This is a genomic window from Mycobacterium sp. NGS18 (assembly GCF_059813185.1).
On sequence record NZ_JCALEC010000003.1, the window covers coordinates 112207 to 224016 of the forward strand.

Here is a 111810-nt window from a genome sequence, read left to right on the forward strand (position 1 = left end):
CGGCGCACATTCCGGGGTGGGTCTCCCCCGAGGAACCGGGCCGTCAGGTCGCCGAGCCGCTGTTGACGAACGCCCCGGGATACGCCTACGGCGTGCTGCTGATCACCATCGCCGGATGCTGGGTGATGCGAAAGATCAAGGCGCGCTGGCCGGACATCAGCAATCTCCGCCTGATCGCCGTCACCTATGCGATCGCGTTCGTCTTCGACTTCGTCATGGAGGGCTTGGTCCTGCTCCCGACTGGGTTGTACACCTATCCCGGGGCCATCCGATCCGTGTCGCTCAATGCCGACACCTATTACCAGTGGCCCGTTTACGAGGGACTGATGTGGGGAGCCGTGCAGGCGGCGCTGTGCTGTCTGCGCTACTTCACCGATGATCGCGGCCGCACCGTCGTCGAGCGCGGACTCGACAGTGTCCCGGGTGGATTCGCCCGCCAGCAGTTCGCCCGGTTTCTGGCGATCTTCGCCGGGGTCAGCGCGTGTTTCTTCGCCTTCTACATGGGACCCGCGCAATGGATCGCCCTGCACGCCGATCCCTGGCCGCAAGACCACCAGCAGCGCTCCTACTTCACCGGGGGCATCTGCGGTGACGGCACCGACAAGCCGTGCCCGCATCCCGCCTTGCCGATACCGACCAATCGCTCCGGATACATCAATGTCGACGGCCAACTGGTGATGCCCGAGGGCGTTTCGGTGCCCCCTGTCGTGCCCTTCGAGCGCGGGAACTAAAAGATGCTGTCCAACAGCCGGCACGCAACCATGGAAAGTCCTTCCGGGACACCGTTTTACCGCGGAGTCGGCGATGAGGTGGAGGTATTTCGGGCCGCGGCGGGCCGCGGTTTGCCGGTGTTGTTGAAGGGTCCCACGGGATGCGGGAAGACGCGGTTCGTGGAGGCGATGGCCCATCGGCTGGGCCGCGACCTGATCACCGTCGCCGGTCACGAGGACATGACGTCGGCGGATCTGGTGGGCCGTTTCCTGCTCAAAGGCTCAGAGACGGTCTGGGTGGACGGCCCGTTGACCCGCGCCGTGCGTGCAGGCGCCGTCTTCTACCTTGACGAGGTGGTGGAGGCCCGCCAGGACACCACCGTGGTGATCCATCCCCTGGCCGATCACCGCCGTGAGCTTCCCGTCGATCGGCTCGGCACGACAGTGCCTGCGGCGCCGGGGTTTCAGCTGGTGATCTCCTACAACCCCGGATACCAAAGCGTGCTGAAGAACCTCAAGGAGTCGACCCGCCAGCGGTTCGTCACCATCGAGCTCGGCTTCCCTCCTGCCGAGATCGAAGTCGCGATCGTTGCGCACGAAGCCGGGATCGATGCGCAGACCGCGCATGCGCTGGTCGCGCTCGGCAACGCCATCCGGAACCTGGACGGCTCACCGCTGCGGGAAGGCGCCTCCACCCGGATGCTGATCCTGGCCGGCGGCCTGGTCGCCGAAGGCCTGAACCTGCGCAGCGCCGTCCGGTCCGCCATCGTCCAAGTCCTCTCCGACGACGCCGACGTCATCCGCGCACTTGGCGAACTCGTCGACGCTGTTCTCCCGATGTGACCGCTTCCGACGGTCCCGAGAACCCCGACCGGCTCCGGTTTCTCGCCGGCTACCTGGCGGGCAGGACGGTCGGTGTCTCGCGGGCACCGGCGGGCGAGCCCGCCTACACCGACGGCCGTGTCGTCTTCGTGTCGGCGGGGGCCGGGTGCGCGCAGCAGCGCCGCGAGGTGCTGGTCCAAGGCGCTCTGCTCGGCGCCCGGAGCCTGGATCCGCGGCTGGTCAAGGCACTCCGGTCACGCCCATCGGTGGCGCGGCGCTACCTGGCACTCGAAGGCGACCGGGTGCTGGCCGAACTCGCCGACCGGCTTCCGCTGGCAGCGACGCTTCGCTCCGGGGTGCGCCCGCGTACGGCATCTGCCGATGAATCGCTCAAGGCGGCCAGGAGCCGGGTGAAGGTCGCAGATCCGCCGGAGTGGTTCGGAGTCATCAAACCCTCTCGGCTGTTGGCGTCGCCCCCTGCCGCCGGCAAGGCCACCGATGCGGACCTGCGGCCGGAATTCAACTTCACCGAGGCCCCCGAGGATGCGGACGGGGAAGGGTCGGGCGAAAGCAGAATCCTCAAACTCTTCGACAATCCGGTCTTCAATTCGCAAGCGCTCTCCGACTTTCTGCGAAAGCTGCTCGGCGGCTCGCGCTCGGCCGGCGACAGCGACTCCGGCGGGGAACTGCCGGTGCGCTCGCTGCGGCGGACGCAGCCGAGCGGAGCGAACGCCCGGCCGCTGCCCAAGCGGATCCGATTCACCGACGGGAGGCCCGCCGCGGCGGTAGGCGTAGGCGGCGCTTGGTATCCCGAGTGGGATGTCTTCAACAACACCTACCGGCGCGACTGGTGCCGGGTGGTCGATTTCCCGCTCACTGCTGCCGCAGACGCCTCGGACGCCGGTGTGTTCCACGACGATGTGCTTCGACGGCGTCTGGCGCGCGTCGGCTTGGCACCCAAGGCTTTACGGCGCCGCGCCGATGGGGACGAGCTGGACCTCGAGGCGCTCATCGAGCTGTTCGTCGACCTGCGCTCGGGCCATTCGCCGCCCGAACACGTCTACACCGAACGCCGCAAGCTGGCGCGTAATCTCGGCGTGCTGATCCTGCTGGATGCCTCCGGGTCGGTGACCGATGCTGATCCGGGTGGCCTTGCGGTACACGACCATCAGCGACGGGCGGCGGCCACCCTGGCCGTCACCCTCGAAGAACTCGGCGATCGGGTGGCCGTCTACGCGTTTCGGTCGCAGGGTCGGCAGTCGGTTCAGCTGCCGGCGATCAAGACGTTCGACCAACGTTTCGGCGCCATCGGGCGAGCCCGCCTGAACCACCTTCAACCGTCGGGCTACACCCGGCTCGGCGCTGGAATCCGGGGCGCCGCAGAAATTCTCAAGTCGGATGCGGGTACCCCGAATCGTCTGCTGCTGGTCTTGTCGGATGGTTTCCCCTACGACTTCGGTTACGAAGGGCGTTACGCCGAAGCCGACGTCGGCAAGGCCATTGAGGAACTCCGCGCGGACGGCGTTGCGTGCCTGTGCCTTACCATCGGAGCCGCGGAGGCCGGTCGGGAGGCCTTCTGCTCGGCCAGCCATGCCAGCGCCATGACGCTGGCCGAGTTGAGCCCGCAGATGGACGAGTTGTTTTCGGCTGCCCTCGCCGAACTCGCCGCGCCGAAGCCGGCCCCCCGATGAATGTTGCGGTCAGCTCTCTACATGGTCGCCGAACAGGGTATGCCCGGTCCCCTGCTCGACCACGCGGGTCAGCAGCGCGCGCAGTGTCTCCTGCTCTTCCGCAGTCAGCACCCCGAACACCTTGTCGTGCGCGGCGATCGCGTCGGCGACAACCGCCGAGGCCACCGAACGCCCCTCGTCGGTGAGATACGCCCGCAGAATCCGGCCGTGCCGAGGATCCTGCTTGCGCTCCACCAGACCGCGGCCCTCGAGCGCACTCAACGCCAGCTGCACCCCCTGCGGGGTGATCAGCAGCCGGCGGGCCAACTCGGCGCCGGACAGCCCGGGTTCGCCGGACAGTTGGCGTAACAACCCGATCTGCGCGGTGCTCACCCCGTGATCGCTGATCGCCTCGTTCACGGTCGTCAGCGAATAGTAGAAGGCCTGCTTCAGCAGCCACAGGGTGTTGCGGGTGAGATCCATGTGCTCACTTCCCGGTCAGCTGCGCTTGTAGATTCGGCCGTCCTTCATGACAAAACGCACGTCACCAGTGGTGCCGATGTCCCGGGTCGGATCACCCGGTACCGCGATGATATCGGCGCGGTAGCCGGGCGCCAGCCGCCCCAGTTCGTCCGCGGCGTCGATGAGCTCGGCGCTGGTGACGGTCGCCGCGCGCAGTGCCTGCAGCGGTGTCATGCCGCGCTGCACCAGCGCAGACAGTTCCTTGGCGTTCTGGCCGTGCGGGATGGCCGGCGCGTCGGTGCCGCACGCGATGCGTACGCCCGCCTCGATCGCCCGGGGCAACATGGCCTTGGCTTTCGGGAAAACCTCGGCGGCCTTCTTGCGCAGTTCGGGCGCGATCCGGTCGACGGCCATGGCGTCGGTCAAGTAGGTGGTGGAGACCAGGAACGTACCGTGCTCGACCATCATCTCCAAGGTGGCGTCGGTGGCCAGGAAACCGTGCTCGATGCAGTCGATGCCGGCCCGGATACACGCCCGGATCGCCTTGTCGCCGATGGCGTGGGCGGCCACCCGCACCCCCGCGCGGTGCGCCTCGTCGGCGATCGCCGCCAGCTCGGCATCGGAGTACTGCTGGGCTCCCGGAGAGGTGCTGTGCGACATCACCCCGCCCGAGGCCGACACCTTGATCAGCTTGGCGCCGTGGCGGATCTGGTAGCGCACGCAGGCGGTCACGTCGGGTACGCCGTTGGCGATGCCCTCGGCGACCGACAACGGCATGACACCCGGCGCGAGCCGCTGGAAGACCGTCGGATCCAGATGACCGCCGTAGGGGGTGACGGCGTGACCGGCGGGATAGATGCGAGGGCCCACGTGCCAGCCCTGGTCGATGGCGCGCTGCAGGGCGACATCGAGAAGGTAGCCCCCGGTCTTGACCATCAACCCGAGATTGCGCACGGTGGTGAACCCGGCTTCCAGGGTGGTCCGCGCATTGACCGCGGCCCGTAGGGTGCGGTAGGCCGGGTCGTCCTGCACACCGTGCAGCGGTGTGGGAAGCCCTTCGGGGCTGCCCGGCCCCCCGATGAGCAGGTTGAGTTCCATGTCCATGAGACCGGGCAGCAACGTGACGTCACCGAGGTCGATGTCGTCAGCGGAAATCTCAACCGGCGCTTCGGGATTGATCGCGGTGATGCGTCCGTCCTCGATCAGCACGACGGCGGGGGAACGCACCACCCCGGCATCGATATCGAGCCACCGGGCGGCACGCACCACGGTGGTTGCCGGAAGGCTCACGGGAAGGGCTCGTAGACGCACTCGATGACGGCGGCACCCGAGTCGGGGACTCGCGGCTGCTTCCAGGATTCAGCCGGAAACGCCACCGTGATCATGGAATACAGCAGGTGCATCAGGTTCAGCACGTCCTCGGGCAGGTCGTCGAGACTGAACTTGTCGCAGTAGGCCAGCGCGTCTTCGGCGCGGGCCGTGATGGCGTCGTAGAACGCCTGCATGTCCGCCATGGAACTGTTCATGCGCTTGGCGTAGCGCTCCGGTTCAGACCCGAGACACCAGTCGTTGAACGGCTCGAGGTCGGCGAACTCCGTCGGCAGCATAGCGGTCATCAACACTCACACCCTCACGTTCGAGTGATCGTATTCGGCTAACCACCTGGCGGTTTCGCAGTGGAAGTGCCGGATCAGCACCTCCTGGTCGTTGAGCAGGAAGTGGTCCACCGCGCCGGTGCCGAGCATCGTATGTGTCGCCTCCAAGGTGCTGGCATCCTGCAACCCGTACTCCTTGAACGACACCGCCGCCAGTTCCTGGGCGACCCGCTCCCGCGGCGTGCGCGGCTGCGGAAAGTACAGCGTCCCTTCGAAAATATGCGAGTCATGTGACGTCGGCCAGTAGTGGTAGGTCAGATACCAGCCCTGGCCCCAGAACAGGATCGTGAAGTTGGGGAAGATCTGGAACGAATCCAGGCCCCATGGATCGCATTTGGCGGGGTTGAGGCCCTCCGGCATCGGGCCCATGTCCGGCGCGTCCCACGGGCCGAACAACCCGCTCTGGCAGATCTCCTCGATGGGCTTGCGCATCTCCGCCGGCATCTCCCAGGCCCGCACCCCCGAGGTGCTCACCAGCCGATGCGGCCCCTCAAGACGGTAGTGGGGCGCTTCGAAACCGGCTTCTTCGGCGGCCACCCGGAAGGCCACCGGCGTCTGGTTCCCGTGCAGCACCGGCGCGTGATAGAACTCCTGAAACGCATCCAGGAACAGCTTCCAATTGGAGTTGACGGCCGATCGGTACTGCCACCTCGAGGTCATCTTCCCGAACGGATAACCGTCCAACGCCGTGACCATCGGCCCGAGGAATTCGCGCAGCGACTGCTCAGGCTCCCGCGCGAAGTTGACGAAGATGAAGCCTTCCCAGACTTCGCAGTGCACGCCGACCAGCCCGTAGCGGCTCTTGTCCAGGTCGAAGAACTCCTCTTCCTGCTGCACGTAGGTCAGATTGCCGTCGAGGTCATAGCGCCAGCCGTGGTACTTGCAGGTGAACTGGCGGCAATTGCCGCTGGTCTCCTCCAGCGGCATGGTGTCCCAGACCAGCTTGTTGCCGCGGTGACGGCAGACGTTGTGATAGGCCTTGACCTCGTCAGATGTCGTGCGCACCACGATGATCGAGGTGTTGACGACCTTGAGTTCCTTGGTGTAATAGCTTCCCTTTCGCGGAAGCTGTTCTACCCGACCGACATTCAGCCAGGCACGCCGGAAGATCGCCGCCCGCTCCTTCTCGTAGACTTCCGGCGTGATGGAATCCCGGTACGACACCGGTTCGGTACCGAGTTCGGGATAGTGCTGAGTCCAACTGCCCTCGGGCGGCTTGGGAAAACGCGCCACAACCACTCCTGTCCGTCGTCAGGTCACGAGCCTCGATGGCGCCGACGTTATCGACCGCCCGACCTAATGTCAAGTAGTTGATACTTGCGTCGGCTGGGGCCGCGAGGTGCTGCGGGAGACGGGGTTTGGTTAGGGCTGGCTCAGCGCCGGGTCGCCTGCGTCGGCCTGCAATGCGGTGGTGGCCAGCATCTGCTCGACCACGTTTTTGCCCAGGGCACTGTCGCCGGGCAGCTCGATCGGATAGTTGCCGTCGAAACAGGCGCTGCACAGTCGCGAGCGGGGCTGCTCAGTGGCGGCGATCATGTCCTCCAGCCCGACGTAGGCGAGGCTGTCCGCGCCGATGGCGCGCCGCACCGCCTCGAGCATCTCGGCTTCGTCCTCGACGACGTTGGCGATCAGCTCCGCCGGCGAGGCGAAGTCGATGCCGTAGAAGCACGGCCACTTCACCGGCGGAGAGGCGATCCGCACATGCACCTCGATGGCGCCGGCTTCTCGCAGCATTCGCACCAGCGCACGCTGGGTGTTGCCCCGCACGATGGAGTCGTCGACGACGATGAGCCGCTTGCCGCGGATGATCTCCCGCAGCGGGTTGAGCTTGAGCCGGATACCGAGCTGACGGATGGTCTGCGACGGCTGGATGAAGGTCCGCCCGACATAGGCGTTCTTGGTCAGGCCCTGCCCGTAGTCGATACCGGACTCCTGGGCATACCCGACCGCGGCGGGGGTGCCGGACTCGGGCACCCCGATCACCAGGTCGGCGTCGACGGGATGCTGGCGAGCCAGCCGCCGGCCGATCTCCACCCGGGTGGCGTGCACCGACCGGCCGCCGATGGTGCTGTCGGGCCGGGCCAGATAGACGTACTCGAACACACAGCCCTTGGGAGTGGGGTTGGCGAACCGGGTGGAGCGCACCCCGTCGGCGTCGATCGCCAGCAGCTCACCGGGCTCGATGTCGCGGACGAACGAGGCGCCGACGATGTCCAGCGCGGCGGTTTCCGACGCCACCACCCAGCCGCGGTCCAGCCGCCCCAGCGACAGCGGGCGTACCCCCCACGGGTCGCGGGCCGCATACAGGGTGTTCTCGTCCATGAACGTCAGGCAGAAGGCCCCGCGCGCCGTCGGCAGCAGCTCGAGCGCCGCCTGCTCCAAGGTGATGTCGGCGGCCCCGTGCGCCAGCAGCGCGCCCAGGATGTCGGAGTCGGTGGTGGCGACGCCGGGACGGCGGGTGTCGATCAGCCCCAGTTCGCGGGCGCGGCGGGCCAGTTCGGTGGTGTTGACCAGGTTGCCGTTGTGGCCCAGCGCCACCCCGGTGCCGGCCGCGGTGTTGCGGAACACCGGCTGGGCGTTCTCCCAGGTGGTGTCGCCGGTGGTGGAGTAGCGGCAGTGACCGATCGCCACGTGGCCGGGCATGGCCGCCAGCGTCTGCTCCTCGAACACCTGACTGACCAGGCCGAGGTCCTTGAACACCAGCACCTGGGATCCGTCGCCGACCGCGATCCCGGCGGCCTCCTGGCCGCGGTGTTGCAGCGCATAAAGGCCGTAATATGTGAGCTTCGCTACTTCTTCACCCGGAGCCCAGACACCGAAAACACCGCATTCTTCGCGTGGCGGATTGTCAGGGTCTTCCACCTGCTGGTCAAGCACGTTGTGTCTGCTCCCGGGGGCGCGCGTAGATGACAGCGTTCAGTCTACGGGCTGTCGGCGCCGAGTTTCACCAACGGCAGCCATTCGCCGATCTCGGCGGCCCGTGAGCCGGACAGCCGCAGCTTTCCGGCCGCTGTCGCGTCGTCCGCCGCGAGCAGCCCGGTCGCCAGCAGCAGCCAGCTGCGCGGGTCGGTCTCGACGACGTTGGGCGGGGTGCCGCGGGTGTGCCGCGGGCCGGCGATGCACTGCACGGCCACGAACGGCGGCACCCGCACCTCGACGCTGGCTCCCGGGGCCAGCTCGGCCAGGGTGCGCGCGGTCAGGCGAACCGCGGCGGCCAGCTCGGCCCGATCCGGGGCGGGCAGGCTCTCATCGCGCAACCAGTCGGCGAGCGCCAGCACGGCGGCGCGGGTCTGGGCGGGGTCTTCGCGGGGACGGGCGGGCACATCTCAAGGCTAGGCGCGGCAGGCTAGGCGACCGCGCCCTCGGTTCCGCGGTCCTTCCGCAGCGCATCCCGGATCCGCTCGGTGTCATCCGCCTGCCAGCCGTCCGGCGGCAGCACGGCCACCCAGCCGTCCAGGATGGTGTCGGCATAGTTATGGCCGTGCCCGGTCGGCATCGACTCGCCGTGCGCCAGATCGGCGCTGACCTGCCAAAACGTCACCACCGGATACCAGCGCATCGACGCGGTGCGGTCCGGGCCGGGCGGCTCGGTGAGCCAGTCCGGCCGGGCGAACAGCAGATCCGGCGACCACCAGACCACCGGATCGGAGGCGTGCTGCAGAAACAACACCCGGGGGCCGACCCACGGCGGCGCGGCGATCCGGGCGATCTCGGACGGCAACGTGGCCTGGGAGAACCGCACGGTACGACCGTTGTCGTAGCGCGGCAGCACCGCGGTGCTGCCGGGGTCGCGCCGCACCAGCAGCGCGTGCCACAGTGGGCTGGCCTGCGGGGGCCCCACCCACAGCACCGCGTCGAACCCCAACTCGGGAATGTCGGGTAGCCAGTCGAACGCGGCCTGACCGGCCATCGCCCCGAGGCTTTCGCCGTAGAGCACCAGCTTGGGCCGGTGCTGCGCGGGCAGGCGCTGCCAGCGCTCGGCGATGGTGTGCACCAGCATCCGGCCGGAGTCCATCGATTTGCGCTGGTCAGCCAGGAACGAGATCCAGCTCGGCAGGTAGGAGTACTGCACGGCGACGATCGCGGTGTCGCCGTTGTACACCAGCTCCAGCGCGTTGGCCGCGACCGGATTGACCCAACCGGTGCCGGTGGTCGGTACCACGGCCAGCACCTGGCGGTCGAAGGCGTGCGTGCGTTCCAGTTCGTCGACCAGCAACTCCATCCGCGCCTGATCGTCATCGGCGCTGTGCAGGCCGGCGTAGACGCGGATGGGTTCGCGGGCCGGCCGGCCGTTGATCGCGCTGAGTTCCGCCGCGTGCGCGCCACCGGAGACGAAGCTGCGGCCCTGGCTGCCCAGGGTGTCCCACGGCGCCAGCGATGCCGGGCTGCCGGAGCGCTCCGGCTGCTGCGGCTGGATGGCCCAGGGTTTGGTGGCGCTGTTCTGGGGCTGGAACACCGCGCTGGCGCCGGCGAAGAACCCGCGGATCAGCACCCCGTTGGTCAGGGTGACCAGTACGACCACGACGATCGAGGTGCCGATGAACAGGGCGACCTCGTTGTGCAGGCGCCAGCGCCGGATCAGCGCCCGCGCCACCAGCCGGCTGATGTCGATCAGCGTCCGCACTGCCGCCACCAGGGCCGCGGCGACACCGAGAGCGACGCCGAGCGTACGCAGGTAGCCCAGCGTCGCCGGCCCTTCGATTCCCAGCAACGCCGAGACCTGCCGTTGCCAGCCGGCGGCCGGGATCAGCATTAGCACGCACGCCGTCGGCGCCGCCACCACGACAGCCGCCTTCAACGCAAACAACACCCGCCGCGACGGCGGCCACCACCGCGCGCCGCGGAGCAAGAGCCGGTCGGCCACCGCGCCGATCAGCACGCCCAGGCCGTAGCCGAAGGCGGCGTTGATGCCGCCGATCAGCCCTTGGAACACCCAGTCGCGCGGCAACAGCGACGGGGTCAGCGACAGGCAGAAGAACAGCGCGCCGAACGCCACCCCGACGAACTTCAGGCGCAGCAGCCCCCATGCCCACACCAGCAGCGGGTGTCTGGCCGGTGCCTGCATGGCGCCCCGATTATCCGAAGATCCCCGGCAGCACTGCCTCGGACGTGCTGCGCAGTTCCGCCAGCGACACGCTGAACTGGCCCTGGACCTCCACCTCCTGCGAGGCCTGGTCCACCACGCCGACCCGGGTGACCGGCAGCCCGCGTGCCTCGCACATGGACCTGAACCGGCTCTCCTCGGTACGCGGCACGGCCACCAGGGCCCGACCCGCCGACTCGGAGAACAAGAAGACGAACGGATCAACATCTTCGGGAAGCAGGACGCGGCAACCGGTTTCGCCGGCGATGGCCGACTCGACCACGGCCTGGATCAAGCCGCCCTCGCTGAGGTCGTGCGCTCCGGAGACCAGGCCGTCGCGAGAGGCCGCGCACAGCACCTCGGCGAGCAGCTTCTCGCGTTCCAGGTCGACTTTCGGGGGCAGCCCGCCCAGATGGTCGCCCGTCACCTGCGCCCAGATGGAGCCGTCGAACTCATCGCGGGTGTCACCGAGCAGCATCAGGGTCTCCCCCGGTTCGACGCCGAACGCCGATGGCAGCCGTCGCTCCACGTCGTCGATGACGCCGAGCACACCGACCACCGGGGTGGGGTGGATCGGCGTCGCGCCGGTCTGGTTGTAGAAACTCACGTTGCCGCCGGTGACCGGAATGCCCAGTGCCGCACAGCCGTCCGCCAACCCGCGCACCGCCTCGGCGAACTGCCACATCACCCCGGGGTCTTCGGGGGACCCGAAGTTCAGGCAGTTGGTGACCGCGATCGGGGTGGCCCCGGTGACCGCCACGTTGCGGTACGCCTCGGCCAGCGCCAGCTGGGCGCCGGCGTAGGGATCCAGCTTGGTGTAGCGGCCGGAGGCATCGGTGGAGATCGCGATCCCGCGCCGGGAGGTCTCGTCGATGCGCAGCATTCCGCCGTCGGCGTGCTCGGCCAGCACGGTGTTGCCGCGCACGTACCGGTCGTACTGCTCGGTGATGAACGCCCGGCTGCACAGGTGCGGGCTACCCAGCAGCGCAAGCAGAGTCGCGCGCAGCTGCTCGCCGGTGGCCGGCCGCGGCAGCGTGTCCGAGCGGTCGGCGTTGAGCGCGTCCTGGGTGTCCGGGCGGGCCACCGGCCGGTGGTAGATCGGGCCCTCGTGGGCCACCGTGCGCGGCGGGACGTCGACGACGGTCTCCCCGTGCCAGGTGATCTGCAGCCGGTCGCCGTCGGTGACCTCACCGATCACCGTGGCCAGCACGTCCCACTTGGCGCACACCGCCATGAAGGCGTCGACGTTCTCCGGGGCCACCACCGCGCACATGCGCTCCTGCGACTCACTGGAGAGCACCTCGGCCGGGGTCATGTTCGCCGCGCGCAGCGGCACTTTCTCCAGCTCGATGGCCATACCACCGTCACCTGCAGACGCCAGTTCCGAAGTGGCACACGATAATCCGGCACCGCCGAGATCCTGAATCCCGACCACCAGCCCGGCGGCGTAGAGCTCCAGGCAGCACTCGATGAGGACCTTCTCGGTGAACGGGTCGCCGACCTGAACCGACGGCAGCTTTTTGCGCCCGGCACCGGACTCGTCGCCGCCGAAGGTGTCCGACGCCAGCACCGAGACACCGCCGATGCCGTCCAGGCCGGTGCGCGCACCGAACAGAATGATCTTGTTGCCGGTGCCCGATGCGAACGCCAGGTGCAGGTCCTCTTTGCGCAGCACCCCGACACAGAGCGCGTTGACCAGCGGGTTGCCGGCGTAGCAGGCGTCGAAGACGGTCTCGCCGCCGATGTTGGGCAGTCCGAGGGAGTTGCCGTAGCCGCCGATGCCGCGCACCACCCCGTCGAGCACCCGGCGGGTGTCGGGGGCGTCGGCGGCGCCGAAGCGCAGCTGGTCCATCACCGCGATCGGGCGGGCGCCCATCGCCATGATGTCGCGCACGATCCCGCCCACCCCGGTGGCCGCGCCCTGATACGGCTCGACGTACGACGGGTGGTTGTGCGACTCCACCTTGAAGGTCACCGCCCAACCGTCGCCGATGTCGACCACGCCGGCGTTCTCGCCGATGCCGGCCAGCATGGCTTTGCGCATCTCGTCGGTGGTGGTCTCGCCGAAGTACCGCAGGTGCACCTTGGAGGACTTGTAGGAGCAGTGCTCACTCCACATCACCGAGTACATGGCCAGCTCGGCGTCGGTGGGGCGGCGGCCCAGGATGTCGCGGATGCGCTGGTACTCGTCGTCTTTGAGGCCCAGCTCGGCGAACGGTTGCGGTTGGTCGGGGGTGGCCGCGGCGTGTTCGACGGTGTCGAGCGGGGTCGGGGAGGTCACGGCCACAGTGTATGGCACCGATTTCGGCTCAGTCGGGAGCCAGGAAGGCCGTCAGAGCCGCCGCATAGAAGCTGACATCGCGCGCGCCCATCAGCTCGCGCGCCGAATGCATGGCCAGCTGCGGTGCGCCCACGTCGACGGTGGGGATGCCGGTGGCCGCGGCGCTCATCGGACCGATGGTGGACCCGCACGGCAGGTCGGCGCGATGCTCGTAGCGCTGCAGCGGCACTCCCGCTTGGTGGCAGGCCAGGGCGAACGTCGCGGCGGTGCGGCCGTCGGTGGCATAGCGCAGGTTGGGTTGCACCTTGAGCACCGGCCCGGCATTGACCGCGATCTGGTGGCCCGGTTCGTGCCGGTCCGGGTAGTTGGGGTGGGTGGCGTGCGCCATGTCCGCCGAGGCCAGCGTCGAGCCGGCCAGCCGCCGCAGGAAATCCTCCCGGTCCCCGCCGGCGGCCAGCGTGATCCGCTCCAAGACGGTCAGCAGCAGATCGGACTGGGCGCCGTGATCCGAGGTGGATCCGACCTCCTCGTGGTCGAACAGCGCCAGCACCGGCAGGAAAGGCCCCGGCTCGCCGGCCAGCAGGGCTTCCAGCCCGGCGTAGCAGCTGGCCTGGTTGTCCAGCCGCGGCGCGCTGACGAACTCCTGGCCGGCCCCGGTCACCCCCGACGGCGCCAGGTCATGGGTCATCAGGTCGAAACCCAGCACCTCGCGCGGTTCCACGCCGGCGCGTTCGGCCACGTAGCCGAGGAAGTCGCGGGGCGCGCCGCCGGCGGCCCAAACCGCGTTGAGGTGGCGCTGGGGGTCCAGCGTGACCGACCTGCGATCGTCGGCCAGGTGGATGGCCAGTTGCGGCACCCGCAGGATCGGCTCGTCGATGCGGACCAGGTGATGGGTGATTCCGGTACTGGCCTGCACCGAGAGCCGCCCGCTGACACCCAGGTCGCGGTCCAGCCAGGAGTTCAGCCAGGCACCGCCGTAGGGCGCCAACGCCACCAGCTGCCAGCCGGCCACCTCGCGGGCGGGATGCTGCTTGACCCGCAGGTTCGGGCTGTCGGTGTGCGCGCCGATGATCCGGAATGGCCAGGCGTGGCCGTCGTGCGCAGAACCATTCCACGCCACTAGCGACCCGGCCCGCACAAGGAAGTACCGCCCGGGTGCTGCCGGCCAGCGGTCGGTCTCGGCCAGCTCGGTGTAACCGGCGGCACGCAGCCGTTCGGCCACGGTCGCGCACGCGTGAAACGGCGACGGAGAGGCGTCGATGAACTCGCATAATCCGGTTGCGGTGGCCGCCATGTGCTCAAGTCTTTCGCATCTGGGGTGCAGCGGGCGCGTTAGGGTCGATACCGTGCCGTCCGTTCAGCCCGTCATCGCGCCCTTGACCTGTGCGGCTATTTTTCTGGTCGCCACCATCGATGAGGGTGGTGAGCCGACCGTGCACGAGGCGTTGCCGGAGCTGGCCGGTTTCGCCCGGGCGATCGGCTTCCGCGACCCGACCAAGCGGCTGTCGCTGGTGACCTCGATCGGCTCGGACGCCTGGGACCGGCTGTTCAGTGGGCCCCGCCCGGCCGAGCTGCATCCGTTCGTCGAGCTGACCGGTCCCCGCCACAGCGCGCCGGCCACCCCGGGCGACCTGTTGTTCCACGTCAAGGGCGAGACGATGGACGTCTGCTTCGAACTCGCCGGCCGCATCGTCAAGGCGATGGCCGGTGCGATCACCGTGGTCGACGAGGTGCACGGCTTCCGCTTCTTCGACAATCGCGACCTGCTCGGCTTCGTCGACGGCACCGAGAACCCGGTCGGCGACGAGGCGCTGGACGCCACCGCCGTCGGCGACGAGGATCCGGACTTCGCCGGCGGCTCCTACGTGCACATTCAGAAGTACGTCCACGATATGGCCGCCTGGGAAGCGCTACCGGTCACCGAGCAGGAGCGGGTGATCGGCCGCACCAAGGCCGACGACATCGAGTTCGACGACGCGGTGAAGCCTGCCGACTCACACATCGCGCTCAACGTGATCGAAGACGAGGACGGCAACGAACTGGACATCGTGCGGCACAACATGCCGTTCGGCTCGGTGGGCGCCGGCGAGTCCGGCACGTACTACATCGCCTACGCGCGGAGCCCGGGAGTCACCGAGCAGATGCTGCGCAACATGTTCCTCGGTGACCCGCCGGGCAACACCGACCGCATCCTGGATTTCTCCACCGCGCTCACCGGCGGGCTGTTCTTCACTCCCACCGCCGACTTCCTCGACGATCCGCCGCCGCTGCCGGGCCTGGCGGCGGCCCTGACCCCCGCTGAACCCGTCGAACCCACCGGCGTTGATGGCTCACTGAATATCGGCAGCCTGAAAGGAATCTCGCAATGAACAACCTGTATCGCGATCTGGCCCCGGTCACCGAGGCGGCCTGGGCCGACATCGAGCAGGAGGCGGCCCGAACGTTCAAGCGGCACATCGCCGGACGCCGGGTCGTCGATGTGAGCGAGCCGGCCGGCCCGACGGCGGCCGCGGTGGGCACCGGCCGGCTGACCGGCATCGGTGACCCGGCCGACGGTGTGGTTGCGCACCTGCGCGACAGCAAACCGCTGGTGCGCCTGCGGGTTCCGTTCACCCTGTCGCGTGCGGAGATCGACGATGTCGAGCGCGGTTCGCAGGATGCCGACTGGGACCCGGTGAAAGTCGCCGCCAAGAAGCTGGCGTTCGCCGAGGACCGGATCATCTTCGATGGCTACCCGGCCGCCTCGGTGGAGGGCATCCGCAGCGCAAGTTCCAATGCCGAGTTGACGCTGCCGGACGACCCGCGGGACATCCCGGACGTGGTCAGCCAGGCGCTCTCGGCGCTGCGGCTGGCCGGGGTGGACGGCCCGTACTCGGTGCTGCTGTCCGCCGATGCCTACACAAAGGTCGCCGAGACCTCCGATCACGGCTATCCGATCCTCGAGCACCTGCGCCGGCTGGTCACCGGCGACATCATCTGGGCGCCGGCGATCGGCGGCGCGTTCGTGCTGACCACCCGCGGCGGCGACTTCGATCTGCGGCTGGGCACCGACGTGTCGATCGGCTACCTGTCGCATGACGCCGAGAACGTGCAGCTCTACCTGCAGGAGACGCTGACGTTCCTGTGCTACACCGCCGAAGCCGCGGTCGCGCTGACCTGCTAGCGCGGCGCTGGGCTCAGGCCGCGAGCACCGCGTCCAGCGCGGAGTAGAACAACCCCAGCCCGTCGTCGCTGGGCCCGGTCAATGCCTCGATGGCGTGCTCGGGGTGCGGCATCAGCCCCACCACCCGGCCGTTGGCCGAACTCACCCCGGCGATGTCGCGCATCGAGCCGTTGAGGTTGTCCAGATAGCGGAACACCACCCGGCCTTCGCCCTCCAGCTCGTCGAGCACCTGCGGGGAAGCCACATAGCGACCCTCGCCGGACTTCAGCGGCACCAGCAGGTCGGCGTCGGCGTCGAACCGGGAGGTCCAGACCGTCTCGGTGGAGGCCACCCGCAGCCAGACGTCGCGGCAGACGAAGTGCAGACCGGCGTTGCGGGTCAGCGCGCCCGGCAACAACCCGGCCTCGCACAACACCTGGAACCCGTTGCAGATGCCCAGCACCGGCAGACCGCGCCCGGCCGCCGCGACGACCTCGCCCATCACCGGAGCGAACCGGGCAATGGCACCGGCACGCAGGTAGTCGCCGTAGGAGAAACCTCCGGGCACCACGACGGCGTCGACCCCCTTCAGGTCGGCGTCGGCGTGCCACAGGTTGACCGGTTCGGCACCGACGTAGCGGACGGCGCGCACGGCGTCGACGTCGTCAAGGGTGCCGGGGAAGGTGATGACACCGACCCGGGCGCTCACGGCGTCTCCCGGCTGACGGTCCAATCCTCGATCACCGTGTTGGCCAGCAGCGTCTCGGCGATCTCGGCGAGCGCGGCGTCGTCGACCGAATCGTCGACCTCGAGCTCGAAGCGCTTGCCCTGCCGCACCTCCGACACGCCGGTGTGCCCGAGCCGGGCAAGCGCGCCGACGATCGCCTGACCCTGCGGGTCGAGAATCTCGGCTTTGGGCATCACGTGCACAACCACCCGGGCCACGCGCGCTCCTACTGTCGACGGGAATCGGTCGGCTCAACAATACCGATGCCCGTTCGCGGCCCCGGAGCGCACAATCGAAGACATGCGATTGACCCACTTCGGCCACTCCTGCCTGCTCGCCGATTTCGTCGACACCACGGTGCTGTTCGATCCGGGCAACTTCTCGCACGGCTTTGAGGGCATCACCGGGCTGTCGGCGATCCTGATCACCCATCAGCACCCTGACCACGTCGACACCGCGCGGCTGCCTGCGCTGCTCGACGCCAATCCGGAAGCCGCGCTCTACGCCGACCCGCAGACCGCCACCCAGCTGGGGCCGCCGTGGCGGCCGGTGCATGTCGGGGATTCCTTCGAGCTCGGCTCGGTGCGGGTGCGCGGCGTCGGCGGGCAGCACGCGGTGATCCATCCGGAGCTGCCGATGATCGACAACATCTCCTACCTCGTCGGTGACGCCGGGCATCCGGCCCGGCTGATGCACCCCGGCGACGCACTGTTCGTGCCGGACGAGCCGGTGGACGTGCTGGCCGCCCCGGCCGCAGCACCGTGGATGAAGATCGCCGAGGCGGTCGACTACCTGCGGGCCGTGGCGCCGCGGGCCGCGGTGCCGATCCACCAGGGCATCATCGCCGACGACGCCCGCGGCATCTACCACGGGCGGCTCGCCGAGATGGGACGCACCGACTTTCAGGTGCTGCCCGCCGAGAGCGCCGTCGCGTTCTAACCGCGAGCAGACGTGAAAGCCCCCATTTTCGGGCGTTTTAGGGAGCATTCACGTCTGCTCGCCGGGAATACCGGCTTTAGGTGATGTCGCCGGCGGCGCCCCGGCCGGCGGCCCGGCCGGAGAAGATGCACCCGCCCAGGAAGGTGCCCTCCAGCGCCCGATAACCGTGCACCCCGCCGCCCCCGAAACCGGCCACCTCACCGGCGGCATACAGCCCGTCGATCGGCTTGCCGTCGGCGCCCAGCACCCGGGAGTCCAGGTCGGTTTCCAAGCCGCCCAACGTCTTCCGGGTCAAGATGTGCAGTTTGACCGCGATCAGCGGGCCGGCGGCCGGATCGGTCAGCCGGTGCGGGGCCACCACCCGGCCCAGCCGGTCCCCCAGGTAGGCCCGGGCGCCGCGGATCGCGGTGATCTGGCCGTCCTTGCTGAACCGGTTAGCCACCTCGCGGTCGCGTGCGGTCACCTCGGCCGCCACCGTCGCATAGTCCAGTGGCAGCACATCGGGCAGGTCGTTCATCCGCGCGACCAGATCGCGCAGCGAATCGGCATGGACGAAATCCACCCCGCGGTCGACGAACGCCTGCACGGGGGGCGGCGGCCCGGACCGGGCCCGAGAGGCGATCAGCTGACGCAGGCTGCGCCCGGTCAGGTCCGGGTTCTGTTCCTGACCCGACAGCGCGAATTCCTTCTCGATGATCTTGGCGTTCAGCACGAACCAGGTGTAGTCCTGCCCGGAACGCGCGATGTGCTCCAAGGTGCCCAGGGTGTCGAAGCCGGGATACAGCGGCCCGGGCAGTCGGTTGCCGGCCGCGTCCAGCCATAGCGGCGACGGGCCGGGGATGATCCGGATACCGTGGCCCGGCCAGATCGGGTCGTAGTTGGTGATGCCCTCGGTGTAGTGCCACATCCGGTCCCGGTTGATCACCCGCCCGCCGGCGGCCTCGGTGATCCCGATCATCCGGCCGTCGACGTGGGCGGGCACCCCGGCCAGCAGCTGCGCCGGGACGCGGCCCATCCGCTCCGGCCAGTTCTGCCGCACCAGCTCGAGGTTGCCGCCGATGCCACCGCTGGTCACCAGCACGGCGGACGCCCGGAATTCGAACTCCCCCACAGTGTTCCGTGATGACGCCACACCGCGCGCCGCGGACGACGGTTCCAGCACACTGCCCCGCACGCCGGTCACCCGGCCGTCTTCGACGATCAGCTCGTCAACCCGGTGCCGGTGCGCGAAGCGGACTCGCGATCGGCCCCGCAACCGGCTCGCGAAGATCTCGACCAGGGCGGGCCCGGTCCCCCAGCTGATGTGGAACCGGGGCACCGAATTGCCGTGTCCGATCGCGCCGTAACCGCCGCGCTCGGCCCAGCCGACCAGCGGGAAGATCTTCAGCCCGCGCGCGGTCAGCCAGCTGCGTTTCTCCCCGGCGGCGAAGTCGACGTAGGCGTGCGCCCATTGCCGCGGCCAGTGGTCGCACGCGCGGTCGAAGCCGGCGGTGCCCAGCCAATCCTGCAGGGCCAGTTCGTGGCTGTCGCGCACTCCCAGCCGCCGCTGCTCGGGGCTGTCGACGAAGAACAGGCCACCGAAGGACCAGAACGCCTGCCCGCCCAGGTTCGCGCTGTTCTCCTGGTCGACGATCAGCACCCGCTGGCCGCGTTCCACCAGTTCGCAGGCCGCCACCAGGCCGGCCAGACCCGCCCCGACGATGATCGCGTCGACGTCCGCCTTACCGCTCATGGCGGTCCAGCGTAGCCAGTCAGGCGCTCAGCCCGGAGGCCACATCGGCCGCGAGCGGCCACCGGTAACGCTCCGGGCGGCAGCCGTGGCCCAGCGCCGCGTCCACCGCATCCAGCATGGCCGCCACCACGCCCGGATCGCTCAGCTGCCGAGCGCCCACCGACAGTCGCACCACCCCACCGCGGCGCGCGATACGCGCACTGGTCGCCACCACCATCCGGCACCACCAGGGCGCGGTCAGAAAACCGGCTCCGACGCCGACCACCCGGGCCCGTACGGTGCGGTCGAGCACCAGATCGGTCACCGTGTGCAGACCGGCCAGCAGACGAAAACCGTTGCGCGGCAACGCCCGCACTGTTCCCGGTGACACCGTCCAGCCGGGCGCGGCGAACAGCCGGGTGCGCAAACCCAGGTGCTCCAGCACGCGGTCGGCCCCCAGCAGCCGCAGGTTGGCCTCGTGGGCGCCCAAGGCGGCGAATTCGCCGCGGCGCTTCTTGGTGGCGGCCTCATCGAAACCGTGCAGCACGATGGCGGCGCCGCCGGCCCGCCGGTGCACCAGCCAGTCGACGGTGCGCGGGTCGCGGTCCAGCCGGTAGTCCGTCCCCAGCCGCGGTGCCACCAGCAGTGACACCGGCACGGCTCGGGCGTCCAGTTGCGCGCAGAACGACTCGGCGTCGACGCAGGTCCGTTCGCCGATCCCCGAGACGGAGACGATCAGCTGTCCGGTCATGCCACCAGTGTGGCCGGTGCAGGTGACCGGCCGGTGACATCCAAGCAGACGCCGGCTGGCGTTACAGGCTCAGCCGGCGCCGACGGCTGTGGTTGGCCGGGTCGGTGCTGTTGGCCGCGATCGCCCGCAGTCGCGCCAGGTCGCGCGGATGCAGCTCTGGCGCCTTGGCCAGTGATTCCAGCAGCAGGTCGGCCTGCTCACGCAGTGCCGGAATGTGTTCGGGCCGGCCCTGCTCTTCGACGTGGACGACCAGCATCCGTAGCACCCGCAGGATCGTCGCCGCCACCAGTGGCTGAGACGGTGCCACCTGACGAAGCTGATCGAAACCGTGCGCGATGTACTCCTTGGCGTTGAGGCCCCACGGTCGCAGCAGGATCCGGCCCTCCGAGCCGGCCACCGCCACCAGCGGCAACGGCACCACCAGCAGGCGGCGCAACAGGCTGCCGACCCGCAGCGTGGCCTCGACCGCGGTGGTGGGGTCGTTGATCGCCGAGCTCAGCGCGCGCAGCCCGATGTCGACGAGCTGGCGGAACGCGAAGTCGATGTCCTCCTGCATGGTGCGGCTGTCGCTGACGGTGATCGCCCGGGTCAGCTTCTGCCGCACCCGGTCCGGGTGCGCCGGCGGCGGCCAGATCGTGACCAGTGGCTGGCCCAGGTGGATGTAGGCGCCGACCCGGGTGTCCAACCGGATCCTGGTGTTCGGCGGGATGGCGGCCAACAACCGGTGGGTGTCGACCCGGCTGATCCAGCCGTTGCCGGGCGAGGTCAGCCGCAGCACATCCGCCGGAGCGTCCATGTCGGTTTCGGGGGCCGGCTGCTCGTCGGCCGCGGCGGCCACCACGGTGTCGATCACCATCGAGCCCTCCGCGGCGATCTCCCGCACCACCTGACCGACCTCCAGGCGATGGGCCAGGTGGTCGACGTGGGCGATGATGGTGATCACGGTGACGATCGTCAGCACCACGGCGACGGTCACCGTCAGTGGCGGCGCGGGCACCGGGCGGGATCCGTCCAGATCGGGCAGGCTCAGCACGCAGTACACGAAGGTCGCGACCAGCAGGCCGATCACGACCTGGCTGAGCCGGTCCCGGATGAACCAGCGCATCACCCGCGGCGACAGCTGGGAGCTCGCCAGCTGCAGACTCACGATGGTCAGCGAGAAGATGACCCCCGCGGTGGTGATCGTCGCGCCGGCGATCGTGGACAGCAGCGTGGTGGCCACCCCGCTGTCCATCTTCAGCAGGAAACGCGGCGACGGCCCGATACGACGGTCCGCCGCACGGCTGAGAACGGCCAACAGCATGCCGCCGAACACGATCACCAGCGGCAGCAGAAAAAGGCTCTCCCGGAACCGATAAGCCAGCGCCAACGCCCGAACACTCGGGAAGCGCTCCGAGCGGGTGCGCATCAGTTCGGCAGGACGGCCTCGATGGCGGTAATCACCTCGGGCGCGTCCGGCACCGTGGTGGGCCGGAACCGGTTGACCACTGTCGCCCCGGGGGCGAGCAGAAACTTCTCGAAGTTCCATTGCACGTCACCGGCAGCCCCCTCGGCGTCGGCGGTCTTGGTCAGCTCCGCGTACAGCGGGTGGCGGCCATCGCCGTTGACGTCGGTCTTGGCCAGCAGCGGAAACGTCACCCCGTAGGTGGTGGAGCAGAAGCTCCGGATCTCCTCGGGGGTTCCGGGCTCCTGGCCCATGAACTGATTGCAGGGCACGCCGAGCACGGTCAGCCCCCGGTCGGCGTAGTCCTGGGCCAGCTTCTCCAGGGCGCTGTACTGCGGGGTGAGCCCGCATTTTGAGGCGACGTTGACGACCAGGACCGCACGGTCGGCGTAGTCTGCCAGCGAGGTGGACTGGCCATCGAGGGTGGTCAGCGGGATATCAGCAAGGCTCATGGCCGCGAGGGTACCTCGTGGCGGTGCCGGAGGCGCCCGGTCAGTGTTTCCCGGGAACCTCGCAGCGGGCCGTCGCCAGCAGCCAGGCGTATTGGAACGCGATCTCCTTCCAGCGTTCGTAACGCCCGGAGATGCCGCCGTGGCCGGCGTTCATCTGGGTTTTCAGCAAGACCTGGTTGGCGTCGGTCTTGGTGTGCCGTAGCGCCGCAACCCACTTCGCCGGCTCGACGTAATACACCCGGGTGTCGTGCAGTGACGTCATCGCTAGGATCGGCGGGTATTCGCGACGGGTGATGTTCTCGTAGGGCGAGTAGGACTTCATGTAGAAGTAGACGTCCTTGTCGTCCAACGGGTTTCCCCACTCGTCCCACTCGGTGACGGTCAGCGGCAGCGACGGATCCAAGATGGTGGTCAGCGGGTCGACGAACGGGACCTGCGCCACCACGCCGGCGAACAACTCCGGCGCCAGGTTGGTCACCGCGCCCATCAACAGCCCGCCCGCGCTGCCGCCCATCGCTACCAGCTGCCCCGGCCGGCAGATTTCGGCCTCGATCAGGCGGCGGCCCACGGCGACGAAGTCGGTGAAGCTGTTCTTCTTCTGCAGCAGCTTGCCGTGCTCGTACCACAGCCGGCCCAGTTCGCCGCCGCCGCGCACGTGCGCGACGGCGAACACCATGCCGCGGTCCAGCAGGGACAGCCGGGCGATCGAGAACTGCGGGTCCTCACACATCTCGTAGGCGCCGTAACCGTAAAGCAATGTGGGAGCTGGCAATTCGATCCCGGCCCGGTGCACGACCGACACCGGGACTCGGGTGCCGTCCTCGGCGTAGGCCCAATCGCGGTACTCGACGTAGTCCTCGCGGCGGTACTCGCCGAGCACCGGCTGCTCACGCAGCAGGGTGCGTTCGCCGGTCGCGAGGTCGATGTCGTAGATGCGTACCGGGGTGATGAACGACGTCGCGCCCACCCGCAGTCGCGGGCAGTCCCAGTTAGGGTTGGCCGCCAGGCCCGCGGAGGTCAACTCGGTGTCGAAGGTGATCTCCTGCGGCGCTAGGTAGTCGCCGTCGCTGCCGATCGGCCACAGTTGCAGGCGCGGCAACCCGTCGGCTCGGTAGCCGACGACGAGGTGGTGCGCGAAGGCGTCCACCCCATCGAGCCGCACGTCATCACGTCCGGCGATCAGGGTCTGCTGCGCGGTCGGATCACCTACCGGAGCCTGCACCAGGGTGAAGTTGACCGCGCCATCGTTGTGCAGCACCAAGAATCGGTCTTCGCCGCCGACGATCGCATGCTCCACCGAGTACTCGACGCCTTCCCGGCGGGGCAGCACCACGGTGAACTCCGCCTGCGGGTCGGCCGCGTCGGCGTAGCGGACCTCGGAGGTGATCGACGACCCGGCCGCGATCAGCACGTAGGCGTCGCTGCGGGTGCGGCCCACCGACAGCCAGAACCGCTCGTCGTCCTCGTGGTACACCTGCTCGGCGGGCCGGTCGGCGCCGATCCGGTAGCGCCACACGGTGTCCGGGCGCCAGGCCGCATCCACGGTGGCGTAGTAGACGGTGCGGTTATCGGTCGCCCAGGTCACCCCGGCGCCGATTCCGGTGATTTCGTCGGGGAACAGCTCGCCGGTGGATAAGTCTTTGAATCGCAGCGTGTAGCGCTCGTCACCGACGACGTCGACGGAGTAGGCCAGGATATTGCCGTCTGGGCTGACGGCGGCGGCGCCGAGCGCGAAGAAGTCGTGGCCCTGCGCCTCGGCGTTCTGGTCCAGCAGCACCTGCTCGCCGGGGATCTCGGTGGCCTCATCGAGTTGGGGCGGGTCCCAGTCGTCGGAAGAGCCGATGGGACAGCGGCATTGAACGCCGTACTGTTTCCCCTCGTAGGTGCGCCCGTAGTACCACCAGTCGCCGCGCCGCGCGGGCACCGACAGGTCGGTTTCTTTGGTGCGGGCTTTGATCTCGTCGAAGATGTTCTGCCGCAACGGTTCCAGGTGTTCCGTGGCGGCGTCGGTGTAGGCGTTCTCGGCCTCCAGGTGGGCGAGCACCGCGGGGTCGGACTTGTCCCGCAGCCATTCATAGGGGTCGACGAAGACGTCCCGGTGGTGGACGCGGGTTGTTTCCGCCCGCTTGGCCGAAGGGGGATCCGGCAGCGGGTGTGCGACGTCGGTCATGCGGCGGGGCCGACCCAGTCATTGAAGGACAGGCCGGAAATCCGTTCGTAGGCTTCGATGTAACGGGCACGGGTGGCGGCGATGATGTCATCCGGCAGCGCCGGGGGCGGCTGAGTGCCGGCGCGGTCCCAGCCGGATTCCGGGCCGGTGAGCCAGTTGCGCACGAACTGCTTGTCGAAGCTTTGCTGCACTTCCCCGGCCTGATAGTGATCGGCCGGCCAGTACCGCGACGAGTCGGGGGTGAACACCTCGTCGGCGAGCACCAGATTGTCGTGTTCGTCGACACCGAACTCGAACTTGGTATCGGCGATGATGATCCCCTTGGTCAGGGCGTGGCCGGCCGCCTGCACATAGGTTTCCAGGGTGCGGTCGCGCAGCTGGCCGGCCCGCACCGGGCCCACCAGGTCGATCACCTGCGCGAACGAGATGTTCTCGTCGTGTTCACCGATCTCGGCCTTGGTGGCCGGGGTGAACAGCGGATTGGCGAACCTGCTGGCCTCCACCAGACCCGGCGGCAGCGCGATGCCGCAGACCGAGCCGCTGTCCTGGTAGTCGAGCAGGCCCGAGCCGGTCAGGTAGCCGCGTGCCACGCACTCGATCGGCATCATCTGCAGCTGGCGCACCACCAGTGCCCGGCCCAGCACCTCCTCGGGGATGCGCGGGTCGTCGGGCGGGCCGGCCAGGTGGTTGGGGACCTTGACGAGGTCGAAGAAGAAGACGCTCATCGCGGTCAGGATCCGGCCCTTGTCCGGGATCTGACTGTCCAGGATGTAGTCGAACGCCGAGATCCGGTCGGTGGCGACGAACAACAGGTGCTTGTCGTCGATCCGATACAGTTCGCGGACTTTGCCGCTGGCCAGGTGCTGATAATCGGAGAGCGCGGGACGCGACATCAGGCCAGCTTATCCAGCACGTGACGGGGCGGGCTGTGTTGGGATCGGATCCATGACTTCACGGTTGCTGCCCTACGCCACCTCCCCCGGCCGCCTGCTGGCCCAACTGTTCAGCGACGCCATCGTCGCGGTGTGGACCTTCCTGTGGGTGCTGGTCGCCCTCGCCGTGCACGGTGCGGTGGCCGCCATCGCCGGGGTCGGGCGGCAGTTCGAGCACGGCGCCAACGGCGTGGCCGAGAGTCTGACCTCGGCCGGGGACAGCGCGCATCGCATCCCGCTGGTGGGCGATGCGGTGAGCAAGCCGCTGACCGCAGCCGGTGAGGCGGCCGTCGACATCGCCGGCGCCGGCCACGACCTCAACACCACCGCCGGCTGGCTGGCCTACCTGCTGGCGATCGCGGTCGCGGCGCCGCCGGTGCTGGCAGTGGCGATGCCCTGGCTGGCGCTTCGGCTGCGGTTCTTTCTGCGCAAGCGGGCGGTGCTGGCGCTGGCCGCGGCCCCGGCCGGTCAACAGTTGATGGCGCTGCGGGCACTGACCAACCAGCCGCTGCGCAGGCTGGCCGTCGCCGGCAGCGATCCGGTCGGCGCGTGGCGGAACAATGATCCCCTCATCATCAGCCGGCTGGCGGGTCTCGAACTCCGGTCTGCCGGACTGGCGCGACGCCACCAACCGGCCGCCACCGGCGGCTAGGCTGCCGGTGTGAACCTCGAGAAGGTGGTTTTCGGTTTCTTTGTGCTGCTGGCGGCGACATTGAACTTCGGCTTCTTCGTCGGTGACATCGGCGATCCGGTCATTCACAATCCGTGGGAGCTGTTCCTGGCGCTCATCGTGGCGCTCATCACCACCGTCCTGAAGTTCGGCGACCGCACCCAATTGGGTGCGGTCCACCTGTCCACCAGCCTCGTCGCGCTGCTCCAGCTCGCCGCCGCGGCAGCAATGTGGGTCTATTACACCCACGTCTCGACCTTCGGACTGGACAGGCACGCGACAGCGAGCGTGGTCTCCTTGTCGGGAGGTGCGCTGCTGGCCAACATCGTCTCGGTAACGCTGCTCGTGGTCGAAACCGCGTCGTTCCGGCGCCGCTAACCAACCCCGACAGCCGATGCCGAATTCGCTGCACCTGTTCTCGTTCTGGAACCGCCGGCGGTCGCGGCAGAAACTCAAGCCGGTTCGGGTACCGACGGCGGTGCCGACCAGCGACGTCATCTTCCTATTCATGCGGCGCATGCGCGCGCCGTTCATCGTCGTCATCACCACCTTCAGCATCTGCAGCACCGGACTGATGCTGATGCCCGGCGCCGATGCGCAGGGAAACCCCTACCGGCTCACCGTGTTCGACGCGTTCTACCAGATGACGATCACCTTGACCACGGTCGGCTACAGCGAAGTGCCGCACGCGTTCAGCTACCCGCAGCGAATGTGGCTGTCGATGTCGATCTACCTGGTCGTGATCAGCTGGGCATATGCCATCGGCGTCTTCTTCGCCCTGGTCAACGACGCGGCCTTCCAGGACGCACTTGCCGCCCAGCGTTTCCGCCGGCAAGTCCGCCGGCTGGTCGAGCCGTTCGTCATCGTGGCCGGCTACGGTCAGGCCGGCCGGGCCGTCGGCGCCGAACTCGACGAGCACGGGCACCGGTTCGTCGTCATCGACAAGCAGGAGTCCCGGGTCCAGTCGGTGGTCGCCGAGCAACTCAGTTTCGACGTTCCCGCCGTCGAAGGCGACTGCGCCGTTCCGGCGATGCTCGGCATGGCCGGCCTCGCCCATCGCGACTGCGAGGGCGTGCTCGCCCTGACCGACGACGACGCCACCAATCTGGCGGTGGTGATGACCGTTGCGCTGCTGCGGCCGGAGGTACCGGTGTTCGCCCGCTGCACCGACGGCCACATCCAGGCCCAGATCGAGCATTTCTCACCGGCGGCGGTCATCAACGCCGACGACAGATTCGGCGAGTACCTCGCGCTGTCGATCCACCGCCCGATCAACCATCAATTGTTGCGCTGGCTGATGGACAACGATGAGGACGAGATGCCGACGCTGCGCCGGGGTCTGGCCGACGGCAGATGGGTGGTCTCCGCGGGCACCGGATTCGGCCGGGATGTGGCCGCCGACCTCATCGCCAGCGGCCTGTCCGTCGAGCTCGTCAACCCGGCCGACGGTGCACCCGACATCTCCGGCGCGGTCGGGTTCATCGCCGGGACCCGCAACGACACCACCAACATCGCCCTGGCCGAGCAGGCCCGGTTGGCCAACCCCGATGTCTACCTGGTGGTCCGGCAGCAGCGAAACTCCAAAAAGGCTCTGCTGGAGGCGCTACAGATCGACGAGGTGTACATCGCCACCGAGCTCATCGCCCGCGAGACGCTCGCCCGGATCCTCACGCCGGTGTTCTGGAGCTTCGTGGAGCATGCGTTCGGCCGTGACGAGCAGTGGGCCGCCGCGGTGCGCGACCAGCTGAAGGAGCGCTGCGGCCGGCGCACCCCCAGCCGAGATGTCATCACGTTGACCGACGAGCACGCTCCGGCCATCACCGACTGGTTACGGCGCGGGATGACCTTGACCGTGGCGGATCTCCTGCGGCGGCCCGACGATCGCGAGACCAGCTTGCCGCTGGCGGCGCTGGTGCTGGTCCATGGCGGCGAACACACTTTTATGCCGCCCGACGGGACCGCCCTGGCCGTCGGCGATCAGGTGTTGCTGGTCGGAAAGCGAGACGGTCTGTCGCAGCTACAGGCGATCTGCCACGATCCGACGACGGTGGAGTACCTCTGCACCGGCCGCGACGTTCCGCTGACCTGGTTGTGGGCTTGGCTCACCGCTCGGCGCCGCCGCGCCGGCGCGCCTCGGGCGTGACCACCCGCAATCGCAGCAATCCGGCGACCGCCACAATCACCCAGGCCGTCAACGCATTCCAGAAGACCACCAGCGACACCGTCTGCAAGGCCGGTGTCCGGAGTTCGGCGGCGATGGCCGCGGTGGCCACCGAGTACATCCCCAGCGGAAAGACCAGCGCCCACCACGCCCCGGTGAGTTGCAGCACCGCGGGCCGCCGGTTGACCCGGTGCAGCACGAAGTAGACCAGCGGCGGGATCCACGCACTGGCCAGCACCCACGTCACGATCGTGACGACCCGCACCGGGCCGGCCAGCCACGCCACCGCCCCGGAGTAGATGGTATGCCCGGCCAGGGTGGCGATCGCCAACGCCCCCATCAAGATCCAGTCGTCCGGTGCGAAGCCATCGCGGTCCTTGCGTTCTTCGGCGGTGCGCCACAGGATCATCCAGGTCATCACGAGGTAGACCACGATCGCCAGCAGCCAGATCAGCACCGCCGCAGGCGCCCAGCCGCGATCACCGGTGTGCCGGGCGACCCGCGCGGCAAGGATCGCCAAACCCGACGTGCCGACACTGGCCAGTTCCCAGGCGCCGTGGGCACGAGCTCGCAGCTCCCCCAAGCCACGGGACGCCATGTTGCGGCAGGTCAGGACCGCCAGCGCCAGCCATGCCATCAGGGCCACGGCCCCCAGTACACGCACCGCCACCGGATGGGCGACCACACGAGAATCCAGCACCGCGCACGCGGCGACGAAGGTGAACAACCGCAGTGTCACGTCCGGGTCGCGAAGATCCCAGCGGGGCAAGGCGCGCACGGCGGCCACCGTCAGCACCACCAGCACGACGGTGGCCAGCACTCCCAAAGTGTCTGAGAGCCAACGGTAGTGGTGGTCGCGAGCGGCGATCGACAGGATGCCGGTGGCCATCACCACCGCGAAGGCGTCCGGTGCCGGCCACCGCGTCACGCCCATGCGCGGTTAGAGAATCGCGCCCGGGACGTAGCCGGCCGCCGACGGATACCGCTCGACCAGCGCGGTGACCTCCGCCATCACCTGGTCGACCTGGTCGGCGGCCGCGCCGGTGAACGCCTGCCGGTCGGCGATGGCCGCCTCCAGGGCGGCCCGGTCCAGCGGCAGCCGGTCGTCGGCGGCCAGCCGGTCCAGCAGGTCGGGTTCGGCGCCGCGTTCACGCATCGCCAGGGCGACGGCCACCGCGTGCTCCTTGATGACCTCGTGGGCGGCCTCTCGGCCCATCCCGGCGCGCACCGCGGCGATCAGCACCTTGGTGGTGGCCAAAAACGGCAGGTAGCGGTCCAGTTCGCGGGTGATCACCGCCGGGTAGGCGCCGAATTCGTCGAGCACGGTCAGAAACGTCTCGGTCTGTCCGTCGACGGCGAAGAACGCATCGGGCAGCGCAACGCGGCGCACCACCGAGCAGAACACGTCGCCCTCGTTCCACTGGGCTCCGGCCAGCTCGGCGGCCATCGACGCGTAGCCGCGCAGCACCACCTGCAGGCCGTTGACCCGTTCGCAGCTGCGGGTGTTCATCTTGTGCGGCATCGCCGAGGAGCCGACCTGCCCGGGAGCGAAGCCCTCGGTGACCAGTTCGTGGCCGGCCATCAGGCGGATGGTGTGGGCCAGTGACGATGCTCCGGCCCCGAGCTGCACCAGTGCCGAAAGCACGTCGTGGTCCAGCGAGCGGGGGTAGACCTGCCCGACGCTGGTCAAAACCGTTGAGAAACCCAGGAAGTCGGCGACCCGGCGTTCCAGCTCGGCGAGTTTGACGGTGTCGCCGTCGAACAGGTCCAGCATGTCCTGGGCGGTGCCCATCGGGCCCTTGATTCCGCGCAGCGGGTAGCGAGCGATCAGCTCTTCCAGCCGCCGCAACGCGATCAGCGTCTCCTGGGCGGCCGAGGCGAACCGCTTGCCCAGCGTGGTGGCCTGGGCGGCGACGTTGTGGCTGCGCCCGGCCATCACCAGCTCACGGTTGGCGTCGGCGTGCAGAGCCAGCCGGATCGCGACCGCCACTCCGTGTCGGTGCACCAGCCTCAGGGACTGCAGGATCTGCATCTGCTCGACGTTCTCGGTCAGATCCCGGCTGGTCATGCCCTTGTGGATGTGCTCGTGGCCGGCCAGCGCATTGAATTCCTCGATGCGGGCCTTGACGTCGTGGCGGGTCACCCGTTCCCGGTCGGCGATGGATGCCAGGTCGACATCCTCCAGCACCCGCTCGTAGTCGGCGATCGCCTGCTCGGGCACCTGCACACCCAGTTCGGACTGGGCACGCAGCACAGCCAGCCATAGCCGGCGTTCGGCGACGATCTTGGCCTCGGGCGACCAGATGTCGGTCATCGCGGTGCTGGCGTAGCGGGTTGCCAGCACATTGGGGATGCTCACGAGCAGCTACCCTATCGCGATCGCCGTGCCCTACAGCGCGTGCAGGATGTCCTCGACCCGGTCCTTGGCGTCGCCGAACAGCATCGCGGAGTTCTGCCGGAAGAACAGCGGGTTCTGCACGCCGGCGTAGCCGGATGCCATGGAGCGCTTGAAGACGATCACGTTGTCGGCCTCCCACACGGTTAGCACCGGCATGCCCGCGATCGGGCTCGACGGGTCTTCGGCGGCGGCCGGGTTGACGGTGTCGTTGGCGCCGATCACCAGCACGACCGACGTGTCGTCGAAGTCCTCGTTGATCTCGTCCATCTCCAGGACGATGTCGTAGGGCACTTTGGCCTCGGCCAGCAGCACGTTCATGTGCCCCGGGAGCCGGCCGGCCACCGGGTGGATGCCGAACCGCACGTTGACGCCGCGCTCCCGCAGCTTGCGGGTCAGGTCGGCGACCCCGTACTGGGCCTGCGCCACGGCCATGCCGTAGCCCGGCGTGATGATCACCGAGTCCGCACTCCCCAGCAGCTCGGCCACCCCTTCGGCGGTGATCTCGCGATGCTCGCCGTAGTCCTTGTCATCGGACGGCCCGGCCTCGATCCCGAAGCCGCCCGCGATCACCGAGATGAACGACCGGTTCATCGCCTTGCACATGATGTAGGACAGGTAAGCACCCGAGGAGCCGACCAGCGCGCCGGTGATGATCAGCAGGTCGTTGGAGAGCAGGAAGCCCGACGCCGCCGCGGCCCAGCCGGAGTAGCTGTTGAGCATCGAGACCACGACCGGCATGTCGCCGCCGCCGATCGAGGCCACCAGGTGCCAGCCCAGCGCCAGCGCCAGCACGGTCACCGCCACCAGCAACCACAGGTTGGGTTCGATGCAGAACCACACCGTCAGCGCCGCGAACGCCAGCAGCGCGCCGACATTGAGGAAGTTCTTGCCCGGCAGCATCAGCGGCGCCGACTTCATCCGCGCCGACAGCTTGAGGTTGGCCACGATCGAACCGGTGAAGGTGACCGCACCGATGAACACCCCGATGAACACCTCGGCGGAGTGGATGCCGAACATCCCCTCGGCAGCCATCTTCACGGCGTCCTCGCCGTGCGGGTGTGCCTCGACGTGCAGGTAGCCGTTCCAGCCGACCAGCACGGCGGCCAACCCGACGAACGAGTGCAGCAGCGCGATCAGCTCGGGCATGCCGGTCATCTCGACCACCTTGGCCCGCCACAGCCCGATCGCGGCCCCCACCACGGTGGCCCCGATCAGCAGGCTCAGGCCGAGCGTTCCGATGCCATGGTGGACGGCCAGCGTGATCGTCGCCGCCAGCGCCACCGCCATGCCGACGATGCCGAAGTTGTTGCCGGCCTTGGACGTCTCATGCTTGCTCAGGCCGGCCAGCGCCAGGATGAACAACAGGGCCGCGACGATGTATGCCGCCGAGGCGGCGGTCTGCACAGAGAACATTGCGGGTTCTACTCCAACTTGTCTTGGGCAGGCTCTAGCTGCGGGAGAACATGGCCAGCATGCGGCGGGTCACCGCGAAGCCACCGAAGATGTTGATGCTGGCCAGCAGGATCGCCGCCGTCGCCAGCGCGGTGATCGCCGGGTCGCCGTGGCCGACCTGCAGCAGCGCACCGACCACGATGATCCCTGAGATCGCATTGGTCACCGACATCAGCGGCGTGTGCAGCGCATGGTGCACGTGTCCGATCACGTAGTAGCCGATCACGATCGCCAGCGCGAACACCGTCAGGTGGACCTGCAGCGCGGCCGGCGCCAGCGCGACCAGCACGAACAGCACCGCCGCGGCGGAGACCACCAGTCCCAGCCGTCGCCCGGCCGTCATCGGCGCCTTCGCCGCCGGCGCGGCCACCGGCGCTTCGGCCGCCTTGGCCGGGGCGGCCGAGACCTGCACCGGCGGCGGCGGCCAGGTCGACTCGCCGTCGCGCACCACGGTCATCGACCGCTGCACCACGTCGTCGAAGTTCAGCACCAGCTGGCCGTCTTTCTCCGGCGTCATCAACTTCATCAGGTTGACCAGGTTGGTGCCGTAGAGCTGAGAGGCCTGCGCGGGCAGCCGACCGGCGAGGTCGGTGTAGCCGATGATCGTCACCCCGTTGTCGGTGACGACGGCCTGGTCCTTGACGGTGCCCTCGACGTTGCCGCCGTTGGCCGCGGCCATGTCCACGATCACGCTGCCCGGTTTCATCGACGCCACCATGTCGGCGGTGATGATCCGCGGCGCGGGCTTACCGGGGATGAGCGCGGTGGTGATGATGATGTCGACGTCTTTGCACTGCTCGGCATAGAGCGCGGCCTCGCGCTGCTTGTACTCGTCGCCCATCTCTTTGGCGTAGCCCGTCGCCGACACCTCGGCTTCGGGGTCTTCGATCGACAGATATTCGCCGCCCAGGGACTTGACCTGATCGGCGACCTCGGGCCGCGGATCGGTGGCGCGCACGATCGCGCCCAAGCTGCCGGCGGCGCCGATCGCGGCCAGCCCGGCCACCCCGGCACCGACCACCAGCACCTTGGCCGGGGGCACCTTTCCAGCGGCGGTGACCTGGCCGGTGAAGAAGCGCCCGAACGCGTGCGCGGCCTCCACCACGGCGCGGTAGCCGGCGATGTTGGCCATCGAGCTCAACACGTCCAGCGACTGCGCCCGCGAGATGCGCGGCACCGCGTCCATCGACAGCGCCGTGATCGGCCGGCGGGCCAGATCCTGCACCCGCTCGGGGTTCAGCGCCGGCGCCAGCAGGCTGACCAGTGTGGCGCCTGGCTTCATCGCGTCCAGCTGTTCGGTCGAGGGGGCGTTGACCCCGAAGACGATGTCGGCGGCGCGGGCGTCCCCGATGGTCGCGCCGGCTTCGACATAGGCCTCGTCGGGGAAGTCCGATGCGGCGCCGGCGCCGGCGTCCACCACTACGTCGTAGCCGAGTTTGGTCAGTTGAGCGACCGTCGCCGGCGTCGCCGACACACGCGTCTCACCGGCCTGCGCCTCGGATAGGACACCGATAATCATGACGTAGCTCTCCGCATTCGCTTCTCGTAGGCGTTTCTGGGCGTCTGGGCACCCCCCGGTTACCCGCCAGTAGCAAAGTAGCGACAAAGGGGTCGAGGCAGCATACCGTGTGCGGTTCTCAGGCTGACACGGCGCGTTGGTCCAGCGGCGCGAGCAGGTCGATGACGTCGATCAGCGCCGCCCGGGCAACGATCCGCGGCCCCTGCCGGTCGTCGACCAGGGCCGCCATCACCGCTCCGTCGACCATGCAGACCAGGGCATGGGCCATCTCGACCCGGGCGATCCGCCCGGAACGCTCGACGGCTTCGGCGACGGCGTCGGACCGTTGGTGCAGGATGCGGCGCTGGATTTCGCGCAGGGCAGGCTGGCGGGCGCAGACGATGGACCGCTCATAGCGCGAGATGAGCTGTTCGGTGGCGTGGAGGCCGTTCTCCGGGTTCTCTTGCGACCCCACCAACAGGTCCACCAGCATCTCCGCGGTGGTCTCGGCGCTACGGCGCCGGCGGGACAGCCCGGCGATGCGGGCGCGCAGCTGGGCGACCTCCAACATCCCGATGTGCTCCACCGCGCTGGCGATCAGGTCGTCCAGCGAAGAGAAGTAGTAGGTGGTGGACGCCAGCGGCAGGCCGGCGCGCTGGGCCACCGCCCGATGCCGCACCGCTTCGAACCCGCCCTCACGCAACAGCTCGGCGGCAGCGCTGATCAGCGCATACCGTCGGCGTTCGCCCTTGGGCGTGACCGCTGTCATCACGCCTAGAGATGCTGCCAGCACAGCTATCGCCGCATCATGGGTTTCGTCTTTTCGGCCGGACAGCGGGGGCTGGCATGATGACCGCCATGCCGGAGATGAGCCGACGGGCGGTGCTGCGTCTCGGGGCGGCAGCGGGTGCTTTCTCTTCCTGGGGCGCGGGTGCGCTGCTCGGCGCTCGGCCCGCGGTGGCGACCCCGACGCTTCCGACCATGACGACGGGCTCGTTCGCTTCGGCGGCGCGCGGTGGGGTCACCACCAACTGGGCGATCGCCCGGCCGCCGGGGCAGACCGAGCCACTGCGCCCGCTGATCGCGCTGCACGGCAAAGGTAGTGACGCCGCAACGGTGATGGCCGGCGGAGTGGAGCAGGGCCTGGCCGAAGCGGTCGCCGCCGGGCTACCGCCGTTCGCGGTGGTGGCCGTCGACGGCGGCGGCAGCTACTGGCACCGGCGGGCCTCCGGAGAGGACTCCGGTGCGATGGTGACCGACGAGTTGCTGCCGCTGCTCGCCGAGCAGGGGCTGGACACCTCCCGGGTGGGGTTCATCGGCTGGTCGATGGGCGGTTACGGCGCGCTGTTGCTCGGGGGCCGGCTCGGTGCGCGCCGCACGGCGGCGATCTGCGCGGTCAGCCCTGCGCTGTGGCTGTCACCCGGGGCCACCGCGCCGGGGGCGTTCGACGGCGCGACCGACTTCGCAGCCAACTCGGTCTTCGGGATGCCGGCCCTTGCGTCGATCCCGATCCGCGTGGACTGCGGAAACGCCGATCCGTTCTATTCGGCGACCCAGGCCTTCATCGGCCAGCTGCCCACTCCCCCGGCAGGCGGGTTTTCCCCCGGAGGGCACGATGGATCATTTTGGAGTTCCCAACTTCCGGCTGAGTTGACTTGGATCGCCCCGCTGCTGACGGTCTGAAGTCGCAGCCACGGACTTTTCTTAATTCTCAGTAATCCCGGTCGCGCTCCCCGTCCGTTGTTCCGTAGATCAGACTCGACGCGCCGAGAATTCGTCGAACGGTCTTCTTCCTCGGCCGATACTTCCAGGAGTTTGGAACAATTGACCCTGTTTACGTTGCCGCAAATTCTTGTGTGACGAAGAACACCCCGGTAAATTCAACAGCCTACTCATAAGTAACTCCCCTGTTTCCTGAGCCCGACGCGAACAGATTGGAAGACTGTGATGACGAATCGACGGATGCGGGCGGCCGCTGTTGCCGCCACCGCGGGTGGCGGACTCCTGACTGCAGCCTTTCTGCAAGCCGCGGTCGCTGCCGCCGCGCCCGGCGAGGACGCCTTCACCATCGACGGCACCACTTTCGACCCGATCTTGAAGGCCGGCGGCCAGGGCTTCGACCTCGTGGGACCCCTCAACTTGGCTCCGCCGCTGCTGGGCCTCGGCGGCGGGACGGTGGCCCTTGGTAGCAACAGCTTGGACCTCGCCCCGCAGAGCTTCGACCTCTACAACGGCACCACGTCGCTCGGCAGCGTCAGCACCACCGAAACCGTCTCAACCCTGCTTGGCCTGCACAACACCGCGTTCACCGTCATGAGCAGCACCGTCGCCGACGGCGTCGACCCCTCGAAGCTGCCGGTGGCCGGAACCGTCTACGACGTGCTCAACCTGGGCGGCGGCTTCTACAACGTCTACGTCGCCACCCCGGGGGAACACGGCACCGTCACCGACACCCTGGTGACGCCCTTCGGCAACACCGACCTGAGCGCGCTGTTCGCCGGCATGAACGCCGCCAACCCCCTGCAGCCCGGCGACGCCTTCGCCGCGCTGCAAGCCGGCGACAGCAGCATCGGCGACGACGCCTTCTCCATCGGCGGCTTCACTTTCAACCCGTTCAGCACCGCTGAGGACGGCACCGTGACCGACGGCTTCACCCCCGTCAGCTCGCTCGCCGCTATTCCACCGCTGTTGAATCTCGGCGGCGGCCAACTGGTCATCAGCTCGGCGTTTCCCAACGTGCAGCCCACCCCGTTCGCTCCCCAGGACTTCGCCGTCTACAGCGGAACCGGGTCGAGTGCCACCGAGATCGGCACCGCCCACACCGCGGTGGACGTGACGAACCTGTTGGGGATGACCAACACACAGTTCATCGTCCAAAGCGTCAGCGCGGCCGACGGCGTGGAGGCCTCGCAGCTGCCGGCCCTGGGATCGGTCTACGACGCGTTCAACCTCGGCGGCGGCTGGGCGAACATCTACATCGCCACCCCGGACGTCGTCGCCGAAGACGGCACCGTCACCAGCGGCACCGTTCACGACACCCTGGTGACCCCGTTCGGCAACATGAGCCTGGACGCACTGTTCGCCGGCTTCAACGCCGCCAATCCGCTCGACCCGGGCGACGCCTTCACCGGTCTGCAGATCGGCGACAGCTCCTACGGCGAGGACGCCTTCAGCCTCGGCGGTTACGTCTTCGACCCGTTCACCGGGACCGGCGACAATATGGCCGACGGCTTCCGCGCCATTCCCGCGCTGTTCGGCGCCGCTCCCTTGCTGAGCCTCGGCGGTGCCACCGTCGCTATCGGTGCCGGGGTGAGCCCGATTAACTTTGCGCCGCAAGACTTCACCATCTACGGCGGGACCGACGACGCCGACCTCGGAACCATCAAGGCCAGCGTGAATGTGGCGAACCTGCTGGGCATGGCCAACACCGAGTTCACCGTCCAAAGCATCACGCCCGCCGACGGTGTGGAGGACGCGTTGTTGCCGGTGAAGGGAACGGTCTACGACGTCCTGAACTTCGGCGGCGGCTGGCAGAACATCTACATCGCCACCCCCGGCGAAGACGGCACCATCACCGACACCCTGGTCACCCCGTTCGGCAACATCGACCTGAGTTCGCTGTTCGGCATGTTCAACGCCGCCAACCCGCTCGACCCGGGCGACGCCTTCACCGGTCTCGACGACGCAATGTCAACGGCCGCAGGCAGTTTCGACCTCTTCGACCCGAGCAGCTGGTTCTGACGTTCGGTCCCCGTTAACAGAGTGAAAGGTGTGTGTCGATGAATCGACGTGTCAAAGTGGCCGCCGTTGCCGCCACAGCCGGTGGCGGGCTACTGACCGCAGCGTTTCTGCACGCGGCGGTCGCGGTCGCCGACAGCGGATCCAACGCCGGCTTCACCATCGGTGATATCAGCTTCACCGACCCGGTGGCGATCGACGCGCTGACCGGCAATCAGACCGACGGCTATGAAGCGCTCACCCCGATGTTCGCCAATGCCCCGCTGCTGTCGCTGGGCAGCGACAGCCTGCTGGGTCTGTTCAGCCTCGGATCGCAGCAGTTCACCATCGAGGACAGCAACGGCGAAACGCTCGGCACACTGCTGACTTCGACCAACGTTCAGAATCTCCTGGGCATCGTCACCGCGCAGTTCACCGTCACCAGCAGCACTGCGGCCGATGGCCTGACCGCCGCTCAAGCCGCCGAGCTGCCCACCGACGGCACGGTGTACAGCATCACCAACCTCGGCGGCGGCTTCGCGAACGTCTACGTGGCTGTGCCCAACGCCGACGGAACGGCCGCGTCCAGCATCACCAACACGTTCGTCACCCCGTTCGGCAACTTCGACCTACCGACCCCCTATGACGCCATCGCACCGCTGGACCCGGGTGCCCCTCTGGAAGCTCTGGGGAACGCATCCGGCATCAGCGGGCTCAGCGACAACGCGTTCACCATCGGGGACACCACCTTCGACCCGGGCAGCGACGGCATCGACATCCCTATGCCGTTGTCCTTGTCCAGCTTCGCGCCGCTGCTGAATTTGCAGGCCAGCGCCCTCAATATCTCCGGTAGCGGCCTGGAAGGCACCCAGGCGGAGCAGGAATTCACGGTGTACGCCGACGGCACCGACGCCGGAACCGTCCACACCTTCCTCTGGTACTCCGACGTGCTCGGGATCGACAGCACCCAGTTCACCGTCGGCGCCATCGACCCGGCCACCTCCGCGCTCGAAAGCGCCCTGGCCGCCGACCTCGACTTCAGCAGCGCCGATTTCACCGCAGAAGACCTGGCGAATGCCCTGGCCGCCAACAGCGACATCCTCCGCTACGGCAGCGGCGACATCACCGGCGATAACGTCCTCGTCTCGCTTCTGCCCAGCGGCCTCGACCTCGCCGGCAGCGGCATCACCAACGATGAGATCGCCAGCGTGCTCAACGACATCAGCCTTGCGGGACTGCCCGCCGTCGGGACCGTCTACAGCGTCACCGATTTCGGTGGTGGCTTTGCCAACGTCTACGAAGCCACCCCGGGAACCGGCGGCGGGTCGGCCACCATCACCAACACCCTGGTCACCCCGTTCGGCAACCTCAACCTACCGACGACCTTTGATGCGACCGCTCCGCTGGACCCGGCTGCGCCGTTGGGTGCGCTCGCCGCGACGTCGGACAGCGCCAACCTCAGCGACAACGCGTTCACCATCGGCGGCACCACCTTCGACCCGGGCGCCGACGGGTTCAGCACCGACGCCAGCTATCCGCTGTTCGGTATCGCACCGCTGCTGCAGATTTCCGGCGTCAATGCGCTCGGGGCCTTCCTGCCTACCCAGGACGGTATCTCGGTGTACGACGACAGCGGTGCCGCCCTGGGCACGGTCAGTTTCGGCGAGAACATGTCGAACATCCTCGGCATCGAGACCACCCAGTTCACCGTCACCTCGGTGGACGCCGCCTCCGGTCTCACCGACGCGCAGCTTGCGGACCTGCCGACACTTGGCACGGTCTACAGCGTCACCGACCTCTGGGGCCTCACCAATGTCTACGAGGCCATCCCGAACGCCGACGGCACGGGCGCATCGAGCATCACCGACACGTTGATCACGCCGTTCGGCAACATCGACCTGTCGGGCCTGTTCAGCATGTTCGATGCCGTCGCACCGCTTGACGCGGGCGATGCGGTGTCGGGCCTCGACATGGCCGCCGCCACGGGAGCCTTCGATCTCTTCGACCCGAGCAGCTGGTTCTGACCGACCGTAATCCCAGCGCCCGGGCGGGCGCTGGGATTACTGGCAGAGTTTGCCCAGTTCGGCGATCCGCGCGTCGAGGTCGCGTCCGAGCTGCTCACGATCTGAATTCGGTTGCCCGATAAGGTAACTGAGATTCAGGTGCTCAAGCTCGCCGGCCATCGCACGGGCGGCAGTCACGACGTCTTCCGGCGTACCCGGGTTCGCTTCGAGCCGGCCCCGAAGGTATGCGGCACTCGCAGTCAGTGACAGCCTCGCGTTGGCGGCCACCGCGAGTTGGGCAACCGGGTTCTGGGGATCGGGATTCTTCAAGTGCATGTTGTTGGCCACCGCCTGACGCGCGAGCACTGCTGCGGCACACACGTCCTTGGTCGCGTCGGCGGCTTTCTGGCCGGAGGACTTGGCCGATCCGGATCCGGGGTGCCACCAGGCGGCCACACCCGCACCGCCCAGGGCTCCGGCGACCAGCGCCACCGCTGCCGCCGCGACCACGGGCCGCCAGCCCGGACTCGCCGGCGCCTTGCCTGAGGGCCTTCCCGCCTTGTCTGAGGGTCTTTCCGCCTTGCGCGACGGTCTTTTCGCAGGTTCGGGGTGGTCGGTCGGGGTTTCCTCGGTGGCCGACTCCGCGGAGTCCGGCTGATTTTCATCAGACATAGTGAGCAATCCTACCGTCGGGGTTGCCGAGTTCGCCGGTTAGATCCGAATCTTGTTCTCGGCAGCGGCCAAGCCGATATCGGTGCGGAAGTGGCTGCCCGGCAAGCGAATCGAGCCGATCGTCCGGTAGGCGGCCGCGCGGGCCGCGGTCAGATCGTCACCGGTGCCCACCACTGAGAGCACCCGGCCGCCGGAGGACACCACCGCACCGTCATCGCGGTGGGCGGTGCCGGCATGCAACACGTGCTCACCCTCAGCGCCTACGATCACGTCACCGACCCGGGGCCGACCCGGATAGTTCTCGGCGGCCAGCACGACCGTCACCGCCGCGCCGTCTCGCCAGCGCAGCGCACCGAACTCATCGAGTCCGCCGATCGCCGCGGCGTGCAGCAGCTGTCCGAGCGGCGACTCCAGCAGGGCGAGTACCGCCTGGGTCTCGGGATCGCCGAAGCGGCAATTGAATTCGACCACCGCAGGACCGGTCGACGTCATCGCCAGACCGGCGTACAGCAGCCCGGAGAACCGGCTGCCCCGGCGCACCAGTTCGGCCGCGACCGGTGCGACGACGTCGGCGACGATGCCCGCCGCGGCCTCCCGGGACAGCCACGGCAACGGGGCGTAGGCACCCATACCACCGGTGTTGGGACCGGTATCGCCGTCGCCGACGCGTTTGAAGTCTTGGGCGGGCAGCAACGGCACCACGGTGTCGCCGTCGACGATGCAGAACAGCGAGAGTTCGGGCCCGTCGAGAAACGATTCCAACAGCACCGGGTGCCCGGCATCGAGCAATCCCGCGGCGTGGGCCCGCGCCGCAGCCCGGTCGGGGGTCACCACGACTCCTTTGCCGGCGGCCAGGCCGTCGTCCTTGACCACCCAGGCCGCCTCCCCGGCCTCCGGGCCGAAGCGGCTGAGGGCGGCGTCCAGGTCGGCCGGGCTGTCGACGATCTCCGAGCGGGCGGTGCGCACGCCTGCGGCAGCCATCACGTCCTTGGCGAACGCCTTGGAGCCTTCGATCCGGGCGGCGTCTTTCGACGGCCCGAAACAGGCGATCCCAGCGGCGCGTACCGTGTCGGCCACGCCCAGTACCAGCGGCACTTCCGGTCCGATCACCACCAGGTCGGCTCCGACCTCGCGGGCCAGGGCGGTGACCGCCGGACCCGAGGTGATGTCGACGTCGCGCTGCTCGGCCACCGCGGTGGTACCGGCGTTGCCGGGGGCGATCACCAGGTGGTCGACCTTGGGATCGTTGCGAAGAGCCACAAGTAGCGCGTGTTCCCGGGCGCCGGAACCGATCACCAGGACGCGCATGGGCTCCGCTCCTCACTCGTCATCTTCGCCGCCGACCACGGGGTCTGAGCCTAGTTCAGGCACCTCGCCGTCGAGAATGCGGCGGACCTGGTCGGCTTCGGCAGGTAGCCGGTGCACCAGCGCGTTCCAGATGATCTCGTAGTCGATTTGCTCATACCGGTGAGCGACGATATTGCGGGTGGCCTTCATACTTCGCCACGCAACGCCCGGGTGGGCTGCGATAAACTCGTCCGGCAACCTGGCGACGGCTTCACCGATCTTGTGCAGGATCGCCTCTGCGGCCAGTCGCACCACTTCATCGTCGTCGTAACTGCTTTTGCCCCGGGATACCAGCCGAGCCGCCGCGTCACTGAAGTGGATCAGGTCACCCAAGGCGGCAGTGATTCGGTCCCGTTGCGGCCTCGGGTGGTCGGTCACAGCGGCTGAGCCTCGGCGAGAATCGCGGCGGCGCCAGAGCGAAGACCACCTTCGGACACCACGTCCACCCGCAGCCCGGTCAGATCCTCCAACGCAACCGTCAGATCGGCGAGGTCGAATACGTCGGCGTCGGGCGCGAAACGCACCAACAGGTCGATGTCGCTGCCGGATACGTCTTGGCCCCTGGCGGTCGAGCCGAATACGCGAACATCGCTGGCCTTGTATTTTGTGGCCAGAGCGGCGATGTTCTCGCGTTGTTCGGCGAGCACCACTGAAGGCCGGGGCGTGGCAGCCGAGCGTAGGCGTTTCAGCATCGACGCAGACGGCGTGCGCTGCCCGCTCTCGTACGCTGCGATGTTGGGTTGCGCGACACCGGAGCGCGTCGCTAACTCGTCCTGGGTCAGTCCCGCTGCAAGGCGTATGTCTCGCACCTCGGTCATACCGTTCATCATATCGTTTGATATGTGTCGGTTACTGGCCTTTCCGCTTACCCGTCACCATAGTGTGCAGTTCCCCGACGGACCACGGTGCTGAGTGGTGGTGGTCGCGGTAGCCCAGCACCGCAGGGACGGAACGGTCGAATCGGCCGACGAAGCCCCCGGCGGCCAGGAACACCGATCCGGTCACGCTGCCGGCCAGGTCACTGGCCAGATAGGCGTACAGCGGGGCCACATAGTCGGCCGGCGCGGGGTCCAGCGACGCGGCCATGGTGAACTCATCCAGCAGACCCCGCGCGTGCAGGTCGCGGATGTGTTGTTCATAGTCGGCGCCGGTCGACAATCGCGTCTTCGCGCCGGGACAGATCACATTGGCCCGCACGCCGTACTCTGCGAGCTCGGCCGCCATCGCCAGCGTCAACGCGTTGATCGCCCCTTTGCCGGCCGGATATCCGGTGCCGCCGTAATCGCCCAGGGATGCCACCGAGCCGCTGTTGATGATGGACCCATGTCGCTGCTCGGCCATGATCGGGGCGGCGGCCCGGCAGGTGTGGAAAACCGTGCCGAGGTGGGCGTCGAGCAGTTCGTAGAACTCCGCGGCGGTGATCGACAGGATCGAGGAGCCGGGGGGTTCGGCGACGCCGGCGCAATTGACGAGAATGTCGACGCTGCCGTACTCCTCCCGGCAGGCCGTCATGAGCGCTGCGGCGGTCGCCTCGGTACCGGCGGCTCCGGCAACGCCGAGGGCCCGCCCGCCCGAGCCGGTGATCGCTGCGACGGCATCGTCGACCGCCTCCGGCGCGCGCCCGTTGACCACCACTCCGGCTCCGCACGCCGCAAGCTGTTCGGCGACCGCCCGGCCGATGCCGCGGCTACCGCCGACCACGACGGCTCCCTTTGCGGCGAGCAGTGTCACGACTCTTTGTTCATACGCAGCGCGTCCTCGACGTTGGCCTTCTTGTCTTCGGCCTTGCCGGCCGCGGCGGCCTTGCGCCGCCTGGCCACCACGACGTCGACCGCACCGTTGAGCGCCGACCCCAGCGGGAAACCCAGATAGTGGGTCACGAAGACCGCCATCTCCTTGAGCTCGGTCTCGGTGAGCTCCCTATTGAGCAGTGCGGCATTGATCTGGATCTCGGCCAAGTCGCGGTTGCCGATCGCGGTCACCGCCGTCAGCGTCATGATCCGTTTGTCGCGCATCGATAGTCCGGGCCGGTTCCAGATGCTGCCGAACAGGTGATCCACGGTCAGGTCGAAGTACGGGTCGCCCTCGATGTTGGGCATCTCCCAGCCGTAGACCTCGTTCATCTTGGCCAGACCCTGGCTGCGCTGTTCGTCCATCAGATCTCTCCTAGTCGTTCGAGTGCGGCACACCCAGGCCCGCGGCGAGCTCGGCCAGCGCAATCCGGGCCAGCGGGAGCTCCACTCCGGTGGATTCGCCGAGCGCCAGCGCCAGCCCCAGGTCCTTCTCCCCGAGACCGCGGGTGTGGGTGAACGCCTCGCGCAGGAAGTGGTCCGCGGGCAGCGGCGCGGTCGAGTCGAGCAGCATGATCGCCCCGGGCCCGCCGGTGAGCGCATCGGTGTGCCGCACCACCCGGCCCAGTGCCTGCAGATCCAGCCCGGCCGCCTCGGCCAGTTTCATCGCCTCGCCGGCCGCGGCGTAGGCGGTGAACGTCAACATGTTGCGCGCCAGCTTCATTCGGGTGCCGGCGCCGGGTTCTCCGGCGTGGATGACCAGCGACGCCCAGCACTTGAACGCCGGCTTGATCTGTTCGTAGATCGCACGTTCGGCGCCAACCATGGTGGCCAGCTGGCCCTTCTCGGCGGCGCCGGCGCCGCCGCTGACCGGTGCGTCGATGACGTAGATGCCCTGCGGCTTGAGCTGCTCGGCCAGCTCGGCGGCCGTGGTGTCGGCGATGGTCGAGTGGATCGCGATGACGGTGCCCGGCTTGGCATTGGCCGCCAGCTCGGCGACCACCTCGCGGACCTGGGCGTCGTCGAGCACCGTGACGCTGATGATGTCGGCGGCTGCGGCGACGTCGGCGACGCTGTCCGCGGGGCCGGCACCGGCCTGCACCAGCGGCGTCATCGCTTCGGTCCGCAGATCGAATACCGTTACGCCACCCGGCCATTCGACCATCCGCTTGGCCATCGGTGCACCCATGTTGCCCAGCCCGATGTAGCCGAGGCGGGCAGCTGCTTGCGTCGCGCTCATGATCGGATGATCTGTCCGCCGTCGACATTGAAGATCTGCCCGGTGATCCACGACGCCGAATCCGACAGCAGGAACAGGCACATCGGAACCAGGTCCTCGGGTGTGCCCATCCGGGCCAGCGGCAGCTGCTGCACCATCTGCTTGACGATGGCCTGCGGGGTGGTGACCCGGTTGGCCTCAGTGTCGATCGGTCCGGGCGCGATCGCGTTGATCCGGATGTTGCGCCAGCCCAATTCGCGGGAGAGCTGCTGGGTCAGGCCGTTGATGCCCACCTTGGCCAGCCCGTAGAAGTTCGCGTAAACCCATGCCGCGGTGGAGGACTGGTTGACGATGGCACCGCCACCGCGCTTGGCCATGTGCTCGTAAACCGCGCGCGTGCAGATCAGCGCGCCGTCCAGATTCACCCGCATGAACTTTTCGTAGTAGTCCCACGGCACGGTCAACAGACCGTCGAGCTTCATGCCGCCGAAGATCGCGGCGTTGTTGACCAGGTAGTCGATCCCGCCGAACTCCGCCACCGCCGCATCGGCCATGGCCTGCGCCGACTCCGGGTCCGAGACGTCGACCGGCACCGCGAGGGCCTTGCCGCCGTCGGTCACGATCTGCTTGGCCACGCTCTGCGCGCCGTCGGTGTTGATGTCGGCGACTACCACCGCGGCCCCCTCAGCGCCCAGCGCCTGGGCGTACGCCTGGCCGATCCCGCCGCCGGAACCGGTGACGATGGCCACCTTGTCGTCGAATTGACCCATGCGCACTCTCCTTGAATCCCTAGATGTGAAGTCAGTTCGCGGCTGTCGCAATGGCTTTGGTTTCCAGGTACTCCTCGAACCCGGCGACACCCATCTCCCGGCCATTGCCGGACTGCTTGTACCCACCGAACGGCACGTCCGCCGAATACCAGACCCCGCCGTTGACGTTGACGGTGCCGGCACGCAGCCGGGCCGCCACCGCGGCCGCCCGATCGGCATCCGCACCGTAGACCGTTGCCGACAACCCGTAGGGCGAGTCGTTGGCGATGCGCACCGCGTCGTCGTCGCCGTCGTGGGCGATCACGGTCAGCACCGGCCCGAAGATCTCCTCGCGGGCCACCCGCGCTTCATTGGTCAGCCCGGCGATCACGGTGGGCTCGATGAAGAAACCGGCGGGCTGGTCGGCCGGTCGCCCGCCACCGCAGGCGAAGCTGCCGCCCTCGGTCAACGCCAGATCGAGGTAACTCTGCACCCGGTCACGCTGACGCGCCGAGACGACCGGGCCACAGACGGTGCCCGGCTTGCTCGGGTCGCCGGGTTTGATCGAGCCCATGGTGCCGGCCGCGATAGCGACCGCCTCGTCGTAGCGGGCCCGCGGCACCACCAGCCGGGTGGTGATCGCGCAGCCCTGCCCGGCATGCAGGCAGACCGAGAATCCCGCCACGGAGCAGGCCGCGGCCAGATCGGCGTCGTCGAGCACCACGAAGGCGGACTTGCCGCCCAGCTCCAAGAAGACCTTTTTGATGGTCGCGGCCGCATCAGCCATCACGCTGCGGCCGGTCGCCGTCGACCCGGTGAACGAAACCATGTCCACCCGAGGGTCTTTCGCGAGCATGGCACCCAATGTGTGATCGGTGGAGGTGACGATGTTGATCACGCCCGGCGGGATGTCGGTGTGCTCGGCGATCAGCTCACCGAGCACCGCGGCGACCCACGGGGTATCCGGTGCCGGCTTGAGCACCACGGTGTTGCCGGCGGCCAGCGCCGGGCCGAGCTTGGCCAGGTTGATCTGGTGCGGGAAGTTCCACGGGGTGATGGCGCCGACGACTCCGACCGCCTCGCGCACCACCGACCGCCGGGTGGGAATGCCCAGCGGGCTGGCCTGGCCGAGATCCTGGGTCCATTCGTAGCTTTCGGCGGTGTCGGCGGCGAAGGCGAGGTCGGCGATCGGGCCTTCGAGCTGGGCGCCGGCGGTGAGCATCCGCGGCGCCCCCACCTCGGCGATCGTCAGCTCGCGCAGCTCTTCCACATGCTCGCCCAGCGCATCGCGCAGCTGGCGCACGCAGCGCACCCGCAGCGCGGTGTTGGTCGACCAGTCGGTGCCGTCGAAGGCCCGCCGTGCCGCGTCGATGGCGAGGTCCATGTCGGCGGCGTCGGCGTTGGCCGCCTCCCCGAGCATCTCCTCGGTGGCCGGGTTGAGGGTGGCGAAGCTGCCAGCCCCACCGGGGGTCAGCTTGCCGTCGATGAGCAGCCGGCTCACGCCGTCGATTAGCGCCATCAGTCACTCCCACAGCTTGCGTGCCCGACCAATATTGGACACTTGTCCGTTCTCGCTGGACCGAACCCTAACCGCAGCATCGCCGCTCCCGCAAGCCGGATTACGAAAAACTCTTGTTTTCCAGTGGACTTGCCCAACCTAGCCGCCTTCAGCTACGTTGGACAGGTGTCCAGCGAATCGGTGGCGACAGTCACATCGGCGAACGGCTCGTCGAATGGCGGGGCCCGCAACCGTCGCCAGGAGGAGACCTTCCGCAAGGTGCTGACCGCCGGCGTCGAGATGTTGCGGGAGAAGTCGTATGCAGACCTCACCGTGCGCGCGGTGGCCGCACGCGCCAAGGTCGCCCCGGCGACCGCCTACACCTACTTCTCGTCGAAGAACCACCTGATCGCCGAGGTCTACCTGGACCTGGTCCGCCAGGTCCCCTACTTCACCGACGTCAACGAGCCGATGCCCAAGCGCGTCAACCAGGCGCTGCGCCACCTGGCGCTGGTGGTGGCCGACGAGCCTGAGGTCGCGGCGGCCTGCACGGCGGCGCTGCTCGGTGGCGGTGGCGAGCCGGCTGTCCGCACGGTGCGGGACCGGATCGGCGCGGAGATCCACCGGCGCATCACCTCGGCCATCGGCCCCGGCGCTGACCCCCAGCTGGTCGCCGCCTTGGAGATGACGTTCTTCGGCGCCCTGGTCAATGCCGGCAGCGGCGCCTTCACCTACCACCAGATCACCGATCGGCTGGCCTACGTGGTCAGCCTGATCCTCGAACCAGGAGCATCGCGATGAGCCTGCCGACGCTGACTTCGGACCCGCCGGTCCTCAACCCCTACGACTACGACTTTCACGAGGATCCGTTCCCGTACTACCGGCGGCTGCGCGACGAAGCGCCGGTGTATCGCAACGAGGAGCTGAACTTCTGGGCGATCTCGCGTCATTCGGATGTGCTGCAAGGCTTCCGCAACAGTGACGCGCTGTCCAACCGCGACGGGGTCTCGCTGGACCCGGTCTCCCGCGGCCCGCACGCCCAGCTGGTGATGTCGTTTCTGGCGATGGACGATCCGCAGCACCTGCGGCTTCGCACCCTGGTGTCCAAAGGCTTCACCCCGCGCCGGATCCGCGAGCTCGAACCGCAGGTGGTACGGCTGGCGCGTCAGCATCTGGACACCGCGATCCAGCCCGGCTCCGACGGCACCTGCTCGTTCGACTTCATCAACGACTTCGCCGGCAAACTGCCGATGGACGTCATCTCCGAGCTGATGGGTGTCCCCGAAGCCGACCGCGCGCGCATCCGGGGACTGGCCGACGGGGTGCTGCACCGCGAGGACGGGGTCAGCGATGTCCCGCCGTCGGCGATCCAGGCGTCGGTGGACCTGATGACCTACTACAACGAGATGATCGCCGACTTCAAGAAGAACCCGGCCGACAACCTGACCTCGGCGCTGCTGGAAACCGAGGTCGACGGAGACCGGCTCGGCGACCAGGAGATCCTGGCGTTCCTGTTCCTGATGGTGATCGCCGGCAACGAGACCACCACCAAGCTGCTGGGCAGCTCCGTCTACTGGGGACACCGCAACCGCGACCAGCTGACGTCGGTGTTCGCTGACCACTCCCGCATCCCACTGTGGGTGGAGGAGACGCTGCGCTACGACACTCCCAGCCAGATCCTGGCGCGCACCGCCGCGCAGGAATACACCCTGCACGACACCACCATTCCGGCCGGTGACGTGGTGCTGTTGCTGCCCGGCTCGGGAAACCGCGACGAGCGGATTTTCGAGGCCCCCGACGAATTCCGGATCGGCCGCGACATCGGCTCCAAGCTACTCAGTTTCGGCAGCGGCGCCCACTTCTGCCTCGGTGCACACCTGGCCCGGATGGAAGCCCGGGTGGCGCTGGAAGAACTGTTCAACCGGATCAGCGACTACCAGGTCGACGAAGCCAATGCCGTGCGGGTGCATTCCTCCAACGTGCGCGGCTTCGCCGACCTCCCGATCACCGTCAAGGAGGCCTAAGTGCCACGCTTCGATCCACCCCCGGCCCGGCGGCCCGCCATCGTCGCGGGTGCGTCCTCGGGCATCGGTGCCGCCACCGCAGAAGAGCTGGCCCGCCGCGGTTTCCCGGTCGCCTTGGGCGCGAGGCGTACCGAGAAACTCACCGAGCTGGTCGACAAGATCCGCGGCGAAGGCGGCGAGGCGGTTGCTTTCCCACTGGATGTCACCGACCCCGATTCAGTGAAATCCTTTGTCGCCCAGAGTATCGATGCGATCGGCGAGATTGAGCTGCTGGTCTCCGGCGCCGGCGATATGTTCCCCGGTCTCATCCACGAGCTGAGCACCGAGGCGTTCAACGACCAGATTCAGGTGCACCTGATCGGCGCCAACCGGCTCGCCACCGCGGTGGTGCCGGACATGGTGGCCCGCCGTCGCGGCGACGTCATCTTCGTCGGCTCCGACGTCGCGCTGCAGCAGCGCCCGCACATGGGCGCGTACGGCGCCGCGAAGGCCGCGCTGGTCGCCATGGTCAAGAACATGCGGATGGAGTTGGAGGGCACCGGGGTTCGGGCCTCGATCGTGCATCCCGGCCCGACCCTGACCGAGATGGGCTGGAAGCTCTCCGCCGAGCAGGTGGGTCCGATGCTCGAAGACTGGGCCAAGTGGGGGCAGGCCCGACACAGCTATTTCCTTCGCCCGCAAGACCTGGCGCGGGCCATCGCCTTCGTCGCGGAGACACCGCGCGGGGCGCACATCGTCGACCTGGAGGTGCAGCCGGAGGCGCCGTTGCACGACACCGCCTCCGACCGCCAGCACCTGCAATTGGGTGAGGAAGGAATGCCGCAATGACCGTCAGTATTGAGGTTCCCCGGGTTTCCGGAGGCGAGGCCGAGCACGGCCACCTCGAGGAGTTCCGCACCGACCCGATCGCGCTGATGCAGCGGGTACGCGACGAATGCGGGGACGTCGGCTGGTTCGATCTCGCCGGCCGCAAGGTGGTGTTGCTGACCGGCGCCGAAGCCAACGAGTTCTTCTTCCGGTCCACCGACGACGAACTCGACCAGGCCGCCGCGTACCCGTTCATGACGCCCATCTTCGGCAACGGCGTCGTGTTCGACGCGCCGCCGGAACGACGCGCGGAGATGCTGCACAACACCGCACTTCGCGGCGACCACATGAAACGGCACGCCAGCACCATCGAGCACGAAGTGCGCCAGATGATCGCCGACTGGGGCGAGAGCGGTGAAATCGATCTACTGGAATTCTTCGCCGAGCTGACCATCTACACCTCGACCGCCTGCCTGGTCGGCAAGAAGTTCCGCGACGAACTCGACGGCCGCTTCGCCAAGGCCTACTACGACCTGGAACGCGGCACCGACCCGCTGTGCTACGTCGACCCGTACCTGCCGATCGAGAGCTTCCGGCGCCGTGACGAGGCCCGCGTCAAGCTGGTCGAACTGGTGCAGGGCATCATGAACGGCCGGATCGCCAACCCGGAGACCGACAAGAGGCGCCGAGACATGATCGACGTCATGGTCTCGATCCCGGACGAGAGCGGCAACCCACGGTTCTCCGCCGATGAGATCACCGGGATCATCATTTCGATCATGTTCGCCGGCCACCACACCAGCTCGGGAACGTCCGCGTGGACCCTGATCGAGATGCTGCGCCACCCCGAGGCCCTCGCCGCGGTTATCAACGAGCTCGACGAACTCTACGCCGACGGCAGCGAGGTGAGTTTCCATGCGCTGCGCCAGATCCCCAACCTGGAGAACGTGCTCAAGGAGACCCTGCGGCTGCACCCGCCGCTGATCATCCTGATGCGGGTGGCCAAGGGCGAGTTCGAGGTCTGCGGCTACCCGATCCACGAGGGCGACATGGTGGCGGCCTCACCGGCGGTCTCCAACCGGATCGCCGAATCGTTCCCCGAGCCCAACGAGTTCGTGCCGGAACGCTACAACGAGCCGCGCGAGGAAGACGTCATCCAGCGCTGGACCTGGATCCCGTTCGGCGCCGGACGGCATCGCTGCGTGGGGGCGGCGTTCGCCACCATGCAGATCAAGGCGATCTTCTCGGTGCTGCTGCGTGAATACGAGTTCGAGATGTCGCAGCCGCCGGAGACCTATCGCAACGACCACTCCAAGATGGTGGTGCAGTTGGCCCGCCCGGCCAAGGTGCGCTACCGCCGCCGTCGGCGATAAGGAGCGCTGCGCCATGACCTTTCACGTCAAAGTGGACCTGGACCTGTGCCAGGGCCACGCCATGTGCGAGCTGGAGGCACCCGACTATTTCCGGGTGCCCAAGCGCGGCAAGGTCGAGATCCTCAACGACGAACCGCCGGATGACGACCGCCGCCAGATCGAAGAGGCCGTACGGGCCTGTCCCACCCGAGCGCTGTCCATTCACGAGAAAAAGGATTGAAAGATGGCCCCGTTCCCCCGCGAAGAACTCGAAGACGTCGTCGACCGCTGGCTACAGGCCAACCGCGACGCCGAAAAGGCCGGCGACTGGCGCAATCTGGCCGCCTTCTACACCGATGACGCGACCTACGGCTGGAACATCGGCCCCAAGGAAGACGTCATGTGCGTCGGCATCGACGAGATCCGCAACATCGCGCTGGGCCAGGAGATGGAGGGCCTGCACGGCTGGACCTACCCGTACCAGAAGGTGATCATCGACGACCGGCAGGGCGAGATCGTCGGTTTCTGGAAGCAGGTCGCCACCGACGCCGACGGGTCGCAGGCCGAGATCTACGGGATCGGCGGCAGCTGGTTCCGCTACGCGGGTGACGGAAAGTTCAACTGGCAGCGGGACTTCTTCGACTTCGGTCACGTCTCCGCGCTCTACATGGACCTGATCAAGGCGGGCAAACTGTCGGCGGGCATGCAGAAGCGCATCGAACGCAGCTTGGCCGGCGAGAAGATCCCCGGCTACTACCCGCTGGGCAAGGCACCGGTTCCGCTGTGGTGACACCCACACCGTCCTGTCCGTTCGGCCCCGGTTTCGACTTCACCGACCCGGACGTCCTCCTGCACGGCATGCCGATCGCCGAGTTCGCCGAGCTGCGCAAGACCGCTCCGGTCTGGTGGAACGAGCAAACCGCGCACAGCAATATCTTCGACGATGGCGGCTACTGGGTGGTCAGCAAACACCAGCACATCAAAGAGATTTCGCGCGACAACGAGGTGTGGTCGACCAACGCCAAGGGTGCGGTGATGCGGCTGCCCGAGGGCATCACCGCCGACCAGCTGGAGCTGACCAAGGCACTGCTGATCAATCACGACCCGCCCGAGCACACCCGGCTGCGCAAGCTGGTCTCCCGGCTGTTCACTCCGCGCTCCGTCGGTGCGCTCGAGGAGAAGCTCGCCCAGTCGGCCCGCGATATCGTTGCCGCCGCCGCCGAGAAGAACAGCGGCAACTTCGTCGATGACATCGCAATGAAACTGCCGCTGTTGGCGATCGCCGATCTGATCGGGGTGCCCGAGGCCGACCGGGAGAAGCTGTTTCACTGGACCAACTCGATCATGAACACCGACGACCCGGATTTCGACTCCGATCCGGCGATGGCCAACGCCGAGTTGATGGGCTACGCCTACACCATGGCCGAGCAGCGGCGACGCTGTCCGGCCGACGACATCGTCACGCGGTTGGTGCAGGCCGACATCGACGGCGAATCACTCGGCGAGACCGAGTTCGCGTTCTTCGTGATCCTGTTGGCGGTGGCGGGCAACGAAACCACCCGCAACGCCATGACCCACGGCATCAATGCGTTCGCGGAGAACCCCGACCAGTGGGAGCTCTACAAGCGCGAACGGCCCGAGACCGCCGTCGACGAGATCGTCCGCTGGGCCACGCCGGTGCATTGTTTTCAGCGCACCGCCAAGGTCGACACCGAACTCGGCGGAGTGCCCATCGGCCAGGGGCAGCGGGTGGGGCTGTTCTACAGCTCGGCCAACTTCGACGAAGAGGTCTTCGACCGGCCGTTCGACTTCAACATCCTGCGGGATCCCAATCCGCACCTGGCGTTCGGCGGGCAGGGCACGCACTACTGCATCGGCGCCAACCTGGCCCGCATGGAGATCCGGTTGATGTTCGACGAGATCGCCACCCAGCTGCCCGACATCGCCAAACTCGCCGAGCCGCAACGACTCCGCTCCGGCTGGATCAACGGGGTTAAAGAGCTGCAAGTCTCCTACCACGGCTAGGCCCGCCCCATGGCACTCTCGGTCAATCAGACGGTTGGTTGGGCGACCCCTTCCCCCGGGCCGTGACGGGCTATAGGCTGCGACGGGTGGGCTGCCCGACGTCCCGAGCCAGGCCCGGGGCCGTTCTCTAGCCGGATATCCGAGATGAAAGCAGGTTCGTGGTGAAGACAAAGGGTGCGTTGCTCTGGGAGTTCAACAAGCCGTGGTCGGTCGAGGAGATCGAGATCGGTGACCCCCAGAAAGACGAGGTCAAGATCCAGATGGAGGCGGCCGGCATGTGCCACTCCGACCACCACCTGATGACCGGCAGCATCCCCATGGCCGGCTTCCCGGTCCTCGGCGGCCACGAGGGCGCCGGCATCGTCACCGAGGTCGGACCCGGGGTGGAAGACATCGCGCCCGGCGATCACGTGGTGCTGTCCTTCATCCCGTCCTGTGGCGCGTGTCCGACCTGTCAGTCCGGGCTGCGCAACCTATGCGACCTGGGCGCCGGGCTGCTCAACGGCGTCGCGGTCAGCGACGGCACCTTCCGCGTCACCGCCCGCGGCCAGGGCGTCTACCCGATGACGCTGCTGGGCACGTTCTCGCCGTGGATGGTGGTGCACAAATCCTCGGTGGTGAAGATCGACCCGTCGATCCCGTTCGAGGTGGCGTGCCTGGTCGGCTGCGGTGTCACCACCGGCTACGGGTCGGCGGTCCGCAGCGCCGACATCCGCCCCGGTGAAGACGTCGCGATCGTCGGCGTCGGCGGCGTCGGCATGTCGGCGCTGCAGGGTGCGGTCAACGCCGGCGCCCGCAACATCTTCGTCATCGACCCGGTGGAGTGGAAGCGCGACCAGGCGCTGAAGTTCGGCGCCACCCACGTCTATCCGGACATCTTCGCCGCGATGGGCGGCATGATGGAGGTCACCCACGGCCTGATGGCCCGCAAGGTGATCGTCACCGTCGGCGAGGTGCACGGTGCCGACATCGACAACTACATGGTGCTGACCGCCAAGGGCGGCACCTGTGTGCTCACCGCGATGGGGTCCATGCTCGACAACCAGGTGACGCTGAATCTGGCGATGCTGACGTTGCTGCAGAAGAACCTGCAGGGCACCATCTTCGGCGGCGGAAACCCGCAGTACGACATCCCGCAGCTACTGTCGATGTACTCGGTGGGCAAGCTGAACCTGGACGACATGGTGACCCGTCAGTACAAGCTGGAGCAGATCAACGACGGCTACCAGGACATGCTGGACGGCAAGAACATTCGCGGGATCATCCGCTACACCGACGCGGACCGGTAATACCCGTTGATGCGATGAAGGAGCGGAGGCCCCGCCCCTTCATCGCATCAACGCAAGGGTTACACCTTCCGGAACACCAGGCTGGCTTTGAGCCGGGTCCGGTTGCCGACCATACCCAAAAAGTTGCCCTCCACGGCGAACTGCTTGCGGGTGACGGTCGTCTCGGTGGTCAGCCGCACGGCCCCGTCGCCGATCGGGGTGACGTCAACCTTGAGCGGCAACGGTCCGGTGATCCCCTTGACGGTCAGTTCGGCATTGAGCCGGGCGGCGTCACCGCCGGCCGGCTCCCCACTGGTGACCTGGACGGTGATGTCGGGGTAGCGGTCGGTGTCGAAGAAGTTCGACCGGCGCAGATCATGGTCGCGGGTACCCAGGCCGGTGTTCACCGAGGCAGCCTTGATGTCGACGCGGCCGGACACCGTCTTGGCGTCCTTGATCTCGCCGCTGCCGGAGAAATCGGTGAAAGCGCCACGCACCTTCAGCGCGCCCCACATCGTGCCGTTCTCGAACCGAATACTCGACTGCCCGGTATCCAGATCCCAGGTGCCGACCGCCTCGGGGCTACTGAGAAATGTTGTGACAGCTGACATCTCATCTCCTCTACCGATGGCGCGTGGAGCCCGCGCCCGGCGGCACCAGCTCGCTCTCGATAATACGCAGCACACCCCGCTAAATCCGAGACTCGGCGCATATGCTGAAACCCATGAGCACCGTCTTCACCAAGATCATCAACCGGGAACTGCCGGGCCGGTTCGTCTACGAGGACGACGACGTCGTCGGTTTCCTGACCATCGAACCGATGACCCAGGGCCACACGCTGGTGGTGCCGCGCGCCGAGATCGACCAGTGGCAGGACGTCGACGGCGCCGTCTTCGCCCAGGTGATGACCGTGGCGCAGCGAATCGGCAAGGCGGTGTGCACCGCGTTCGACACCGAGCGCGCCGGCATGATCATCGCCGGCCTGGAGGTCCCGCATCTGCACGTCCACGTCTTTCCGACCCGCAGCTTGTCCGACTTCGGCTTTGCCGGTGTCGACCGCAATCCGGCGCCGGAATCCCTCGACGAGGCGCAAGCGAAGATCAAGGCCGCGCTGGCTGAAATGCGCTGAGGCTCAGCGAATCTCGACGGGCAGCTCGGCTATGTCGACCGACGTGTCGGCAAGACGGGGCACCGCGACGCGAAACGTGCAGCCCTGGCCGGGTGGGGAACTCACGGTGACGGTGCCGCCATGCGCGCGGGTCAGCGAGTCGACGATCGAGAGTCCCAGCCCGGTGCCGCCACTGGCGCGCGCCCGCGACGAGTCGGTGCGAAAGAACCGCTCGAAGGCCCGCTGTACGTCCTGTTCACTCATCCCGGGACCCTGGTCGACGACCTCGAGGATCGCGTCGTCGCCATCGGTGCCGACCCGCACGGTGATCGCAGCCTCTTCGGGGGTGTGCTGCAGCGCGTTGGACACCAGGTTGCTCAGCACCTGACGCAGCCGGGCCTCGTCACCGAGCACCTCCGGGGTACCCGGGCCGTCGAAGACCTCCAGTTCGACGGTCCGATTCGGCGCGATGGCGCGCGCGTCGTGCACGGCGTCGGTGGCCAGCACCAGCAGGTCGACCCAGTTCCGGTCCAAGGGCCGCTGGGCATCCATCCGGGCCAGCAACAGCAGATCCTCGACCAGCAGGCCCATCCGGCTCGCTTCGCTTTCGATGCGCGACATCAGCAGCTCGACGTCGCGGGCCGCGCCCTGGCGGTACAGCTCGGCGAAACCGCGGATCGTGGTCAGCGGTGTGCGCAGCTCATGGCTGGCATCGGTGATGAACCGGCGCATCCGCTCCTCGGAGACTCGCGCGTTGTCCGCCGAGGCCACCGAGGAGGCCACCGCCTGCTGAATCTGCGCCAGCATGCCGTTGAGCGCCAGCGAGAGTCGTCCGACTTCGGTACGCGGATCGCGCTCGGGCACCCGGCGGTCCAACTGGCCGGCGGCGATCGCCGCGGCGGTCTGCTCGACTTCGGTCAACGGGCGCAGGCTGCGGTTGACCACCACATAACCGGCGGTCCCCAGCACCAGCAGCACCCCGACGCCGATCGCCACCCGCGACCAGGCCAGATAGCGCAGCGTGGCCTTGGGGTCGGAAAGATCCCTGGCCACGGTGATCAGCCTGCCGTTCTCACCGTGCACCGACAGGGCCCGCCATTGCACGCCCGACCCGTCGACCGAGCCGATCGTCACCGGTACCGAGCCCACGTCGTTGTCCGGCGGCAACTGCGGCTCGGCGTTCTGGTCGTTGACGACGGTCCAGACGCTGCCATCGGGGTCGACGTCGCGGACGTAGAAGCTCGTCGGCGGCCGGCCGGTGTTCGGATCCTCGTCCTCCTTCGACGGCGGCCGCCCACGCTGCTCCAGCGCCCAGCCGTGGGCCGCGTCGATCAGCGTGGCGTCGATCCTGCTGATCAGCCGGTGCCGCAGGATGGTGGTGACGGCGTACCCCTGTGCCAGCAAGCCGATGGCCACCATCGCCAGGGTGGCCGCGACCATGCTGACCCGTAGTGGCAGCACACCACGAGGGGGCTTGACCATGCCCATATTCTTCGCCTATACCCAGCGGCCGGCCATGACGGGCAGCATTGATTCAGCGCGGCTCGCGGAGCACATAGCCCACCCCGCGCAGCGTATGCAGCAGGCGCTTCTCGCCGGTATCGATCTTGCGGCGCAGATAGGAGACATAGGACTCGACCACGTTGACGTCGCCGCCGAAGTCGTAGCGCCAGACGTGGTCGAGGATCTTCGGCTTGCTCAGCACGGTGCCGGCGTTGATCACGAAATAGCGCAGCAAGGTGAATTCGGTCGGCGACAGCGACACCGGCTGGCCGGCCTTCCACACCTCGTGGGTGTCCTCGTCGAGTTCGATGTCGGCGAAGGTCAGCCGCGAGTTGCGCGGCTCCCCTGCACCCTTGCCCGCCCGGCGCAGGATGACCCGCAGCCGGGCCACCACCTCCTCCAGGGAGAACGGCTTGGTCACGTAGTCGTCGCCGCCGAGGGTCAAGCCGGTGATCTTGTCCTGCAGCGAGTCGCGTGCGGTCAAGAACAACGCCGGGGCGTCGATGCCGTCGGCTCGCAGCCGGCGCAGCACGCCGAAGCCGTCCATCCCCGGCATCATCACGTCCAGGATCACCGCGTCCGGCCGCACCTCCCGGGCACGGTCCAGCGCCGCCGGCCCGCTGGAGGCGGTGTAGACCTCGAACCCCTGGAATTTGAGGCTGACCGACAGCAGCTCGACGATGTTGGTCTCGTCGTCGACGACCAGCACCCGGGCCTCTGGCGCAGCGTCTTGCGCAGCTGTTGCTCCCATGGGGTCAATTCCCTCGTGGTCGGGTGAAAATGAACTGGATATCAGCTGTGTGTTTGTTGTCAATCAAACTACCTGATATCGGTGCTGGATCGCCCATACACTGGCCAGATGAACCTGGCCAGACAGCTGATCGCCGTATCGACCGCGCCGGCGCGCATCGGTCTGTCGATCGCCGACGCCGGGCTCGGCGTCGCCACCACCGCGCTCGGGCTGGCCCGGCAGACCCTCGGGGAGTCCCCAACTCAAGGACCGGCCAACTCCATGGCGCACATGCTGGGGCTGGAGGACACCATCGCCCGGGCCAACCGGCTGGCCAAGCTAATGGACGACGACGCCCCGCTGGGGCGCGCGCTGGCCCCCGACGGCCCGGTGGACCGGTTGCTGGCACCCGGCGGGCTGGTCGATCAGCTGACCGGGCCCGGCGGCGTTCTTGACCGCCTTACTGCCGAGGGCGGTGGCTTGCAGCGGGCGCTGCAGCCCGGCGGGCTGGTGGATCAACTCACCGACGAGGACGGGTTGATCGAGCGACTGCTCTCCGAGGACGGGCTGGCCGACCGGCTGCTGGCCGAGGGCGGGCTGATCGACAAGCTCACCGCCCGCAACGGGCCACTGGAGCAGCTGGCCAACGTCGCCGACACGTTGAGCCGGCTGGCGCCGGGGATGGAGGCACTGGAGCCGGCCATCGAGACGCTGCAGGAGGCCGTCATCGCCTTGACGATGGTGGTCAACCCACTGAGCAATATCGCCGAGCGCATTCCGCTGCTGCCCCGCCGGTCCAGCCGGCGCCCGTCGTCGCGGCCGGTGCGCTCGCAGCGGGTGATCGACCACGACCCCACCGCCGACGTCGAGTGATCCGACCCTCTTTCGCCGAACGTGACGCTGTCTTCACGTTCGAGCGTCGAGCGTGAGACTGCCTTCACATTGGTCAGCCGTCTGACGTTAGGCTGGCACCGGCTAGACCCGCCTCCTTAGCTCAGTGGTAGAGCGTCGCTCTTGTAAAGCGGATGTCGTCGGTTCAATCCCGACAGGAGGCTCCATCACCGCCTCGCCACCGCGCGAGCAGTCGCGAAAGCCCCTCCTGGACCTCGCGGAGGGGGCTTTCGCGACTGCTCGCGTCGTTAGTCCCGGCGCAGGTACTCCAGCACCACCCGGGTGAAGGCGTCCTTGGCCTCGATCATGGCCCAGTGCCCGCAGTTGGGAAACACGTGCACCTCGGCGTTCGGAATGGTGCGCATCGGGATCAGCGCCATGTCCAGCGGGCTGACCCGGTCGTCGCGACCCCAGGTCACCAGCGTCGGGCATTGCAGCCGGTGCAGCATCGCCCAGGGCATCGGCGCCTTGGACGCGGCCATCATCTGCATCATCGCGCTGTAGGCCTTCTTGCCGTACATCCGTCGGGCGCTGGCCAGCGTTTCCGGGTCGGTCGCCAGCGCCCAGCGCTCCTCGATCAGCTCCTCGGTCACCACCGCCGGGTCGTAGACCATCGACTCCAGCCAGCGCACCAGCGATTCGCGGCTGGGGTTGTCGGTGAAGTCCTGTAGCAGCCGCACGCCCTCCGTGGGCCCCGGCGTCAACAGGTTGGTGCCGATGCCGCCGATCGTCGCCAGCTTGCGCACCTTGTCCGGGTTGGCGGTCGCATAGTTGATACCGACGCCGCCGCCCATCGAGTTGCCGAGGATGCTCACCTGCTCCAGACCCAGCGCGTCGACGAACGCCGGCACCGCACCGAACGCAGTCACCATCGGGTGCCCGCCGAAGTCGTCGCTGACTCCGAAGCCGGGGAACTCCAGCACCAGGCAGCGGAAGTGCTCGGCGAAGGCCGGCAGCACGCCGCGGTAGTTGCGCCACCCGGTGACGCCCGGGCCGGACCCGTGCAGCAGCAGCAGCGTCGGGCCGTCGCCGGCCTCGTGGTAGCGCAACACCCCCTGCTCGGTGGTGACCTCACGCAGGGTCTCGTCGTGGCTCAGCTCTACCGGCATGTGTCTCCTCACAGGTCCCAAAACTCTTTAGTCACGCTAACGCCGAACGATGCCTGTCATGGTGTCGGGGTCGCGATCCTGGTCTTGGCGAACGACCTCATCCGCAGCAGGTAACCGAGCGCCCGGCGTGCCGGCACAGCACGCGGCCAGTCGTCGGCCCGGAAGAACGCGTCGGTGCCGCCGTCGACGAAGATGATGCTGCCGCAGAGGAATTCGGCGGCGTCCGACAGCATGAACAGGATCCAGTCGCCCAGCTGTCCCGGGTCGCCGAACCCGCCCACCGGGACCGGGAACTTGCGGACCGCGGCGGCCTGCCCCGGGGTTTCGAGCTGACGTTCCAGCAGCGGCGTCATGATGGCACCGGGCGCCAGGGCATTGAGCCGGATACCCGCACCGGCCCATGTCGGCTCAACTGCCTGGCGGCGCACCCAGCGCGAGACCGCGATCTTGGATGCCGCGTACGCCATCGTGGGTGCACCCGGGCCGAACGGGCGCAGCCGGCGCACCGCTTTGGCGCCCTTGCCGGCCAGCAGTGCGCGCACCGCGGACCGCGGCACCGCTGGCACCGTGGTGGCCGAATTACTGGCGATGACAACGACTTTGGCGGCGCCGCCGGCCGCCAGCGCTGGGCGCCACGCCTGCAGCAGCTCCACGATCCCGAAGTAGTTGACTTGCAGGATCAGCGGCGCTGCCCGCGGCGTGGGTCCGATACCGGCGGCCAGCACCGCGCCGTCCAAGCGGCCCCCGCATGCCGCCAGCACCGCTTCAGCACCCGCGGCGCGGCCGTCTTCTGTCGAGAGATCAGCGATGACGTCGGCGTCGCGCAGGTCGACCCCGATCACGGTGTGACCGGCGGCCCGCAGCTTGTCCGCCGCCTGCTTTCCCATGCCGGATGCCGATCCGGTCACCGCGTACACGCCCATCAGTCGCTGACGACTCCCCGCAGTCCGTCTGCGCCGAACGCCGGCTCCAGCATCGCCGAGAAGTCCGGGCCGCGACGCAGCATCTGCCCGCCGTCGACGTTGATGACCTGGCCGGTGATGTAGCCGGCCGCGTCGCTGAGCAAGAACAGCGCCAGGTTGGCGACGTCCTCGACCTCGCCGGGCCGGGGCAGCGGCGTCGAGACGCGGTAGTCCTCGGAGAGTTCCGGCGAGTCCAGAATGGGGGCGACCAGCTCGGTGCGGGTCAGGCCCGGTCGGATACTGTTGACCCGCACCCACGACGCACCCAGTTCGTCGGCGGCCAGCTGCATCAGGTGATCCAGCGCCGACTTGGTCGGGCCGTAGGCACCGAACCAGCGGTGGGTGTTGCTGGCCGCGATCGAGGAGATCCCGACGAACGAGCCGCCACCACCGCGCACCAGCTCCCGGCCGGCGTGCTTGAGCACGTACATCGAACCGTTGATGTTGAGGTCGACGGTGCGCCGCCACGCCTCCGAGTCGATCTGAGTGATCGGCCCGATGGTCTCCGAACCCCCGGCGCAGTGCACCACCCCGTGCAGTCGGCCGTGCCGGCCGGCTGCGGCCTCGACGGCGGCGATCACGCTGTCTTCGTCGGTGATGTCGGCTGCGAAGTGACGGACGCGTGGTCCATGCGGCGGTCCCAGCTTCGACTCTCCTCCGTCGAGCCTCGCTGAACCGCCGATCTCGGCGGCCACCGCCGCCAGCCGCTCGGCGCCTCGGCCGATGATCAGAACATCGGCTCCGGCGGCAGCCAACCCTGCGGCCACCGCCTTGCCGATGCCACTACCGCCGCCGGTGACCAGGTAGCTGCGGTCTTCGAAGGAAAGCTGCACACCGACCCCTCACATCAAAAACTGGAACGTGTTCTAGCTATCCAAGCACGCGGCCGACAACGCCCGCTAGGGCTGATCGCGGCGAGCCAGGTCGGTGGCCTCGGCGGTGCGCCAGTCCGGCACCTCCGGCGGCAGCGCGATCGGGAACTTGTTGTCGTTGTGCGCCGACCAATGCGCGTGGCCGAGCTGGTGAATATGAAAGCCGTGCTTCAGCGCCTCGGTGAAACCCATGGCGTCCGCGGCGGCGTTCACCGAGTCCTTGATCAGCAGCGCGGCCATCGTCGGCAGCTGCGCGATCCGGCGGGCAAACTCCAGCGTGCGCTCGGCCAGGTCGTCAAGCGGGAACACCTTGGAGACCATCCCCAGCCGGTAGGCCTCGTCGGCGTCCAGCGAATCCCCGGTCAGCAGCAGTTCCTTGGCCTTGCGGGGGCCGAATTCCCAAGGATGGGCATAGTATTCGACGCCCGGCATGCCCAGGCGCACCCCGACCACGTCGGAGAACCGGGCGTTGTCGGCGGCGACGATCAGGTCGCACGCCCAGATCAGCATCAACCCCGCGGAGATGGCGTTGCCCTGCACCTGCGCGATGGTGATCTTGCGCAGTTCGCGCCAGCGGCAGGTGTTGGAGAAGTAGTAGTGCCACTCCTGCAGATAGGTTTTCTCCACGACCGGTTCCCGGGTGCCGCCATGTGCACGAAATGAGGGGTGCTGCCCCGGGCCGGGCCGGCGCTCGGCCACGGCCGCCTCCGAGCCGAGGTCGTGACCGGCCGAGAAGTTCGCACCGCGCGCCGCCAGGATCACCACCCGCACGGTGTCGTCTGCCTCGGCACGCCCGAACGCTTCGTCGAGCTGCACCAGCAGGGTGCGATTCTGCGCGTTGTGGGTCTCGGGCCGGTTCAGCCAGATCCGGGCGATGCGCCCGTCATCGAGGGTTTCATAGTCGACGAGATCGCTCATGCAGCCTCCACCCTGGTTGTCGTCCGCCCCACAGGCTACGGCGCACTTCGCTAGAGTCGACTTATGCCTGCTAAAACCGAACACGACATCGACGAGGTCGAACCGCTGGCCGACAGCACCGCACGCCAAGCCCGGCGAGTGGTGGCCGCCTACGCCGAGGACGCCGACGAGTGCCGGGTGTTCCTGTCCATGCTGGGGATCGGTCCGGCGAATACCGAGAAGCACGGGACCTAGATGCCGGAGTCGGGTGCCGATTTCGTCGTGGTGGCCAACCGGCTGCCCATCGACATCGAGAAACTGCCCGACGGCACGACCGAATGGAAACGCAGCCCGGGCGGGCTGGTCACGGCGCTGGAGCCGCTGCTGCGTAAGCGTCATGGCGCCTGGGTGGGCTGGCCGGGCAGTCTGGACGTACCCGATGGGCCGATCGACGTCGAAGATCTGCGGCTGCACCCGGTCGCCCTGAGTGCCACCGACATCGCCGACTACTACGAAGGCTTCTCCAACGCCACCCTGTGGCCGTTGTATCACGACGTGATCGTCAAACCGATCTACCACCGGCAGTGGTGGGACCGCTACGTCGACGTCAACCGCCGCTTCGCCGAGGCGACCTCGCGGGCGGCCGCCCAAGGGGCCACGGTGTGGGTCCAGGACTATCAGCTGCAGCTGGTGCCCAAGATGTTGCGGACCCTGCGCCCCGACCTGACCATCGGTTTCTTCCTGCACATCCCGTTCCCGCCGGTGGAGCTGTTCATGCAGCTGCCGTGGCGCAAGGAGATCGTCGACGGCCTGCTCGGCGCCGACCTGGTCGGCTTCCATCTGGCCGGCGGCGCCCAGAACTTCCTGTACTTGGCGCGCAACCTGACCGGCGCGGCCACCTCGCGAGGCGCGGTCGGGGTGCGCAGCCGGTTCGGCGAGGTGAGCCTGCCGGAGCGCACCGTGCGGGTCGGCGCCTTCCCGATCTCGATCGACTCCGGCGAACTCGACCACAAGGCGCGCGAGCGGGAAATCCGGCGGCGGGCCAAGGAGATCCGGGCCGAATTGGGCCACCCCCGCAAGATCCTGCTCGGGGTGGACCGCCTGGACTACACCAAGGGCATCGACGTCCGGCTCAAGGCGTTCAACGAACTGCTCGCCGAAGGCCGCGCCAAGCGGGACGACACCGTCCTGGTGCAGCTGGCGACACCCAGCCGGGAACGGGTGGAGAGTTACCAGATCCTGCGCGACGACATCGAGCGCCAGGTCGGCCACATCAACGGCGAGTACAGCGAGGTCGGCCACCCGGTGGTGCACTACCTGCACCGGCCGGTCCCCCGCGACGAGCTGATCGCGTTCTTCGTGGCCAGCGACGTCATGCTGGTCACTCCGCTGCGCGACGGGATGAACCTGGTCGCCAAGGAGTACGTGGCATGCCGCAGCGATTTGGGTGGCGCCCTGGTGCTGAGCGAATTCACCGGTGCGGCAGCGGAATTGCGGCAGGCCTACCTGGTCAACCCGCACGATCTGGAGGGCGTCAAGGACGCCATCGAGGCGGCGGTCAACCAGACACCAGAGGAGGGCCGCCGGCGCATGCGCACACTGCGCCGCCAGGTGCTGGCCCACGATGTGGACCGCTGGGCGCGATCCTTCCTCGACGCGCTCGCCGAATCCGGATAGCTCAGCTACACAGGTGAATCGGATTGTCCTGGCAGGTCAGCGGGTAGTGGATGACCGGGTTGGGCAGCGGCGAGACGTAGGTCAGGGTGAACGGGTGCTTCTCCAGTCCGGGCTGCCAGCCGCAGACGGCGTTGTGCGACTGCGTGTAGGTGCCGTTGAGCGCGGTGTCGAACTGGTACATCTCTTCGCTGGCGGCGGTGCTGCCGTCCGGGCATCTAGTGCCGGCCAGCAGCGGCGTGTGGTAGCTCCATCGACCGTTGGACAGCCGGTAGGAGCCGGCTTGCCCGGGCGGACCGTCGCTTTCGACCTGCAGCCGGCAGCCGACCGCATCGTGCAGCGGCACCCGGCCGTCACCCACGGTCGGCACGCACAGCGGGTAGATCTTCCACCGCGCGGTGATGCCGTTGCCGTTGTAGGTGTAGACGCCCTCGAGGGTGCCTTCCGGTGCGGCATCGTCGTCCGCGCCGGCCTCGACCGCCAGCCCGGTGGCCGCCGTCATCGCGACGCCGAGGGCCACCACGGCGCGAACGAGCTTCTTCACAGCGCACATCCTCTCAGCTAGATCGGCACGATGTTGCTGATCAGCCACTTGCGGTCGATCTTGCGGAACTCGACCCGCAGTCGACTGCCCTCGTAATACTTCTCCTTGGACTTACCCGAGACTGTGCGGTTCACGAAGACCAGCACCGAACCGGTGGTCCGCTTGGCGTCCAGAGCGCCGACGCCCACGACGTCGACCTGGTTCACCAGCTGCTTCTCCCGGGCTTGCGGAATGATGTCGTTGATGGCCCGGGCCTCGAACTCCCGCCGGTAGTCGCTGGTGAACATCGGGTAGGTCTCGGTCAGGCTGCGTTCGACGGTGGTGTACTCGTAGCCGAGCACCTTGGGGATCTCGTCGGTCGTCAGCTTGGTCAACTCGGCGCGGGCCACCTGTTCGCCCCGCGACTCGACCCGGCTCCAATACAGCGATCCCGCGGTGGCGCCCAGCCCCACGAAGACCCCGAGGATCACGGCCAAAGCGGTGAGCCCCAACCAACGACGGGTCATCGGCTGCCGTCCGGCCACTTGAGGTCGTAGGCGGTCATATTGCCGTCGTCATCCTCGTGCACGATGATCCGCAGCGCGTACGGCTGCGACGGCTTGTTGACGCCCTCGACATCGGTGGCCGTCGCCCGCATGGCCACCAGCACCGAGGCGTTGCCGGCGACCTCGTCGACATTCTCCAGCGCCGCGGCGTTCACGACGGCCTCGGAGCTGTGCTTGGTCTCGCGCAGCAGCGCCTTGAGGTTCTCGGCGTTGGCGGCCATGGTGTCGCGCAGTGGGCCACTGGTGCCCTCCACGAAGCGGTTCACCTGGTCGTTGATGGTGTCCGGCGTGTAGGTGTACATATTCAGCACGGTCTGGACCGCGGTGTCGACGAACCGCTGGTCACGGCTGTCGGCCGCGGTGGCGTTCCGATGCTGCACCTGCAGCACGGCGACCAGCCCGCCCAGCACAATGCCGGCCGCCAGCACGGCGGCGCCGGCTACCTGGGCGGCCTTGCGTGCATTGGGCCGGCGCCGCGGGGGTGGTCCCGTCGGCCGGACCGTCGGCCCGGCGGCCCGGCCGGAAATCGGCACCCGTACCGCGACCGGTTCGGCGGGGTCCCCGGCCGGGCCGGCCGCCCGCGATGCCCGGCGGCGGCCCTTCGCCTCCTCCGGACCGGTCACGTCTGCCTCGGCTCGAGCATCAGGTCAGCCCAGTTCTCGGCGGGCAACCACTTGTCGGCGCCGGAGACGAACACTCCGGTGCCCCCCGCCGGGTCGACGAACTTTCCGGTGCGCTGGTCGTAGCTGCTGTAGGCGACCCCGTTGGCCTGCGCCTCGGCCGGCAACGGTCCCGGAGCGGGTGCGGGGGCCGGTCCCGGCGCCGGGTCCCGGTTGTAGGGCGGCAGGCCGCCGTTGCCGCCGGGATTGGTCGGCAGGTTCTGGTCCGGCGGGGCGTAGTAGGGCCACGGTGCCGGCGGGTTCGGACCGAGCTCATTCGGCGGGTACGGCAGCGGGTACGGCGGATTGGGCGCCGGCCCGGGCCCGGCGGGCACGCCCGGGGGCAGTGCGACCACCGGCGGGCCGGGGTCATAGTCGGCGTTCGGTGGGATGTAGGGGAACTTGTTCATCGGGTTGAGCATCCGCGGGTCGGTGATCGGGGTGTCGTAGGGCACCGGGGGCCCGCGCCAGGCGTTGCTGCCGATCGGGATGAACCCCTTCGGGTCGCGGCAGAGCTGAATGGTCGGGGCCCGCTTGCCCGGGTACTCCATGCACGGGTAGTTGCGCGCCCCGCGGACCGCGACCGCATCGTTCTGGGCCGCTTTGCAGTACAGCCCCTTGGGCAGCTCGCGCACCGTCTCGTCGGCCGGCGAACGCATCTCGGTGAACGGCAGGAACCCGACCGTGCACGGCGGCGGGTCGTGCATGTCGATCTTGAAATCGAGCTTGACGCCCTCCTCCATCGGCACGCCGCCGGCGACCGTGAGCAGTGCCGCCATCAGCGCCGGGAACACCACCAGCGCATGTTCGATCGAGTTGCGGTAGATCACCCCGACCCGTCCGAAGTTGGCCATGCTGGCCGCCAGCGTGGGGAATGATGCCCGGATTCCGCCGAACGTGGTGTTGGCCTCGTCGGCGACCGACGGCAGGACCTGCAGCACCTCCCGCAGCTGCGGGTCGGCGTTGCGCACCTCGGTGGTGACCGCGGCCAGCGACCGGCTGAGCTTCTTGATGTCGTCGCCGCTGCGGATCTGGGCGTCCAGAAACGGCTCGAACTGGTCGACCAGCTGGTAGGTCGCGTCGAAGTTGGCGTTGGCCTCGTCGACCAGCTGACGCGACGACGCGATCATCCGGGCCAGTTCCTGCCCCGATCCGTTGAACCCCTCGAACGCATTCCGCAACAGATCACGCAGCCGACTGTTGGCGACGCTGTTGACCAGCGTCTGGGCCTGATCGAGCATTCCGGCGATGTCCTGGCCGATCGCGGTGCGGTCCTGGCCGATCCTTGCGCCGTTGCGCAGCGGCCCGACGGCCGCAGCGTCTGCGGGCGGAACCAAGTCGATGTACTGCTCACCGATCGCGGACATGCTCTTGACGGTGGCAGTGACGTTGCCCGGAACCTTGGTGCCGCTGTTGAGCCGCATCAGGGCGTCGATCCCGTGGTCGGTGAGATTGACGCTTTCCACCCGGCCCACCGTGACGCCGCGGTAGGTGACGTTGGCACTCTTGTAGATTCCGCCACCGCCGATGAAATCGGCGGTCACCTTGTAGGTGCCGATACCCAGCCGGCTGGGCGCGTGCAGGTACAGGATCGAGATCGCGCCGACCGCGAGCACGGTGACCACGGCGAAGATCCCGAGTTGAATACGAACCAGACGAGTCAGCATCTCAGGTCAATCCCCGTAGTTGGCAGCGGTGCCGGGCGGGATCTTGAACGGGTCGGCGGCCTGTCCGGACAGGTTGGCCATCTGACCGATCAAGAAGTCGGGCGGGTTCAGGACGTCATGCATGTGCGGCATGTTCGGGTCGAAGGCGCCGGTGGTAAAGACCGACTCGCCGAACCGGCGCAGCGTCAAGTCGAAGGTGACGTAGACGTTGAGGAAGTCGCCACGCACCGCATTGCGCAGGTACATCGACGGGAACGGGAACGTCGGGATGAATGGGAACGCCGTCACCAGTTCGTTGGCGTTGTCGGCGAACGACTTGACGACGGGGTAGAGGCCCTTGATGTCGGCGGCGAAGTCCTCTTTGGTCTCGGACATGATCCGCGAGCCGACCGTCGCCAGCCGCTGCAGCGCCGCGAATGCGTCGACGATGTTGGCGCGGTTGTCATTGAGCACCGCCAGCGCTTCGGGCATGGTGTCCAGCGCGCGCGCCAGGCTGGGGGCGCTGCGGGCCAGGGTCGCCCCGACCCGGTTCAGACCGTCAGCGGCGGCGATGATGTCGTGGGCCTGGCGGTCCAGCGACGCCGTGAGCTCGGCCAGCCGGGGCAGCAGCCCCGCGAAGGTGCCGGCCCGTCCGGCGACCGCCGCGTACGCCTCCTCGGTGATGTCTTGCAGCGCACCGAGATTGCCCTGGTTGACCACCACACCCAGCGACGACAGCACTTCTTCGGTGCTGGGATAGCGCCCGGTCCGGCTGAGCGGGATCTGGTCGCCGGGGTTAAGCCGGCCGACCGGTGGCTCGTCGTGCGGTTCGGACAGGTCGATGTGCTGGGAGCCCAGCAGCGATGTCTGGGCGACCTTCGCGACGGCGTTGGCCGGCAGCACGACGTTGCCGTCCAACGACAACTTGACCGCCGCGTAGAAGCTGCCGTCTGGCTCCTGCACGGCCTGCAGCCCGGAGACGCTGCCTACGGTGACGTCGTCGACCATCACCGGCGAGTTCTGCGGCAACGTGGTCACATCCGGCAGTTGCACCGTGATGCTGTAGGAGCCCCGGCCGTGGCCGGCGGTGCCCGGCATGTTCAGCGAGTTCAGCCCGCCGTACTGGCAGCCGGACAGCACCAATGCCCCGGCGCCCAGGGCAGCGCCGCGCCGGACCAGAGACTTCACGCTCATCCGCCCTCCCGTGGTGCGCCGGCCCCGGGCTGCTGCGGGCCGGTCGGGCCGGGCGCCGCGCCCAGCTGTCCCGGCGCCGGCGGCAGGAACAGCGCGGCGACGTCATCGGTGCTCGGCGGCGTGACACCCGGCGCCGGCATCCATTTCAGGTTGGGCACCGGAGTCTGCGCCTTGGCCTCGGTGGCCGGGGTGTCGTAGATGATCTGGCCCTTGTAGGCGGTGATCGAGTTGATCGGGTGGAACAGGAACGGCACGAAGTTCATCGACCAGCGGCGCATGACCGGGCCCATCCGCTCCTTGCAGATCTCGGCCCGCTTGAAGTTGTCCGGCACCGAACCGATGTCGAAGACGCCGCCGCAGATGAACTGCACCGGGTTGGCGAAGTCCGGCAGCGACAGCAGACCGCTCAAGGTGCCCTGCGCCGGGTTGTAGATGTTGTAGAAGTTGGTCAGACCGTGCGGCGTGATGTGCAGCACCTGCTCGAAGTTCTCGCTCGAATCCGAGAGCATCTTGCTGAAGTCCGACAGCTTGTTGATCTGGGCGATCAACGCGTCGTTGTTGTCGTGCAGCAAGCCGCGCACGTCGCGCAGCGCATGGTTCAGGGTGCCCAGCGTGACGTCCAGGTCGGCCGAGCTGTCGGCCAGCACCGCCGACACCGCCGCCACATGGTCGGTGAACTGCACCAGCTGTTCATTGCTGCCCGACAGCGCGTCGACCAGCACCTGCAGGTTCTTGACGGTGCCGAACAGGTCGGTGCGCGAGTCGCCGAGCCGGCCGGCGGTCGCCGAGAGTTCGCGCAGTGCGCTGCGGAACGAGTCCCCGTTGCCGTCGAAGGTGTCGGCGGCCTGGTTGACGAACGCGCTCAGCGGCCCGTTGAGCTTGCCCGGCTCGGGGCCCAGTTGCGCGCTGAGCTGCGTCAGCTCCTTCTTGACCTCATCCCACTCGACCGGTACCGCGGTGCGGTTCTCGTCGAGCACCGCGCCGTCGGCCAGCTTCTCCCCGCCCGTATAGGCCGGCGCCAGCTGAATGACGCGCGCCGAGACGATGTTCGGCGCCATCAGCACCGCGTGCACGTCGGCCGGCAGCGGCACGTCGTTGTTCACCGTCATGGTGATCTTGACGTTCTCGGCGCGGGGTTCGATGGACTCGACCCGCCCCACCGGCACCCCGACCACCCGGACGTCGTCACCTGGGTACAGGCCCACCGCCGAGGCGAAGTAGCCGGTGATCCGGTAGCCGCGCTGTGCGGGCAGCACGACGTACACGCCGGCGACCAGAAGCGCGACGAGCACCCCGGCGAGAACAATGCGCGAGAGTCGTTGCGTCATGGCGACTTCGGCTTAATCCAGGTGCGGTCGGTGATCATGCCGCGCAGGTAGTCGGCCAGGCTGTCCGGGATCTTGCCGGGCTGGAAGTAGATGTCGAGCAGCACTTCCGACAGGGTGGGCGGCGGCAGACCGTACAGGTTGATCTGGAAGCCCGGACCCGAGGACACCACCTCGCCGAGCGTGGTGGCGTATCCGGGCAACCGGTCGAGCGCTCCGGCGATCCGGTCCTTGCGCTCGATCAGATTGTCCAGCACCAGGTTGAGCTTGTTGAGCGTCGGACCGATCTGCTGCTGGTTGTCGGTGACGACACCGGAAAGCTGTTGCGACACATCGTCGATGCCACCGATCAAGGCGCCGAGGGCCTGCCGGCGCTCGTCCAGCGCGGCGAAGAGCTGGTTCCCGTCGAGCACCAGGCGGTTGACCTGTCCGGCGCGCTGATTGAGCACCCCGGTGACCGACTTGGCGTGAGTCAGCAACTGGCCCAGCGCTTCGTCACGGCGGTTGATGCTGCGGGACAGCGCGGCCACCCCGTCCAGCGCCCCGCGCAACTGCGGGGTCGCCTCGCGCATCGAGTCGGTGAGCACACCCAGCGCCTCTTCGAATCGCGGCTTGTCCAGGTCGCGGACATTGCCCCCGAGATCTTGCAGCGCGTTGTTGAGCGTGTACGGCGCCCGGGTCCGGTCCAATGGGATCGTCGTGACCGAGCCCGCGCCGCCGGGTGTGACCGACAGTGCCTTCTCGCCCAGCACGGTGTCGGTGCGGATCGCGGCCAGCGATTGATCGCCTACCCGCACCTTGCGGTCGACGGTGAAGCTCACCTTGGCACTGGCCCCGTCCAGCGCGACCTTGGTCACCTTGCCGACCCGGATCCCGGACACCGTCACGTCGTTGCCGGGAATGATCCCCCCGGCGTCGGCGAAGTAGCCCTGGTAGGTCTTGCCCTGCGGATAGAACGGCAGGCTGGAGTAGCCGAACGAAACCAAGACCAGGCATGCGATCAGCGCGATGCCCAATGTGCCCGTGCGAACCGGGTTTACGCCGTCAATTCTTGACAGGAGAGCACCTCCCCTTGGTGGTGTCGGCCTGGCCACCCATCGGCAGGATGATGTCGCTGCCGGCCGGCCCGTTGAACTTCATCGAGACCGTGCAGTAGTTGATGTTGAAGAACGAGCCGTAGGCGCCGAGCGCGTTGAGCCGCAGGTAGTTCTCCTCCAGCGGGTCGATCACCGCGTTGAGTTCGTCCTTGCGTCTGTCCAGCACGGTGGCGAACGGCCGGACGTTCTCGATCACCCCTTGCAGCGGCCGACGGGTGCGGCGCAGCGTGTCGGTGAGGTCGTTCTCGACAGTTGCCAGCGGGCCGATCGCGCCGGCGATCGCGTCCTTGCCCTGGGCCAGACCACTGATGAGCTGCTGCAGCCGGTCGACGGTGGCGTCGAACTGCTCGCTCTTGTCGTCGACGGTGGTCAGCACCGTGTTGAGGTTGTTGATGACGTCGCCGATCAGCTGATCGCGGGAGGCCAGCGTCGTGGTGAACGAGCTGGTGCTGGCCAGCATCTGCGTCAGCGCGCCGCCCTGGCCCTGCAGCAGCTCGATGATCGCGTTGCTGATCTCGTTGATCTTGTTGCCGTCCAGGCCTTTGAACACTGGGCGCAGCCCGCCCAGCAGCGCATCCAGATCCAGTGCCGGCTGGGTGTGCTCCCGGTTGATGGTGCCGCCGGGCGGCAGCTTGCGCAGGTCGCCTGCGCCGGAAGCGATCTCCAGATACCGGTCGCCGACCAAGTTCTCGTACCGGATCAGTGCGCGGGTCGAGTCGTAGATCTGGTAGCGCTTGTCGACGTCGAAGGTGACGCTGACACTGTTGTCCCGGGTCAGCTCGACGCGTTTCACCGTGCCCACCGGGATGCCGGCGATCCGCACGTCCTCGCCGCCTTTGAGCCGGGACGCGCTGGCGAAATCGGCGTGGTAGGTGTGGTTGGACGCGAACCGGAATTCGCCGAACACCACTACCAGCCCGGCCGAGACCAGCAGCATCGCCGCGGTGAAGATGACGACCCTGATCAGCGTGCTTCGATGGCTCATCAGTACTCATCCCGTTCCGCGTAGGCGCCGTTGAAGAGGAACTGCGCGGTGGAGGGGGCGTCGAACTGTACTTCGGTGTTCGGCTGGAACGGGATATAGGCGTTGTCGGTCACCAGGAACGGCGACCGGAACCAGGATCCGCCGAACTGCTTGCTGGGGATGTCCGGAAGACCGCGACAGTTCGGGCCACCGCTCGCGTTGGCCACCGGCAGGCTCTCCGGATAGGTGTAGGCCGGCGCCCCCGGCAGGAAGTTGGAGTGCACGTACAGCGCCGGCTTGGTGCCACCCAGCGACGGGCCGAACTTCTCCAGCGACTGCTTGATTCCCTTGAACAGGCAGCCGAACTCCGGCGAGTAGTCGCCCAGGAGGGTGGCCATGGCGCGGAACCGCTGGATGCCGGCGATGAAGTCGTCGGCGGCCGGCGCGAAGGTGTCGTAGCCGTTGTTGGCCAGCCCGGTGGTGGCCAGCAGCGCCTTGTTCAGGTTGTCGCGCTGGTCGACCAGCGTCTTGCTGATGGTCGGGACGTTGTCGAAGGTCGCCGCCAGGTCCGGTGCCGCGTCCCCGTAGATGTTGCCCACAATCCCGGTCTTGGCAAAGCCCGTCTGCAGCTGCGGCAGTTTGGGATTGAACCTCTCCAGGTAGCCGTTCAGTCCGGACAGCAACGCGCCCAGGTTGTCGCCGTTGCCCCGCAGCCCTTCGCCCAGGGCGCTGATCGTCCCGTTGAGCTGTACCGGGTCGATCTTGTCGAGCACGTCGGTGAGCTTCTCGAACAGCGTGTTGACCTCGAGCTGCACGTCGGAGGCCTGCACGTTGGCGCCGGTGCGCAGTGCCTGGCCCGACGGCACCGGCGGCGGCACGAACTCCACCGACTTGGCCCCGAAGACGGTGTTGCTGGCGATGTGCACCGCGGCGTTCGAGGGGATGTAGGACATCGCCGAGCTGTCCATGGCCAGGATGAGCTTGGCCTGGTTGCCCTGGTACTTGATCGCCTTGACCTTGCCGACCTGGATGCCGCGGTACTTGACCTTGGCGTCCTGCTCCATCACCAGGCCGGCACGCGGCGAAGTGACGGTGACCTTGTCGGTGGGGGTGAACACCGAGGTATAGGACAGGTAGGTGAATACCGTGGCGGCAAGCAGGATGGCACCCAGGACTGCCGCAGCAATCCGCACCTGGGTACGACTCGATCCCGTGTTCACCTGATTCCCTTGCTATCCCGAGAGGTTGAAATTACCGGACCCGCCGTAGACGGCAAGTGAAACGAACAAGGTGATGACGACCACCACGACCAGCGACGTCCGCACCGCCTGGCCCACCGCGATGCCCACGCCGACCGGGCCGCCGGCCGCGTTGAAGCCGTAGTTGGTGTGCACCAGCATCACCGCGATCGACATGATGATGGCCTGCAGAAAGGACCACAGCAAGTCGGTCGGAATCAGGAAGGTGTCGAAGTAGTGGTCGTAGAGGCCGGGCGACTGGGAGTTGATGAACACCGTGGTGGAGCGGGCGGCGAAGAACGCCGCCAGCACCGACAGGGAGTACAGCGGGATGATCGCGATCAGGCCGGCCACCAACCGGGTGGACACCAGATAGGACACCGCATGCACCGCCATCGATTCGACGGCGTCGATCTCCTCGGCGACTCGCATGGCGCCGAGCTGCGCGGTGGTGCCGGCACCGATGGTGGCGGCTAGGGCGATCCCGGCGACCACCGGCGCCACGATCCGCACATTGAGGAACGCCGACAGGAAGCCGGTCAACGCCTCGATGCCGATGTTGCCCAGTGAGGAGAAACCCTGCACCGCGATCACGCCGCCGGAGGCCAGGGTCAAGAAGGTGGCCACCCCGACGGTGCCGCCGATGATCGCCAGCGCGCCGGTGCCCATGGTGATCTCGGCGATCAGCCGGACCGTCTCCTTGCGGTATTTGGTCAGCGCGTTCGGGACGTAGCGGATCGACTCGGCGTAAAACAGTGCCTGCTCGCCGAAGTTGTCGACGGCCTTGGGTGCCCAGCGGAACATCCGCTTGAACCGGAGCGTGGCGTCGTAGCTCATGTCACTTCACCAGCACCCGGACGCTGATCGCGGTCATGACGACGTTGATGACGAACAGGCAGATGAAGGCGTAGACGACGGTCTCGTTCACCGCGTTGCCGACACCCTGCGGACCGCCCTTGGCGGTCAGTCCGCGATAGCACCCGATCAGTCCGGCCGCGGTACCGAACAGCAGCGCCTTGATCTCGGCCATCACCAGCTCCCCGAGCCCGGTCAGCACGGTGAGCCCGTTGATGAACGCGCCCGGGTTCACCCCTTGCAGGAAGACGGAGAAGACGTAGCCACCGACCAGGCCGATCGCGCAGACCAGCCCGTTGAGCAGCAGCGCGACGAACGTCGATGCCAGCGCGCGGGGCACCACCAGCCGCTGGATCGGATCGATGCCCAGGACCCGCATCGCGTCGATCTCTTCGCGGATGGTTCGGGCGCCCAGGTCGGCGCAGATGGCGGTGGCACCGGCACCGGCCACCACCAGCACGGTGACCACGGGCCCCAGCTGGGTGATGGTGCCGAACGCGGTGCCGGCGCCGGACAGGTCGGCGGCGCCGATCTCGCGCAGCAGAATGTTGAGGGTGAACGCCACCAGCACGGTGAACGGGATGGCGACCAGCAGGGTCGGCACCAGCGAAACGCGGGCGATCATCCAGGTCTGGTCGAGGAACTCGCGGTACTGGAACGGCCGGCGGAACATGGCCCGGAAGGTGTCAATCGACATCTCGACGAATCCGCCCACGGCCCGGGCCGGAACCGTGAGCTGTTCGATCAAGGCTCGTCCTTCCCTAGGTCGGGGCTCCGGGGCTGCCGGTGGTCGCAAAACTGTATCCGGACAGGGCGTCCGACCGGCGTCGTTCGATCGATTCAGACGGCGCCTGGCGTGAGCCGGATCATACTAACTAGAACAAGTTCGCAGTGTCAAAGAACACTAGACTGCCTATTTGTCCTGGTCAGCCTAGTGTGTGCCAACCCTAGCTGAAACGCGTTCTAATCGGCGTCCATCAGCTCGGAGGCGGAGAACGTCCGGCGCGGATCCCGGCCGGAGAAGTAGTTCGCCAGCGTGTCCGACAACCCCGCCGGATCCCAAGCCTGACCTTCGGCGCTGAACTTTCGTTCCACCGTCGGCGCGGCCATCAGCGTCACTTCGGGTCCATAGACCACAAAAACCTGCCCGTTGACCGACGCCGACGCCGGGGACGCCAGGAACCGGACCAGGGTCACCACGTGCTCGGGCGACAGCGGGTCGATCTCGCCTTCGGCTACCTTCGCTTCACCGAACACATCGGCGGTCATCGCGGTGCGGGCCCGCGGGCAGATCGCGTTGGCGGTGACGCCGTAGCGGCTCAGCGCCCGGCTCGCCGACAGCGTCAGCGCGGTGATCCCCGCCTTGGCCGCGCCGTAGTTGGCCTGCCCGACCGGACCCATCAGGCCGGCCTCCGAGGAGGTGTTGACGATCCGGCCGTAGACGGTCCCGTCGGAATCCTTGGCCTTCTGGCGCCAATAGGCGGCCGCGTTACGGGTCAGCAGGAAGTGTCCGCGCAGGTGCACGGCGATCACGGCGTCGAAGTCATCGTCGGACATGTTGAACAGCATCCGGTCCCGGGTGATCCCGGCGTTGTTGACGACGATGCTCAGCCCGCCCAGGCCGTCGGCGGTGCTCACCAGGTCATCGGCGGTGGAGCGCTGGCTGATGTCACCGGCCACCGGAACGCCCTTGCCGCCGGCGGCGGCGATCTCGTCGATCACGTCGGAGGATTCCAGCGCCGGCGCAATGTCGTTGACGACCACGGTCGCACCGGAGCGGGCCAGCCCGATCGCCTCCGCCCGGCCCAACCCGGCGGCGGCGCCGGTCACCACGGCGACCTTTCCGGACAGATCGGCCGCGTTGTCGTTCGCACTCATGTACGCCACTCCTCCTCGTCGCCGGCGCGCTGCATCGTCGCCGGCGGTTATGAATACCTCTAGTTGCCTGTGGCTGGGAGGTTAGTCCTCGACCCGGCGCAGTGCGGCCCGCGGGCACTCGGCGATGGCCTGCATGGCATGGGCTTCGCGGTCGGCCGGGACTGGTGCCATCTTGACGACAGCCTGCTCGTCATCGTTCAGATCGAAGAGGTCGGGGTCGATTCCGACGCAAATCGCGTTGCCCTCGCAACGATCCAGATCCACCTCAACTCGCATGACATCTCCTGTAAAAACCCTGCGCCGGACGGACATTTCCGCCCGTCATTGTCCGCTACTGTCACCCTACGATCCAACAGCTCGCGCACGCATCGAGCTAGGGCCGTTGGACCCCGAGACTAGAACGTGTTACAACGGGCTGTCGCCACAGAATCCTATCGTGACACCGATCACCAGCGAAGGACTCCCCCGATGCAGATCAGCTACACGCCCGCCCAAGAAGAGCTGCGGGCCGAACTGCGGTCCTACTTCACCGGGCTGATGACCCCGGAGCGTCGTGAGGCCCTGAGTTCGACGCAGGGCGAGTACGGCACCGGCAACGTCTACCGCGAGACCGTCGCCCAGATGGGTAAGGACGGCTGGCTGACCCTGAGCTGGCCGACGGAGTACGGCGGCCAGGCGCGCTCGTCGATGGAACAGTTGATCTTCACCGACGAGGCCGCGATCGCCGGCGCCCCGGTGCCGTTTTTGACCATCAACAGCGTCGCGCCGACGATCATGGCGTTCGGCACCGAGGAGCAGAAGAAGTTCTTTCTGCCCAAGATTGCCGCCGGTGACCTGCATTTCGCGATCGGCTACTCCGAGCCGGGCGCCGGCACCGACCTGGCCTCGCTGCGCACCACCGCGGTCCGCGACGGCGACGACTACGTGATCAACGGCCAGAAGATGTGGACGTCGCTCATCGCCTATGCCGACTACGTGTGGCTGGCTGCTCGGACCAACCCGGAGGCCAAAAAACACCGCGGGATCTCGATGCTGATTGTTCCGACCACGGCCGAGGGCTTCTCCTGGACACCGGTGCACACCATGGCCGGCCCGGACACCAGCGCCACCTATTACCAGGACGTGCGGGTGCCGGTGACCAGCCTGGTCGGTGAGGAGAACGCGGGCTGGAAGCTGGTGACCAACCAGCTCAACCACGAGCGGGTTGCCTTGGTGTCGGCGCAGCCGATCTTCTTGGCGCTCGACGAGGTCCGCGACTGGGCGCAGAACACCAAAGACGCCCACGGCAACCGGATCATCGACTCGCAGTGGGTGCAGCTCAACCTGGCCCGGGTGCTCGCCAAGGCCGAGGTGCTCAAGCTCTACAACTGGGAGCTGGCATCCGCGACCGACGCTGCTCCCTCGCCGGCGGACGCCTCGGCGGCCAAGGTCTTCGGCACCGAGCTGGCCACCGAGGCCTACCGGCTGCTGATGGAGGTGCTCGGTACCGCGGCCACCGTGCGCCAGGACTCCCCCGGCGCGCTGCTGCGCGGCCGGGTCGAGCGGATGCACCGGGCGTGTTTGATCCTGACGTTCGGCGGCGGCACCAACGAGGTGCAGCGCGACATCATCGGCATGGTGGCCCTGGGCTTGCCCCGCAACCGCTGATCTGACACTCACAGGACTTGGAGGCATAGCACTCATGGACTTCACCACCACCGAAGCGGCCGAAGACCTTTCGGGTCTGGTCGGCACCATTGTGGATGCGGTGTGCACCCCGGAGCACCAGCGTGAGCTGGACGGGCTGGAGCAGCGCTTCGACAGCGGGCTGTGGCGCAAGCTCATCGACGCCGACGTCGTGTCCAGTGCCGCGAGCGAGGCGCTGGGCGGCGGAGGGTTCGGCGTGTTGGAGCAGACAGCGATCCTGACCGCGCTGGGCCGTCAGCTGGCCGCGGTGCCCTACCTGGAGTCGGTGGTGCTGGGCGCGGAGACGCTGGCCAAGTTCGGCTCCGCGCAATTGCAGAAGGACTGGGGCGCACCGGCTGTGGCCGGGCAGAAGATCCTCAGCGCCGCACTCGACGGCGACATGGGCGAGGGCCCGGTGCGGGCCGCTAGAAGCGACGCGGGCTTCCGGCTCACCGGCACCCGCACCCAGGTCGCGTTCGCCCCGGTGGCCGACGCCTTCCTGGTGCCGGCCGACACCGATTCCGGCACCAGCGTTTTCCTGGTCGCCGCGACGGACCCCGGCGTGACGGTGACGCCGTTGGCGACCACCGGACTGGGCAGCGTCGGGCACCTGGAGCTATCCGGTACCGAGCTGGAGGCGGGCCGCCTCGTCGGCGGAGCCGAAGCGCTCGACCACCTGAGCAGCCTTGCGGCGCTGGGCCACAGCGCCTACCAGCTGGGAGTGCTGGAGCGCGGCCTGATCCTGACCGCCGAATACGCCCGCGAGCGCGAGCAGTTCGACAAGCCGATCGGCAGCTTCCAGGCCGTGTCGCAGCGGCTGGCCGACGGCTACATCGACGTCAAGGGGCTGCGCCTCACCCTCACCCAGGCGGCCTGGCGGGTCGGCGAAGGACTGCCGGCCGCAAGCCAGGTGGCCACGGCCGCGTTCTGGGCCGCCGAGGCCGGCCATCGGGTGGCGCACAGCATCGTCCATATCCACGGCGGGGTCGGCATCGACATCGACCACCCGATTCACCGCTACTTCCTGGCCGCCAAACAGACCGAGTTCGCACTCGGCGGCGCTACCGGGCAGCTGCTGGCGATCGGGCGCGAGCTGGCCGAGACCCCGGTCTGAGTCACAGGTCGGCGATGGGCAATTCGAAGTTGGGGAAGGTCATGCCACCGTCGACTTCCAACACCTTGCCGGTCAGATAACTGCCGGCCGGGGACGCCAGATACACTGCTGCCGCGGCGATGTCGGCCGGGTCGCCAAGCCGGCGCATCGGTGTCACCCGCTCGATGGACGCCCGCAGCTCGTCGTTGGAGGCCACCACATCCAGCGATGAGGTGACGATCGCTCCCGGCGCGATCGCGTTGACCCGGACCCGCGGGCATAGGTCCAGTGCGGCCAACCGGGTGTAGTGGGCAAGCGCTGCTTTCGCCGTGCCGTAGGCTGCGAAACCCCGCCCGGCCAGTCGGCCGATCGCGGAGCTTATGTTGATCACGTTGCCGCAGCCGGGGTGCTCCAACATTCGCGGCACCGCTGCGGTGGTCAGCGCATGGGCGGTACCGACGTTGAATTCGAACGCCTTGACCAGGTCTGCGGTCGACGTGTTCAGCAGGGCGCCAGGCACGGTCCCGCCGACGTTGTTGACCGCGATGTCGAGCCTGCCGAATTCGGCCACCGCGGTAGCGGCCAGGCCGGCAACGGTTTCCGGGTCGGCGAGGTCGGCATCGACCACGTGGGCGCGGCGACCCGTGGCGCGGACCTGCTCGGCGACCGACTCCAGTTGCGGTCGGGTGCGCGCCGCGATGACGACGTCGGCGCCGGCCTCGGCGAACGCCAGCGCGATCGCCGCGCCGAGACCGCGGCCGGCGCCGGTGATCACCGCGACCTGGCCGTCGAGCCGGAAACTGTCCAGGATCATTTAGCTGCCTTTCCTACTGGATACCGCTGGTCGGGGTCGAGCACGCAATGGGTGCGTCCGAAAACCGTCACCATGCACTTGTTGCAGTGGTTGCAACGACTTTCGGTGGCCGGATCGTCCATCATCCGCTTGAGCAGGTCCGGTTCGCGCAGCAGCGCCCGGGCCATCGCCAGGTAGTCGAAGCCCTCCCGCATCCCGGTGACCAGGTGGCCGTAGTTGGTGATTCCACCGAGCAGGATCAGCTTGGTATTGCGCATCAGCGGGACGAACTGACGAGCCGACTCCAGCATGTAGAGGTCCTCATAGGGGTACTGCCCCATCATCTTCTTGCCGAGCACCCGCACGCCTGTTTTAAGTGGTTCGGGCATCACCGCCGCGAATTCATCGACCGGCACGTCACCGCGGAACAGATACATCTGTTTGAGCACCGAGGAACCCTGGGTCAGTTCGATCGCATCGAGGTTGGCGTCGCGGTCCAGCAGCTGCGCGGTCCGCAGGGACTCGGTTAACCAGATGCTCCCGCGAATGCCGTCATCCATGCTGATCTTGGCGATCACCGCGATCTTGTCGCCGACGGTTTCCCGGACCCGGCGGGAGATCTCCCGCACGAATCGACTGCGGTCGTCGATGCTGCCGCCGTAGGAATCCCTGCGCCGGTTGAGTTTCGGGCTCAGGAATGAGCTAGGCAGGTATAGGTGGCCGAAATGCAGTTCCACCGCGTCGAATCCGGATTCGACCGCGACGGCGGCGGCATCGCCGAATTGGTCGACGACCTGCGCGATCTCCGATGTACTGATGCCACGGCAGTACTGCAGACTGGACGGATTGAAGAACCGGCTCGGCGCCATCGGCGTGCTGCCGGTGATCTTCTTGGACGCCACCACACCGGCATGGCCCAACTGGGCGGAGACCGCAGCACCGCCCTCGTGCATGCTGTCGGTGAACTTCCGCAGTCCGGGGATCGCCTTGCGGCTCATCAGGATCTGTCCCGGCGCGCTGGCGCCCTCCGGTGCGACACAGCAGTAGGCCAACGTCGTCATGCCCACTCCGCCGTCGACGTAGCGCCGGTGGAAGTCGATGAGTTCGTCGGTGACCAGACCTTTCGGCGACCGGCCTTCCGATGTCGCGGCTTTGATGATCCGATTCCGCAGCCGGACCGGGCCGAGGGTGGCCGGTGTGAACGGGTCGGGGGTTGGGGTGATCGCCACGGCCGCAAGTGTGCGGGGCCGCCCGAACCGGGGCAATCGCCGATACCGGTCAGCGGGATGGGCGCGTCCCCATCAGCTGTTGTGCGGCACCCCACTGATCAGCCCGCCGTCCACGACGAACTCGGCGCCGGTCGCATACGACGAGTCGTCACTGGCCAGAAAGCAGACGAACTTCGCCAGTTCCTCGGGTTCGCCGGGCCGGCCCAGCGGGATCGGCAGCAGGTCTTCGGGAATGCCGTCGATCATCGGGGTACGCACCATGCCGGGGTGGATCGAGTTCACCCGCACGTTGTAGGGCGCCAGTTCCTGCGCCGCGGATTTGGTCAGGCCGCGCACCCCGAACTCCGACGCGACGTAGCCGTGCGAGAACGGGCTGCCGCGCATGCCTTCGATCGACGAGACGTTGATGATCGATCCGCGGCGCCGGCTGACCATCGTCGTGGCGACTGCCTGGATTCCCAGGAACGTTCCGGTGAGGTTGATGTCGATGATCTGCTGCCATGCCGAAAGCTCGTAGGTGTGCAGCGGCCCGCCGTTGACGATGCCGGCATTGTTGACCAGCACGTCCAGCGAACCGAACTCGCCGACCGCGGTGTCGACCGCGTCTTTCCACTGGTCGGGCCGGGTGACGTCCAGGTGCACGAAGCGCGCCGCGTCGCCGAGTTCGTCGGCCGTGGCCGCGCCGACGTCGTCGATGATGTCGCCCAACACCACCGCAGCGCCTTCGGCAACCAGTTCGCGGGCGTGCGCGGCGCCCATCCCGCGGGCGCCGCCGCTGATCACCGCTACCCGACCGCTCAGACGTCCCGCCGTCGGCATGCTCAGCTCCTCCGCAGATCAGGCGCGGGCCGCAGCTGCCACACCGGGTCGGCGCAGGCGAGCGCTTCGGCCGCAAGCTCGCGTTTGAGTACCTTGAAGGTGGCGGTGCGTGGTAGCGCCACGCTGATGCGCACGTAGGCCGGCCATTGCTTGGGCCCCAGATCGTCCTGCGCCGCAAGGAATGCGCCGAACTCCTCCGGGTCGAATTCGGCCTCCGGCGCCAGCACTAGCGCGGCCATCACCTGGTCGCCCACCGCGGGGTCGGGGATCCCGTAGACCGCGGCCTCGGTGACCGCCGGATGCCGCAGCAGCACCCGTTCGATGGGTGCGGTGCCCAGGTTCTCGCCATCCACCCGCAGCCAGTCGCCGAGCCGGCCGACGAAGTACACATAGCCGTCGTCGTCGCGGTAGGCCAGGTCCCCGGTGCGGTAGACGCCGTCCAGCATGCGTTCGGCGTCGGCACCGGGGTTGTTGTAGTAGCCCTCGAATCCTCCGGAGCCAGCGCTGTTCACCAGCTCGCCGGTCACGCCCGCCGGGCAACTGTGCCCGGTGTCGATGTCGATGACGTCGACACCGTCGGGAAGCGGGCCTAACGCACTGGCCGGGGTCTCCGGAGTGCGGCCGATCGACACCCCGCCCTCGGTCGAGCCGTAGCCATCGGCGACCACACAGCCGAAACGCCGGCCGAACCGTTCGATGTCGTGCGCACCGCCCTCGTTGCCGTAGACGACGCGGAGCGGATTCTCGGCGTCGTCGTGACACTCCGGAGTGGCCAGTACGTAGGCCAGCGGCTTGCCCACATAGTTGGCGTAGGTCGCCCCGTAGCGCCGGATGTCGGGGAGGAACTGTGATGCGGAGAACTTGCGCCGCAACACGATCGAGCCGCGGCAGGCGGCGGCGACGCCCCAGCCCACCAGGATCGCGTTCGAGTGGAACAACGGCATCGCCACATAGCAGACATCATCGGAGGTCATCGCGAACTGGTCGGCGATCATTCCGCCGGCATATGCGACCTTCCCGTGGCTGCATCTGACCGCCTTGGGATCCCCGCTCGTTCCGGAGGTGAAAATCAGCATGAACAGGTCGCTCGACGCGGTGTCCGCGAAGCTCACCGGCGCATCCCGGTGGACGGCGACAGCACTCGCCCACGACGGCGAATCGACGTTGATGTGCGGTATCTCTCCCAGCGCCGCAGTGGATCTGGTGTCGGCCAGAACCAGCTGGCAGTCCGCGTGTTCGATGTCGCGGGCCAGCGCTGCACCGCGTCGCACCGAGTTGAGCCCCACCGGCACGATGCCCGACATCCCGGCCGCGGCGAGCAGCGCCGAGAAGAAGGGAGTGTTCTCCAGCAGCACCCCGACGTGCGGCGGCCGATTCGGGTCGAGACGCTCCCGCAGCGCCGCCGCGATCGCCGCCGCGTGCCGGAGGTGAGCCCGCCAACTGGTGAAAGTGTTTTCGAAATAGATTCCGCGGTCCTCGATCTCAGCCAGTGGCGCGAGCAGACCGGTCACGGTCGGCAGTTTGCCAGTCATGGCGCGACTCAACGGGCTTCCTCCTGTGGGTCAAGATTGGCTTTGACGTCGTTGCGCCGGACGCCGATCGCGGTGATGATCTCCAGAGCGCCTGCCAGCATGAGCACCGGGCCGGCCACAATCGCCAGCGCCGCAGGTGTGTCGGGCCGCACCGCGAGAAGCAGGTTGCCACAGAGCAACACGACCAGACCGGCCAGCCCCTGCAGTCCGTGGGACGGCATGGCCCTGTTCATCAGTGTCGCGTTCTGCCAGGTGAGTCCGCGCACGATCATCGCCAGGGCGGTCCATAGCGCGATCAGCGCCGGAGTGCCGAAGGCCTCGTTGAGGCCGAGTGTGCTGAAGATGATGTAGCCGTCGGCGGCCAGCAGTGCCAGCGCCCTACTGCTGCCGAGATGAGTGCCGAACGGAACGGCCAGCTGGCCGATTCCCGACAGAATCAGATACCCGCCGAGCAGAACCTGCGCCAGACCAACCGGCGCAACCAGGAGTGTGAAACCCACCCCCACCGCCAGTATTCCGATGCTAAGCAGGGCCGGCCATGCGTAACGGGCGAGCCGGTGGGGCAGTACGGGCGATGACACTGCGACGGGCGACATCAATTCCGTCATATGTACGATCTCCGAACAGGAGTACGCATACCGGTCAGTATGAAGCAGCTCACAACCAAAGTCAACGGGGGTTTGACCTACCGTGGCGGCGCTGTCCGTTATGCCCGATCTGCTATAGCCGGCGACGAATTCGGCATTCGACTCCCCGCGACCACCCGTTTCATGATTTCTGCGAGAGAGGGGAGAGGACCGTGAACTTTGCGGCGTTGCCGCCGGAGGTGACCTCCGGATGGATGTACTCCGGGCCTGGGGTCGCACCGATGCTCTCGGCCGCGACGGCTTGGGAACAGCTCGCCGCCGAACTCGGCGCGGCCGCCTCGAACTTCCAGGCGGTGATCAGCGAGCTGGTCGCTGACCCGTGGCAGGGCCCGGCCGCCAATGCGATGACCGTCGCCGCCGCGCCCTTTGCGCATTGGATGAGCGGAACCGCCGACCAGGCCCGCGAAGTGGCCGGGCAGGCTCGCGCCGCCGCCGCGGCCTACCAGGAGGCGCACGCCGCGGTGGTCCCCCCTCCGGTCATCGCCGCCAATCGCGCACACTTGCATTCGCTGTTGGCCACCAACATCATCGGGCAGAACACCCCGGCGATCACGGCCAACCAGGCGGACTACGGTGCGATGTGGGCTCAGAACGCCACGGCGATGTACGGCTACGCCGCCAGTTCCGCGGCCGCGACGACTCTGTCACCGCTGGCCGAACCGCCGCAGAGCACCAACCCGGCCGGCCAGGGCAGCCAGTCCGCCGCGGTCGGCCAAGCAGAAGCGCAAAGCGCCGGCTCCCAGGCCTCGAATATTCTGAGTTCGATGGCCAGCGGCAACCCGCTGCTCGATCTCCTCACGCAGATCAACAACTTTCTAGAGAACAGCCCGCTGTATCAGGCGGCCAATTTTCCCCTCCAGACGCTCGGGGGCGCCATTTCGGTCGCCGGCACGCCGATGTTCCTGGCGATCTCGCCGATCTTCTACGTCATCCCGGCGATCTTCTCCTGGTTCCCCGCGATCGTGGGCGGCACACCGTTGGCATTCACCATCTCCGATGTGTCCGGGCCCGGATTGGGGTCGACACTGATCAGCACGGCCGGCGGCCAGGCCGCGGCCGGCGGCGGCGGGGTCTCGGCCGGGCTGGGCCGCGCCACCAGCATCGGCGGATTGTCGGTGCCCCAGACCTGGGACACCCCGGTCAAACTCGCAGCCACCGCTACGGCGTTGCCGGCCGGCGCCGGGATGGGCGCTCTGCATGGCATGCCGCCGATCGCCAGCGTGGTCAATGCGCCACGCGGCGTAGCCGGGAACAATCCACGAAACACCCTGCGCAGCAAGGTGGTCGGCGAGTTGGGTACGCCGGACCTGGTTAACCCGTTGACCGATAAGGAGCGCGAAGAACTCGACGGCCTGCGCGCGGAACTGACCGAGCTGGTGATGGAGCAGGACGCGGTGACGCGTCTGATGAACCAGGCCTTCCAGGCGTGAGCCCGGTGAGCTTCGCAGCGCTGCCCCCGGAGGTGACCTCCGGATGGATGTATGCCGGACCGGGAACCGGGTCGATGCTCTCCGCCGCCACCGCCTGGGATCGCTTGGCCAACGAACTCTCCTCCGCCGCAGGCGAGTACGAGTCGGTCATCGCGAGTCTGCTGGCCGGGCAGTGGCAGGGCCCTTCGGCGGCGGCCATGAGCGCCGCGGCCGCCCCCTATCGCCAGTGGATGACCGCCACCGCAGAGCAGGCCCGCCAGGCCGCGACCCAGGCCCGGGCGGCCGCCGCGGCGTATCAGGCAGCGCACGCCGGCGTGGTGCCCCCGACCGTGATCGCCGCCAATCGATCGACGCTGCAGTTGCTGGCGGCCGGCAATGTGATGGGGCAGAACGCGGCGGCGATCGCGGCAAACCAGGCCGCCTACGCCGAGATGTGGGCGCAGGACGCCACCGCCATGCAAACTTATGCTCAGGCCTCCGCAGCGGCCGCCACCACCTTGACGCCGTTCAGCGGTCCCAACGGGAGCACCGACTCCGCCGGCCAGGGCAGGCAGGCCGCCGCCGTCGCCCAGGCGACCGCGCAGAGCGACGCCGCCGGGGGCAACTCCTTCGTCGACTTCCTCGCCCAGCTCAACAACTTCCTGCAGACCAACCCGCTGTATCACGCCGCCAACGCGCCGATCACGGCGTTGGGAAAGCTGCTGGCCACCCTCGGCGCGCCGGGCTACCTCGGCATCGCGTCACCGATGCAAATGCTCGGCCCGGTCTGGCATTCGTTCTTCCCGCACATCGCCGGTGGCGCTGCCGCGGCGGCCACTATGTCCGAAGTGTCCGGCGCCGGCCTGGGGCAAACACTGGTGGGCGCCTCAGCGGGCCTGGGCCGGGCCGCGTCGGTCGGGGGCTTGTCGGTGCCCCAGAGTTGGGGCGCACCGATCCGGCTGGCCTCGTCCGCGACGCCGCTGGCGGCGGCCTCCGGCCTGGCCGGGGTGCCCTCGGCAGGCCCCGCTGGGATGGGCGGGGTGCCGATGGTCCCCGCCCTGATCGACAAGCCCGGCAAGCCCGGCGGAGCCTCGGGTCCGCGAACGAAACTCGTTGCCCAGCTGGGTAATCAGGCCGCGCCTAACCGGTCGCGCCGTCGCACGTCCAGTGTCGCCGGCCCGCTCAGCGATCCCGAACGCAACGAACTCGACAAGCTGCGCGCGATCGTCGCCGACCTGACGGGCCAGCGCGACAAAGCTGCCAACTCGATCAAGGAGGCCATTGCGCCATGACGATGGATTTCGCGACGCTACCGCCGGAGGTGACCTCCGGCTGGATGTACACCGGACCCGGTTCGGGCCCGATGCTGTCGGCGGCGGCGGCTTGGGACGGCCTGGCCGCCGAGCTCAGCACGGCTGCGGCCGGATACCGGTCGGTGCTCGCCGAGCTCACCGACCATCAGTGGCAAGGCCCGGCATCGGCGTCGATGAACGCGGCCGCGACCCCGTATGCCGCCTGGATGACCGCCATCGCCGAGCAGGCGCAGCAGGCCGCCGACCAGGCGCGGTCCGCGGCCGCAGCCTACGAGGCCGCCCATGCGATGACCGTCCCGCCGCCGGTGATCGCAACCAACCGCAGCCTGTTGGCAGCACTGGTGGCCACCAACATCCTCGGCCAGAACACCCCGGCGATCGCGGCCACCCAGGCGCACTACTTCGAGATGTGGGCTCAGGATGCGACCGCGATGTACACCTACGCCGGCAGTTCTGCTGCGGCGGCGGCGCTGGCGCCGTTCAGGGAGCCGGCGCAGAACACCAATCCGGCAGGCCAGGGCGGCCAGAGCGCGGCCGTCGGGCAGGCGGCGGCGCAGAGCGGTTCGACCCAGGTGTCCGACGCCCTGCAGTCGCTGTCGACCGGCGCTGCCCAGGCCACGACGGGCACGGACCCGATCTCCCAGTGGCTGATCAACATGTTCGAGTCACCGACGGTCGTACAGCTCGAGACGTTGTTCGGAAACCTCGCTCCGCTGTCATCGATGTCCAGCGGAATGGCGGTCTGGGGCGACGCCGGCGCCTTCTCGCTGATCCCACTGGTCAACGCGTGGGTGACGCAGTTCCAGTCGGCGCTGGGTACCGGGGCCGCCGCGGCAGCCGCCTCGGTGGTGTCGGATGTGTCCGGCGATGCCATGGGCGCGACGCTGGCCGGTTCGGCCGCGCCGATCGGCCCGGGCGGCAGCGGGATTTCGGCCGGGTTGGGGCGTGCCACGTCGATCGGCGGGCTCTCGGTCCCGGGCAGTTGGGATGTCCCGAAGATCAAGCTGGCGTCCATGGCGACCCCGCTCGTCGAAGGCCCGACCGGCACGGGCGGCATGGTCGGCGGCGTGCCGCCGATCGGCAGCATGGTCAACGCGCCCAAGGGGGGTACGCCCGCGCTCAAGGAGGGCCCGCGCAGCAACCTGGTTCCTGGCCTCACCGGGGCGGCCGCCGGCGGGCAACAGGCGGGTAGTCGCTGGACCGAGTTCGACCCGAACAACCCCGCCGAGGGCCCGCTCAGTGAGCGCGACGAACTGGAAGGCCTGCGCAAGGCCGTCGGCGAGCTGGGCCGGCAACGTGACATCCTGCGGGAACAGGCCGCGATACTGCTCAACAAGGCGATGCAGCGGTAGCTTCAGCTATGTCCGCGAACCTTCGCCAACTTGTGACCGCGCTGGGTCTCGGCTCCGGCACTGTCGCCGCGCTGTTGTCCTCGCCCGGCGCCACGGCGCAACCGTCCGGTGGCACTCTTCCGTCCAACTGCCTGCCCGGTATCCACGGACAGCTGGTGTACTGCGACGAGGACATCAGCCCCGACGGCAGCTGGGTGCGCTGCGCCCGGCCGAAGCCGACTTCGATCACGGTGTTCGGCGGCGCCAGTGGATATCTGCCGGAGGGCCCGCCGGACTGCCAGTTGGTCAGACCGGAGGCGCTGCCGGCCGGGTCACCGCCGTACCACATCGGCTACGGCGGCGAGGCGACCGGCCGGGTGTGATCCGGCCACGGTCAGGAGAGTTTGGTCAAATTGAATCGACTCGGCATCGGCGTGCCGCCGCACGGGGTGCCTTCCGGCTGGAACTGCCCGATCAGCGCTTCCGGATCAACCGTGTATCGCAGCGTCGCAGGCATTTTTGTCCTGGTCATGACATAGGCGTTGCCGGGGCACTCGACACCGGGGTCCGCATAGCGGAAGAACACCCAGTGCGTTCCCTCCCGGTGCGCATCGGTGTCCGTACCGCCGCTGGCGGTGGTGATGTGGCGGCAGTCGTCACCGCACGGGGTGACGGTCCAGGTGGTCGAGGATCCTTTGGTGTAGCCCTGCGCCGGCGCGTTGAACGAATAGGTGCCGCTGAAGTCGTCCGCGCGCGCGGCAGGCGCAGCCGCGATCGCGAAACCGCTGGCCAGTACCGCGGCCGCCATCAACGCCGAATGGGTCATGCCTGCGCCTCCGTCTGGTCAGCCGAGGGTCTTGGTCAGCGAGAAGGCGGTCGGCACCGGGGTGCCGCCGCACGGGGTGCCCACCGGCTGATACTGACCCATCAAGGTCTGCGGGTTGATGCGGAAGCGCATCGTGGTGGGCAGCTTCCGTTTGGTGAAGTTGTAGGAATTGCCCGGGCACTCGATACCGGGGTCGACGAACCGGTCGAACACCCAGTACGTGCCGTCCCGATGGGCGTCGGCATCGGTGGCCCCGCTGGAACTGAGGATGTGAACGCAGTCGTCGCCGCAGGGGGTGACCGTCCACAGCGAGGAGAACTCGCTGGCGCCGTCGGCCGTCAGGGGCCGGTAGGCGTAGGTGCCGTCGAAGTCGTCGGCCGCCGCGGTCGGGGCGGCCGCGATGGCGAGCCCGAGCAACACCGGGGCCACCGCGATGGCTCTCAACCGCCCGGCCCGATCTTGGCCAGGGTGAACGTGGTCATCCGGGAGGCCCCGCCGCAGGGCGTGCCTTGCGGCTGCAGCTCGCCGTTGAGCGTGGCCGGGTCGACCCGGAACTCGACCGTTGCGGGCATCAGCGTGTGGTTGTCGCAGAGGATGCCGGCGGTGTCGTAGCGCTGGAAGACCCACCGCCCTGCGACCAAGTGGGCATCGGTGTCGGTGAGGCCCGACGCCGTGTTGATGTGCACGCAGCCGTCGCCGCACGGGGTGACGGTCCAGGTCGTGGCGAACGCGGCGCCGTTCATCCCGCCGGAGTAGGAGTAGGCGTACTGGCCGCCGAAAGCCGGTACCGCCGCAACTTCGGCTCCGGCCTGCGCCGCCACCGCGAGGGCGGCGGCGCAGGCCGCTGTGAGGGCGGCCGCATGGGATGCTGCGGTCTTCATCAGGCCCAGCTGGAGCCGACGGAGGCGTCGGTGTTGGCCATGTTGTTGCCGGCGGTCTGCACCTTCTGACCGTGGGCATTGGCCTGCTCGTAGATCACCGCGAAGTTGCGGCCCAACTGCGCCACGAACTCCTGGCAGGCCACCGAACCAGCGCCACCCCAGAAATCCCCGGCAGCCAGCACGTCATGCACGATCGCCTGGTGCTCGGCCTCCAACGACGCCGCCTGGGCACGAATCAACGCACCGTGGGCGTCGACATCTCCGAATTGATAGTTGATGGACATAGCCCGACTTCCTTTCTGCTAGCTGCTCAGGATCTGCTGCGAGGCCGCTTCTTGGCTCTCGTAGTGGTTGGCGTCACGGATCAGCCCGTCCCGCACCCCGTGCAGCATGTTCACGATGTTGCGAAACGCCGTCTGCATCTGACCCATGGTGTCCATCGAGGTCCGCTCGGCCAGACCACCCCAGCCCGCACCCGAGATGTTCGTCGACGACGCCCACATCCGCCGGGCCTCATCCTCCACCGTCTGAGCGTGCACATCGAAACGCCCCGCCATGCTGCGCATCGCGTCGGGATCCGTCATAAATCGTGTTGCCATGTACTTCTCCTTCTCTTCGGTTGATTCGGTTAGCCGGCGGCCGCGGCGTTGGCCGCCTCGGTGGCCGCGTACGAGCCCGCACTCGTGCCGAGCATGGCCACGAACTGTTCGTGGATGGCCGCGGCCTGGGCGCTGACCGATTGGTAGAGCTGGGCGTGGGCGGCGAATTGGGCCGCGGTCAGCGCGGAGACCGGGTCGGCCGCGGCGGGCACTACGCCCGTCGTGGGACTCGCGGCGGCGGCGTTCACGGCATTGACCGACGCGCCGATCGCCTGCAGGTCGCCCGCCGCCGAGGAGAGCATCTCCGGCTGCGTCGTCACAAACGACATGTGTTCATCCTTTCTCGATACTGTTTAGTGGTTTGCGAATTCTCAGCAGGCCCGACTGGGGTGGGCCCGGGGAAGCACGTCGGGCGGGTGACACTGTTCAACGGCCAGCTCCCGCAGAGTGGTGATCAGCGCCTCGGCGCCGGGACTCACGGTGCGCCCGGTCGCGGTGGCGATGGTGATCGAGTTCTTGACCGACAGCGTGACGGGCAGTGCGCACAGGCTGGGGTCGTCGTAGCCCAGCGGTTCGGGCAGCAGGCCGACCAGGTCGGCGTCGGTCAACAGTTGGCGCATCGCCAGCAGCGATGACACTTCGACCCGGTTCTCCGGCAGCGGCATGCGGTGCCGAGCAAACAGATGCTCGACCTCCCGGCGCAGACCGGTGTCCGCGCCGGGGATGACCCAGGGCTGCCCCTGCAGGTCGAGGAACGTCACCGCGGGCCGCTGCAGCAGTGGGTGCGCGGCGCGGGCGAACACCCCGACCGGTTCGGTGTAGAGCGGGGCTTGCATCTCGGATTCGCTCGCGGGCCCGCGCCGCGCGACGATCAAGTCGAGCCGGCCCGCACCCAACTCGACAGCGAGCACTTCCGGGGTGTTCTCCTCGACCACCACGGTCAACCGGGGGCGCTCGACTTTCAGCCGCGCGATCGCCCGCAACAGCAGCCGGTTGGCCCCGCCCGCGTCAGCTCCGACCACCACGGTTCCCCGGTGCGGGTCTGCCAATTCGGTCACATGACGCCCGGCCTGGGCGAGCTGAGCCAGAACGGCCCGGGCGTGCCTGGTGAAGGTCTCGCCGATAACCGTCGGGGTCACCCCTCGTGGGCCGCGCTCGTAGAGGGGCACGCCCAGAATCGCCTCGAGGTCACGCAGCGTTCGGGTCGCCACCGGCTGGGTGATGTGCAGCGCGGCGGCTGCGGCGATCACGCTGCCCTGAGTGGTCAGCACATCCACCAGCACCAAATGCCGCAGCTTCAACCGGCCGTCCAGCAGCCGCAGTTGATCCATCAGGCGCCGCGCCCCAGCGCACCGTACGTACTACGTACACCTGTTCGCATAGCGATCAGTATGAAATGGTTCACACGTGATGTCAATACGCGACGCAGCACACATTTTTGGCTTGACAGTGCCGCCGCTCACTCCATATTGTCCGTTATACGTCTAATCGTACGGATAACGAACGCAGAGGCCTGTCGATGAAGATCACCTTGCTCGCGGCGGCCGCCGCCGGCCTGGTCGGCGCCGCAACCTTCACCCTGTCCGGAAGCGACGACACGGCAGACTTCGCCGGCCGCTATGCCTACCTCTCGGCCGGCTCCGGCGATGCGCCGTTCGCCACCACCTGGACGGTCACGTCCTGCGGCAAGGGCTGCGTCCACATCAGCACCGCGTCCGGACTGACCGACACCGACGCTCACCTGGAAGGCTCCGAGTGGGTCTTCTCCAAGTACGACGAGGCCGGAATCCGCTGCGACAACCGGAAGGTCCTGCCGGCCACCATCCGGTTCTCCGTCGACCCGGCATCGTTGCAGGGGACGTTGCAGCCGCAGGGCAGCCCGTGCGGCGGTGCCTCGCGGGCGAGCGGTTTCACCCTCACCAAGCTCGCCTGACCTACCATGGCAGCACGATGGCAGTGCAGCAGGATGACCCCGAGCCGGCGTCGGCCTCCGGCGACTATGTCCAGTCACTAGCACGCGGCCTCAGCGTCATCCGAGCGTTCAACGACAAAAACCCGCGGCAGACCATCAGCGACGTCGCCCGGCACTGCGGACTGTCCCGACCCGCGGCCCGCCGGTTTCTGCTCACGCTGGCCCAGCTGGGCTACGTCGCCACCGACGGCTCTCAGTTCTGGTTGACCCCGCACGTCCTCGAACTCGGGTCCAGTTATCTGTCCAGCCTGTCGCTGCCCGATCTGGCCCAGCCGCATCTGACCGAACTGTCGGCGGCGATAAACGAGTCGTCATCCGTCGCGGTGCTCGACGGCTTCGACATAGTTTATGTCGCACGAGTACAGGTCCGCCGGATCATGGCGGCGACGATCGTGGTCGGCACCCGGCTGGCTGCGCCCGCCACCGCGATGGGGCGGGTACTGCTGGCAGGCCTGCCGCCGGACAAACGCGCCGACTGTATGCGGACGATCCCGCTGGTGTCCTTTTCCAGCGGCACCCCGGCGTCACGCAAGGAGCTGACCGCCGACATCGCGCAGGTGGCCCGGGAGGGCTTCTGCATCATCGACCACCAAACCGACTACGGATTGCGCTCGGTGGCCGCTCCGATTCGCGATCGCAACCAGAATACCGTTGCAGCGGTGAGTGTTTCGGCATCGTCGATGACCTATTCAGCCGACGCAATCCGCAGCGAACTGTTACCGCAGGTACTGGCGACGGCAGAGAAGATCAGCGTCGACATCGGCCATACCGAACTCGGGCTGGTCAATCTGCCCGACTAGCGCAACGCCTGCGACGTCCGGGCCGCGGCTTCGGCGACCAGCGGCACCACCCGTTCGATCGGCACCGAGTTCGCCGCACCGGCCAGACAGATCGCCGCGACCGGGCCGTCGGCGCCGCGAATGGCCACCGCCACACTGGGCAACTCGACCCCGACAAGCACGCGGGTCTGCGCGCCGCGGTCGATCGAGATGCCGTGGGCCCGCCGAATGTGGGCCAGTTCAAGGTGCAGAGTGGGCAGATCCCAGCGCGCGCCGCCGCCGGAGCGCGTCAATTGCCGCCCGAACCTCGCATCGACCTCCTCCGGCGGCAGCCACGCGAGCATCGCTCGCCCGCCGGTGGTCAGGTAGGCCGGCTGCCGGGTGCCGACCTTGGACGGCAGGGTCGCCGCGAAATGCCCGCCGATCTTGTCCAGATAGACCTCGTCGGTGCCCTCCAGCGCCGCGAGGTGCACTACCAGCCCGGTGCGCAGATGGAGTTGGTGCAGGTGCTCCGCGGCCGCTTTGCGGATCTCGCCGTGCAGCCCATCCTGTCCACCCAGGCCCAGCGCCCGCGAGCCCAGACGGTAATGGGCTCCGCGATACTCCAGCCACCGCAGTCCGACCAGCTGCCGCAGGATGCGGTGGGTGGTCGACCTCGGCAGCCCGGTACGGGCGACGACCTGGTCCAAGTTCAGCCGTGCCGTCGGCCGCTGCTCGAACGCGTCGAGGATGGAGGTCACTCGCTCCACCATCGAGGGCGGAGCCAGCTCCTGGCCCTCAACGCCGGCGGGCCTGGACATTCCTCGAATTTAGCAGTGCAGCGCATCCCCCGGCGTCACCTTGAAACCGGGAATGCTCGACAGCGGCATGGTGGCGTCGTATGTGCGCTGGTAGCCGGTGTCGCTGATCTTCCAGCCCTCAGCGGTGCGGCGGTATCGGTCGTGATAAAAGGCGGCACCGATAAGCATCAGGTCGTATTCGGACATGATCACCCGGTCCTGCAGGTACCAGATGCCCGATGCGGTGTCCGGCCCGGTCAGGGTGATCTCCGGGTGGCTGACCCGGTGCTCGCTGATCACATTCGCCGGCAGCGAGGACCGCATGAAGTCCACCAGCGAGTCACGGTCGGTGAACTTATGCTCGGTGCCCATCGACTTGCCGTAGTCGGCGGTCACGTCCTCGGCCAGGGTTGCGGCGAAGTCATCCCAGTGTTTGGTGTCCAGCGCCCGCAGGTAGCGGTATTTGACCTGCTTGATGGCCTCGATGTTCTCAAGATCGCTCACGCAGACCATTGCAGCACGCCGGCTCGGGGCGGCGGGGGGGCATCCCACCCAGCGAGATGACCCGCCCGCCAAAGCACCGCACGGGTGACGATGTTCGGCGTGACCGATCTTTCGAATTATGGGCCGTGGGCGGTGATCGCCGGTGGATCCGAGGGGGTCGGCGCCGAGTTCGCCCGTCGGCTCGCCGCTGCCGGTATCAACCTGGTTCTCATCGCCCGCAAGCCCGAGCCGCTGGAACACACGGCTGAGGACTGTCGCAGCCACGGTGTCGAAGTGCGCACGCTGACAGCCGATCTCACCGACGCTGCCGCTGTAGACCGGGTGATCGAGGCGACCGCCGAACTCACCGTCGGCCTACTGATCTACAACGCCGGAGCCAACACCTGCAGCGAGGAGTTCCTCGATGGGAAGCTGTCCGACTTCGCATCGGTGATCGACCTCAGCATCACCACCATGGTGAGGCTGGTCCAGCACTACGGGCGCGCCATGCGGGAACGCCGCCGGGGCGGCATCTTGATGGTGGGGTCGATGGCCGGATATCTGGGGTCGGCGCGGCACACCATCTACGGTGGGGTGAAGGCGTTCGGCCGGATCTTCGCCGAGGGGCTCTGGTTGGAGTTGCGCGAGCACAACGTCGACGTGCTGGAGTTGGTGTTGGGGGTGACCCGCACACCGGCGATGCAGCGAGTCGGACTGAACTTCGATGTGCCCGGCATGAAGGTCGCCGAGCCGGCCGATGTGGCCCGCGAAGGTCTCGAGCAACTGCCGCACGGGCCGGTGTACATCGCCGGAGGCAACGCCGCTGACGTCGAGCGCCGCAACAACCCGGACCGGGCCAAGGTGGTGCTGGGCACCCACCGCTTCATGCAGCAACTGATCGGGCAGGCCTAGTGCGGCTCGGCCTTTCCACGCCGGTTGTCGTCCAGACCCCCGGCGTGGCGTCGGCGTGGGAGAACGGCGCGGGCATCGACGACGTCGTGCGCATCGCCAAGGCCGCCGATGAACTCGGCTTCGACTACCTGACCTGCTCCGAACACATCGCGGTCCCCACCGACCAGGGCGCGGGCCGCGGGTTCGTCTACTGGGACCCGGTCGCCACCCTGGCATTCCTCGCCGCGCACACTTCGGCGATCAGGCTGGCCACCTCCATCGTGGTGCTGGGCTATCACCACCCGCTGGAGATCGCCAAGGCCTACGGGACGCTGGACCTGATCAGCGGCGGCCGGGTGGTCCTCGGGGTGGGGGTGGGCTCGATCGAAGCTGAGTTCGCCATGTTGAACTCGTCCTGGCCGGATCGCGGTGCCCGCGCCGACGACGCCATCCGCGCACTGCGCGCGTCGCTTGCCGACCCGCGCCCCCGCTATGCCGGCGAGTTCTACCGCTTCGACGACGTCATCGTGGAACCCGCTGCGGTGCAACCGCACCTGCCGATCTGGGTGGGTGGCCGCACCCGCCGCTCGCTGCGGCGTGCGGTGCAGCTGTGCGACGGCTGGATGCCGTTCGGCCTGGGCGGCCGGGCACTGGCGGAAATGCTTGCCACCGTGGATCTTCCGGATGGTTTCGACGTCGTGCTGGGTCCGGGACCGTTGGACCCGCTCGGCGACCCCGCCCGAGCACAGCGGCGGCTGCGCGCCTTGAGCGACGTCGGCGCCACCATCATCAACTGCTCGATCGCCGCGGAGTCGGTCGAGCACTACTGCGATCAGTTGGCGGCGCTGCGGGGGCTGGCCGACCGAGTAAGGGAGGACGCATGACGGACCGACTCGCCGAACTGGAGGCCCGGTTGGCCGTCATCGAGGACGAACGTGCCATCGAGCGAATGATCGCCTCTTACGGCCCGCTGGTGGACGCCGGCGAAGCCGACGCGGCGGCGCAGCTGTGGGCGCTCGACGGCAGCTACGACGTGGAAGGCTGGTCGATGGACAGCCGCGCCGAGGTCGCCGCGATGGTGCGCTCCGATGCCCACCAGAACCTGATCGGCGGCGGCAGCACGCACTTCCTCGGCCCGGCCGTGGTGACGGTGGACGTCGACGACGCCGTCGCGGTCTGCGAATCAATCCTGGTGGTGCGGCATCAGAAGAAATATCTGGTGGCCCGCGCCGGGGTGCACCACTTCCAGCTGCGCCGGCTCGACGGCCGTTGGCAGATCATCCGGCGGATCACCCGAACCCTGGACGGCGATGCGGAGGCACGCCGGTTACTCGCGGCCGGGGTTGCCGGCCTGAACGGAGGAACCCGATGAGGCTGGACGGCAAGGTCGCGATCGTGACCGGCGGTGCGGGCGGCATCGGCCGGGGAATCACCCGGGCGTTCGTCAAGGAAGGCGCCCGCGTGCTGTTGGTGGATATCAACGACGAGGCCGGCAAAGCGGTCGAGGCCGAACTCGGTTCGGCGGTGCGCTATCTCAGCGTCGACATCTCCAAGCAGGATAGCGCGGCGCAGATCTGCGCGGCCGCCGTCGACGCGTTCGGCTCGGTGAGCGCACTGGTGAACAACGCCCACGCCTCCAGGCAGGCCCCGCTGCTGGAGACCACGCAGCAGATGTTCGACCTGTCGTTCAACACCGGCTTCTACCCCACCCTGTGGCTGATGCAGGCCTGCCATGAGCAGCTCAAGGCCACCGCCGGCTCGGTGATCAACTTCGCCTCCGGGGCCGGCATCGAGGGCCAGGCCCGCCAGGCGTCCTACGCCGCGGCCAAGGAAGCGATCCGGGCGATCAGCCGGGTGGCGGCCAATGAGTGGGCCGGCGACGGCATCAACGTCAACCTGATCTCGCCGCTGGCGCTCACCGAAGGGGTGCAGGCCTACCTGGACGCCAATCCCGGTATCGAGGACAAACTACTGGCCGGCACCCCGATGCACCGATTCGGCGACCCCGAGGCCGACATCGGCCGAGTCGCGGTGTTTCTGGCCAGCGACGACGCCCGCTATATGACCGGACAGACGCTGATGGTCGACGGCGGCACCATCAAGCTGCGCTGATCGGCTGCCCTACGCTGGCGCTATGTCGACACCGGTGTTACCCGACGCAACCGCCAATGTCACCCGACTGTTGGCACCATTGGCCGAGGTGGACGACCGGGGCGTGTACTTCGAGGACACGTTCGTCAGCTGGCGCGACCACATCACGGCCGGAGCCCAGTTGGGCGCCGCTCTGATGGCACGACTCGACCCGTCCAAACCCCCGCACGTCGGTGTGCTGCTGGGCAACACCCCGTTCTTCTCGACGGTGCTGGTGGCCGCTGCGATGACCGGCCTGGTCCCGGTCGGCTTGAACCCCACCCGGCGAGGAGCAGCACTGGAGCGCGACGTGGCCCACGCCGATTGCCAGCTGGTATTTACAGACCACAGCACCGACGCGTCTGTCCCGGGCGCGGTCGACGTCGAATCTGCTTCGTGGGAAGCGGAACTGGCCGCTTACGCCGGTGCTCCGGTGACGTTCCGCGACGCCGACCCCGACGACCTGTTCATGCTGATCTTCACCTCCGGCACCAGTGGTGACCCGAAGGCGGTGCGGTGCACCCAGTGGAAGGCGGCCTTCCCGGGCCTGCTGCTCTCGCAGCGGTTCGGGCTGGGCCCCTCGGACGTCTGCTACCTGTCGATGCCCCTGTTCCACTCCAACGCCGTGATGGCTGGTTGGTCGGTGGCAGTGGCCGCGGGCGCGTCAATCGCCTTGCGGCGCAAGTTTTCCGCATCCGGGTTCATCCCCGACGTACGGCGTTTCGGGGCGACCTACGCCAACTACGTGGGCAAGCCGCTGTCGTATGTGCTGGCCACTCCGCCGCAACCCAACGACGCCGATAATCCGCTTCGGCTGCTGTACGGCAACGAGGGTGCGCCGCGGGATCTGGAACGGTTCGCGGATCGGTTCGGCTGTGTGGTGGTCGACGCCTTCGGCTCCACCGAGGGCGGAGTGGCGATCGCGCGCACCCCGGACACCCCAGCCGGTGCGCTGGGCCCACTGGTCGACGGGAACGCGATCATCGACGTCGAGACCGGAGAGGAATGCCCCCCCGGCGTGGTGGGCGAGCTGGTGAACACCAGCGGGCGCGGCCAGTTCCGCGGCTATTACCGCGATCCCGATGCCGAGGCGGCACGTATGGCCGGCGGTATCTACCACACTGGCGACCTGGCCTACCGCGACGAAGCCGGCTACGCCTACTTCGCCGGCCGGTTGGGTGATTGGATGCGGGTGGACGGCGAGAACCTGGGCACCGCGCCGATCGAGCGGGTCCTGTTGCGCCACAACGATGTCGCCCAGGTCGCGGTGTATCCGATCCCCGACCCTGCGGTGGGCGATCAGGTGATGGCTGCACTGGTCCTGGCGTCTGGAGCGTCGTTCGATCCTGCGGACTTTCGGGTGTTCTTGGCCGAGCAGCCCGATCTGGGGCCCAAACAATGGCCGTCGTACGTCCGCGTGGCCGCCGAGCTACCGCGCACCGAGACGTTCAAGGTGCTCAAGCGGGTCTTGTCGGCCGAAGGTGTGGAGTGCGGCGATCCGGTGTTCCGGATCTCCCGGTAGTCCGAGACTCACCTGCCCCACCAGCCTCTGCGGGGCAAGGGTGTGTTGTGTTCGATTTGGATACCGCGGGCGCTATCGCTTCCGTGGGCTCAATATTTCGATTACCTACGGCGCGATCCGCTCAATCGTGTCGACCCGATCAATAGATCGGTCAAACGAAGCCACCTTGCCGACCCTGGTGTTCTCGGCGCAGGCGACGAGATAGGCCTCCGCGAAGTCGAGCCGGTCCGTCTCGTAGACCTCAACCGCACGCAGCAGAAGTGTTGGGTCCACGCAGACAACCGATTCGAATGCGATCAGCGACCGGATCGCCTCGGCGACTTGGCCGCGAGGCGCTTCGTAGAACGACTCCAACACATACACCGTCTCGGCGACGATGACGTCGGTCAGCAGCAACTCCTGCTCGACCCCGAGGTAGGCAGTCGCACGCGCCGCCATCTCCGGAGGATCACCGGTCAGATGGCGAACCAGGACGTTGGTGTCGATGAAGACACTCACCGGCGACGCGCGGCTCGGGCCGACCGGGTCCGGCGCAACACCTCATCCCATGCGACGTTGCGTTTGGCCGCCGGTACCCGCACCGTTGCGGCCAACGTGAGGAAGTCAGGGGTTCGAGCCAGCACAGCGCGGTCACCTTCCACGCGGAACAACACTTCGTCACCTGCCTTGAGTCCAAGCGCTTCCCGCACGGCCTTGGGCACGGTGACCTGGCCTTTCGACGTGAGCTTGGCGGCAACGTCCATGAAGATTCCTTACTTGCTCGATTCTGTAAGGATACCCCGAAAGGCCGCGTCGCCACGGTTCTGGGCCATCGGCGCGCAATACTGAGGCAATGCCCGCAGCCCGCCGAGCACTCATCGCGGCCCTGACCGTCGTCGCAACCCTGGCCCTCGCTTCCCCCGCCGCGGCCGAACCACTGCAGGCCGGCTTCGCCCGGCTGGCCACCACCATCCCGGCCAACGTCGGCATCGCCTATGCCCCGGTCGGCCAAAACAGTGCCGGCACGCTCGGCAACCTGCAGAACGGCGTCGCCTGGTCGACCATCAAGGTCCCGCTGGCGATCGCGGCGATTCACGCCAACCGTCCGAACGCACAGGACCTGGCCGCCCGGGCCGTCACCGCCTCGGACAACGACGCCGCCGAGAAGTTGTGGTCCGAGCTGGGGCCGGCGCCCCAGGCCGCCCAGCAGGTGCAGGCCGTGCTGCGCGCCGGCGGCGACACCGGGACCGCGGTCGAATCCCGGCGGCTGCGCCCGGAATTCAGTGCGTTTGGCCAGACCCAGTGGCCGCTGGCCCGCCAGGCCGTGTTCGCCGCCCACCTGCCATGCATGGGTGCGGCCGCACCCGTCTACAGCCTGATGAACAACACCATCCCCAACCAGCGTTGGGGATTGGCCGGCATCGGCGCCCCGACCAAGGGCGGCTGGGGCCCCGGCACGGGCGGGGGCTATCTGGTGCGGCAGTTCGGCGTGGTGGGCACACCCCACGGCCAGCTGGCGGTGGCGCTGGCCGCCGAACCGAAAGACGGCAGCTTCGATTCCGGGGTGGCGGCGCTCAACCAGATGACCGAGTGGCTCAAAGCCAATGCCGCCCAGCTACCGGGTGGCCGCTGCGGCGGGTAGGTTGGCGGCTAAGCACTTACCCGCGAGTAGGAGATAGCCATGTCCGCTCCGTCCGCCGCAGACTTCGACCGGCTGCGCGCCCTGGTCGCCATCGAGGACACCGACGCCCGGCAGTCGAAGACCATCGACGAGGTCTTCACCGGCAAAGCCCTGACCACCATCCCGATCGGGACCGCCGATGACGTCACGGAGGCCATCGCCAAGGCCCGTGCCGCCCAGCAGCAGTGGGCCGCCCGCAACGTCAAGGAGCGCTGCGCGATCATCGAGCGCTACCGCGACCTGGTGATCGCCAACCGGGACTTCCTGATGGACGTCGCCCAGGCCGAGACTGGCAAGGCCCGCTCGGCGGCCCAGGAGGAGATCGTCGACATCATGCTCAACGCGCGCTACTACGCGCGCCAGGCCGCCAAGTTGCTGGCCTCCAAGCGGGTGCAGGGACTGCTGCCCGGCATCGTCAAGACCGTGGTCAACCACCACCCCAAGGGCGTCGTCGGGGTCATCTCGCCGTGGAATTACCCGATGACGCTGTCGATTTCAGATGCCATCCCGGCTTTGCTGGCCGGTAACGCGGTGGTGGTGAAACCGGACAGCCAGACCCCGTACTGCACGCTGGCCAATGCGGAGCTGCTGTATCAGGCCGGGTTGCCGCGTGAGCTGTTCGCGGTGGTGCCCGGTCCGGGGTCGGTGGTCGGCACGGCGATCGTGCAGCAGTGCGACTACCTGATGTTCACCGGCTCCAGCGCCACCGGCCGCTCACTGGCCGAACAGTGCGGCGCCCGGCTGATCGGGTTCTCCGCGGAGCTGGGCGGCAAGAACCCGATGATCGTTACCAAGGGCGCGAATCTGACCGAGGTCGCCAAGGCCGCCACCCGTGCCTGCTTCTCCAACGCCGGGCAGCTGTGCATCTCCATCGAGCGGATCTACGTCGAGCGGGAGATCGCCGACGAGTTCGCCGCGAAGTTCGCCGAGCAGGTGCGTGCCATGAAGCTCTCGAGCGCCTACGACTTCTCCGCCGACATGGGCAGCCTGATCTCCGAAGACCAGATCAAAACCATCTCCAACCATGTCGACGACGCAAAGGCCAAGGGCGCCAAGGTTATCGCTGGCGGAAATGCCCGCCCCGACATCGGGCCGCTGTTCTTCGAACCCACGGTGCTGACCGACGTCACCGACGAGATGGAGTGCGGCCGCAACGAGACGTTCGGCCCGGTGGTCTCCATCTACCCGGTCGACAGCATCGATGAGGCGATCGCACGCGCCAACGACACCGAATATGGGCTCAACGCCAGCGTGTGGGCCGCGACCAAGGCCCAGGGCGAGGCGATCGCCGCCCGCATCAAGTCCGGCACCGTCAACGTTGACGAAGGCTATGCACTGGCCTTCGGCAGCACCGCGGCACCGATGGGCGGAATGAAGGCCTCCGGGGTGGGCCGGCGCCACGGCGCCGACGGCATTCTGAAGTACACCGAGTCGCAGACGGTCTCGACCGCCCGGGTGCTGAATCTGGACCCGCCGCTGGGGATTTCGGGTCCGTTGTGGCAGAAACTGCTGACCCCGATGATCCGGGCGGTGCAGGCGTTACCTGGCCGGTAGCTGAAAACAACCTGCAGCCCCTTGTAGGCGTCTGCTGAGAGGTTTAGCGTCACTTCGTAGGTCGGCCCTGCGAAGGAGGCGGACATGCACGCATTTCGGCCCTACCTGACTACCGCGGTGCTGGGCGCCGGACTCGTCGTAGCACCTGCGGCTGCGCCCCAAAACGTTCACACCACGTCGGTCCGGCTGGCCAGCGGCGAGAACATCGCGTTCGTCATCGGCGGCAGCGGCGATCCGATCCCGTCGGACCAGTATGTGGACACCAACAACACCCTCTACGTCCAGCCCAACTTCCCCGGATACGTCCCGCAGGCGCTGTTCACCCCGGAAGGAAACTACGCGCTCTACACCGGAGTCAAAAGCCTGACGCTGGATCAATCCGAAGCCCAAGGCGTGACGATCCTCAAGGACGCCATCGAAAAACAGGTCGCCGCAGGCAATCACGTCGCCGTGCTCGGCGACTCACAGAGCTCCACCATCTCCTCGATGACGATGAGCGAGCTTGCGGCCGACCACATTTCGAAAGACGACGTCGGGTTCGTGCTGCTGGCCGACCCCAACCAGCCCGACGGCGGGCTGTTCGAGCGGCTTACCGGGGTGACCATCCCGAGCCTGGGGATCACGTTCAACGGCGCCACCCCCGACGACCTCTACCCCACCACCATCTACATGCAGGCCTACGACGGCTTTTCGGACATACCGCGCTACCCGATCAACTTCCTGGCCGACCTGAATTCGATTCTCGGTATCCAATTCGTGCACCCCACCTACCAGGATCTGACCGCCGAACAGCTGGCGTCCGCGGTCCAACTGGACACCGTCGGCGACACCATGACCACCTATTACGGGATTCCGCTCAGCGACGAGACGGTTCCGTATCTGCCGCTGCTGCAACCGCTGCTGCTCATCCCCGGCCTGGGCAAGCCGCTAGCCGACCTGCTGCAGCCGATCCTGACCCCACTGGTGAACCTGGGCTACGGCGACCCGGACTACGGCTGGGACACCGGCCCGGCCAACGTACCCACCCCGTTCGGGTTGTTCCCGGACACCGACATGGTCGTCAAAGCGTTTCAGGAGGCGGCGGCCGGTCTGCCGACGGGAATCCAAGCGTTCACCGATGACCTGGGATCGCTGGATCTGTCGAACTCGTCCAGCTCGGCGGTTTCCGCGGCCTTGGGCAGCTTCAACCTGACCGACTTCGTGAACTCCCTGACCGCGGCGTTCTCCACGGCGTATGCGGCGCTGCTGCCGACCGCCGACGTGATCACCGGAGTCACCACCACCATCCCGACCTATGACTTGCAGTGGTTCACCGAGGGCCTGCAGTCGGGCAACCTGCTGGAGGCGACCTTTGCCCCGATCGCCAACAACACCTACCTGTACACGCTGGCCGCCGGCTTCGAAGCCTTCTCCCTGATCAGCACGGCCGAATCGATCAGCGCCGACCTGTCCGGGATTTTCCCCGGCTAGCGGCCCGCTCCAACGCGGCCAGCGCCGGCTCGATCGCGTCGGCCATCTCGTCGATGTCGTCGGCGACCTCGGTGGTGGTCACGAACCCGAAGTCGAGATGGTCGCGGTAGGAGAAGCAGGTGATGTTCAACGCCACGTCCATGACCGGCGGGCCCAGCGGCACCAGCGATTCCAGTTCCGCCCCGGCCATGTAGAGCGGGAACGGCGGCCCGGGCACGTTGGAGACGACGAGGTTGATCGGGGCCAACCGATTCGACAGCCCGGTCGCGGTGTAGGCCCGCGCGGCGAGCTGCAGCAGCCCGGGCGGGGTGGTGTCGGTCAGTCCCATGATCTGATGCGCCGAGAGCGCCTTGGCCATCTGCTTGGCGCTCTGGGTGTTCTCGTGAATCATCTTGAGCCGGTGGTTCGGTCCTTCGATATCGGTGGCCAACGAAACCGTCATCGAGCTGACCTTGTTGCCGATCTCACCCTGGCTGTCCTCCGTGCGGGTCGACACCGGAATCTGGGCGACCAGCGGCTTGTCGGGCAGTTCGCCGCGCTTGCTCAGATAGTCCCGAGCGGCACCGGCGACCATGGCCAGCACCACGTCGTTGAGCTTGACGCCGTAGGCGTCCTTGACCGCCTTGACCCGCTCGAGTTCGACTCGGGCACCGGTGATTCGCCGGTGCGGGGACACGCTGGCGTTGAATCGGGTCACCGGAGCGTCAAAGTAGCGCGGCGGCTTGCGGGTCAAGCCCAGCCCGATCGTGGCGATCTGCTGACGGACGGTCTGTTCCACCAGCCGGCCGATCCGAAACGGGGTCATCACCGCGACATTGACCAGCGCCCCGAATGCACGACGCTCGAAGCTGGGCATGCCTTCGCCGGTCAACGATCCGATCGATTCCGGTTGCGGCGGACGCGGTTCCGGGGTCACGTCCAGCATGATCTCGGACAGACCCGCGCCGGAGACGCCGTCGACGATCGCGTGGTGCATCTTGGTCAGCGTCGCGATCCGGCCGCCCTCGACCCCCTCGATCACCCACACCTCCCACAGCGGCCGGGAGCGGTCCAGCTTGTAGGACATCAGCCGGCCCACCAACTCTTCGACCTCGCGGCGCCCGCCCGGGGCGGGCACGCCGATACGCCTCAGGTGGAAGTCGATGTCGAGTTCGTCGTCCTCGACGAACCACGGCCGGTCCAGCCCCAGCCGGGCACCGCTGACCCGCCAGCGCAGCTGGGGCAGTTGCGGTAGCCGCTCGATCAGTAGTTGACGGACCAGCTCAAAGCTGTAGTTCGGTGCCTTGCTGGGATCCAGGATCGCCAGACCACCGATGTGCATGTGCCAGCCGGCCGTTTCGGCCGACCAGAACGCCGCGTCGACGCCCGAAAGTCGCTGCATCGCCCGAGAGTATCCCCGCGACCCGGGTCACCGGATGCGGATTGCCGGGAATCCCGCTGTGGGCCGTCAGGCGTGGTTGGCGTGTACCTCGTCGGCGGGGCGGGCTTCGGTCTGCTCCTTGGCCCAGCGGTAGTCGGGTTTGCCGGCCGGCGAGCGCTTGACCTCGTCGACGAACCACAGGCTGCGGGGCACCTTGTAGCCGGCAATCTCGGTGCGCGCGCAGGTGTTGATCTCCTCCAGCGACGGCCGGGCATTCGGGCGCGCCTGCACCACCGCGGCGACGTGCTGGCCGTAGCGGGGGTCGGGCACCCCGACCACCAGGGCGTCGAACACGTCCGGGTGGGTCTTGAGCGCGGCCTCGACCTCCTCGGGGTAGATCTTCTCGCCGCCGGAGTTGATCGACACCGAACCGCGGCCGAGCATGGTCACGGATCCGTCGGCCTCGACCTGTGCGAAGTCGCCCGGGATGGCGTAGCGCACCCCGTTGATGGTCCGGAACGTCTCGGCGGTCTTCTTCTCGTCCTTGTAGTAGCCGACCGGGATGTGGCCGCGCTTGGCGATGATGCCCCGCACGCCGGAGCCGGGCTGGACCTCGTTGCCGTCCTCGTCGAGCACCACGGTGGTCTTGTCGATGGTGACCCGGGGCCCGCCGGTGTGCGCTTCGCCCTTGGCGACGATGCTGGTGCCGCCGAAACCGGTCTCACTCGACCCGATCGAGTCGGTGATGATCCGGTTGGGCAGCAGCTCCAGCAGCTTCTCCTTGATGCTCGGGCTGAACAGCGCCGCGGTGGAGGCCAGCAGGAACAGCGAGGACAGGTCGTATTCGTGACCGTCCTTTTGGGCGGCCAGCAGCGCGTCCAACAGCGGACGCGCCATCGCGTCCCCGGTGAAGAACAGCAGGTTCACCTTGTGGTCGTGGATGGTGCGCCACACCTGATCGGCGTCGAATTCCGGTGCCAGCACCACGGTTTGGCCGCTGAACAGCGACATCCAGGTCGCCGACTGGGTGGCGCCGTGGATCATCGGCGGTATCGGGTGACGGATCATCGGCGCGTTGGCCGAGGCCTGCTTGGCCAGGTCGTACTCGTCGGCGATCGGCTCACCGGTGGCGAAGTCGGTGCCGCCGAACAGCACCCGGTAGATGTCCTCGTGGCGCCACATCACGCCCTTGGGGAACCCGGTGGTGCCGCCGGTGTAGAGCAGGTAAATGTCGTCGGCGCTGCGCGGCCCGAAGTCGCGCTCGGGCGAGCCCTGCGCCAGCGCCTTTTCGAACTCCACCCCGCCGTAGCGGGCGAAGTCGCCGTCGCTGCCGTCCTCGACCACCAGGATGGTCTTGATCTTGGGGGTGTCGGGCAGCACGTTGGCGACCCGGTCGGCGTACTGGCGCTCGTGCACCAGCGCGACCATGTCGGAGTTGTCGAACAGGTAGCGCAGCTCGCCCTCGACGTAGCGGAAGTTGACGTTGACCAGGATGGCGCCGGCCTTGATGATGCCGAGCATCGCAACGACGATCTCGTTGCGGTTGCGGCAGTACAGACCGACCTTGTCGTCCTTCTTGACGCCCTGGTCGATCAGGTAGTGGGCCAGCCGGTTGGCCTTCTCCTCCAGCTGCCCATAGGTCAGCTGCTCGTCCCCACAGATCAGGGCAACCCGATCCGGAACGGCGTCGATGGCGTGTTCGGCGAGATCCGCGATGTTGAGAGCCACAACACACAAACTAGAACGTGTTACATTTCGTTTTCAAGTCGAGGTCCCCACCCGGAAAGGCGGACGCCGGTGAGCGAGTCGTCACAAGAGCCCCACGCCCTGGTTGAACAGCGCGGACACACCCTGATCGTCACGCTCAACCGGCCGGAGTCCCGCAACGCCTTGAGCGGCGAAATGCTGGCGATCATGGTCGAGGCCTGGGACCGGGTGGACAACGACGACGAGATCCGCTCGTGCATTCTGACCGGCGCCGGCGGCTACTTCTGCGCGGGTATGGACCTCAAGGCGGCCAACAAGAAGGCGCCCGGCGACTCCTTCAAGGACGGCAGCTACGACCCGTCGCGCATCGACGGCCTGCTCAAGGGCCGGCGGCTGACCAAACCGCTGATCGCCGCGGTAGAGGGCCCGGCGATCGCCGGGGGCACCGAGATCCTGCAGGGCACCGACATCCGCATCGCCGGCCAGAGCGCCAAGTTCGGCATCTCCGAGGCCAAGTGGAGCCTGTATCCGATGGGCGGCTCCGCGGTGCGGCTGGTCCGCCAGATTCCCTACACGATGGCGTGCGATCTGCTGTTCACCGGCCGGCACATCACCTCCGCCGAGGCGTTGGAGATGGGCTTGATCGGCCACGTGGTGCCGGACGGGGAGGCGCTGACCAAGGCGCTGGAGATCGCTGAGCAGATCAACAACAACGGTCCGCTGGCGGTGCAGGCGATGCTGCGCACCATTCACGAGACCGAGGGCATGCACGAGAACGACGCCTTCAAGCTCGACACCCAGATCGGGATCAAGGTGTTCTTGAGCGAGGACGCCAAGGAAGGGCCCCGCGCCTTCGCCGAGAAGCGCAAGCCGGAGTTCAAGAACCGCTGATGCAGATCGCGGTCACCGGCGGCACCGGCTACCTCGGCGCCCACACCGTCAAGACGCTGCTCGAAGCCGGGCATTCGGTGCGTCTGCTGGTCGCGCCGGGCTGCGGTTCCGAGCCCGTCATTCCGCGGTTGCGCGAGCTGGGCACGCTGGAGGTGCTCGACGGCGACATCCGCGACGCCGACGTCGTCGGGCGGCTGTTGGACGGCTGCGACTCGGTGCTGCACGCCGCCGGGGTGGTCGGCACCAATGACCGCCTGGAAAAGCTGATGTGGGACATCAACGCCCACGCCACCGAGGCGATCCTGACCCGCGCGGTGGCCGCCGGTCTGGATCCCGTGGTGTCGGTCAGCAGCTACAGCGCGCTGTTTCCGCCGCCCAACGGTGTCATCGGACCCGACTCGCCCACCGTGCCCGGGCGCAGCGCCTACGCCCGCACCAAGGCCTACGGCGAGCGGGTGGCCCGCCGGCTGCAAGACGAGGGTGCACCGGTGGTGGTCACCTACCCGTCCAGCGTGGTCGGGCCCGCGTACTGGACGGCGCCCGGTGTCACCGAGCGGGGCTGGGCGCCGATCGTGCGCTACCGGGTGGCGCCGGTGGTGCGCGGCGGGATGGCGATGGTCGACGTCCGCGACGTCGGTCTGGTGCACGAGGCGCTGATGCGGCCGGGCCGCGGCCCGCACCGCTACCTGTGCGGCGGGATCATGGTCGGCTTCGACGAGATGATCGCCGCGGTGGAGGTCGGTTTGGGCGCGTCGGTGCGTCGAATCCGAGTGTCGCCCAGTGTTTTCAAGGGGATCGGGCGGGTCAGCGATGCCGCGAGTCGGTTGCTGCCGCTGCCCGAGTCGCTGAGCTACGAGGCGGCCTGGCTGCTGACTTCGGCCACCCCGACCGACGATTCGGCGACCTTGGCCGACCTCGGCTTGCGGTGGCGTTCGCCGATCGAGGCGATCGTGGATTCTTTGCGGGTCGGACTTCGGGCCCCGGAATCGATCTGATTACCGGCTGACCTGCCGCCCCTTAGAGTGATTCGCGTGGAGGGTAGGGCGTTTGGTCGTTATCGGCTGGTGGACGTGGTCGGGCGTGGCGGCATGGGCGAGGTCTGGCGCGCCTACGACACCGCGACCGAACGCACCGTGGCCATCAAAGTCCTCCCGCCCCACCTGGTCAATGACAACGAATTCCGCACACGCTTCCAACGCGAGGCCAGATCAGCAGCCTCCCTATCCGAACCCCACGTCGTACCGATCTACGACTTCGGCGAAATCGACGGCCACATGTACGTCACCATGCAACTCGTCGACGGCCACAACCTCCAAGACCTCCTAGCGCACGGCCCACTCGAGCCCATCCGCGCCGTCAGCATCATCGAGCAAATCGCCGCCGCCCTGCACGCCGCCCACCGCACCGGCCTAGTCCACCGCGACGTCAAACCCTCCAACATCCTCATCACCGACGACGACTTCGCCTACCTCATCGACTTCGGCATCGCCCATGCCGCCGGACAAACCGGCCTCACCGGCACCGGAACCACCATCGGCACCATGGAATACATGGCACCGGAACGCTTCAACACCGGAACCGCCGACGCCCGAACCGACATCTACGCCCTGACCTGCGTCCTCTACCAAACACTCACCAGCCGGCCCCCGTTCCCCGCAACCAGCATCGAACAACTCATCAGCGCCCAACTGTTCACCCCACCACCAAACCCCACCGACACCAACCCCCACCTACCCCCAACCCTCAACCACGTCATCCAAACCGGCATGTCGAAAGACCCCGCCCACCGCTACCAGTCCACCCGCGAACTCGCCCACGCTGCACGCACCGCACTGAACGCACCCACGCACTACCCCCCGGCCGCACCAACCCTCATGGCCTACCCCACCACCGACGAAACGTATGCCCCACAGGGCCAGACAGAAAAACCAAAACTCAACCGCCGCACACTCATCACACTCATCACGGCAAGCTGCGTGATCGCCGTCGTCGGAGTCATTGGCATCGTCATGTCACTACGAACACCGACGGGAGCGCACCCCGCCTCCAAGAACCGATCGATCACCAATCCGACTAGTTCTCCGATCAAACACGCGACGCTGGACGGCGCCCTCCTCAGCGCTGCGGAGCTACAACAGACTTTGGATTCGTCCAACGTAACGCTGAACGGTGCCATCGCCAGCAAGTTGGAGCACAGCGAAACCCAGCCCGTCGTGCCCGCGCAATGCCTGCAAGTTCATGCGGTGGCACAGGACGTCGTCTACGCGGGGAGCGGCTACACCGCAGTACGCGTAGCTCAGTTCATCGATCCGCAAAATCCCTTCATGGCTCCCACTGGGACCCAGGCGGTCGTGTCTTTCGCGACCGCCGAACAGGCTGATGCATTCTTCAAGAAATCAGCCGAAGATTGGAAGCGTTGTGGCCCCACGTTCACTGTCGAGGCCGGCGGCCCCCAGTCGCAAATCCAATACACGGTCCGCTCGGTGACACCCGGCAGCCGAATGCTCACCGCCAGCTTCACCGCCCAGGACTCACAATGGGGACACGCATTGACGGTGCGCGACAACGTCGTCAGCGACGTGGTGGTCTACCGGTTGATCGTGCAGGACTCCGCCGTCGACACTGAAGCCGCTGCGGTGACGGTGGCGCAGAAGATCCTCAACAAGGCCCATTAACCAGCCGGTTGCTACACCGGCGCAAAAATCTGTGTAGAAGTCAGCCCAACACCCTCGCGGTCGGCGTGAACACCACCGGCATGGACTCCGGGCCGGACACGAAGTTCGCCGGGCGCAGCGGCACCTCGGCTCCCTCGGCCAGGCGCAGATCCGGCAGCCGCTGCAGCACCCGCTCGGTCATCAGCGAAAGCTCCAGCCGGGCCAGCTGGTTACCCATACAGAAGTGGGTGCCGAAACCGAACGCGAGATGGCTGTTGGGGTTTCGCTGGATGTCGAACCGGTCCGGCTCGTCGAACACCGCCTCGTCGAAGTTCGCCGATTCGAACAGCAGCATGATCTTCTCGCCCTGGTGGAGCGTGGTGCCGTAAAACTCGGTGTCGGCGGTCAGCGTGCGGCACATGTTCTTGACCGGCGTGGTCCAGCGCAGCATCTCCTCGATGGCCCCGGGCAGCAGGCTAGCGTCGGCGCGCAGCAGGTCCCACTGGTCGCGGTGGCGCAGCATTGCTTCGGTGCCGCCGGACAGGGTGTGCCGGGTGGTCTCGTCGCCGCCGATCAGAATCAGCAGGGTCTCGAAGATGATCTCGTCATCGGACATCACCGCGCCGTCCACCTCGGCGTTGACCAGGACTGAGAACAGGTCATCGGTGGGCTCAGCCCGCCGTTTGATGATGATGTCGCGGGTGAATTCGGTCCAGCCGGCGAACGCCTCCATGACGGCCTGGAACGTCGCCGATGCCGGATCCAGGTGCGAACTCTGCCCCGCCACCAAGTCGTCGGACCACTTCAACAGCTTCGAGCGATCTTCGGGCAGGACGCCAAGCATGTCGCCGATCACCGCCATCGGCAGCGGCGCTGCGATATCGCGGACGAAGTCGCACTCCCCCCGCTCGCAGACCGCGTCGATCAACCTGTCACAGAGTTCTCCGATGGACGGCAGCTGGGCGTGCACCCGCTTGCGGGTGAAGCCGGCGTTGACCAATTTGCGGCGCACCAGGTGTTCCGGGTCGTCCATGTCGATCATGTAGGGCATGCCCGGCTGGTCAGGCCGGATGCCGCCGGTGCTGGAGAACAGCTCGGGGTTGCGCTCGGCGTCGATCACCGCGGCGTAGCTGGCCGCGGCGGCCTGCCCGTTGCGGTCCCGGAACACCGGCTCGTGCGCGCGCATCCACTTGTAGGCGGCGCGCGCCCCGCCATCGGAGTAGAAGGTGCCGTCGGTCAGATCGACGTCGGGCTTGGTCGTCGGCTTCACATCGGCCATTACCTCGGTCATCAGCGTCCTCCGGATTACAGTGGGCGTCATGGCTCTTTCGCAGCACACCATCGCTGGCACTGTGCTTACCATGCCCGTCCGCATCCGTCAGGCGGATGTGCATAGCGCGATGTTCTCGGTTCCGGCGGACGCCGCACAGGCGATGATCGACTACAGCGGCCTGCAGGTCTTCCAGCACCGGCCGGGGCAGGCCGTGGTCAACCTGATGCTGGCCCGCTACATCGACGGCGATCTCGGTAAGTACCACGAATTCGGGACCGCGGTGATGACCAACCCGCCGGGCTCGTCTGCTAGCGGTTGGCGTGCGCTGGGTTCTGCCGGCGCGTTCATCCACCACCTGCCGGTGGACCAGGCGTTCACCCTAGAAGCCGGACGGACCATCTGGGGTTTTCCGAAGATCATGGCGGACTTCACCGTTCGCGACGGAAAGCAGCTGGGTTTCGACGTCGCCGCCGACGGCCAACACATCGCCACCATGGAATTCGGGCGCGGCCTGCCGGTGCCGAGTCTTTTCACCTCCCGGCCACGCACGCTGCGGGCCTACAGTCATCTCGACGGTGTCACTCGGGACATCCCCTGGGAGATGCGGATTTCCGGGGTGCGCGGGACGTTAGGCGGTACGACGCTGCGGCTCGGCAACCACCCGTACGCCCGTGAGCTGGCTGCGCTGGGCTTGCCGAAGCGGCCGATGATGTCGTCGACGGTCGGGCGGGTTGAGATGACGTTCGGGGATCCCGACGTGATCAACCGCTAGCGGAGTCTGTCGCCGGTGATCGGCGGTGGAGGCGGAGTTACGGCAACGTCGAAACCGGATCAGGAAGCCGAGTCGGCGGGTCCGGCGGGCGTGGGCCACCACGCACTGATCAACATCTGCGTGAACGGCCTAGCGTCCGGCAGGTCAGACACCGCACAATTCCTTCAACACACGTTCTTTGGCGTTGGAGTCATCAACCGCTTCTTGGAACTGTTCGGTGGTTGCCATTCCCTTAGTTCCTATGGCGGCCGTTGTTTGATACGTCGACGCAAGAGCGCGTGCTGCGTCGCGAGTTTTTGGGTCTAGGGCCGGGTTTGCGGCCGCGGTTTCCAGAATCAACGCTCCATTAATCATCGAGATACGTGCCAATGCTATATCGCCGTTGGGGTCCGTCTCTATACTCAACGCACGCGCCGCAGTCTTGTAACGATCACACAAGTTCGTCTTCGCCTCAGCTTTCTCTGCAGCCGTGTAGGTAGGACTT

At 67.7% G+C, this 111810-nt stretch carries 115 protein-coding genes and 1 tRNA gene (2 of these 116 cut by a window edge); 45 read left to right on the forward strand and 71 right to left on the reverse strand.

Features of this window, described 5'->3' with window-relative positions; translation table 11 throughout:
* The 3 genes in view from AC5Y31_RS06925 to AC5Y31_RS06935 are tightly spaced (at most 3 nt apart) and all read left to right on the forward strand, a layout consistent with a single transcriptional unit that may run on beyond the window.
* On the forward strand, nucleotides 1-731 hold the 3' portion of the coding sequence (locus AC5Y31_RS06925) for a spirocyclase AveC family protein (RefSeq protein ID WP_499979166.1). Its footprint begins 412 nt before the window's first position; 731 of the gene's 1143 nt are visible here — the last part of the coding sequence; its start codon lies off the left edge, out of view; it ends in the stop codon at nucleotides 729-731.
* Between the two features lie 3 nt (nucleotides 732-734).
* Nucleotides 735-1553, forward strand: coding sequence for a CbbQ/NirQ/NorQ/GpvN family protein (locus AC5Y31_RS06930; protein WP_499979167.1), 819 nt, complete (start codon nucleotides 735-737; stop codon nucleotides 1551-1553).
* The gene (locus tag AC5Y31_RS06935) at nucleotides 1550-3223 is read left to right on the forward strand and encodes a nitric oxide reductase activation protein NorD (protein ID WP_499979169.1); all 1674 of its coding nucleotides are present in this window, start codon (nucleotides 1550-1552) and stop codon (nucleotides 3221-3223) included. Before AC5Y31_RS06930 ends, AC5Y31_RS06935 begins: the two co-directional genes overlap by 4 nt.
* A gap of 9 nt (nucleotides 3224-3232) precedes the next feature.
* On the opposite strand, the gene AC5Y31_RS06940 is transcribed toward AC5Y31_RS06935, so the two are convergent.
* The 9 genes from AC5Y31_RS06940 to AC5Y31_RS06980 form a co-directional block, all read right to left on the reverse strand.
* Nucleotides 3233-3685: a MarR family winged helix-turn-helix transcriptional regulator gene (locus tag AC5Y31_RS06940; protein ID WP_065023497.1), complete on the reverse strand. Its 453-nt coding sequence runs from the start codon at nucleotides 3683-3685 to the stop codon at nucleotides 3233-3235.
* A 15-nt stretch (nucleotides 3686-3700) separates the two neighbouring features.
* Nucleotides 3701-4954 (reverse strand): metal-dependent hydrolase family protein, encoded by a 1254-nt coding sequence (locus AC5Y31_RS06945; protein ID WP_499979170.1) that lies wholly within the window; start codon nucleotides 4952-4954, stop codon nucleotides 3701-3703.
* Entirely contained in the window at nucleotides 4951-5280 is a 330-nt protein-coding gene (locus tag AC5Y31_RS06950) for a hypothetical protein (protein ID WP_301633448.1), read from the reverse strand. The genes AC5Y31_RS06945 and AC5Y31_RS06950 overlap by 4 nt, the downstream gene beginning before the upstream one ends.
* 6 nt (nucleotides 5281-5286) lie before the next feature.
* Nucleotides 5287-6552 (reverse strand): aromatic ring-hydroxylating oxygenase subunit alpha, encoded by a 1266-nt coding sequence (locus tag AC5Y31_RS06955; RefSeq protein ID WP_065023559.1) that lies wholly within the window; start codon nucleotides 6550-6552, stop codon nucleotides 5287-5289.
* Nucleotides 6553-6681: 129 nt separating this feature from the next.
* Complete coding sequence (purF, locus tag AC5Y31_RS06960) at nucleotides 6682-8196, reverse strand: amidophosphoribosyltransferase (RefSeq protein ID WP_301633447.1); 1515 nt, start codon at nucleotides 8194-8196, stop codon at nucleotides 6682-6684.
* A 44-nt stretch (nucleotides 8197-8240) separates the two neighbouring features.
* Complete coding sequence (locus AC5Y31_RS06965) at nucleotides 8241-8642, reverse strand: sterol carrier family protein (protein WP_499979172.1); 402 nt, start codon at nucleotides 8640-8642, stop codon at nucleotides 8241-8243.
* Between the two features lie 23 nt (nucleotides 8643-8665).
* Complete coding sequence (locus AC5Y31_RS06970) at nucleotides 8666-10384, reverse strand: alpha/beta hydrolase (protein WP_065023493.1); 1719 nt, start codon at nucleotides 10382-10384, stop codon at nucleotides 8666-8668.
* A gap of 10 nt (nucleotides 10385-10394) precedes the next feature.
* On the reverse strand, nucleotides 10395-12701 hold the full coding sequence (gene purL / locus AC5Y31_RS06975; RefSeq protein WP_065023492.1) for a phosphoribosylformylglycinamidine synthase subunit PurL: 2307 nt from the start codon (nucleotides 12699-12701) through the stop codon (nucleotides 10395-10397).
* A 10-nt stretch (nucleotides 12702-12711) separates the two neighbouring features.
* Nucleotides 12712-13977: a M18 family aminopeptidase gene (locus AC5Y31_RS06980; protein WP_499979173.1), complete on the reverse strand. Its 1266-nt coding sequence runs from the start codon at nucleotides 13975-13977 to the stop codon at nucleotides 12712-12714.
* Between AC5Y31_RS06980 and AC5Y31_RS06985 the strand changes: the two genes are divergently transcribed.
* On the forward strand, nucleotides 13976-15052 hold the full coding sequence (locus AC5Y31_RS06985; RefSeq protein WP_499979713.1) for a Dyp-type peroxidase: 1077 nt from the start codon (nucleotides 13976-13978) through the stop codon (nucleotides 15050-15052). The genes AC5Y31_RS06980 and AC5Y31_RS06985 overlap by 2 nt on opposite strands.
* Nucleotides 15049-15846 (forward strand): family 1 encapsulin nanocompartment shell protein, encoded by a 798-nt coding sequence (locus AC5Y31_RS06990; RefSeq protein ID WP_065023489.1) that lies wholly within the window; start codon nucleotides 15049-15051, stop codon nucleotides 15844-15846. Before AC5Y31_RS06985 ends, AC5Y31_RS06990 begins: the two co-directional genes overlap by 4 nt.
* 13 nt (nucleotides 15847-15859) lie before the next feature.
* Here the strand turns inward: AC5Y31_RS06990 and purQ are convergent, their stop codons facing one another.
* A complete protein-coding gene (purQ, locus tag AC5Y31_RS06995; RefSeq protein ID WP_065023488.1) occupies nucleotides 15860-16534 on the reverse strand; it encodes a phosphoribosylformylglycinamidine synthase subunit PurQ in 675 nt (224 codons plus the stop codon).
* A complete protein-coding gene (purS, locus tag AC5Y31_RS07000) occupies nucleotides 16531-16770 on the reverse strand; it encodes a phosphoribosylformylglycinamidine synthase subunit PurS (RefSeq protein WP_065023487.1) in 240 nt (79 codons plus the stop codon). The genes purQ and purS overlap by 4 nt, the downstream gene beginning before the upstream one ends.
* An 82-nt stretch (nucleotides 16771-16852) precedes the next feature.
* On the opposite strand from purS, the gene AC5Y31_RS07005 reads away from it, so the two are divergent.
* Complete coding sequence (locus AC5Y31_RS07005; protein ID WP_499979175.1) at nucleotides 16853-17491, forward strand: MBL fold metallo-hydrolase; 639 nt, start codon at nucleotides 16853-16855, stop codon at nucleotides 17489-17491.
* A gap of 76 nt (nucleotides 17492-17567) precedes the next feature.
* Here AC5Y31_RS07005 and AC5Y31_RS07010 read toward each other — a convergent pair whose 3' ends face one another.
* The 6 genes from AC5Y31_RS07010 to AC5Y31_RS07035 all read right to left on the reverse strand — a co-directional run bounded on the left by AC5Y31_RS07010 (nucleotide 17568) and on the right by AC5Y31_RS07035 (nucleotide 24912).
* Nucleotides 17568-19223 (reverse strand): FAD-binding dehydrogenase, encoded by a 1656-nt coding sequence (locus tag AC5Y31_RS07010; RefSeq protein WP_499979176.1) that lies wholly within the window; start codon nucleotides 19221-19223, stop codon nucleotides 17568-17570.
* Between the two features lie 19 nt (nucleotides 19224-19242).
* A complete protein-coding gene (locus AC5Y31_RS07015; protein ID WP_499979177.1) occupies nucleotides 19243-19953 on the reverse strand; it encodes a DUF2334 domain-containing protein in 711 nt (236 codons plus the stop codon).
* A gap of 61 nt (nucleotides 19954-20014) precedes the next feature.
* Nucleotides 20015-21361 (reverse strand): DUF2254 domain-containing protein, encoded by a 1347-nt coding sequence (locus AC5Y31_RS07020; protein ID WP_499979179.1) that lies wholly within the window; start codon nucleotides 21359-21361, stop codon nucleotides 20015-20017.
* Nucleotides 21361-21849 carry a glutathione peroxidase gene (locus AC5Y31_RS07025; protein ID WP_499979180.1) on the reverse strand — a complete coding sequence of 163 codons (489 nt, stop codon included), beginning with the start codon at nucleotides 21847-21849 and terminating at the stop codon, nucleotides 21361-21363. The genes AC5Y31_RS07020 and AC5Y31_RS07025 overlap by 1 nt, the downstream gene beginning before the upstream one ends.
* A gap of 40 nt (nucleotides 21850-21889) precedes the next feature.
* Complete coding sequence (locus AC5Y31_RS07030; RefSeq protein ID WP_499979182.1) at nucleotides 21890-24019, reverse strand: S9 family peptidase; 2130 nt, start codon at nucleotides 24017-24019, stop codon at nucleotides 21890-21892.
* The gene (locus AC5Y31_RS07035) at nucleotides 24016-24912 is read right to left on the reverse strand and encodes a phosphoribosylaminoimidazolesuccinocarboxamide synthase (protein WP_065023480.1); all 897 of its coding nucleotides are present in this window, start codon (nucleotides 24910-24912) and stop codon (nucleotides 24016-24018) included. Before AC5Y31_RS07035 ends, AC5Y31_RS07030 begins: the two co-directional genes overlap by 4 nt.
* Before the next feature lie 52 nt (nucleotides 24913-24964).
* On the opposite strand from AC5Y31_RS07035, the gene AC5Y31_RS07040 reads away from it, so the two are divergent.
* The 3 genes from AC5Y31_RS07040 to AC5Y31_RS07050 are packed head-to-tail and all read left to right on the forward strand — an operon-like array spanning nucleotide 24965 to nucleotide 27764.
* Nucleotides 24965-25603, forward strand: coding sequence for a hypothetical protein (locus tag AC5Y31_RS07040; RefSeq protein ID WP_499979183.1), 639 nt, complete (start codon nucleotides 24965-24967; stop codon nucleotides 25601-25603).
* 9 nt (nucleotides 25604-25612) lie between these two features.
* A complete protein-coding gene (locus tag AC5Y31_RS07045; protein WP_065023478.1) occupies nucleotides 25613-25999 on the forward strand; it encodes a DUF6394 family protein in 387 nt (128 codons plus the stop codon).
* A 16-nt stretch (nucleotides 26000-26015) separates the two neighbouring features.
* Nucleotides 26016-27764, forward strand: coding sequence for an NAD-binding protein (locus AC5Y31_RS07050; RefSeq protein ID WP_499979184.1), 1749 nt, complete (start codon nucleotides 26016-26018; stop codon nucleotides 27762-27764).
* Here AC5Y31_RS07050 and AC5Y31_RS07055 read toward each other — a convergent pair.
* From AC5Y31_RS07055 to AC5Y31_RS07075, 5 genes are all read right to left on the reverse strand, one after another.
* Nucleotides 27724-28716: a tellurite resistance/C4-dicarboxylate transporter family protein gene (locus tag AC5Y31_RS07055; RefSeq protein WP_499979186.1), complete on the reverse strand. Its 993-nt coding sequence runs from the start codon at nucleotides 28714-28716 to the stop codon at nucleotides 27724-27726. The two genes, AC5Y31_RS07050 and AC5Y31_RS07055, sit on opposite strands and share 41 nt — an antisense overlap.
* Before the next feature lie 6 nt (nucleotides 28717-28722).
* Nucleotides 28723-30141 carry an adenylosuccinate lyase gene (gene purB, locus AC5Y31_RS07060; protein WP_499979187.1) on the reverse strand — a complete coding sequence of 473 codons (1419 nt, stop codon included), beginning with the start codon at nucleotides 30139-30141 and terminating at the stop codon, nucleotides 28723-28725.
* Between the two features lie 30 nt (nucleotides 30142-30171).
* A complete protein-coding gene (pntB, locus tag AC5Y31_RS07065) occupies nucleotides 30172-31593 on the reverse strand; it encodes a Re/Si-specific NAD(P)(+) transhydrogenase subunit beta (protein WP_499979188.1) in 1422 nt (473 codons plus the stop codon).
* 34 nt (nucleotides 31594-31627) lie between these two features.
* Nucleotides 31628-33151, reverse strand: coding sequence for a Re/Si-specific NAD(P)(+) transhydrogenase subunit alpha (locus AC5Y31_RS07070; RefSeq protein ID WP_499979190.1), 1524 nt, complete (start codon nucleotides 33149-33151; stop codon nucleotides 31628-31630).
* A gap of 118 nt (nucleotides 33152-33269) precedes the next feature.
* The gene (locus AC5Y31_RS07075) at nucleotides 33270-33899 is read right to left on the reverse strand and encodes a TetR family transcriptional regulator (protein ID WP_301636171.1); all 630 of its coding nucleotides are present in this window, start codon (nucleotides 33897-33899) and stop codon (nucleotides 33270-33272) included.
* A 77-nt stretch (nucleotides 33900-33976) separates the two neighbouring features.
* On the opposite strand from AC5Y31_RS07075, the gene AC5Y31_RS07080 reads away from it, so the two are divergent.
* From AC5Y31_RS07080 to AC5Y31_RS07090, 3 genes are all read left to right on the forward strand, one after another.
* Complete coding sequence (locus tag AC5Y31_RS07080; RefSeq protein WP_499979192.1) at nucleotides 33977-34813, forward strand: alpha/beta hydrolase-fold protein; 837 nt, start codon at nucleotides 33977-33979, stop codon at nucleotides 34811-34813.
* Nucleotides 34814-35077: 264 nt separating this feature from the next.
* Entirely contained in the window at nucleotides 35078-36871 is a 1794-nt protein-coding gene (locus AC5Y31_RS07085) for a hypothetical protein (protein WP_499979194.1), read from the forward strand.
* 38 nt (nucleotides 36872-36909) lie between these two features.
* A complete protein-coding gene (locus AC5Y31_RS07090; protein WP_499979195.1) occupies nucleotides 36910-38871 on the forward strand; it encodes a hypothetical protein in 1962 nt (653 codons plus the stop codon).
* 36 nt (nucleotides 38872-38907) lie between these two features.
* Here AC5Y31_RS07090 and AC5Y31_RS07095 read toward each other — a convergent pair whose 3' ends face one another.
* The 9 genes from AC5Y31_RS07095 to AC5Y31_RS07135 are packed head-to-tail and all read right to left on the reverse strand — an operon-like array spanning nucleotide 38908 to nucleotide 46146.
* Nucleotides 38908-39522: a hypothetical protein gene (locus AC5Y31_RS07095; RefSeq protein ID WP_499979197.1), complete on the reverse strand. Its 615-nt coding sequence runs from the start codon at nucleotides 39520-39522 to the stop codon at nucleotides 38908-38910.
* Nucleotides 39523-39561: 39 nt separating this feature from the next.
* Complete coding sequence (purD, locus tag AC5Y31_RS07100) at nucleotides 39562-40830, reverse strand: phosphoribosylamine--glycine ligase (protein WP_499979198.1); 1269 nt, start codon at nucleotides 40828-40830, stop codon at nucleotides 39562-39564.
* A gap of 12 nt (nucleotides 40831-40842) precedes the next feature.
* Nucleotides 40843-41247, reverse strand: coding sequence for a HepT-like ribonuclease domain-containing protein (locus tag AC5Y31_RS07105; protein ID WP_499979199.1), 405 nt, complete (start codon nucleotides 41245-41247; stop codon nucleotides 40843-40845).
* A complete protein-coding gene (locus AC5Y31_RS07110) occupies nucleotides 41244-41687 on the reverse strand; it encodes a helix-turn-helix domain-containing protein (RefSeq protein ID WP_499979201.1) in 444 nt (147 codons plus the stop codon). The genes AC5Y31_RS07105 and AC5Y31_RS07110 overlap by 4 nt, the downstream gene beginning before the upstream one ends.
* Nucleotides 41688-41718: 31 nt before the next feature.
* Nucleotides 41719-42600, reverse strand: a complete 882-nt coding sequence (locus AC5Y31_RS07115; RefSeq protein ID WP_499979203.1) for an SDR family NAD(P)-dependent oxidoreductase — start codon at nucleotides 42598-42600, stop codon at nucleotides 41719-41721.
* On the reverse strand, nucleotides 42597-43025 hold the full coding sequence (locus AC5Y31_RS07120; protein WP_499979205.1) for a carboxymuconolactone decarboxylase family protein: 429 nt from the start codon (nucleotides 43023-43025) through the stop codon (nucleotides 42597-42599). The genes AC5Y31_RS07115 and AC5Y31_RS07120 overlap by 4 nt, the downstream gene beginning before the upstream one ends.
* Nucleotides 43026-43035: 10 nt before the next feature.
* Complete coding sequence (locus AC5Y31_RS07125; RefSeq protein WP_499979206.1) at nucleotides 43036-43899, reverse strand: NAD(P)-dependent oxidoreductase; 864 nt, start codon at nucleotides 43897-43899, stop codon at nucleotides 43036-43038.
* The gene (locus AC5Y31_RS07130; protein ID WP_499979209.1) at nucleotides 43896-44648 is read right to left on the reverse strand and encodes an SDR family oxidoreductase; all 753 of its coding nucleotides are present in this window, start codon (nucleotides 44646-44648) and stop codon (nucleotides 43896-43898) included. The genes AC5Y31_RS07125 and AC5Y31_RS07130 overlap by 4 nt, the downstream gene beginning before the upstream one ends.
* A gap of 31 nt (nucleotides 44649-44679) precedes the next feature.
* Nucleotides 44680-46146, reverse strand: a complete 1467-nt coding sequence (locus AC5Y31_RS07135) for an aldehyde dehydrogenase (RefSeq protein WP_499979212.1) — start codon at nucleotides 46144-46146, stop codon at nucleotides 44680-44682.
* Between the two features lie 165 nt (nucleotides 46147-46311).
* Here AC5Y31_RS07135 and AC5Y31_RS07140 point away from each other — a divergent pair, with 165 nt between their 5' ends.
* From AC5Y31_RS07140 to AC5Y31_RS07175, 8 genes are all read left to right on the forward strand, one after another.
* A complete protein-coding gene (locus AC5Y31_RS07140; protein WP_499979215.1) occupies nucleotides 46312-46926 on the forward strand; it encodes a TetR family transcriptional regulator in 615 nt (204 codons plus the stop codon).
* Nucleotides 46923-48149, forward strand: a complete 1227-nt coding sequence (locus AC5Y31_RS07145; protein WP_499979217.1) for a cytochrome P450 — start codon at nucleotides 46923-46925, stop codon at nucleotides 48147-48149. The genes AC5Y31_RS07140 and AC5Y31_RS07145 overlap by 4 nt, the downstream gene beginning before the upstream one ends.
* Complete coding sequence (locus AC5Y31_RS07150; protein ID WP_499979221.1) at nucleotides 48150-48977, forward strand: SDR family oxidoreductase; 828 nt, start codon at nucleotides 48150-48152, stop codon at nucleotides 48975-48977.
* A complete protein-coding gene (gene cyp51, locus AC5Y31_RS07155) occupies nucleotides 48974-50329 on the forward strand; it encodes a lanosterol 14-alpha demethylase (RefSeq protein WP_499979223.1) in 1356 nt (451 codons plus the stop codon). The genes AC5Y31_RS07150 and cyp51 overlap by 4 nt, the downstream gene beginning before the upstream one ends.
* 13 nt (nucleotides 50330-50342) lie before the next feature.
* Nucleotides 50343-50549, forward strand: coding sequence for a ferredoxin (locus tag AC5Y31_RS07160; protein ID WP_065023457.1), 207 nt, complete (start codon nucleotides 50343-50345; stop codon nucleotides 50547-50549).
* Nucleotides 50550-50552: 3 nt separating this feature from the next.
* Nucleotides 50553-51098, forward strand: coding sequence for a Cif family virulence factor (locus tag AC5Y31_RS07165; protein WP_499979227.1), 546 nt, complete (start codon nucleotides 50553-50555; stop codon nucleotides 51096-51098).
* Entirely contained in the window at nucleotides 51095-52333 is a 1239-nt protein-coding gene (locus AC5Y31_RS07170; RefSeq protein ID WP_499979714.1) for a cytochrome P450, read from the forward strand. The genes AC5Y31_RS07165 and AC5Y31_RS07170 overlap by 4 nt, the downstream gene beginning before the upstream one ends.
* A gap of 161 nt (nucleotides 52334-52494) precedes the next feature.
* Complete coding sequence (locus AC5Y31_RS07175; protein WP_301633385.1) at nucleotides 52495-53622, forward strand: NDMA-dependent alcohol dehydrogenase; 1128 nt, start codon at nucleotides 52495-52497, stop codon at nucleotides 53620-53622.
* A gap of 59 nt (nucleotides 53623-53681) precedes the next feature.
* Here AC5Y31_RS07175 and AC5Y31_RS07180 read toward each other — a convergent pair whose 3' ends face one another.
* Nucleotides 53682-54212 carry a YceI family protein gene (locus tag AC5Y31_RS07180; protein ID WP_499979230.1) on the reverse strand — a complete coding sequence of 177 codons (531 nt, stop codon included), beginning with the start codon at nucleotides 54210-54212 and terminating at the stop codon, nucleotides 53682-53684.
* Between the two features lie 113 nt (nucleotides 54213-54325).
* On the opposite strand from AC5Y31_RS07180, the gene AC5Y31_RS07185 reads away from it, so the two are divergent.
* Nucleotides 54326-54730 (forward strand): HIT family protein, encoded by a 405-nt coding sequence (locus AC5Y31_RS07185; RefSeq protein ID WP_499979233.1) that lies wholly within the window; start codon nucleotides 54326-54328, stop codon nucleotides 54728-54730.
* A 3-nt stretch (nucleotides 54731-54733) separates the two neighbouring features.
* On the opposite strand, the gene AC5Y31_RS07190 is transcribed toward AC5Y31_RS07185, so the two are convergent.
* Both AC5Y31_RS07190 and AC5Y31_RS07195 read right to left on the reverse strand, forming a co-directional pair.
* Entirely contained in the window at nucleotides 54734-56191 is a 1458-nt protein-coding gene (locus AC5Y31_RS07190; RefSeq protein WP_065026429.1) for a sensor histidine kinase, read from the reverse strand.
* A 52-nt stretch (nucleotides 56192-56243) separates the two neighbouring features.
* On the reverse strand, nucleotides 56244-56963 hold the full coding sequence (locus AC5Y31_RS07195) for a response regulator transcription factor (RefSeq protein ID WP_064854227.1): 720 nt from the start codon (nucleotides 56961-56963) through the stop codon (nucleotides 56244-56246).
* Between the two features lie 108 nt (nucleotides 56964-57071).
* Here AC5Y31_RS07195 and AC5Y31_RS07200 point away from each other — a divergent pair, with 108 nt between their 5' ends.
* Together AC5Y31_RS07200 and AC5Y31_RS07205 are read left to right on the forward strand one after the other, a co-directional pair.
* A complete protein-coding gene (locus tag AC5Y31_RS07200; RefSeq protein ID WP_499979236.1) occupies nucleotides 57072-57815 on the forward strand; it encodes a hypothetical protein in 744 nt (247 codons plus the stop codon).
* Between the two features lie 110 nt (nucleotides 57816-57925).
* Nucleotides 57926-58000, forward strand: a tRNA-Thr gene (locus tag AC5Y31_RS07205).
* A gap of 81 nt (nucleotides 58001-58081) precedes the next feature.
* Here AC5Y31_RS07205 and AC5Y31_RS07210 read toward each other — a convergent pair.
* The 4 genes from AC5Y31_RS07210 to AC5Y31_RS07225 form a co-directional block, all read right to left on the reverse strand.
* On the reverse strand, nucleotides 58082-58942 hold the full coding sequence (locus AC5Y31_RS07210; protein ID WP_499979240.1) for an alpha/beta fold hydrolase: 861 nt from the start codon (nucleotides 58940-58942) through the stop codon (nucleotides 58082-58084).
* Nucleotides 58943-58998: 56 nt separating this feature from the next.
* Nucleotides 58999-59865, reverse strand: a complete 867-nt coding sequence (locus AC5Y31_RS07215; RefSeq protein ID WP_499979242.1) for an SDR family oxidoreductase — start codon at nucleotides 59863-59865, stop codon at nucleotides 58999-59001.
* Nucleotides 59865-60737, reverse strand: coding sequence for an SDR family oxidoreductase (locus AC5Y31_RS07220; protein WP_499979245.1), 873 nt, complete (start codon nucleotides 60735-60737; stop codon nucleotides 59865-59867). Before AC5Y31_RS07220 ends, AC5Y31_RS07215 begins: the two co-directional genes overlap by 1 nt.
* A 66-nt stretch (nucleotides 60738-60803) precedes the next feature.
* The gene (locus AC5Y31_RS07225) at nucleotides 60804-61694 is read right to left on the reverse strand and encodes an enoyl-CoA hydratase (protein ID WP_065024273.1); all 891 of its coding nucleotides are present in this window, start codon (nucleotides 61692-61694) and stop codon (nucleotides 60804-60806) included.
* A gap of 63 nt (nucleotides 61695-61757) precedes the next feature.
* Here AC5Y31_RS07225 and AC5Y31_RS07230 point away from each other — a divergent pair, with 63 nt between their 5' ends.
* Both AC5Y31_RS07230 and AC5Y31_RS07235 read left to right on the forward strand, forming a co-directional pair.
* The gene (locus tag AC5Y31_RS07230; RefSeq protein WP_499979248.1) at nucleotides 61758-61928 is read left to right on the forward strand and encodes a hypothetical protein; all 171 of its coding nucleotides are present in this window, start codon (nucleotides 61758-61760) and stop codon (nucleotides 61926-61928) included.
* On the forward strand, nucleotides 61929-63350 hold the full coding sequence (locus AC5Y31_RS07235; protein WP_499979250.1) for an alpha,alpha-trehalose-phosphate synthase (UDP-forming): 1422 nt from the start codon (nucleotides 61929-61931) through the stop codon (nucleotides 63348-63350).
* Between the two features lies 1 nt (nucleotide 63351).
* Here the strand turns inward: AC5Y31_RS07235 and AC5Y31_RS07240 are convergent, their stop codons facing one another.
* From AC5Y31_RS07240 to AC5Y31_RS07300, 13 genes are all read right to left on the reverse strand, one after another.
* A complete protein-coding gene (locus AC5Y31_RS07240; protein WP_499979252.1) occupies nucleotides 63352-63891 on the reverse strand; it encodes a hypothetical protein in 540 nt (179 codons plus the stop codon).
* 17 nt (nucleotides 63892-63908) lie between these two features.
* The gene (locus AC5Y31_RS07245; RefSeq protein ID WP_499979254.1) at nucleotides 63909-64397 is read right to left on the reverse strand and encodes a mammalian cell entry protein; all 489 of its coding nucleotides are present in this window, start codon (nucleotides 64395-64397) and stop codon (nucleotides 63909-63911) included.
* Complete coding sequence (locus tag AC5Y31_RS07250; RefSeq protein ID WP_499979258.1) at nucleotides 64394-65059, reverse strand: Rv1363c family protein; 666 nt, start codon at nucleotides 65057-65059, stop codon at nucleotides 64394-64396. The genes AC5Y31_RS07245 and AC5Y31_RS07250 overlap by 4 nt, the downstream gene beginning before the upstream one ends.
* The gene (locus AC5Y31_RS07255) at nucleotides 65056-66762 is read right to left on the reverse strand and encodes an MCE family protein (protein ID WP_499979260.1); all 1707 of its coding nucleotides are present in this window, start codon (nucleotides 66760-66762) and stop codon (nucleotides 65056-65058) included. Before AC5Y31_RS07255 ends, AC5Y31_RS07250 begins: the two co-directional genes overlap by 4 nt.
* A gap of 6 nt (nucleotides 66763-66768) precedes the next feature.
* On the reverse strand, nucleotides 66769-67935 hold the full coding sequence (locus AC5Y31_RS07260) for an MCE family protein (protein WP_499979263.1): 1167 nt from the start codon (nucleotides 67933-67935) through the stop codon (nucleotides 66769-66771).
* Complete coding sequence (locus tag AC5Y31_RS07265) at nucleotides 67932-69263, reverse strand: MCE family protein (RefSeq protein WP_499979267.1); 1332 nt, start codon at nucleotides 69261-69263, stop codon at nucleotides 67932-67934. Before AC5Y31_RS07265 ends, AC5Y31_RS07260 begins: the two co-directional genes overlap by 4 nt.
* Nucleotides 69260-70318 carry an MCE family protein gene (locus AC5Y31_RS07270; protein WP_499979716.1) on the reverse strand — a complete coding sequence of 353 codons (1059 nt, stop codon included), beginning with the start codon at nucleotides 70316-70318 and terminating at the stop codon, nucleotides 69260-69262. The genes AC5Y31_RS07265 and AC5Y31_RS07270 overlap by 4 nt, the downstream gene beginning before the upstream one ends.
* A complete protein-coding gene (locus AC5Y31_RS07275; protein ID WP_499979269.1) occupies nucleotides 70305-71342 on the reverse strand; it encodes an MCE family protein in 1038 nt (345 codons plus the stop codon). The genes AC5Y31_RS07270 and AC5Y31_RS07275 overlap by 14 nt, the downstream gene beginning before the upstream one ends.
* Entirely contained in the window at nucleotides 71342-72514 is a 1173-nt protein-coding gene (locus AC5Y31_RS07280; RefSeq protein WP_499979718.1) for an MCE family protein, read from the reverse strand. Before AC5Y31_RS07280 ends, AC5Y31_RS07275 begins: the two co-directional genes overlap by 1 nt.
* A 39-nt stretch (nucleotides 72515-72553) precedes the next feature.
* Complete coding sequence (locus AC5Y31_RS07285; RefSeq protein ID WP_065024264.1) at nucleotides 72554-73396, reverse strand: MlaE family ABC transporter permease; 843 nt, start codon at nucleotides 73394-73396, stop codon at nucleotides 72554-72556.
* Nucleotide 73397: 1 nt separating this feature from the next.
* A complete protein-coding gene (locus AC5Y31_RS07290; RefSeq protein WP_013830557.1) occupies nucleotides 73398-74162 on the reverse strand; it encodes an MlaE family ABC transporter permease in 765 nt (254 codons plus the stop codon).
* A 215-nt stretch (nucleotides 74163-74377) separates the two neighbouring features.
* Nucleotides 74378-75292 carry a 3-oxoacyl-ACP reductase gene (locus AC5Y31_RS07295; RefSeq protein WP_499979272.1) on the reverse strand — a complete coding sequence of 305 codons (915 nt, stop codon included), beginning with the start codon at nucleotides 75290-75292 and terminating at the stop codon, nucleotides 74378-74380.
* 81 nt (nucleotides 75293-75373) lie between these two features.
* On the reverse strand, nucleotides 75374-75568 hold the full coding sequence (locus AC5Y31_RS07300) for a ferredoxin (protein ID WP_064854212.1): 195 nt from the start codon (nucleotides 75566-75568) through the stop codon (nucleotides 75374-75376).
* Between the two features lie 192 nt (nucleotides 75569-75760).
* On the opposite strand from AC5Y31_RS07300, the gene AC5Y31_RS07305 reads away from it, so the two are divergent.
* A complete protein-coding gene (locus AC5Y31_RS07305; protein ID WP_065024261.1) occupies nucleotides 75761-76939 on the forward strand; it encodes an acyl-CoA dehydrogenase family protein in 1179 nt (392 codons plus the stop codon).
* A gap of 34 nt (nucleotides 76940-76973) precedes the next feature.
* Nucleotides 76974-78071, forward strand: coding sequence for an acyl-CoA dehydrogenase family protein (locus AC5Y31_RS07310; RefSeq protein WP_499979277.1), 1098 nt, complete (start codon nucleotides 76974-76976; stop codon nucleotides 78069-78071).
* 1 nt (nucleotide 78072) lies between these two features.
* On the opposite strand, the gene AC5Y31_RS07315 is transcribed toward AC5Y31_RS07310, so the two are convergent.
* From AC5Y31_RS07315 to AC5Y31_RS07335, 5 genes are all read right to left on the reverse strand, one after another.
* Nucleotides 78073-78864, reverse strand: coding sequence for an SDR family oxidoreductase (locus tag AC5Y31_RS07315; RefSeq protein ID WP_499979278.1), 792 nt, complete (start codon nucleotides 78862-78864; stop codon nucleotides 78073-78075).
* Complete coding sequence (locus AC5Y31_RS07320; protein ID WP_499979281.1) at nucleotides 78861-80072, reverse strand: NADH:flavin oxidoreductase; 1212 nt, start codon at nucleotides 80070-80072, stop codon at nucleotides 78861-78863. The genes AC5Y31_RS07315 and AC5Y31_RS07320 overlap by 4 nt, the downstream gene beginning before the upstream one ends.
* 72 nt (nucleotides 80073-80144) lie before the next feature.
* Entirely contained in the window at nucleotides 80145-80891 is a 747-nt protein-coding gene (locus AC5Y31_RS07325; RefSeq protein WP_499979283.1) for a glucose 1-dehydrogenase, read from the reverse strand.
* Nucleotides 80892-80893: 2 nt separating this feature from the next.
* Nucleotides 80894-82423: a long-chain-fatty-acid--CoA ligase FadD17 gene (fadD17, locus tag AC5Y31_RS07330; protein ID WP_499979286.1), complete on the reverse strand. Its 1530-nt coding sequence runs from the start codon at nucleotides 82421-82423 to the stop codon at nucleotides 80894-80896.
* An 8-nt stretch (nucleotides 82424-82431) separates the two neighbouring features.
* The gene (locus tag AC5Y31_RS07335; RefSeq protein WP_499979288.1) at nucleotides 82432-83031 is read right to left on the reverse strand and encodes a hypothetical protein; all 600 of its coding nucleotides are present in this window, start codon (nucleotides 83029-83031) and stop codon (nucleotides 82432-82434) included.
* A 191-nt stretch (nucleotides 83032-83222) separates the two neighbouring features.
* Here AC5Y31_RS07335 and AC5Y31_RS07340 point away from each other — a divergent pair, with 191 nt between their 5' ends.
* The 4 genes from AC5Y31_RS07340 to AC5Y31_RS07355 are packed head-to-tail and all read left to right on the forward strand — an operon-like array spanning nucleotide 83223 to nucleotide 87506.
* Nucleotides 83223-84500, forward strand: coding sequence for a PPE family protein (locus AC5Y31_RS07340; protein ID WP_499979292.1), 1278 nt, complete (start codon nucleotides 83223-83225; stop codon nucleotides 84498-84500).
* 5 nt (nucleotides 84501-84505) lie between these two features.
* Complete coding sequence (locus AC5Y31_RS07345; protein WP_499979296.1) at nucleotides 84506-85771, forward strand: PPE family protein; 1266 nt, start codon at nucleotides 84506-84508, stop codon at nucleotides 85769-85771.
* Between the two features lie 2 nt (nucleotides 85772-85773).
* On the forward strand, nucleotides 85774-87144 hold the full coding sequence (locus AC5Y31_RS07350) for a PPE family protein (RefSeq protein WP_499979720.1): 1371 nt from the start codon (nucleotides 85774-85776) through the stop codon (nucleotides 87142-87144).
* 8 nt (nucleotides 87145-87152) lie between these two features.
* Nucleotides 87153-87506, forward strand: coding sequence for a CDGP domain-containing protein (locus AC5Y31_RS07355; RefSeq protein WP_499979297.1), 354 nt, complete (start codon nucleotides 87153-87155; stop codon nucleotides 87504-87506).
* 11 nt (nucleotides 87507-87517) lie between these two features.
* Here AC5Y31_RS07355 and AC5Y31_RS07360 read toward each other — a convergent pair whose 3' ends face one another.
* From AC5Y31_RS07360 to AC5Y31_RS07390, 7 genes are read right to left on the reverse strand one after another with little or no spacing between them, the layout of a single operon-like run.
* A complete protein-coding gene (locus AC5Y31_RS07360) occupies nucleotides 87518-87949 on the reverse strand; it encodes a hypothetical protein (RefSeq protein ID WP_499979299.1) in 432 nt (143 codons plus the stop codon).
* Nucleotides 87950-87967: 18 nt separating this feature from the next.
* Complete coding sequence (locus AC5Y31_RS07365) at nucleotides 87968-88369, reverse strand: hypothetical protein (RefSeq protein ID WP_499979300.1); 402 nt, start codon at nucleotides 88367-88369, stop codon at nucleotides 87968-87970.
* A 20-nt stretch (nucleotides 88370-88389) separates the two neighbouring features.
* Entirely contained in the window at nucleotides 88390-88830 is a 441-nt protein-coding gene (locus AC5Y31_RS07370; RefSeq protein WP_499979303.1) for a hypothetical protein, read from the reverse strand.
* Entirely contained in the window at nucleotides 88830-89114 is a 285-nt protein-coding gene (locus AC5Y31_RS07375) for a WXG100 family type VII secretion target (RefSeq protein WP_085265358.1), read from the reverse strand. Before AC5Y31_RS07375 ends, AC5Y31_RS07370 begins: the two co-directional genes overlap by 1 nt.
* An 18-nt stretch (nucleotides 89115-89132) precedes the next feature.
* Nucleotides 89133-89429, reverse strand: coding sequence for a WXG100 family type VII secretion target (locus tag AC5Y31_RS07380; RefSeq protein ID WP_499979305.1), 297 nt, complete (start codon nucleotides 89427-89429; stop codon nucleotides 89133-89135).
* Between the two features lie 29 nt (nucleotides 89430-89458).
* Nucleotides 89459-89758, reverse strand: a complete 300-nt coding sequence (locus AC5Y31_RS07385) for a PE family protein (RefSeq protein WP_499979308.1) — start codon at nucleotides 89756-89758, stop codon at nucleotides 89459-89461.
* Nucleotides 89759-89800: 42 nt separating this feature from the next.
* Entirely contained in the window at nucleotides 89801-90760 is a 960-nt protein-coding gene (locus AC5Y31_RS07390) for a LysR substrate-binding domain-containing protein (RefSeq protein ID WP_499979309.1), read from the reverse strand.
* 188 nt (nucleotides 90761-90948) lie between these two features.
* Here AC5Y31_RS07390 and AC5Y31_RS07395 point away from each other — a divergent pair, with 188 nt between their 5' ends.
* Nucleotides 90949-91362 carry a hypothetical protein gene (locus AC5Y31_RS07395; protein WP_499979311.1) on the forward strand — a complete coding sequence of 138 codons (414 nt, stop codon included), beginning with the start codon at nucleotides 90949-90951 and terminating at the stop codon, nucleotides 91360-91362.
* 17 nt (nucleotides 91363-91379) lie between these two features.
* Entirely contained in the window at nucleotides 91380-92201 is an 822-nt protein-coding gene (locus tag AC5Y31_RS07400; RefSeq protein WP_499979315.1) for an IclR family transcriptional regulator domain-containing protein, read from the forward strand.
* Here the strand turns inward: AC5Y31_RS07400 and AC5Y31_RS07405 are convergent.
* Nucleotides 92198-92980: an IclR family transcriptional regulator gene (locus AC5Y31_RS07405; RefSeq protein WP_499979318.1), complete on the reverse strand. Its 783-nt coding sequence runs from the start codon at nucleotides 92978-92980 to the stop codon at nucleotides 92198-92200. The genes AC5Y31_RS07400 and AC5Y31_RS07405 overlap by 4 nt on opposite strands.
* A 9-nt stretch (nucleotides 92981-92989) precedes the next feature.
* The gene (locus AC5Y31_RS07410; RefSeq protein WP_499979320.1) at nucleotides 92990-93472 is read right to left on the reverse strand and encodes a nuclear transport factor 2 family protein; all 483 of its coding nucleotides are present in this window, start codon (nucleotides 93470-93472) and stop codon (nucleotides 92990-92992) included.
* 90 nt (nucleotides 93473-93562) lie between these two features.
* Between AC5Y31_RS07410 and AC5Y31_RS07415 the strand changes: the two genes are divergently transcribed.
* The 5 genes from AC5Y31_RS07415 to fadD17 (AC5Y31_RS07435) are packed head-to-tail and all read left to right on the forward strand — an operon-like array spanning nucleotide 93563 to nucleotide 97985.
* On the forward strand, nucleotides 93563-94354 hold the full coding sequence (locus AC5Y31_RS07415) for an SDR family NAD(P)-dependent oxidoreductase (RefSeq protein WP_499979322.1): 792 nt from the start codon (nucleotides 93563-93565) through the stop codon (nucleotides 94352-94354).
* On the forward strand, nucleotides 94354-95217 hold the full coding sequence (locus tag AC5Y31_RS07420; RefSeq protein WP_499979323.1) for a TIGR03619 family F420-dependent LLM class oxidoreductase: 864 nt from the start codon (nucleotides 94354-94356) through the stop codon (nucleotides 95215-95217). The genes AC5Y31_RS07415 and AC5Y31_RS07420 overlap by 1 nt, the downstream gene beginning before the upstream one ends.
* Nucleotides 95214-95705 (forward strand): nuclear transport factor 2 family protein, encoded by a 492-nt coding sequence (locus AC5Y31_RS07425; RefSeq protein WP_499979325.1) that lies wholly within the window; start codon nucleotides 95214-95216, stop codon nucleotides 95703-95705. Before AC5Y31_RS07420 ends, AC5Y31_RS07425 begins: the two co-directional genes overlap by 4 nt.
* A complete protein-coding gene (locus AC5Y31_RS07430) occupies nucleotides 95702-96445 on the forward strand; it encodes an SDR family NAD(P)-dependent oxidoreductase (RefSeq protein WP_499979326.1) in 744 nt (247 codons plus the stop codon). Before AC5Y31_RS07425 ends, AC5Y31_RS07430 begins: the two co-directional genes overlap by 4 nt.
* 22 nt (nucleotides 96446-96467) lie before the next feature.
* Nucleotides 96468-97985, forward strand: coding sequence for a long-chain-fatty-acid--CoA ligase FadD17 (fadD17, locus tag AC5Y31_RS07435; RefSeq protein ID WP_499979327.1), 1518 nt, complete (start codon nucleotides 96468-96470; stop codon nucleotides 97983-97985).
* 105 nt (nucleotides 97986-98090) lie between these two features.
* On the opposite strand, the gene AC5Y31_RS07440 is transcribed toward fadD17 (AC5Y31_RS07435), so the two are convergent.
* Together AC5Y31_RS07440 and AC5Y31_RS07445 are read right to left on the reverse strand one after the other, a co-directional pair.
* A complete protein-coding gene (locus AC5Y31_RS07440) occupies nucleotides 98091-98483 on the reverse strand; it encodes a type II toxin-antitoxin system VapC family toxin (RefSeq protein ID WP_499979328.1) in 393 nt (130 codons plus the stop codon).
* Nucleotides 98480-98728 (reverse strand): AbrB/MazE/SpoVT family DNA-binding domain-containing protein, encoded by a 249-nt coding sequence (locus tag AC5Y31_RS07445; RefSeq protein ID WP_499979329.1) that lies wholly within the window; start codon nucleotides 98726-98728, stop codon nucleotides 98480-98482. Before AC5Y31_RS07445 ends, AC5Y31_RS07440 begins: the two co-directional genes overlap by 4 nt.
* Before the next feature lie 89 nt (nucleotides 98729-98817).
* On the opposite strand from AC5Y31_RS07445, the gene AC5Y31_RS07450 reads away from it, so the two are divergent.
* The 3 genes from AC5Y31_RS07450 (at nucleotide 98818) to AC5Y31_RS07460 (ending at nucleotide 102669) form a co-directional block, all read left to right on the forward strand.
* Complete coding sequence (locus tag AC5Y31_RS07450) at nucleotides 98818-99606, forward strand: serine hydrolase (protein ID WP_499979331.1); 789 nt, start codon at nucleotides 98818-98820, stop codon at nucleotides 99604-99606.
* A gap of 39 nt (nucleotides 99607-99645) precedes the next feature.
* Entirely contained in the window at nucleotides 99646-101199 is a 1554-nt protein-coding gene (locus tag AC5Y31_RS07455; RefSeq protein ID WP_499979332.1) for a succinic semialdehyde dehydrogenase, read from the forward strand.
* 84 nt (nucleotides 101200-101283) lie between these two features.
* Nucleotides 101284-102669, forward strand: coding sequence for a PE-PPE domain-containing protein (locus AC5Y31_RS07460; protein WP_499979335.1), 1386 nt, complete (start codon nucleotides 101284-101286; stop codon nucleotides 102667-102669).
* Here the strand turns inward: AC5Y31_RS07460 and AC5Y31_RS07465 are convergent.
* Nucleotides 102635-104050: a WS/DGAT/MGAT family O-acyltransferase gene (locus AC5Y31_RS07465; RefSeq protein ID WP_499979337.1), complete on the reverse strand. Its 1416-nt coding sequence runs from the start codon at nucleotides 104048-104050 to the stop codon at nucleotides 102635-102637. The two genes, AC5Y31_RS07460 and AC5Y31_RS07465, sit on opposite strands and share 35 nt — an antisense overlap.
* A 66-nt stretch (nucleotides 104051-104116) precedes the next feature.
* Complete coding sequence (locus AC5Y31_RS07470) at nucleotides 104117-105757, reverse strand: acyl-CoA synthetase (RefSeq protein ID WP_499979340.1); 1641 nt, start codon at nucleotides 105755-105757, stop codon at nucleotides 104117-104119.
* Between the two features lie 69 nt (nucleotides 105758-105826).
* On the opposite strand from AC5Y31_RS07470, the gene AC5Y31_RS07475 reads away from it, so the two are divergent.
* From AC5Y31_RS07475 to AC5Y31_RS07485, 3 genes are read left to right on the forward strand one after another with little or no spacing between them, the layout of a single operon-like run.
* The gene (locus AC5Y31_RS07475; protein ID WP_499979341.1) at nucleotides 105827-106627 is read left to right on the forward strand and encodes a crotonase/enoyl-CoA hydratase family protein; all 801 of its coding nucleotides are present in this window, start codon (nucleotides 105827-105829) and stop codon (nucleotides 106625-106627) included.
* Nucleotides 106627-107622 (forward strand): NAD-dependent epimerase/dehydratase family protein, encoded by a 996-nt coding sequence (locus tag AC5Y31_RS07480; RefSeq protein WP_499979342.1) that lies wholly within the window; start codon nucleotides 106627-106629, stop codon nucleotides 107620-107622. Before AC5Y31_RS07475 ends, AC5Y31_RS07480 begins: the two co-directional genes overlap by 1 nt.
* Nucleotides 107623-107658: 36 nt before the next feature.
* Complete coding sequence (locus tag AC5Y31_RS07485; protein WP_499979344.1) at nucleotides 107659-109302, forward strand: serine/threonine-protein kinase PknH/PknJ; 1644 nt, start codon at nucleotides 107659-107661, stop codon at nucleotides 109300-109302.
* 40 nt (nucleotides 109303-109342) lie between these two features.
* On the opposite strand, the gene AC5Y31_RS07490 is transcribed toward AC5Y31_RS07485, so the two are convergent.
* Nucleotides 109343-110560, reverse strand: a complete 1218-nt coding sequence (locus AC5Y31_RS07490) for a cytochrome P450 (RefSeq protein WP_499979722.1) — start codon at nucleotides 110558-110560, stop codon at nucleotides 109343-109345.
* 40 nt (nucleotides 110561-110600) lie between these two features.
* Between AC5Y31_RS07490 and AC5Y31_RS07495 the strand changes: the two genes are divergently transcribed.
* A complete protein-coding gene (locus AC5Y31_RS07495) occupies nucleotides 110601-111326 on the forward strand; it encodes an acetoacetate decarboxylase family protein (protein ID WP_499979345.1) in 726 nt (241 codons plus the stop codon).
* A 144-nt stretch (nucleotides 111327-111470) separates the two neighbouring features.
* Here the strand turns inward: AC5Y31_RS07495 and AC5Y31_RS07500 are convergent, their stop codons facing one another.
* Nucleotides 111471-111810, reverse strand: the 3' portion of a protein-coding gene (locus AC5Y31_RS07500; RefSeq protein ID WP_499979723.1) for a hypothetical protein. Its footprint extends 134 nt past the window's final position; 340 of the gene's 474 nt are visible here — the last part of the coding sequence; its start codon lies off the right edge, out of view — the gene reads right to left on this strand; its stop codon occupies nucleotides 111471-111473.

Bases quoted from the DNA above. Each gene is read 5' to 3' on its own strand.
- AC5Y31_RS06930 (WP_499979167.1), top strand. From the start codon at position 735: ATGCTGTCCAACAGCCGGCACGCAACCATGGAAAGTCCTTCCGGGACA.
- AC5Y31_RS06940 (WP_065023497.1), bottom strand. From the start codon at position 3,685: ATGGATCTCACCCGCAACACCCTGTGGCTGCTGAAGCAGGCCTTCTAC.
- AC5Y31_RS06950 (WP_301633448.1), bottom strand. From the start codon at position 5,280: ATGACCGCTATGCTGCCGACGGAGTTCGCCGACCTCGAGCCGTTCAAC.
- AC5Y31_RS06970 (WP_065023493.1), bottom strand. From the start codon at position 10,384: ATGCAGGCACCGGCCAGACACCCGCTGCTGGTGTGGGCATGGGGGCTG.
- AC5Y31_RS06985 (WP_499979713.1), top strand. From the start codon at position 13,976: ATGTGCTCAAGTCTTTCGCATCTGGGGTGCAGCGGGCGCGTTAGGGTC.
- AC5Y31_RS06980 (WP_499979173.1), bottom strand. From the start codon at position 13,977: ATGGCGGCCACCGCAACCGGATTATGCGAGTTCATCGACGCCTCTCCG.
- AC5Y31_RS06990 (WP_065023489.1), top strand. From the start codon at position 15,049: ATGAACAACCTGTATCGCGATCTGGCCCCGGTCACCGAGGCGGCCTGG.
- AC5Y31_RS07005 (WP_499979175.1), top strand. From the start codon at position 16,853: ATGCGATTGACCCACTTCGGCCACTCCTGCCTGCTCGCCGATTTCGTC.
- AC5Y31_RS07010 (WP_499979176.1), bottom strand. From the start codon at position 19,223: ATGAGCGGTAAGGCGGACGTCGACGCGATCATCGTCGGGGCGGGTCTG.
- AC5Y31_RS07015 (WP_499979177.1), bottom strand. From the start codon at position 19,953: ATGACCGGACAGCTGATCGTCTCCGTCTCGGGGATCGGCGAACGGACC.
- AC5Y31_RS07020 (WP_499979179.1), bottom strand. From the start codon at position 21,361: ATGCGCACCCGCTCGGAGCGCTTCCCGAGTGTTCGGGCGTTGGCGCTG.
- AC5Y31_RS07025 (WP_499979180.1), bottom strand. From the start codon at position 21,849: ATGAGCCTTGCTGATATCCCGCTGACCACCCTCGATGGCCAGTCCACC.
- AC5Y31_RS07030 (WP_499979182.1), bottom strand. From the start codon at position 24,019: ATGACCGACGTCGCACACCCGCTGCCGGATCCCCCTTCGGCCAAGCGG.
- AC5Y31_RS07035 (WP_065023480.1), bottom strand. From the start codon at position 24,912: ATGTCGCGTCCCGCGCTCTCCGATTATCAGCACCTGGCCAGCGGCAAA.
- AC5Y31_RS07040 (WP_499979183.1), top strand. From the start codon at position 24,965: ATGACTTCACGGTTGCTGCCCTACGCCACCTCCCCCGGCCGCCTGCTG.
- AC5Y31_RS07050 (WP_499979184.1), top strand. From the start codon at position 26,016: ATGCCGAATTCGCTGCACCTGTTCTCGTTCTGGAACCGCCGGCGGTCG.
- AC5Y31_RS07055 (WP_499979186.1), bottom strand. From the start codon at position 28,716: ATGGGCGTGACGCGGTGGCCGGCACCGGACGCCTTCGCGGTGGTGATG.
- pntB (WP_499979188.1), bottom strand. From the start codon at position 31,593: ATGTTCTCTGTGCAGACCGCCGCCTCGGCGGCATACATCGTCGCGGCC.
- AC5Y31_RS07070 (WP_499979190.1), bottom strand. From the start codon at position 33,151: ATGATTATCGGTGTCCTATCCGAGGCGCAGGCCGGTGAGACGCGTGTG.
- AC5Y31_RS07075 (WP_301636171.1), bottom strand. From the start codon at position 33,899: ATGACAGCGGTCACGCCCAAGGGCGAACGCCGACGGTATGCGCTGATC.
- AC5Y31_RS07080 (WP_499979192.1), top strand. From the start codon at position 33,977: ATGATGACCGCCATGCCGGAGATGAGCCGACGGGCGGTGCTGCGTCTC.
- AC5Y31_RS07085 (WP_499979194.1), top strand. From the start codon at position 35,078: ATGACGAATCGACGGATGCGGGCGGCCGCTGTTGCCGCCACCGCGGGT.
- AC5Y31_RS07090 (WP_499979195.1), top strand. From the start codon at position 36,910: ATGAATCGACGTGTCAAAGTGGCCGCCGTTGCCGCCACAGCCGGTGGC.
- AC5Y31_RS07095 (WP_499979197.1), bottom strand. From the start codon at position 39,522: ATGTCTGATGAAAATCAGCCGGACTCCGCGGAGTCGGCCACCGAGGAA.
- purD (WP_499979198.1), bottom strand. From the start codon at position 40,830: ATGCGCGTCCTGGTGATCGGTTCCGGCGCCCGGGAACACGCGCTACTT.
- AC5Y31_RS07110 (WP_499979201.1), bottom strand. From the start codon at position 41,687: ATGACCGAGGTGCGAGACATACGCCTTGCAGCGGGACTGACCCAGGAC.
- AC5Y31_RS07120 (WP_499979205.1), bottom strand. From the start codon at position 43,025: ATGGACGAACAGCGCAGCCAGGGTCTGGCCAAGATGAACGAGGTCTAC.
- AC5Y31_RS07125 (WP_499979206.1), bottom strand. From the start codon at position 43,899: ATGAGCGCGACGCAAGCAGCTGCCCGCCTCGGCTACATCGGGCTGGGC.
- AC5Y31_RS07130 (WP_499979209.1), bottom strand. From the start codon at position 44,648: ATGGGTCAATTCGACGACAAGGTGGCCATCGTCACCGGTTCCGGCGGC.
- AC5Y31_RS07135 (WP_499979212.1), bottom strand. From the start codon at position 46,146: ATGGCGCTAATCGACGGCGTGAGCCGGCTGCTCATCGACGGCAAGCTG.
- AC5Y31_RS07145 (WP_499979217.1), top strand. From the start codon at position 46,923: ATGAGCCTGCCGACGCTGACTTCGGACCCGCCGGTCCTCAACCCCTAC.
- cyp51 (WP_499979223.1), top strand. From the start codon at position 48,974: ATGACCGTCAGTATTGAGGTTCCCCGGGTTTCCGGAGGCGAGGCCGAG.
- AC5Y31_RS07160 (WP_065023457.1), top strand. From the start codon at position 50,343: ATGACCTTTCACGTCAAAGTGGACCTGGACCTGTGCCAGGGCCACGCC.
- AC5Y31_RS07165 (WP_499979227.1), top strand. From the start codon at position 50,553: ATGGCCCCGTTCCCCCGCGAAGAACTCGAAGACGTCGTCGACCGCTGG.
- AC5Y31_RS07180 (WP_499979230.1), bottom strand. From the start codon at position 54,212: ATGTCAGCTGTCACAACATTTCTCAGTAGCCCCGAGGCGGTCGGCACC.
- AC5Y31_RS07185 (WP_499979233.1), top strand. From the start codon at position 54,326: ATGAGCACCGTCTTCACCAAGATCATCAACCGGGAACTGCCGGGCCGG.
- AC5Y31_RS07190 (WP_065026429.1), bottom strand. From the start codon at position 56,191: ATGGTCAAGCCCCCTCGTGGTGTGCTGCCACTACGGGTCAGCATGGTC.
- AC5Y31_RS07195 (WP_064854227.1), bottom strand. From the start codon at position 56,963: ATGGGAGCAACAGCTGCGCAAGACGCTGCGCCAGAGGCCCGGGTGCTG.
- AC5Y31_RS07200 (WP_499979236.1), top strand. From the start codon at position 57,072: ATGAACCTGGCCAGACAGCTGATCGCCGTATCGACCGCGCCGGCGCGC.
- AC5Y31_RS07210 (WP_499979240.1), bottom strand. From the start codon at position 58,942: ATGCCGGTAGAGCTGAGCCACGACGAGACCCTGCGTGAGGTCACCACC.
- AC5Y31_RS07215 (WP_499979242.1), bottom strand. From the start codon at position 59,865: ATGGGCGTGTACGCGGTGACCGGATCGGCATCCGGCATGGGAAAGCAG.
- AC5Y31_RS07225 (WP_065024273.1), bottom strand. From the start codon at position 61,694: ATGAGCGATCTCGTCGACTATGAAACCCTCGATGACGGGCGCATCGCC.
- AC5Y31_RS07230 (WP_499979248.1), top strand. From the start codon at position 61,758: ATGCCTGCTAAAACCGAACACGACATCGACGAGGTCGAACCGCTGGCC.
- AC5Y31_RS07235 (WP_499979250.1), top strand. From the start codon at position 61,929: ATGCCGGAGTCGGGTGCCGATTTCGTCGTGGTGGCCAACCGGCTGCCC.
- AC5Y31_RS07245 (WP_499979254.1), bottom strand. From the start codon at position 64,397: ATGACCCGTCGTTGGTTGGGGCTCACCGCTTTGGCCGTGATCCTCGGG.
- AC5Y31_RS07255 (WP_499979260.1), bottom strand. From the start codon at position 66,762: ATGCTGACTCGTCTGGTTCGTATTCAACTCGGGATCTTCGCCGTGGTC.
- AC5Y31_RS07260 (WP_499979263.1), bottom strand. From the start codon at position 67,935: ATGAGCGTGAAGTCTCTGGTCCGGCGCGGCGCTGCCCTGGGCGCCGGG.
- AC5Y31_RS07265 (WP_499979267.1), bottom strand. From the start codon at position 69,263: ATGACGCAACGACTCTCGCGCATTGTTCTCGCCGGGGTGCTCGTCGCG.
- AC5Y31_RS07275 (WP_499979269.1), bottom strand. From the start codon at position 71,342: ATGAGCCATCGAAGCACGCTGATCAGGGTCGTCATCTTCACCGCGGCG.
- AC5Y31_RS07285 (WP_065024264.1), bottom strand. From the start codon at position 73,396: ATGAGCTACGACGCCACGCTCCGGTTCAAGCGGATGTTCCGCTGGGCA.
- AC5Y31_RS07295 (WP_499979272.1), bottom strand. From the start codon at position 75,292: ATGAGTGCGAACGACAACGCGGCCGATCTGTCCGGAAAGGTCGCCGTG.
- AC5Y31_RS07300 (WP_064854212.1), bottom strand. From the start codon at position 75,568: ATGCGAGTTGAGGTGGATCTGGATCGTTGCGAGGGCAACGCGATTTGC.
- AC5Y31_RS07305 (WP_065024261.1), top strand. From the start codon at position 75,761: ATGCAGATCAGCTACACGCCCGCCCAAGAAGAGCTGCGGGCCGAACTG.
- AC5Y31_RS07310 (WP_499979277.1), top strand. From the start codon at position 76,974: ATGGACTTCACCACCACCGAAGCGGCCGAAGACCTTTCGGGTCTGGTC.
- AC5Y31_RS07315 (WP_499979278.1), bottom strand. From the start codon at position 78,864: ATGATCCTGGACAGTTTCCGGCTCGACGGCCAGGTCGCGGTGATCACC.
- AC5Y31_RS07325 (WP_499979283.1), bottom strand. From the start codon at position 80,891: ATGCCGACGGCGGGACGTCTGAGCGGTCGGGTAGCGGTGATCAGCGGC.
- fadD17 (WP_499979286.1), bottom strand. From the start codon at position 82,423: ATGACTGGCAAACTGCCGACCGTGACCGGTCTGCTCGCGCCACTGGCT.
- AC5Y31_RS07335 (WP_499979288.1), bottom strand. From the start codon at position 83,031: ATGACGGAATTGATGTCGCCCGTCGCAGTGTCATCGCCCGTACTGCCC.
- AC5Y31_RS07350 (WP_499979720.1), top strand. From the start codon at position 85,774: ATGGATTTCGCGACGCTACCGCCGGAGGTGACCTCCGGCTGGATGTAC.
- AC5Y31_RS07355 (WP_499979297.1), top strand. From the start codon at position 87,153: ATGTCCGCGAACCTTCGCCAACTTGTGACCGCGCTGGGTCTCGGCTCC.
- AC5Y31_RS07360 (WP_499979299.1), bottom strand. From the start codon at position 87,949: ATGACCCATTCGGCGTTGATGGCGGCCGCGGTACTGGCCAGCGGTTTC.
- AC5Y31_RS07370 (WP_499979303.1), bottom strand. From the start codon at position 88,830: ATGAAGACCGCAGCATCCCATGCGGCCGCCCTCACAGCGGCCTGCGCC.
- AC5Y31_RS07375 (WP_085265358.1), bottom strand. From the start codon at position 89,114: ATGTCCATCAACTATCAATTCGGAGATGTCGACGCCCACGGTGCGTTG.
- AC5Y31_RS07380 (WP_499979305.1), bottom strand. From the start codon at position 89,429: ATGGCAACACGATTTATGACGGATCCCGACGCGATGCGCAGCATGGCG.
- AC5Y31_RS07385 (WP_499979308.1), bottom strand. From the start codon at position 89,758: ATGTCGTTTGTGACGACGCAGCCGGAGATGCTCTCCTCGGCGGCGGGC.
- AC5Y31_RS07390 (WP_499979309.1), bottom strand. From the start codon at position 90,760: ATGGATCAACTGCGGCTGCTGGACGGCCGGTTGAAGCTGCGGCATTTG.
- AC5Y31_RS07395 (WP_499979311.1), top strand. From the start codon at position 90,949: ATGAAGATCACCTTGCTCGCGGCGGCCGCCGCCGGCCTGGTCGGCGCC.
- AC5Y31_RS07400 (WP_499979315.1), top strand. From the start codon at position 91,380: ATGGCAGTGCAGCAGGATGACCCCGAGCCGGCGTCGGCCTCCGGCGAC.
- AC5Y31_RS07405 (WP_499979318.1), bottom strand. From the start codon at position 92,980: ATGTCCAGGCCCGCCGGCGTTGAGGGCCAGGAGCTGGCTCCGCCCTCG.
- AC5Y31_RS07410 (WP_499979320.1), bottom strand. From the start codon at position 93,472: ATGGTCTGCGTGAGCGATCTTGAGAACATCGAGGCCATCAAGCAGGTC.
- AC5Y31_RS07425 (WP_499979325.1), top strand. From the start codon at position 95,214: ATGACGGACCGACTCGCCGAACTGGAGGCCCGGTTGGCCGTCATCGAG.
- AC5Y31_RS07430 (WP_499979326.1), top strand. From the start codon at position 95,702: ATGAGGCTGGACGGCAAGGTCGCGATCGTGACCGGCGGTGCGGGCGGC.
- fadD17 (WP_499979327.1), top strand. From the start codon at position 96,468: ATGTCGACACCGGTGTTACCCGACGCAACCGCCAATGTCACCCGACTG.
- AC5Y31_RS07445 (WP_499979329.1), bottom strand. From the start codon at position 98,728: ATGGACGTTGCCGCCAAGCTCACGTCGAAAGGCCAGGTCACCGTGCCC.
- AC5Y31_RS07450 (WP_499979331.1), top strand. From the start codon at position 98,818: ATGCCCGCAGCCCGCCGAGCACTCATCGCGGCCCTGACCGTCGTCGCA.
- AC5Y31_RS07455 (WP_499979332.1), top strand. From the start codon at position 99,646: ATGTCCGCTCCGTCCGCCGCAGACTTCGACCGGCTGCGCGCCCTGGTC.
- AC5Y31_RS07460 (WP_499979335.1), top strand. From the start codon at position 101,284: ATGCACGCATTTCGGCCCTACCTGACTACCGCGGTGCTGGGCGCCGGA.
- AC5Y31_RS07465 (WP_499979337.1), bottom strand. From the start codon at position 104,050: ATGCAGCGACTTTCGGGCGTCGACGCGGCGTTCTGGTCGGCCGAAACG.
- AC5Y31_RS07480 (WP_499979342.1), top strand. From the start codon at position 106,627: ATGCAGATCGCGGTCACCGGCGGCACCGGCTACCTCGGCGCCCACACC.
- AC5Y31_RS07490 (WP_499979722.1), bottom strand. From the start codon at position 110,560: ATGGCCGATGTGAAGCCGACGACCAAGCCCGACGTCGATCTGACCGAC.
- AC5Y31_RS07495 (WP_499979345.1), top strand. From the start codon at position 110,601: ATGGCTCTTTCGCAGCACACCATCGCTGGCACTGTGCTTACCATGCCC.